The 99,446-nt window shown below is 41.4% G+C and carries 69 protein-coding genes and 1 pseudogene (1 of these 70 running past the window's edge); 41 read left to right on the top strand and 29 right to left on the bottom strand.

Annotated elements, in window-relative coordinates:
- Positions 1 to 21: 21 nt before the first annotated feature.
- The 12 genes from AC04NP_RS05990 to AC04NP_RS05935 form a co-directional block, all read right to left on the bottom strand.
- Positions 22 to 1,017 (bottom strand): 6-bladed beta-propeller, encoded by a 996-nt coding sequence (locus AC04NP_RS05990; RefSeq protein WP_482858603.1) that lies wholly within the window; start codon positions 1,015 to 1,017, stop codon positions 22 to 24.
- 108 nt (positions 1,018 to 1,125) lie between these two features.
- Positions 1,126 to 2,289 carry a 6-bladed beta-propeller gene (locus AC04NP_RS05985; protein ID WP_482858602.1) on the bottom strand — a complete coding sequence of 388 codons (1,164 nt, stop codon included), beginning with the start codon at positions 2,287 to 2,289 and terminating at the stop codon, positions 1,126 to 1,128.
- 291 nt (positions 2,290 to 2,580) lie between these two features.
- On the bottom strand, positions 2,581 to 2,718 hold the full coding sequence (locus AC04NP_RS05980; RefSeq protein ID WP_482858601.1) for a hypothetical protein: 138 nt from the start codon (positions 2,716 to 2,718) through the stop codon (positions 2,581 to 2,583).
- Positions 2,719 to 3,024: 306 nt separating this feature from the next.
- The gene (locus tag AC04NP_RS05975) at positions 3,025 to 4,161 is read right to left on the bottom strand and encodes a glycosyltransferase family 2 protein (protein ID WP_482858600.1); all 1,137 of its coding nucleotides are present in this window, start codon (positions 4,159 to 4,161) and stop codon (positions 3,025 to 3,027) included.
- Entirely contained in the window at positions 4,158 to 5,690 is a 1,533-nt protein-coding gene (locus tag AC04NP_RS05970; RefSeq protein WP_482858599.1) for a hypothetical protein, read from the bottom strand. The genes AC04NP_RS05975 and AC04NP_RS05970 overlap by 4 nt, the downstream gene beginning before the upstream one ends.
- A 393-nt stretch (positions 5,691 to 6,083) precedes the next feature.
- On the bottom strand, positions 6,084 to 7,223 hold the full coding sequence (locus AC04NP_RS05965) for a 6-bladed beta-propeller (RefSeq protein WP_482858598.1): 1,140 nt from the start codon (positions 7,221 to 7,223) through the stop codon (positions 6,084 to 6,086).
- A 1,312-nt stretch (positions 7,224 to 8,535) separates the two neighbouring features.
- Positions 8,536 to 9,657 (bottom strand): 6-bladed beta-propeller, encoded by a 1,122-nt coding sequence (locus tag AC04NP_RS05960; protein ID WP_482858597.1) that lies wholly within the window; start codon positions 9,655 to 9,657, stop codon positions 8,536 to 8,538.
- On the bottom strand, positions 9,635 to 9,916 hold the full coding sequence (locus AC04NP_RS05955; protein WP_482858596.1) for a hypothetical protein: 282 nt from the start codon (positions 9,914 to 9,916) through the stop codon (positions 9,635 to 9,637). The genes AC04NP_RS05960 and AC04NP_RS05955 overlap by 23 nt, the downstream gene beginning before the upstream one ends.
- Before the next feature lie 207 nt (positions 9,917 to 10,123).
- Complete coding sequence (locus AC04NP_RS05950; protein WP_482858595.1) at positions 10,124 to 11,281, bottom strand: 6-bladed beta-propeller; 1,158 nt, start codon at positions 11,279 to 11,281, stop codon at positions 10,124 to 10,126.
- A gap of 185 nt (positions 11,282 to 11,466) precedes the next feature.
- Positions 11,467 to 11,718, bottom strand: coding sequence for a hypothetical protein (locus tag AC04NP_RS05945; RefSeq protein ID WP_482858594.1), 252 nt, complete (start codon positions 11,716 to 11,718; stop codon positions 11,467 to 11,469).
- Between the two features lie 123 nt (positions 11,719 to 11,841).
- The gene (locus tag AC04NP_RS05940) at positions 11,842 to 12,279 is read right to left on the bottom strand and encodes a class I SAM-dependent methyltransferase (protein ID WP_482858593.1); all 438 of its coding nucleotides are present in this window, start codon (positions 12,277 to 12,279) and stop codon (positions 11,842 to 11,844) included.
- A gap of 776 nt (positions 12,280 to 13,055) precedes the next feature.
- Positions 13,056 to 13,721: an IS982 family transposase gene (locus AC04NP_RS05935; RefSeq protein ID WP_482858592.1), complete on the bottom strand. Its 666-nt coding sequence runs from the start codon at positions 13,719 to 13,721 to the stop codon at positions 13,056 to 13,058.
- 162 nt (positions 13,722 to 13,883) lie between these two features.
- Here AC04NP_RS05935 and AC04NP_RS05930 point away from each other — a divergent pair, with 162 nt between their 5' ends.
- On the top strand, positions 13,884 to 14,432 hold the full coding sequence (locus AC04NP_RS05930) for a class I SAM-dependent methyltransferase (protein WP_482858591.1): 549 nt from the start codon (positions 13,884 to 13,886) through the stop codon (positions 14,430 to 14,432).
- 330 nt (positions 14,433 to 14,762) lie between these two features.
- Here AC04NP_RS05930 and AC04NP_RS05925 read toward each other — a convergent pair whose 3' ends face one another.
- The 9 genes from AC04NP_RS05925 to AC04NP_RS05885 form a co-directional block, all read right to left on the bottom strand.
- Positions 14,763 to 14,942 carry a hypothetical protein gene (locus AC04NP_RS05925; RefSeq protein WP_482858590.1) on the bottom strand — a complete coding sequence of 60 codons (180 nt, stop codon included), beginning with the start codon at positions 14,940 to 14,942 and terminating at the stop codon, positions 14,763 to 14,765.
- Between the two features lie 123 nt (positions 14,943 to 15,065).
- Complete coding sequence (locus tag AC04NP_RS05920) at positions 15,066 to 15,347, bottom strand: hypothetical protein (RefSeq protein WP_482858589.1); 282 nt, start codon at positions 15,345 to 15,347, stop codon at positions 15,066 to 15,068.
- Positions 15,348 to 15,390: 43 nt separating this feature from the next.
- Positions 15,391 to 16,614 (bottom strand): 6-bladed beta-propeller, encoded by a 1,224-nt coding sequence (locus AC04NP_RS05915; protein ID WP_482858588.1) that lies wholly within the window; start codon positions 16,612 to 16,614, stop codon positions 15,391 to 15,393.
- 188 nt (positions 16,615 to 16,802) lie between these two features.
- Entirely contained in the window at positions 16,803 to 17,147 is a 345-nt protein-coding gene (locus tag AC04NP_RS05910) for a hypothetical protein (RefSeq protein WP_482858587.1), read from the bottom strand.
- Positions 17,148 to 17,270: 123 nt separating this feature from the next.
- Positions 17,271 to 17,708, bottom strand: a complete 438-nt coding sequence (locus tag AC04NP_RS05905) for a class I SAM-dependent methyltransferase (protein ID WP_482858586.1) — start codon at positions 17,706 to 17,708, stop codon at positions 17,271 to 17,273.
- 1,075 nt (positions 17,709 to 18,783) lie between these two features.
- Positions 18,784 to 19,962, bottom strand: coding sequence for a 6-bladed beta-propeller (locus AC04NP_RS05900; RefSeq protein ID WP_482858585.1), 1,179 nt, complete (start codon positions 19,960 to 19,962; stop codon positions 18,784 to 18,786).
- Positions 19,963 to 20,267: 305 nt separating this feature from the next.
- Positions 20,268 to 21,467, bottom strand: coding sequence for a 6-bladed beta-propeller (locus AC04NP_RS05895; RefSeq protein WP_482858584.1), 1,200 nt, complete (start codon positions 21,465 to 21,467; stop codon positions 20,268 to 20,270).
- A 339-nt stretch (positions 21,468 to 21,806) separates the two neighbouring features.
- Complete coding sequence (locus AC04NP_RS05890; RefSeq protein ID WP_482858583.1) at positions 21,807 to 22,181, bottom strand: hypothetical protein; 375 nt, start codon at positions 22,179 to 22,181, stop codon at positions 21,807 to 21,809.
- A gap of 123 nt (positions 22,182 to 22,304) precedes the next feature.
- The gene (locus AC04NP_RS05885) at positions 22,305 to 22,751 is read right to left on the bottom strand and encodes a class I SAM-dependent methyltransferase (protein WP_482858582.1); all 447 of its coding nucleotides are present in this window, start codon (positions 22,749 to 22,751) and stop codon (positions 22,305 to 22,307) included.
- Between the two features lie 482 nt (positions 22,752 to 23,233).
- Between AC04NP_RS05885 and AC04NP_RS05880 the strand changes: the two genes are divergently transcribed.
- From AC04NP_RS05880 to AC04NP_RS05740, 29 genes and pseudogenes are all read left to right on the top strand, one after another.
- The gene (locus tag AC04NP_RS05880; RefSeq protein WP_482858581.1) at positions 23,234 to 24,328 is read left to right on the top strand and encodes a FecR family protein; all 1,095 of its coding nucleotides are present in this window, start codon (positions 23,234 to 23,236) and stop codon (positions 24,326 to 24,328) included.
- A 290-nt stretch (positions 24,329 to 24,618) separates the two neighbouring features.
- A complete protein-coding gene (locus AC04NP_RS05875) occupies positions 24,619 to 28,059 on the top strand; it encodes a SusC/RagA family TonB-linked outer membrane protein (RefSeq protein WP_482858580.1) in 3,441 nt (1,146 codons plus the stop codon).
- Positions 28,060 to 28,072: 13 nt separating this feature from the next.
- Positions 28,073 to 29,974 (top strand): RagB/SusD family nutrient uptake outer membrane protein, encoded by a 1,902-nt coding sequence (locus tag AC04NP_RS05870; RefSeq protein WP_482858579.1) that lies wholly within the window; start codon positions 28,073 to 28,075, stop codon positions 29,972 to 29,974.
- A 46-nt stretch (positions 29,975 to 30,020) separates the two neighbouring features.
- The gene (locus tag AC04NP_RS05865) at positions 30,021 to 31,241 is read left to right on the top strand and encodes a DUF5000 domain-containing lipoprotein (RefSeq protein ID WP_482858578.1); all 1,221 of its coding nucleotides are present in this window, start codon (positions 30,021 to 30,023) and stop codon (positions 31,239 to 31,241) included.
- A 259-nt stretch (positions 31,242 to 31,500) separates the two neighbouring features.
- On the top strand, positions 31,501 to 32,199 hold the full coding sequence (locus AC04NP_RS05860; RefSeq protein WP_482858577.1) for a DUF4998 domain-containing protein: 699 nt from the start codon (positions 31,501 to 31,503) through the stop codon (positions 32,197 to 32,199).
- Between the two features lie 3 nt (positions 32,200 to 32,202).
- Complete coding sequence (locus AC04NP_RS05855) at positions 32,203 to 32,712, top strand: DUF5000 domain-containing lipoprotein (protein WP_482858576.1); 510 nt, start codon at positions 32,203 to 32,205, stop codon at positions 32,710 to 32,712.
- A gap of 318 nt (positions 32,713 to 33,030) precedes the next feature.
- Positions 33,031 to 33,600 carry an RNA polymerase sigma-70 factor gene (locus AC04NP_RS05850; RefSeq protein WP_482858575.1) on the top strand — a complete coding sequence of 190 codons (570 nt, stop codon included), beginning with the start codon at positions 33,031 to 33,033 and terminating at the stop codon, positions 33,598 to 33,600.
- Between the two features lie 206 nt (positions 33,601 to 33,806).
- Entirely contained in the window at positions 33,807 to 34,838 is a 1,032-nt protein-coding gene (locus AC04NP_RS05845) for a FecR family protein (RefSeq protein ID WP_482858574.1), read from the top strand.
- Between the two features lie 193 nt (positions 34,839 to 35,031).
- A complete protein-coding gene (locus tag AC04NP_RS05840; protein ID WP_482858573.1) occupies positions 35,032 to 38,403 on the top strand; it encodes a SusC/RagA family TonB-linked outer membrane protein in 3,372 nt (1,123 codons plus the stop codon).
- Positions 38,404 to 38,425: 22 nt separating this feature from the next.
- Positions 38,426 to 39,979, top strand: coding sequence for a RagB/SusD family nutrient uptake outer membrane protein (locus tag AC04NP_RS05835; RefSeq protein WP_482858572.1), 1,554 nt, complete (start codon positions 38,426 to 38,428; stop codon positions 39,977 to 39,979).
- A gap of 72 nt (positions 39,980 to 40,051) precedes the next feature.
- Positions 40,052 to 41,467 (top strand): alpha-L-fucosidase, encoded by a 1,416-nt coding sequence (locus AC04NP_RS05830; protein WP_482858571.1) that lies wholly within the window; start codon positions 40,052 to 40,054, stop codon positions 41,465 to 41,467.
- Between the two features lie 13 nt (positions 41,468 to 41,480).
- Positions 41,481 to 44,870 (top strand): VCBS repeat-containing protein, encoded by a 3,390-nt coding sequence (locus AC04NP_RS05825; RefSeq protein ID WP_482858570.1) that lies wholly within the window; start codon positions 41,481 to 41,483, stop codon positions 44,868 to 44,870.
- A 3-nt stretch (positions 44,871 to 44,873) separates the two neighbouring features.
- Positions 44,874 to 46,241: an alpha-L-fucosidase gene (locus AC04NP_RS05820; RefSeq protein WP_482858569.1), complete on the top strand. Its 1,368-nt coding sequence runs from the start codon at positions 44,874 to 44,876 to the stop codon at positions 46,239 to 46,241.
- A gap of 436 nt (positions 46,242 to 46,677) precedes the next feature.
- Positions 46,678 to 47,154 (top strand): annotated as a pseudogene (locus AC04NP_RS05815) (sigma-70 family RNA polymerase sigma factor); the annotation flags it as partial.
- Between the two features lie 43 nt (positions 47,155 to 47,197).
- A complete protein-coding gene (locus tag AC04NP_RS05810; protein ID WP_482858568.1) occupies positions 47,198 to 48,232 on the top strand; it encodes a FecR family protein in 1,035 nt (344 codons plus the stop codon).
- A gap of 155 nt (positions 48,233 to 48,387) precedes the next feature.
- Positions 48,388 to 48,675 (top strand): hypothetical protein, encoded by a 288-nt coding sequence (locus tag AC04NP_RS05805; RefSeq protein ID WP_482858567.1) that lies wholly within the window; start codon positions 48,388 to 48,390, stop codon positions 48,673 to 48,675.
- Entirely contained in the window at positions 48,605 to 51,811 is a 3,207-nt protein-coding gene (locus AC04NP_RS05800) for a SusC/RagA family TonB-linked outer membrane protein (protein WP_482858566.1), read from the top strand. Before AC04NP_RS05805 ends, AC04NP_RS05800 begins: the two co-directional genes overlap by 71 nt.
- Positions 51,812 to 51,827: 16 nt before the next feature.
- Entirely contained in the window at positions 51,828 to 53,330 is a 1,503-nt protein-coding gene (locus AC04NP_RS05795; protein ID WP_482858565.1) for a RagB/SusD family nutrient uptake outer membrane protein, read from the top strand.
- A 161-nt stretch (positions 53,331 to 53,491) separates the two neighbouring features.
- Positions 53,492 to 55,117, top strand: a complete 1,626-nt coding sequence (locus AC04NP_RS05790) for a GH116 family glycosyl hydrolase (RefSeq protein WP_482858564.1) — start codon at positions 53,492 to 53,494, stop codon at positions 55,115 to 55,117.
- Between the two features lie 211 nt (positions 55,118 to 55,328).
- On the top strand, positions 55,329 to 55,922 hold the full coding sequence (locus AC04NP_RS05785; RefSeq protein ID WP_482858563.1) for an RNA polymerase sigma factor: 594 nt from the start codon (positions 55,329 to 55,331) through the stop codon (positions 55,920 to 55,922).
- Positions 55,923 to 56,173: 251 nt separating this feature from the next.
- The gene (locus AC04NP_RS05780) at positions 56,174 to 57,295 is read left to right on the top strand and encodes a FecR family protein (RefSeq protein ID WP_482858562.1); all 1,122 of its coding nucleotides are present in this window, start codon (positions 56,174 to 56,176) and stop codon (positions 57,293 to 57,295) included.
- Positions 57,296 to 57,485: 190 nt separating this feature from the next.
- Positions 57,486 to 60,317 carry a SusC/RagA family TonB-linked outer membrane protein gene (locus AC04NP_RS05775; RefSeq protein ID WP_482858561.1) on the top strand — a complete coding sequence of 944 codons (2,832 nt, stop codon included), beginning with the start codon at positions 57,486 to 57,488 and terminating at the stop codon, positions 60,315 to 60,317.
- A gap of 65 nt (positions 60,318 to 60,382) precedes the next feature.
- Positions 60,383 to 61,207: a RagB/SusD family nutrient uptake outer membrane protein gene (locus tag AC04NP_RS05770; RefSeq protein WP_482858560.1), complete on the top strand. Its 825-nt coding sequence runs from the start codon at positions 60,383 to 60,385 to the stop codon at positions 61,205 to 61,207.
- A gap of 491 nt (positions 61,208 to 61,698) precedes the next feature.
- A complete protein-coding gene (locus tag AC04NP_RS05765; protein ID WP_482858559.1) occupies positions 61,699 to 63,459 on the top strand; it encodes an alpha-L-fucosidase in 1,761 nt (586 codons plus the stop codon).
- 198 nt (positions 63,460 to 63,657) lie between these two features.
- Entirely contained in the window at positions 63,658 to 64,323 is a 666-nt protein-coding gene (locus AC04NP_RS05760; RefSeq protein ID WP_482858558.1) for a YceI family protein, read from the top strand.
- Positions 64,316 to 65,287 (top strand): formylglycine-generating enzyme family protein, encoded by a 972-nt coding sequence (locus AC04NP_RS05755; RefSeq protein ID WP_482858557.1) that lies wholly within the window; start codon positions 64,316 to 64,318, stop codon positions 65,285 to 65,287. The genes AC04NP_RS05760 and AC04NP_RS05755 overlap by 8 nt, the downstream gene beginning before the upstream one ends.
- Before the next feature lie 14 nt (positions 65,288 to 65,301).
- On the top strand, positions 65,302 to 66,240 hold the full coding sequence (locus AC04NP_RS05750; RefSeq protein WP_482858556.1) for an FAD:protein FMN transferase: 939 nt from the start codon (positions 65,302 to 65,304) through the stop codon (positions 66,238 to 66,240).
- A gap of 66 nt (positions 66,241 to 66,306) precedes the next feature.
- On the top strand, positions 66,307 to 67,608 hold the full coding sequence (locus tag AC04NP_RS05745) for a Gfo/Idh/MocA family protein (RefSeq protein WP_482858555.1): 1,302 nt from the start codon (positions 66,307 to 66,309) through the stop codon (positions 67,606 to 67,608).
- 1 nt (position 67,609) lies between these two features.
- On the top strand, positions 67,610 to 68,497 hold the full coding sequence (locus AC04NP_RS05740; RefSeq protein WP_482858554.1) for a sugar phosphate isomerase/epimerase family protein: 888 nt from the start codon (positions 67,610 to 67,612) through the stop codon (positions 68,495 to 68,497).
- Between the two features lie 373 nt (positions 68,498 to 68,870).
- Here AC04NP_RS05740 and AC04NP_RS05735 read toward each other — a convergent pair whose 3' ends face one another.
- On the bottom strand, positions 68,871 to 69,119 hold the full coding sequence (locus tag AC04NP_RS05735) for a hypothetical protein (protein WP_482858553.1): 249 nt from the start codon (positions 69,117 to 69,119) through the stop codon (positions 68,871 to 68,873).
- Between the two features lie 99 nt (positions 69,120 to 69,218).
- Between AC04NP_RS05735 and AC04NP_RS05730 the strand changes: the two genes are divergently transcribed.
- From AC04NP_RS05730 to AC04NP_RS05705, 6 genes are all read left to right on the top strand, one after another.
- On the top strand, positions 69,219 to 69,863 hold the full coding sequence (locus AC04NP_RS05730) for an RNA polymerase sigma factor (RefSeq protein WP_482858552.1): 645 nt from the start codon (positions 69,219 to 69,221) through the stop codon (positions 69,861 to 69,863).
- Positions 69,864 to 69,928: 65 nt separating this feature from the next.
- Positions 69,929 to 70,999 (top strand): FecR family protein, encoded by a 1,071-nt coding sequence (locus AC04NP_RS05725; protein WP_482858551.1) that lies wholly within the window; start codon positions 69,929 to 69,931, stop codon positions 70,997 to 70,999.
- A 164-nt stretch (positions 71,000 to 71,163) separates the two neighbouring features.
- A complete protein-coding gene (locus AC04NP_RS05720; RefSeq protein WP_482858550.1) occupies positions 71,164 to 74,487 on the top strand; it encodes a SusC/RagA family TonB-linked outer membrane protein in 3,324 nt (1,107 codons plus the stop codon).
- Between the two features lie 19 nt (positions 74,488 to 74,506).
- A complete protein-coding gene (locus tag AC04NP_RS05715; protein ID WP_482858549.1) occupies positions 74,507 to 75,964 on the top strand; it encodes a RagB/SusD family nutrient uptake outer membrane protein in 1,458 nt (485 codons plus the stop codon).
- Positions 75,965 to 76,220: 256 nt separating this feature from the next.
- Complete coding sequence (locus AC04NP_RS05710) at positions 76,221 to 78,590, top strand: PDZ domain-containing protein (RefSeq protein WP_482858548.1); 2,370 nt, start codon at positions 76,221 to 76,223, stop codon at positions 78,588 to 78,590.
- Entirely contained in the window at positions 78,590 to 78,796 is a 207-nt protein-coding gene (locus AC04NP_RS05705; protein ID WP_482858547.1) for a hypothetical protein, read from the top strand. Before AC04NP_RS05710 ends, AC04NP_RS05705 begins: the two co-directional genes overlap by 1 nt.
- A gap of 257 nt (positions 78,797 to 79,053) precedes the next feature.
- On the opposite strand, the gene AC04NP_RS05700 is transcribed toward AC04NP_RS05705, so the two are convergent.
- The 7 genes from AC04NP_RS05700 to AC04NP_RS05670 form a co-directional block, all read right to left on the bottom strand.
- On the bottom strand, positions 79,054 to 81,669 hold the full coding sequence (locus tag AC04NP_RS05700) for a glycosyl hydrolase family 95 catalytic domain-containing protein (RefSeq protein ID WP_482858546.1): 2,616 nt from the start codon (positions 81,667 to 81,669) through the stop codon (positions 79,054 to 79,056).
- A gap of 627 nt (positions 81,670 to 82,296) precedes the next feature.
- On the bottom strand, positions 82,297 to 83,898 hold the full coding sequence (locus tag AC04NP_RS05695; RefSeq protein ID WP_482858545.1) for a DUF4998 domain-containing protein: 1,602 nt from the start codon (positions 83,896 to 83,898) through the stop codon (positions 82,297 to 82,299).
- Between the two features lie 73 nt (positions 83,899 to 83,971).
- Complete coding sequence (locus AC04NP_RS05690) at positions 83,972 to 85,210, bottom strand: DUF5000 domain-containing lipoprotein (protein WP_482858544.1); 1,239 nt, start codon at positions 85,208 to 85,210, stop codon at positions 83,972 to 83,974.
- 26 nt (positions 85,211 to 85,236) lie between these two features.
- Positions 85,237 to 87,138 carry a RagB/SusD family nutrient uptake outer membrane protein gene (locus AC04NP_RS05685; protein WP_482858543.1) on the bottom strand — a complete coding sequence of 634 codons (1,902 nt, stop codon included), beginning with the start codon at positions 87,136 to 87,138 and terminating at the stop codon, positions 85,237 to 85,239.
- 15 nt (positions 87,139 to 87,153) lie between these two features.
- Positions 87,154 to 90,681, bottom strand: coding sequence for a TonB-dependent receptor (locus AC04NP_RS05680; RefSeq protein WP_482858542.1), 3,528 nt, complete (start codon positions 90,679 to 90,681; stop codon positions 87,154 to 87,156).
- Between the two features lie 144 nt (positions 90,682 to 90,825).
- Entirely contained in the window at positions 90,826 to 91,872 is a 1,047-nt protein-coding gene (locus tag AC04NP_RS05675; RefSeq protein WP_482858541.1) for a FecR family protein, read from the bottom strand.
- Positions 91,873 to 92,161: 289 nt separating this feature from the next.
- The gene (locus tag AC04NP_RS05670; protein WP_482858540.1) at positions 92,162 to 92,833 is read right to left on the bottom strand and encodes an RNA polymerase sigma factor; all 672 of its coding nucleotides are present in this window, start codon (positions 92,831 to 92,833) and stop codon (positions 92,162 to 92,164) included.
- A 355-nt stretch (positions 92,834 to 93,188) separates the two neighbouring features.
- Between AC04NP_RS05670 and AC04NP_RS05665 the strand changes: the two genes are divergently transcribed.
- From AC04NP_RS05665 to AC04NP_RS05645, 5 genes are all read left to right on the top strand, one after another.
- The gene (locus tag AC04NP_RS05665) at positions 93,189 to 93,500 is read left to right on the top strand and encodes a PDZ domain-containing protein (RefSeq protein ID WP_482858608.1); all 312 of its coding nucleotides are present in this window, start codon (positions 93,189 to 93,191) and stop codon (positions 93,498 to 93,500) included.
- A gap of 145 nt (positions 93,501 to 93,645) precedes the next feature.
- Positions 93,646 to 94,332, top strand: coding sequence for an RNA polymerase sigma factor (locus tag AC04NP_RS05660; RefSeq protein WP_482858539.1), 687 nt, complete (start codon positions 93,646 to 93,648; stop codon positions 94,330 to 94,332).
- A 205-nt stretch (positions 94,333 to 94,537) separates the two neighbouring features.
- Positions 94,538 to 95,560 carry a FecR family protein gene (locus AC04NP_RS05655; RefSeq protein ID WP_482858538.1) on the top strand — a complete coding sequence of 341 codons (1,023 nt, stop codon included), beginning with the start codon at positions 94,538 to 94,540 and terminating at the stop codon, positions 95,558 to 95,560.
- Positions 95,561 to 95,756: 196 nt separating this feature from the next.
- Entirely contained in the window at positions 95,757 to 99,182 is a 3,426-nt protein-coding gene (locus tag AC04NP_RS05650) for a SusC/RagA family TonB-linked outer membrane protein (protein ID WP_482858537.1), read from the top strand.
- Between the two features lie 9 nt (positions 99,183 to 99,191).
- A protein-coding gene (locus tag AC04NP_RS05645; protein ID WP_482858536.1) for a RagB/SusD family nutrient uptake outer membrane protein crosses the window boundary here: on the top strand, positions 99,192 to 99,446 show its 5' portion. It continues 1,422 nt past the right edge of the window; the window shows 255 of its 1,677 coding nt (coding positions 1-255); it begins with the start codon at positions 99,192 to 99,194; its stop codon lies off the right edge, out of view.

The following is a 99,446-nucleotide window of genomic DNA, read 5'->3' as shown; positions in this document are numbered from 1 at the left end:
TTAGAAAAAACTATCAACCTATCAATCAAATAGAGCCTCTATATTGTATTTTTCCAACGTTGTTTTGTTACTATTGTAAGTAATAATATGATTACTGTCTATTGAAGGGCAAAAGCTAACGTGCGGCCTTGTTGGAAGCTCTAACAAATGAGTAATGATCAGATCACTTTTATCTATCACAATTATTTTTGATTTGATGATGTTTTTATTTCTATCCCCAAAAAGAATAAATAGTTTATCTCTTAATATAAATACATCTTTCAATATAATGGATGTGGTATTTTTAGGGTGTTCGCGGTAAATTTTACGTTGTTGCACCATTGAGTTTTTAAACACGGAATGATCATAGTATTGGGTTTTACTAATTAAGGAATCATTATAATCATATTTAAAAATCACAGGTTCTGAAACACCAACAAGCCAGTAAAAACCCTCTCCCCTGATTATGTGCATGAATTTTCTGCTGACATTATCAATATTAAAACGTCCGAATTTTTTAAGTATGTTATCGTCAAAATCTGATTTTTGAATTACATCATCTTCAATAGATGATTGATAAATAACACTGTCTTTGACAAACATTCTGTTTATATCACCAATACCTTTACTTGTGAATGGAATATTATCAAAATGACTCCATTTCTTATTTTTTTTATCAAAATCATATACTGTCAATGCGGAGGTTCCTGAACTTACAATGAATAATTTGGAATTCCATAAACATATATCTGTGGGATAGATATACTCCTTCGGCCCTTTACCATAACTTGAAATAGTTTGCTCGAGTTCTAAATCTTCATTTAGAATATGTATTTTATGAGTCCCGATATCTGAAATAACATAAGTGTCGTTTATTTTTCTAATGACTCCAATATTATCTGACAAAAAGGTGCTATCATTTAATTCCGGTAAAACAAAAGTTGGTTGCATTTCGATAATTTTTATTTCATCTTTTTTGTGACTACATGAAATGAAAAAGACAATTAGTAGCGGTAAATATTCTTTCAATTTCTTCATTGATTTAGTATTTTAATTTTTCTTTTGTTCCACTTATATTTTGTTTAATTGGCTCTCCAATTATCCCAAATTGTTGTATAGCTAGCATTTAGGTTACTTTTGTGTATGTTATTTGATGTCAAAAAAGAGTAAGACAGGGTTGCTATTTGGGGTCACTTGATCTTCGAACCCTTCGGGCAATTCAAATTCAAAACCGCCTTTTGCTATAAGAAATGGGTCCAGGACATGGACCATAAATTCGCCCTGACCGTGGTATTGAATTGGTCTGAATTTTCTCATCAGCGTGTCTCCGAATTTGAAATATCTTGAATGTACTTTTTCCTCTTTTTTATAGTACAAAATTTGACAAAGCTCTTTTTTCCCTGACATAACGACGAAATATATTAACTTGTCGTTTTCAAAATAATTATTGAGTCTGGAAGGAATTTTTTGATCCAACACTTCATTGTTTATTTCCACAGGATTGTTTGATGAAGTTAGAACCTGGTCTAAATCTTTACCAAAATCAAAATAATAGTGTTTTGTTAATATGGAGTCTTGCAATTTATAGATTGATGTCTCATGAGGTAATGACATTTGGCAGTATATATCTTCTCCATACTTACAAAATGGGCTTTTCCATTCTAACAAATATTGTAAACCATTCCAAAAAGAAGGTATTGGTAATTGTTTGTGGACTATACTAAAATTTTTATCACAGGATAGAATATTGAAAAAACTTTTGTCTCCATTCAAGGCATTTTTGTTTAGTCTGTTACCACAAAAAAAGAGATACCCGTTTTCAAGCAGCTCAAAACCAGACGCCGAAAAAGGAAGTGGATAATGTTCTTTAAAATTACCTTCCCAGTCAAATCGGAGTATTTTCTCTCCAACGGAATTTCCCAGGATCAATAGGTCATTGGTACCCGATTCCACGAGAAAATCATCAATATGGAGATATTCTCCCGGGCCCTTGCCCTCTTTTTGAATGATCATCTCAAAATCTCCGGTTTCAGAAAATCTTATGATTGATTTTGATGGCTTATCCAGTATCAGGATTTTGTTTTTATAGAAAATCAGTTTATTGATACTATGGATCAAAACAGAATCGGAAAGCGGAACAGTTTTGTTTAAGCTAAAAAAATCATTTACTTCCCAGCTTTTTGCATGCGTTGTCTTAATCACTTTTGCTGCTTTCTCCTCATTCATGCTATCTTTTGTATTCTTATTACTTTGGCATGTTGTGAAAGTAAACAGCCATAAAGCCGGGATTATCATTTTGTATTTTTTCATTTGGCATATGTTATATCTGGTCTGTTAGAATCAATTTATTGTAAAGCATCCTTTCAGGTATTTATCATGGAACAAATACCTGAAAGGTGATTTCTAAAAATACATTTTGTTGAAATCCGTAATGACTTAATTTTTGCCATAGATAGTTTCAACAGTCGTTTCACAAAAAATGCTTAACAAATTGTTTAGTTACAACAATTTCCTGAAACGTCACAGCATAGCTATCCAGTGCTACTGCAATGTATGCTAGGTGGGCGCATTACTTCCACTACTTCACCCCATCTTCCGGTTTTAGTACAGGAACTTTAGCAGATCAGCGCCTACAAATACAAAAGGATCGGTAAGCGAAAGGCTTACATTGGCTACCAAGCCCAACATAAATATACCTGCTGCTATGTAGCGTAGTTTGTTCTTAAATTTAGTTTTCATTTTAAATATGTAATTTTGTTCGAATTAATTTTGTTTTATCGTGCCCTTTCGAGGTGCACGCCCTTGTCTCGTGTCGGCTTCCTGCTGACCGGGGCAAGGTGTTTTCGGGCGCTTTTTTAAAGATCAAATAGGGAGCTTTTTTTTTCCACTATATCCAACACATTTTGTTTCATGGTTTCACTGTCTTTCCATTGCATTGTTCTGTGAAAAGTATGCACACTGTAGAAGCAACCCGTAAAACAAGTCTATTTATCATAGTTGTAATCGTCAGAAACTTGAATATTAAGATTATTTGAGTACATGTTTCTATTTTTCTTTAATTAAAGTAGCGAAAAAACTCCCTGTCACAATTTGTATTCCTATAAAAATCAGAAATATAGAGGGTACCATATGCCTGATGAAATGGGTTGGTACCAGATTTCCGAAATCTACGGCAGACCATTGGTAGTAATTAACCACCCCATAAACCGTTCCGGTAAGCGTTAACAATATCCCTGTGAAAATCCCTTTTTCGAGGCTAAATTTATCTGCTATTACCCCATACAGGCTATTCAGGGGATAAACCTGATGACGATTTACATAGGTAACAACTACAAAATGTGTAATCAGTAACTGGCTTCCAATGAGCGCCATTGTCATGATGTATAACAATGTATTGATATCGAAAGTAACCGGACCTATTTTTAAGGGAGCTATTAAAAGAATACTTCCTATGATAAGGCCAAAAAGCAGGAATAACATTCCGGGAATAAAAAGAAGCCATTTCGGAGAATATAGCAAAAGAAAACGAAGATGCCTCCACCCATCTCTCCAGGTACTGAGATGGGGAGGACGGTTTCGGCCATCAGGATATAGTGTAGTGGGTACTTCGGTTATCTTTAAATGATACATAGAAGCTTTTACCACCATTTCCGAGGCAAATTCCATACCAGTAGCTTTTAGGTTTATTTTATCAAATGCTTGTTTGGTAAAGGCTCTTAATCCACAATGAAAATCTCCAATGGGAACCCTGAAAAATAAACGTCCGATAAATGATAAAACAGGATTGCCCAGATACCGGTGAAGAAATGGCATAGCCCCTTTTTTGATCCCACCTTTAAAGCGATTTCCCATGACGAGGTCATACCCTTCGTCGAGTTTCAGTATAAACGGATCCAGATTTGAAAAATCATAACTATCATCTGCGTCACCCATGATGATATACTCTCCTTGAGCATGACTAATGCCGCTAATCAAAGCCACCCCATACCCTTTTTTGGGAACATGTGTGACCCGGGCGCCGTTTTCAAGCGCGATCTCGACGGAGTTATCGTTGCTGCCGTTATCCGCGATAATAATTTCTCCCTGTATATCGCTTCGTCGCAAAAATACAAGCGCCTTATCGATACACGGTTTCAGGGTTAATTCTTCATTAAGGCAAGGCATAATAATGGATAGTTTCATGGATCGAATTTTAATTTTTTAACCTGGTACACGAAAAATCTGTTATTTTCAAATGTGAGATCAAGCCACGGAGGAGGGTTGTAAAATAAAGAAGATATCTGAAGATAATTTCCATACTGTTTATGTAAAACCAGGTAGTCGGCGAGGTTCCTGATTTTTTCCGGTTGATCATGCACAATGAGGGATTTTCTGCCCGTATATAAGCTCATAACCCGGGGTTTGAAAAACACAACAATATCATCCTCTTTTGATTGTGTAATGATGTGATGAAACATCTCTTTTGCTTCAGTTGCTTCTGGACCTTCGGCAATTTCCGGTTGATTCGCTTTTGTTATAATTTGATGATAACTGTCGATCGATAACAGAGATATGATAAGCACGAATGAAAAGATTGCGGGTTCGACCCGGATTTTTTTTAATGTGAAATCTGTTTTTAACCAGATAAGCCCAGCCATTAAAAAATAAAAATAAAATGGCAAGAACATATACATATATCTGGTTTCATGATGAGGCCAAATCAGGAGAAGTAATAAATGCAATAGACAATAAATGATGATGATCAGATCCTCCTTTTTGCGAGCATTCAGACCCAGGAAAAAAAATGGCAAGGTGATCCATATAAATACAGGGCCAAGAAAAGAACTAAAGCAGATGGAGAGACTATTCAGGTAGGCAAAGAAGTTAGCTTTTATACGCTCCATGGAGATAAGCTGGAAATGTTCGAAATAGGAAGAAGAGCCCGAAGGTAATATGATCTTGCAAATAATTTCCAGCGTCATGTAACTAACTCCAAAAATGAAAACCCACTTGTTTTGGATTAAACAGGCCTTGCTGAACCGCTGCATGGCCCATTGTATACCGAAAGTAATAAATACCGCTCCTGCCAGCAGGATACCTTCGGTACGGATCATGGCGCTAAAAAATAAAATGAATGTTAAGAGGAAAAGTTTACCATAATGCTTGTTTTTTGATTGTAATACCCATTCATAGGTCAGGAAAGAGAGCATCACAAAAAACAAATAGGGAAACTCCGAAAGAATATGTTTTGTATGATCCATCAATGCAGGGTTAAGGCCTATGCATAATGCAATGACCAGGCCTTGCATCATGCCGGTTTTTTTTCCGAACAAAATATATGCGAGCACAACTACCCCGATAAAAAAGCACATTACATATAGTTTCATCAATACAAAATTGTATCCGGCCAGTTTTATGAGCGGACTAAGTAGTATGGGCCACCCCCAGGGATATATTACCGGGGAATAAAAAGAATAGCTGGAATTTTCCACACCAAATTTATTAACTTCGTATATTTCTTTTACTTTTCCATCGAGTAAAGCCTTTGCCTGATGAATATACAGTGAGAAATCGCCTCCCCAGTCATGGAAATCATTTACTGTGATAAAAAATGTAGCAAGTGAAAAAAGTCCTATAATAACCGGTAAGAGCCAATTTAAGGCCAATTTAGTCCTCGGGTTATGTATGAGTTTCCCTGCGGTTTGTTCCGTATGAATAGGTATTTCCTTCATTTCTATATAAGTGACCTTTAATTGTCTGATTCCTGATCCTTAAACATCACAATGATAAGATTGTCTTCCTTATTAAGATTATTGAATTTTTATGGATAATATATCTCATAGAAAAGGAGCTCACTTTGAAGCCAAGGAGCTCCTGGTTGGATATGCCATAAAAAGTATTCATCGCCAGTTAAATAGATGTTCCGACGCTTATTAGCTTTAAATTGTTCTTGTGATATCATTTGATAATCAAAAATTCATAAGATGATAGTAAGTACTTTTTAGTCAAGTTGGTTTTTAAATATTTATAATTAATAAGATATGATAAGTGGAAGTACTATTATTTAGTAAGTATTATAAAGATTTTCTTTTCGGTACATCCGTTTTGATAAATCTCTATGGACGTTAAAAATCCTTTAACTTATGAAGAACCAAAATAGGGTTACTTGCAAATTCCGTACTATCTGCTATCATTTTCAATTTATCATTTATTACATGTCCCCGTTTGTTGGCTTGCAACAGAAGGCTTGGGTTGAGTACACTAATAAATGTATCTTGATATGCATATCGTGGACGGAAAATAAATGACTCAAAAATTCTACTTGCTGGTTCCATGACTATGACAGTTTTATTTTTTTTACTGTAAATGGCATAGAGATATTCTCCATTCCGCATAAAATCGAAATAAATATAATTCGATGTTTCAACAAAATATTGGAATATGTAACTGTACTTATCTTTATTTTCATCAAATAAAGCTTCGCTTTTGGTCATGTGGATTGGTATATTATTACCGTTAAAGTCTAATTTTATTTTTGGCATTAATTCTCCATTTCCATTGTATTGATATACTTCCCCTTCCCATGTCTTAATAAAATTGAGGGAATCCCCGAGTAGATAAAAAGGATAATGTGGGTTAAACCATCTATTAGTCCCAATATCATATTCAAAATATTTATTAACCACCTTGTTTTTCCTGACGGTTATTAGATCAAAATATATACTTTCATTGAAGAAATGTGGTGTTCCATTGGTGAAAAACATTATATCTTCACCCAAGGCAAAAAAATGATATGGCCATATTTCCAAATATTCACTATCAATAAATTCTCCACTTAGTGTATATCGCATTAAGTTATGTTTGGGTAAGTCGAAAATTAGAAGGTGATTGTTGATGGGATCAATGGAAAAACGGGAAGCACTATGATATTCCCCGGGACCATTGCCCTTTTTTCCTATCTTTCGTATGAAATTCCCTTGTAAATCAAAAGTTAACAATAAATCATTGTTATTGTCAAATAGTATTAAGGTATCATTAAGTATTTGTATTAGATCTATTTCACCAATTAATGAATTTCCACCTGACTCCAAGGGAATAAAAACCGGTTTTTCCAAAAACCGGCCGATATCATTTTTAATAGCCTCCTCTTTAACGATTATCTGTTTATTAATGAATAGATTTTCATTTTTTGACCTCGGCTTTTTCTCATTACAACTAATCAAAACCGATGAAATTAAAATAGGAATGAATGAACTATTCTTCATAGTAAAACGGTAATTTAAGAATTAAAAATAATAACCAAGGGACCTGTTAAAGGTCTCTTGGCATAATTATCAGCAAGGCGATTGATCGCATCTACAAGCGTAACCACTACAATTGGTAACTCCTGTTGAATCAACATTACAAGATTGCTGGTGCCCAGGGCAAGATTTGTAGCCTACGAAAATGCCGCAATATTCGCTAGTATTACAACCAGTTCTGGTTGCCTTTTCCTTCTGAACGCACACGCCATCAACGCATGCAAAACCGGGGGGACAGCCGTTGCATGAGTCACTAATACTGCTACTCGATGTTTGTGCCAGTAAATCAGCGCCTATCATGTATAAAAGGATCGGTAAATCGGTAAGCTAAAGGCTTACATTGGCTACCAAGCCCATCATAAATATACCAGCTGCAACATACCTCAGCTTGTTTTTAAATTTAGTTTTCATTTTAAATATATAATTTTGTTCGAATTAATTTTGTTTTATCATGCCCTTTCGAGGTGCACGCCTTTGTCTCGCGTCAGCTTCCTGCTGGCCGGGGCAAGGTGTTTTCAGGTGCTTTTTTAAAGTGTACAATTTTTCATGTTGCAGAACAGGCTAAAAATTGATATGTCTCTGAAATCATAAAGGGTCTTCCTGTAACAGTAACAGAGACCAGCGGATAATTTCCTGTCCTATTATAATAGAGGGGTTTACAAAAAGAAGTTATCCTGGTTTTAGATTTTTTTTTTAAAAGTTCAAAAACTTTACTAATGCCAGAATATTTACAAAGCAGGGGCTTGTATGTTACAGGCTCTGGATTTAAGCATTTTTTCTGCCTGCAGGTCGATTAAATTGAAGATATAACCGTTGTATTTATCCCTTAATAAGAGCAGTGAGTCTATAACGATCATTTGCAGTACACGACCAAGCTATCGCTGGGAAGAGTCATTACCTTAGAAATTGTTTCTACTTGTGTGCTAAACAGGCTTAAAGGACTTAAATCAAAAATGACTTTGGTCTCTTTATTGGTTGTTTTACAAGATGATCCAATGGCAAATACAATTATTAAATTATATAAATATTTCATATTGATTTTTAGAAAACAGATAATATGTATGTAAACAGGCAGGGGTTTTCTGAAATTCTTGCCTCATAAACATGATATTTCAAACACTATCAGTCACACGGATGACTTGGGCCATAAAACTTGTGAGGCACATTCCCCACCCAGACTGTTTGACAATCCACATCATCAATGTTATCGCACCTAATGCATTGTCCGGTAGTACTACTATTACTACCTGTTTGTGCCAGCAGATCAGCACCTATATCAAAACTCTTTAAATCTTATTAAAGCTAATATTGGATTTGAAACATATGTAATAGCGCTCAATTGTTGATTACTCAGGACATTTTTATTTTCAGAATCGAGCAAAAGGTGAGGTTTAATCAAAGCAACAAAAAAATTGTCATTTGCTTCACTAATTATCAAAGGAGGATATACACTTGCGTATATATCATTTTTGATTTGATTGGTATATATAAGCGTTTTTTTAGTTTTTTTAGAATATAGTGTGTAGAACGGCCCATCATCTCCTTGATACACATAATCGAAGGTGAAATTAATGAAATTAGTTGTTTCACAATACCTAAAAGGATTACACATATATTCTGAAAAATCAATAGCCTTACCTCCTTTTATCTCTTCGTAAGGAAGGTTCTTATCGAATGAAATAATAGTGTGATATGACAATTCTTTATCTTGATTCACTGAAAAAATTGTATCATTCCATGATGGATGAAATAACATTTCTTTGCCAGATAATATAAATGGTTTTCTGTTTTTAACCCTCCTTATTCCATTTTCTTCTACATGACTAAATATAGTACTATAACCCTGATTTGTAACAATCAATTCATGCCCCTTTCCCATATTGGTAAATGCCCATATGTCATCAAGAATTCCTACGCTTGCTGGACCAAATGGTAAAGTTGTTTGACTAATTGGCTCAAGGTCAAGGTTGAACTTAATTAATTTAAAACCTCCAAGAATATATAGGTTTTCATTATTATCAATGAACATATCCAATAAGTCTGTATATTCATACGGACCTTTTCCTTTGTTATGGAGTTTCTTTACGAACCTTCCATCCATATCAAAAATAAAAACCGATTCTGATAAACCGTCTTGTATGTAAAATCTATTGTTACAGTAGATCACTTTGGTTATTTCACCTATCACAGAATACTCTGATGTCTCTAGAGGAATATAACTTACAGAATCAATTAAGTGAGATAATGAAACATTGTTGTCTATAAATTCTTCTTTGATTGGGATATTATTTTTAACCGATTCAATATCCACTTGCAATTCCTTTTGGCCACAAGAAAACCAAAATGAACAAATACTTATAACAATAACTAAAAATTCAACTCTTGGAATAAATTCCATTTTCTTTTTTTATTGAAACATTTCTCTTACCATTGTCACAATCACATTCCACAGCATTAACCCATTTTGTAACATTCGAAGTACCACCGCTGCTACTGCCCCCATTACTACCACTACTGCTGCCGCTTGTCTGTGCTAATAAATCCGTACCTACATGTACAAAAGGATTGGTAAGCGAAAGGCTTACATTGGCTACCAAGCCCAACATAAATATACCAGCTGCAACATACCTCAGCTTGTTTTTAAATTTAGTTTTCATTTTAAATATATAATTTTGTTCGAATTAATTTTATTTTATCGTGCCCTTTCGAGGTGCACGCCCTTGTCTCGCGTCAGCTTCCTGCTGGCCGGGGCAAGGTGTTTTTGGGTGATTTTTTAAAGATTACATACATAGGCATTTGCCGGTTTGTAAATGATACATTATTTCAGTGAGGTAAAACCCAGGAGACAATAGCCCTTGCATGGTTCAGTTGATGTCAAAAAAAAGCAAGACAGGATTGCTGTTTGGCTTAACCTGTTCAATGAGTTGTTGGGGCAGCTCAAATTCAAGTTTTCCTTCAGGAATTAAAAATGGCGTTAGCACATGCACCATAAATTCACCATTACCATGATACTCAATGGGGAAAAAATGATTGGAGAGATCTTCAAATTTGATATACCTGGAATATACTTTTTCTTCACTTTTTTTGTAGATGACCTGGTGTACCCCTTTACCTTGCATAACCACGAAATGGACAATTTGGTCATTTTCAAAATAACTGTTGAGCATGCAGGGAAATTCTTCTTCCAGGACTTTATTCCTTATATCTCCGGCGGCGTTATAGGAGGTCAATATGGATTTTAAATCTTTGCCAAAGTCAAAGTAATAATGTGGGGTTATAGCTGAGTTCTGTAATTTATAAATGGTCGTATTATTTGGCAAAGACATCTGGCAGTATACATCTTCCCCATATTTACAGAAAACACTGTTATTCTGAAATATGTATCTTAGCCCATCCCAGAATAAAGGTATTGGTAATTGTTTGTGAACTATATTGAAATTTTTATCACAGAATAGAATATTGAAAAAACTTTTGTCTCCATTCAAGGCATTTTTGTTTAGCTTGTTACCGCAAAAAAAGAGATACCCGTTTTCAAGCAGCTCAAAACCAGACGCCGAAAAAGGAAGTGGGTAATGTTCCTTAAAATTACCTTCCCAGTCAAATCTGAGTATTTTCTCTCCACCGGAATTTCCCAGGATTAATAAGTCATTGGTACCCGATTCCACGAGAAAATCATCAATATGGAGATATTCTCCCGGGCCCTTACCCTCTTTTTGAATGATCATCTCAAAATCTCCGGTTTCAGAAAATCTTATGATTGATTTTGATGGCTTATCCAGTATCAGGATTTTGTTTTTATAGAAAATCAGTTTATTGATACTATGGATCAAAACAGAATCGGAAAGCGGAACAGTTTTGTTTAAGCTAAAAAAATCATTTACTTCCCAGCTTTTTGCATGTGTTGTCTTAATCACTTTTGCTGCTTTCTCCTCATTCATGCTATCTTTTGTATCCTTATTACTTTGGCATGTTGTGAAAGTAAACAGCCATAAAGCCGGGATTATCATTTTGTATTTTTTCATTTGGCATATGTTATATCTGGTCTGTTAGAATAAATTTATTGTAAAGCATCCTTTCAGGTATTTATCATGGAACAAATACCTGAAAGGTGATTTCTAAAAATACATTTTGTTGAAATCCGTAATGACTTAATTTTTGCCATAGATGATTTCAACAGTCGTTTCACAAAAAATGCTTAACAAATTGTTTAGTTACAACAATTTCCTGAAACGTCACAGCATAGCTGTCCAGTGCTACTGCAATGTATGCTAGGTGGGCGCATTACTTCCACTACTTCACCCCATCTTCCGGTTTTAGTACAGGAACTTTCCTGTGCTAGCAAATCAGCGCCTACAAATACAAAAGGATCGGTAAGCGAAAGGCTTACATTGGCTACCAAGCCCAACATAAATATACCTGCTGCTATGTAGCGTAGTTTGTTCTTAAATTTAGTTTTCATTTTAAATATGTAATTTTGTTCGAATTAATTTTGTTTTATCGTGCCCTTTCGAGGTGCACGCCCTTGTCTCGTGTCGGCTTCCTGCTGACCGGGGCAAGGTGTTTTTGGGTGCTTTTTTAAAGATTACATAGGCATCCTTTCTTTTTTTAGTGATACATTTGTTTTAGTTTTTCTTTCTAATCCCGGGGAAGCAGTAGCTATAATATAGTTTGCCTTCTGTTTGTGTTCCATGTACATTTTTCCCAGGTATTCGCCCATAATTCCCAATACAGTCAGTTGTGTTCCCGACAAGCGTGACAGGTGGGAGATGACCACATAATCGAATACACCTTCCAATAGGCTGTTTTCGGCATTGCCACAATGAAAAGACAAATTCGGGTACTGACAACGGGCCTTTTCAATTTTTTCATTTGACAGATCAATGCCCAAGCCTGTTTTTGGTTTAAGCGCATGAAGCAGGCTGCCTTCGCTACAGCCAATCTCGATTACAGAAGCGCCTGAAGGGATCACATTGGTATGGTAGCGTCGCAAAAAACGATGAACAAAACGATTTTTTTTCATAGCATTTCATGGTGTTTATGTGTTGATAAAAAATGTGGGTGATTCCAGCCAAGTAGTGCGGGGAAGAAATTTTTGAAGTGTTTTTTCTCCACAGAGCGGAGAATATTCCGGTCAAATACCAGGAATAAGACCGAGATGGTTACCAGGAAAAAGTAATACTTTTTTACGTATTGCCAACTTTTTGCAATCATCTCATACTGATTTTAGTTTTTTTCAATTCATAGCCTTTCATTAAATCAAGGAAACTCAGCTGGCAGATGAGCTTTCCACTGGTCATTCAGCGCAGCAACTATTACGATACTACATGCACATGACCTATATTGGCTATCGAACCAGGTAAAATGGCAGTAGCCAAATAATAAATAGTTACATTACTGTTATTCAGGATTATTGCATCATATTACAAGTCCTCAAAAGTGTACAATTTTTCATGTTGCGGAACAGGCTAAAAATTGATATGTCTCTGAAATCATAAAGGGCCTTCCTCTAACAATAACAGAGACCGCCGGAAATTTCCTGTTCTATAATATTATAGAGGGAGTTAATAAAAGAAGTTATCCTGGTTTTAGATTTTTTTTTTAAAAGTTCAAAAACTTTACTGATGCCAGAATATTTACAAAGCAGGGGCTTGTATGTTACAGGCTCCGAATATAAGCATATTTGCCCTCATGAAATATTAATTTATTGATACCACGGGTTAAAATATAATCAGAAAGTGGAATAGTTTTGCTTAAACTAAAAAAATCATTTACTCTCTAACCATTTTCTTTTCTATTTTAATCTAAATTGGCAATAAGTTGTATTCTATTGCCAAAGAGTGGATCAGAGAGTTTTTTGGACACATATCCTTTATCTGCAAATAGTTTCCCAAACATCTTTTCAGTCATTGATTTCATCACTTTAAGATCTATATCATCTACATTGCACTTGGTTAAAAAGAAGGAGATGATCTCTCCTTTATCGTTGATGATCAAATGCAGTTTAAAGCCATAAAACCACCCTATGGAGCAAAACCCTCTTTCTGCGGCTTCTTTAAAGGTTCTATACTGATGTATTCTTCTGTTATGACACACTTTCAAATGTGTTGAATCCACAAAACTTGTGCCTCTACATTTACCTAATCCCTTGGTTTTTAAGAATATCATTAAGGGGGCCGCCACTTTTTTCTTTAGTGCTACACATCTCTGATAGGAGACAAGGTCGGGGAAAAGGTCGTTAAGGTGAACACAAACATACTGGTTGTAAAATGATTTGAAATTAGTGAATTGGCCGTAATGGAAAAGGATAAGGATGCTAATAATTTCTGAGTCAGAAAGTTGAGATTTTCTTAGACGACCACCTCCTTTTTTAGATTCGATGAGATGTTTTCTGATTTGAAGTTCAAAATCTTGGGAAAAACCGTCGGCTTCCACGAAAAATTCAGTAATTTTATCCTTAAGCATAAGGGTTGTTTCTTGAGTTAAGATATTGAAATTGGACACTTTAATATACTCAAAAACAACCTTTTTTCGTCTCCAAAATGGAATTTCCTTAAACAATATTCACGTTAAACTATGGTACGAATTAAATATTTTGAAAAAAAAATACAAGACCATAAACAGAGTATGAAAGCACTTGACCGATACCTGCAAAATGTTAGAATCCAAAAAGCCAAAAAATACATAAAAAAAAATGATGTGGTTTTGGATATAGGAAGTTCAGATGGTGTCCTGTTTGAAAAATGTAAAGAAAAAGTACGCCACGGCTATGGTATTGACCCTATTTTAAGAGAAGAAAAAAGCGCTGCTTTTTATACATTAATACCAGGAAAGTTTCCTGAAGCAGTCCCTAAGGGTTTAACCTTTGATACCGTGCTTATGCTTGCAGTTCTGGAGCATATTCCAAAAAATATGCACGTTGCATTATCGAAGAATATATATGAATTATTGAAACCAGGGGGAAGAGTGATCATCACTGTGCCATCCCCTAAAGTGGATTATATTCTCAAAGTTCTTTTAAAATTGAATTTGGTTGATGGAATGAGCCTTGAAGAACATTATGGCTTTAATCATGGAGATACCAAAAAAATATTTTCAATAGGATATAGGCTATTGGTATGGAGAAAATTCCAATTTGGATTGAATAACCTTTTTGTTTTTGAAAAAATTGGATAATCGATGCAGTCCATATGAGTATGTTCCCATTTGGATGTTGCACCCACGCTTTTGAAACATATGTAATAGCGCTCAATTGTTGATTACCCAGGACATTTTTATTTTCAGAATTGAGCAAAAGGTGAGGTTTAATCAAATCAATAACCTTACCTCCTTTTATCTCTTCGTTAGGAAGGTTCTTATCGAATGAAATAATAGTGTGATATGACAACTCTTTATCTTGATTCACTGAAAAAATTGGATCACTCCATGATGGATGAAATAACATTTCTTTGCCAGATAATATAAATGGTTTTCTGTTTTTAACCCTCCTTATTCCATTTTCTTTTTTTATTGAAACATTTCAGAAAAGAGTTTGGTGAAAACAAAACCTTCGCTTGTCTGTGTTAATAAATCCGTACCTACATGTACAAAAGGATCGGTAAGCGAAAGGCTTACATTGGCTACCAAGCCCAACATAAATATACCAGCTGCAACATACCTCGGCTTGTTTTTAAATTTAGTTTTCATTTTAAATATGTAATTTTGTTCGAATTAATTTTGTTTTATCATGCCCTTTCGAGGTGCACGCCCTTGTCTCGTGTCGGCTTCCTGCTGGCCGGGGCAAGGTGTTTTCGGGTGCTTTTTTAAAGACTACATAGGCATCCTTTCTTTTTTTAGTGGTACATTTGTTTTGGTTTTTCTTTCTATTCCCTGGGAAGCAGTAGCTATAATATAGTTTGGCCGCTGTTTTTGAGCCATGTACATTTTGCCCAGGTATTCGCCCATGATCCCCAGTATGGTCAGTTGTACTCCCGATAAAAATAATCCGCTGGCGATAATGGAGGTCCATCCTGATACGGCATGGCCCAAAGCCATTATCACGATGGCATAAACGCCATAAATAACGGGGCTTGTTTTGAGTTCGGTTTTCATTGTGTACTTCACTTGTCTGGCATAGCCGATGAAAAAATAATTATTACTTTAAAGTAATTATTTGGATGATCAGGTTTCCAGTTGGCATGTGCTGCTCGATCATCTGTATAAATCCTTGTTTAAGCTCCGTATTCTTTACTTTAATTGATTCATAGTAATCATTTTTATACACTTTTAAAAAAGCACTAGGATAGAAATAATTAATAAGTTTACCATCGTTTGTGCCAGCCTTTGGCCAAAATGGCATACCTCCGTCGATATCATTATGAAATCCTACATCGTAGATATCATAATTAAATACGACATTACAATTAGAACCATCTGACTTATTGTAAAATACAGACTTCGCATATTGGTGATAGGAAAGGTTTATAAAAAGATAATCTTTGGTCTCTATCACTTTGCCCACTGAAACTTGCTCTTCTATCTTTTGAAGATATGCTTTTTTATTTGCCATGCTTTCCATATCAATTTGATCCGCATGCTTCGTTTCAATAAAATAGGTTGCTGAAATATTTTGTCCATCTCCTGATATTCTGTAAATGGTATCGTTAGCCACTTCTTTAAAAGTCAGCGTATCATAATAGTTATAAAATTGAGCGGGATATATAGGCATATCATTCGCTACCCTAAATGGTTTATGAGGCAAAAGTTGTTGTTTAATAGTACCGGTATGATCAATGACTTGTATAGAAAAATCTTTGGTGACCTTTTTTTCATAATTGTAATAGGCGGGAGGAATATAGCAAGCTATGAGATCATTGGAAATTTCCTTTATTCCATAGCTCCAAAAAGACAGATTTATTTTTTTCAAAAACTCCCCGGTAAGGCTAAAAATAAAAATGCAATTAAGATTACCATCATATATGTAAACTGATTCTTCGTGTTCATTTAAGCTAATTTTAGACAGACTGATATATTCCTCCGGGCCTTTACCTCGCTTTCCGATTGTTCTCAGAAATTTTCCTTTTAAATTGAATAGAAGAAGTTTTTCTTGCGACCGATCACTGATTAATACATACTTGTTGCCAACCTCTATTGCTGAAACTTTTCCGAATATGCTCCTGTCATTGACTTCCAAAACAACATATGCTATAGAATCAGCGATAGTACTTAGGTTTATTTTTTTATCTACTGACATTGCGTTTTTTATATTCACTATTTGGCATGATCCTTCATGTTCGTTTTGAGAACGGTCCGGTGTACAACTAAGAAGCAATAAGCTAATTATGCCTATTAGAATTGGTATGTTATCGTTTATCTTCATTTTTGGTATGTTATCGTTTATCTTCATTTGTAGATCAGGAAAAAGAGACTGCCTTATAAATGATATGTAAAAGTGCATAGTTTTAACTTAATCAGTGACCAATAGTATAAGACAGAGCGTCTGAATCAATCATTTCAATTTTCATACAGCGTTTTAAGACAGTCTCTTTTAATCAAAAAAACAGCTCTTTAAAAACTGGGTTCAGTGTAACAACCTTGTATAGCTTTTACGTCCTGTGGCTGACATCCCGTTCCGGAGCCTTCACAAGTCTGTACGTACCCTTCATGTATATCACTACCTGGTTGATCACGCATTATCTTATCTCCTCGTATTTCTCTTTTCCCAGTCTCAAATATAAATGTCTCAATACACAAAGCAGGTTGTCCAGTGGTGCCACTAGTAGCCTGTGCCAGCAGTTCAGCACCTACATGTACAAAAGGATCGGTAAGCGAAAGACTTACATTGGCAATCAGGCCGAGCAGGAATATACCAGCTGCAACATACCTCAACTTGTTCTTAAATTTAGTTTTCATTTTAAATATATAATTTTGTTCGAATTAATTTTGTTTTATCGTGCCCTTTCGAGGTGCACGCCCTTGTCTCGCGTCAGCTTCCTGCTGACCGGGGCAAGGTGTTTTCGGGTGCTTTTTTAAAGATTACATAGGCATCCTTTCTTTTTTTAGTGATACATTTGTTTTGGTTTTTCTTTCTAATCCCGGGGAAGCAGTAGCTATAATATAGTTTGGCCGCTGTTTGTGTGCCATGTACATTTTCCCCAGATATTCGCCCATAATTCCCAATACAGTCAGTTGTACTCCCGACAAGCGTGACAGTTGGGAGATGACCACATAATCGAATACACCTTCCAATAGGCTGTTTTCGGCATTGCCACAATGAAAAGACAAATGCGGGTACTGACAACGGGCCTTTTCAATTTTTTCATTTGACAGATCAATGCCCAGGCCTGTTTTTGGTTTAAGCGCATGAAGCAGGCTGCCTTCGCTACAGCCAATCTCGATTACAGAAGCGCCTGAAGGGATCACATTGGTATGGTAGCGTCGCAAAAAACGATGAACAAAACGATTTTTTTTCATAGCATTTCAAGGTGTTTGTGTGTTGATAAAAAATGTGGGTGATTCCAGCCAAGTAGTGCGGGGAAGAAATTTTTGAAGTGTTTTTTTTCCACAGAGCGGAGAATATTCCGGTCAAATACCAGGAATAAGACCGAGATGGTTACCATGAAAAAGTAATACTTTTTTACGTATTGCCAACTTTTTGCAATCATCTCATACTGATTTTAGTTTTTTTCAATTCATAGCCTTTCATTAAATCAAGGAAACTCAGCTGGCAGATGAGCTTTCCACTGGTCATTTAGCGCAGCAACTCTTACGATACTACATACACATGACCTATATTGGCTATCGAACCAGATAAAATGGCAGTAGCCAAATAATAAATAGTTACATTACTGTTATTCAGGATTATTGCATCATATTACAAGTCCTCAAAAGTGTACAATTTTTCATGTTGTGGAACAGGCTAAAAATTGATATGTCTTTGAAATCATAAAGGGTCTTCCTCTAACAGTAACAGAGACCGCCGGAAATTTCCTGTTCTATAATATTATAGAGGGAGTTAATAAAAGAAGTTATCCTGGTTTTAGATTTTTTTTTTAAGTTCAAAAACTTTACTGATGCCAGAATATTTACAAAGCAGGGGCTTGTATGTTACTATTCTCTGGTTCTGGTTTGAAAGGGTATAAGTGGTATGAAAATGTGCTTAATATTTCTTTTATCATAAATCACAGCCAAAACAGGCTTTTTGCACTTTCCTAAAAGCTCAAAACTTGAACTTTTATATCCGTAATATTGGAATTTTGGGTTAAGTGTTCGTGTTTTGAGTAATAATTCCTTTTTGGATGAAGATTCAATAAAGACTTTGCATGTAGACTTTTGGTTTCATTAAAGAACGTAACTGTGTCAAGTATTATGAGGTTTTGCTCTATTTGATACTGTTTAAAAGAAGCATAATGTAGTAGTTCGAGATCTTCACTTAAAGCTCTGACCTCTTCCTTGTAGTAACTCTCCATTTTTCTAAGCTTTGATTTAAGGGCCATTAAATACAGTGGGAAAGAGATCAATAGGGCTATTCCAAAGAACCAGTTGAGCTTCACCATTTTAATTTGCATACCAGGATTATTGTATCGGTAAAATTATCGTCAAAAGTTTCGAACATTCTTTTCAGAGGGCTGCTATCAGCAATCTGGTCAATGATGGACTTCTCCGAAGGGTTATATCCAAACATCATGGTTTCCTTCTTTTCATTATAGTACTTGCAACCACTAACAGCGAAACTTTCAGAAGGATGCCAGATATTGGTATATGATATTTTTTCTCCTTTTCTAATGATTACACTATATATATATTGAGTAGTAGAGCTCTTAAAAAGAAAATGTGATAAGGAATCACAAAATATAAGTCCTCCATATGTCAAATCAAATTCTTTAAAAGCATGGTGTACATCATAGTTTTTATCGATTGTTTCCTCTAAAAAATCAGGAGGTGGTGCGGCTTGAAATCTCAGTGAATACTTCTCCTCAATTTCCTCGTCTATCAGTTTATACACCCGATTTCCTAATATTTCGGCAAAAAAGACCTCACCTCGCTCATTGACATGAAAATTATTACTGCTCATAGAATGTAAAGCTGTAAAATCCTGATTTTCGTTAAAGGGGAAATAGCCTTTCGAAAACTGAAAATTGTCATCAGTGATGGTCAATCTAAATCTTTTTTTATTATCTATAGGAATATAATTGTTATAGAAGTAGTACTTATTATATAAATGACTATAAGCATGATTTGAAAAAGGGAAAGGTATTTTTTGTTCTTCAATAAAATTGCCAAGCAAATCAAAGAATATAAACTTTGCCAGGTAGCTGTCATATATTTCAACTCTTGATTTGTCTGAATTTAACACCACGCTGGAAATGGTTTTAAATTCCCCCGGGCCTTTTCTGTTGGTAGTGGTGATTCTCCCCAACAAATTCCCTGACATATCACAAATAAGTATGGACTTGGCAAATGTTTTGTCAATAACATAAAGGGTGTCATTGTTTACCAATATTCTATCTATCTGGCCTATGAAGTTGTTTTTATCAGTGTTTAATCTGATGATATCATAACCGCTAAACAGGCTTTCGAAGTTTGCCAGTTTTGTATCACCATTGGCTGTTTCTTTTATCAGATCAATGGTACTGCTGTTTACTTTGGTCGGATGTGTATATTCTATTTCCTTTTTACAAGAAATGATAGAAAGACAAAAAACTGCAATGTAAATGGTTTGTTTCATAATTATACTTTTTTAATACTATTATGAGAAGTGGTGCTATTTTAAAAAAAATTACTATTGCTTCAGGAGTAAGTGTAGACATTTGAGAAAGTGTATTACTCTTCATTCCCATTTCATTTTTATACCTAAACATTTTAATCTAAAAATATAGGGCCAAATCAATAGTATAACCAGGTGCATGAAGAAATAAATTACTAACAACAAATCCTTTTTTCTTCGCTTGTAGGCTCCCAGAAAAGCAAAAGGAAGTGAGTTTGGTTTTCAATTTCGTGAGAGTTATTCATATCTTTGCAATCTGATATTGATCATTTCACCCTATAAAAAATCAATACAGGGTTGCTTTCTATATTGATATTTAAGAGTCTTTGCTTTATTTCTTGCGTTTGTGATACTGTTTCGTTGGAATTGACTATATTTTTAAAATCATCGACCTTGTCCGGATGATTCCCGGGAGTAAACTTCTTGATAAAATATATTGAATCTGAAGCAAGAAAATTTTCATAAGTTATCTTTGGAAGCATATCATCAACGAGATGTATTTTTTCCCCTAGTTTCGATGATTTATCTATAAATACGCTGACGATAGCCAACCCTTTGTAAAATTGAAAAAAAATAAAATCATGGGTTTCAAAATAGTTCCGTATTGCCCACATGCTTTTGTATAATTCAAGCGTACTTATCAAATTTCCTTCGGCATCGTGTTGGCCGGCCCCCTGTCGTTTTTCTAAATCTGCCAGTTGTTTTATATCCAGTTGTTTCGTTGAATTTACTTCTATGAATGGCCTGATTTTCCCATCTTTAAACTGATAAATTCTGTTCATATAAGTAGTCATAAATTTTATGTCGCTTTTTGTACGATAAAAACTACTTTGCCCGAATTCGGTGGATGTATAAATACCGTTTCCCAACATTTCTTTGATGACTTTTCCCTTAGAGTCTACCAGGTATAGTATGGGAGATGACCCATTGGTGAGAGGGTTTATATGCACTAAGAATTGTCCGTTTTTCACATATTGAAATGACTTTGGTGTTCCTCTTATGTGTAATCTAAACTCTTCAATAAAGTCGCCATTTAAATCGTAAGTTATGATTTTTTTAGTTGTAGGATCTAATACGAAAAGATAGTTGGTATCCGTGTCAATTTCCCCTATTTGCAAATATTCTCCAGGTCCCTGCCCGGAATGCTTAATAGTTCTTATGTGCCGCCCGTTTTCATTAAAAAGCAATACCTTATTGACTGAACCCTTATCCAAAATTAAAATTTTCTTATCGACCAATTTGATTTGTGAAATATTTGACAGCAGGCTTTCTTTTTTGGTTTCTAAAGGGACAAAGTGATAAGAAACAAAAAGATCTGAGTACGGGATTGACTTTAAACTCCCAGCTTTGTTTTCATCAAAAATAATTAAATGAGGGTTTGTCAGATCTTCATTTTGAATATTCTTATTTGGTGAATGACATCCAAAAAGTAATATCAAGGCTATGGTAATTACAATATTTTTCATATAATGTTACATGTTATTATTTTTAAACAGAGTCAGTCTATAAACCCGGTTTTCAGAAAAACTGAATTCCCGGGATTCTCTCCCGGGAGGGGTAATCCACAAAGCCATTCAATTTTTCAGTAGTCTAATGACTTTACAGACAGACTTTAGTTCTACTTTGACACCTTATGCTACTATACCTAGTGGGTGTCAGGTTGAGCTCGTTGAAACCTTAATGCTCTCCATTTCGACTAGCTCAATGTGACCCATGAGGTAAATGTGTCAAAGTAGAATTAGGTACTCTTGTTAAAATTCCAATCTCTTAAGTTTTGGAAGACAGGAATTTGGCTGAATATCTATTTAATTACAAAAAAGCGTTAAAGTTGCTATGTTACCCTTGGTTAATACATTACATTCACTACTATAGGTAATCCGGATAGTACCCTCCCCAATATCACAACTACCAGAAAAGCCTGATTTACATTCTTTTTTTATTTTTTGTTTGCTAGGAAATACTTCGCCTCCACAGGTGATAGTCTCTAAATCGGTAGCTGTTACAATGGTTTCACAGCCATCATTTGTACCACTGTTGGTGCCACTAGTAGCCTGTGCCAGCAGTTCAGCACCTACATGTACAAAAGGATCGGTAAGCGAAAGACTTACATTGGCAATCAGGCCGAGCAGGAATATACCAGCTGCAACATACCTCAGCTTGTTTTTAAATTTAGTTTTCATTTTAAATATATAATTTTGTTAGAATTAATTTTGTTTTATCGTGCCCTTTCGAGGTGCACGCCCTTGTCTCGCGTCAGCTTCCTGCTGACCGGGGCAAGGTGTTTTCGGGCGCTTTTTTAAAGATTACATAGGCATCCTTTCTTTTTTTAGTGATACATTTGTTTTGGTTTTTCTTTCTAATCCCGTGGAAGCAGTAGCTATAATATAGTTTGGCCGCTGTTTGTGTGCCATGTACATTTTGCCCAGGTATTCGCCCATAATTCCCAATACAGTCAGTTGTACTCCCGACAAGCGTGACAGTTGGGAGATGACCACATAATCGAATACACCTTCCAATAGGCTGTTTTCGACATTGCCACAATGAAAAGACAAATTCGGGTACTGACAACGGGCCTTTTCAATTTTTTCATTTGACAGATCAATGCCCACTTCTGTTTTTGTTTTAAGCGCATGAAGCAGGCTGCCTTCGCTACAGCCAATCTCGAGTACAGAAGCGCCTGAAGGGATCACATTGGTATGGTAGCGACGTAAAAAACGATGAACAAAACGATTTTTTTCATAGCATTTCATTAAATAAAGGAAACTCAGCTGGCAGATGAGCTTTCCACTGGTCATTTAGCGCAGCAACTATTACGATACTACATACACATGACCTATATTGGCTATCGAACCAGATAAAATGGCAGTAGCCAAATAATCAATAGTTACATTACTGTTATTCAGGATTATTGCATCATATTACAAGTCCTCAAAAGTGTACAATTTTTCATGTTGCAGAACAGGCTAAAAATTGATATGTCTCTGAAATCATAAAGGGCCTTCCTCTAACAGTAACAGAGACCACCGGATAATTTCCTGTTCTATAATATTATAGAGGGATTTAAAAAACGAAGTTATCCTATCTTTTGAAATTTTTTTAAAACTCCCGGACCGGTATAATGGATGGGTACCTAAAGACATTTAAAAATCAGGTTTAAAAAAAAATTAGCTTTCCAAGGATAACTTCTACCCCCATCTCCCTCTTTATACTATAGAAGGTTAATAATAATTGCATGAAGTATCTAAATTATACTGTTGAAGATTTTGTGCTGGATAAGGAGTTTCGGGAATGGGTTATCAAGCCAAATAAGGAGCTAAATCTATTCTGGCAAAATTGGCTGGAAAAACATCCGGAGAAACGGGAAGTGGTGCGGCAAGCGGTGGAAATTATTATAAATTTACCGATCCGGCTATATGAAATCACGGAAGAAGAGATTGAAGACCTGTCTTCGAATTTGGAAAGATCTATTGAACGTAGCGAAGAGCCCTTGCCTGGATTGCAGCCAACCGAGATTCCATTAAATGCCCATGTGATTTCCAGCCAGCTAGCCAGAACGAACTCTAGTAGTAATATTAAGAAATGGATTTTTGTGGCGGCAACTGCTCTCTTAGCAATCGGGTTTAGCTATTACCTTTCGAGAGTATCAAATTCCAATTTTCCGGAAAAGGAAGTCAATAAAACCAAACTTACAGTCAGAGAAAACCCTAAAGGCAATAAGTCTACACTATTTTTAAGCGATGGCTCTAAAGTGATACTTAATGCTGCCAGTAAAATTTCATTTCCCCATCCCTTTAAAGAATACCATAGAGAGGTATACCTGGAAGGGGAGGCTTTTTTTGAAGTTGAAAAAGATGAAAACAGACCTTTCAGGGTGGTAACCCAAAATATGACTACAACGGTACTTGGTACCTCATTTAATGTATGTGCTTATCCTGAAGATCTGGACATCCGCGTTTCCTTAACCACTGGTAAGGTTACCATCGATAAGTTAAACAAGGAAGCTAACCCACAGGTCTTATCACCGGGAGAACAATTAATCTATCTAAAACCCGAAGATACTTTTCGCAAGACAAAATTCGATTTAAAAGAAGTTGTAGCCTGGAAAGATAATATACTTTTTTTTCGTGATGCCAGCGAAGCGACAGTGATAAAGAGGCTGGAATATTGGTATAACGTCGACATCAAAGTACTTAATCGAAGCCCTAAGGCCTGGGCAATCAATGCAGCGTTTGATAACAAGCCTTTGGCAAGTGTCCTACGCACCTTAAGTTATACCATGAATTTTGATTTTAGCATTGAGGGTACAGAAGTTACCATAGCATACTAACCATTCATACACAAATCTAAACCCCTTTCACAATGACAATGTATTTTGACAGTAGCTAAAAATTCCGGCAATGTTCTAGGAATATTGCCGGAACCATTGTTCCCTATCAGCATCGAAATATGGCAAGTTGGAAAAAGAGCTATTTCGGGATGATAGCGGGCTTTAATGAATTCATGTAAGACATTAAAACAACTAAATATATGAAAAATAAATGTTTACTAACATTACACAAGCTCATTATGTATTCATATTATGGTTTTCTATTACAACTTTTTTTTGTTGCTGCTGTTATGGCAACAGGAAAAGGTTATGGACAGAAGAGCGTAAAAGAGATCTATGTGAGTGTTAATTTTAACGATGACCACCTAAAAACAGTTTTTAAAAAGATAGAGTCGAGGACAGGCTTCAAATTTTCCTATAACCAAAGAGATATTGATAAACGTTTCCGGTTTAATAATCATTACCTGGACACCCCGCTACACGATGTGTTATTAGATGTTTCACGGGAAGCAAGGCTGAGCTTTGAGCGTATTAATGGTCAAATAGGTGTAAAACTCGTTAAAAATCACAGGAGATCAGGCGTGATTGAGATTTTGCCTGACAAGGAAATTTCAGGTAAAGTAACCGATGAAAACGATGAAGTTTTGCCGGGAGTTAATATTGTTGTCAAAGGTACGACCATTGGCACCGTCACTGATGCAGATGGTAACTATGTACTCTCTGTACCGGATGACGCTACTACACTGGTATTTACCTATGTAGGCTATTTGGCTAAGGAGGTGGCAATTGGCGCCCGAACCGTGATCGATGTAGCTTTGGCAGCCGACATTTCCTCCTTAACAGAGGTAGTTGTAGTAGGTTATGGCACCCAGAGGAAAGAGTCTGTAGTCGGTGCGATGACTTCGGTAAAGCCTTCCGAACTCAACGTTCCCGCCAGTAACCTCACGACTGCTCTCGCCGGACGGCTGCCGGGACTGGTGGCTTACCAGACCAGCGGAGAGCCGGGAGCGGACAATGCCCAGTTTTTTGTCCGGGGTGTAGCGTCTTTTAACAACCAGAATGGACCTTTAATTTTAATTGACGGGGTTGAGCTTACCGTAGATGATCTTGCCCGGTTGCAGCCTGATGATATTGAAAGCTTTTCCGTATTGATGGACCCGACCACTACCGCCATATATGGCGCCAGGGGGGCCAACGGAATAATCCTGGTAACTACCAAAACGGGTGAAGACGGGCCGGCAGTGGTCAATCTGAGGGTCGAGCATTCACTTAGCGAACCCGTGTCATTAGTGGACCTGGCCGATCCGGTCACCCACATGCGGTTGCAGAATGAGGCTAATCGAACCAGAGGAGATTTTCCTACATTTACCGAAGACCAGATAGCCGGCACTATAAGAGGCGGTAACCCCAATATTTTTCCGGCTACCGATTGGCATGAAGTACTGTTTAAGGATTACGCTTCCACCACACGTGTCAATCTGAACGTAAGGGGCGGGGGACAAAAAGTAAGGTACTATGTGGCCGGCTCTTTCAATAAAGACAATGGATTATTGAAAGTGGACCGGCAGAACAACTTTACAAACGGTATCAACCTGAGAAGGTACCTGATGCGCTCCAATGTCAATATCGATCTCCATGAAAATACCGAAATGATCGTAAGGTTGCATTCGACCATCGATGACTACCGGGGCCCGCTTCAGGGAGGCAATGCGATCTACAATGCAGCGGTAAGGACCAGTCCGGCGCGGTTCCCCGCTGTCTTCGATCCCGATCCCAGCCTTGAGGGCGTGCCGCATATCCCGTTCGGCAACGGTCTGCCTCCCCGTGGCAGTAGCTTTGGAGGTGATGGCGGTGTACCGGTATGGTTCAATCCTTATGCCGAGCTTCAGAGAGGCTACAGAGATACCCGGCGACAGCTTTCGCTGGTCCAGTTGGAGTTTAAGCAGGACCTGGGCTCGATATTGCCCGGCCTCAGCGCCAGATTTTTGGGAAACGCCAATACTACTTCCTTTTTTGAGAACAGGAGAGGTTATGAGCCCTTCTTCTATCGCCTTTCTACCTTTGATCCTTTTACCGAGGATTACCGGTTGATAAGAACTGCGCAGGCATCGGGTGACGAAGCCCTCGAGCTTTTGGGAGGTTCGCGTATCAATAACTCGGTACTCTATATGGAGGCTGCGATGAACTATTACCAGACTTTTGCTGAAAAACACCATGTAACAGGGCTCCTAGTATTTACTGCACGTGAATTTCTCGATGGTAATGCCTCCACCGTGCAATTATCCCTGCCCAGCCGCAACCTCACCCTGGCAGGAAGGTACAACTACGATTACGACAATCGCTATTTTGCGGAGTTCAATTTTGGGTATAATGGCTCGGAAAGGTTTGCCGAAAACAATCGCTTTGGCTTTTTCCCTTCTTTTGGTGTAGGTTGGCTGATTTCCAACGAATCGTTCTTCAGCGGACTTACCGGCGCCATCAGCCGCTTAAAACTCAGGGCGTCTTTCGGATGGGTCGGGAATGATCAGATCGGCAATGCCCGCACGGACCGTTTCTTCTATTTATCGGAAGTGGACCTGGGTAGCGGAGGAAACAGCGCCACTTTTGGCAGGGACCTCAATGAGTCTATACCAGGCGTGAGCATCAACAGGTATGCCAACCCCCTGGTCACCTGGGAGGAAGCGAGAAAGGCCAACCTGGGCCTGGAGGTAAATTTATTTAACGATGCCGTGCAGTTCAGGGCAGATGCCTTCCATGAGAGAAGGAGCAGCATCCTGCAAAACAGGGTAGATATACCTTCTACCCTGGGCCTTCAGGCGCCGCTGCAAACCAACGTGGGCGAAGTGATCGCCATGGGCATGGATGCCTCCCTGGATGTCAATCACTCTTTCAACAACGACCTCTGGATCACCGGACGGGCCACTTACACCTTTGCAGACAATGAATTTTCAGTATTTGAGGAACCTGACTTTGCTGCCATCGGCGCCCCATGGAGATCGAATATCGGTAATAACGTAAATGTGCAACATGGCTACATCGCCGAACGACTGTTCGTAGACGACGAAGAGGCGATGAACGCTCCCGCACAATTCGGTATAGCCGGGGTAGACTATGGCGGAGGAGATATCAAATACAAGGACCTGAATGGCGATGGTGTGATCACGACCCTGGACCAGGCCCCGATAGGCAAACCTACCATTCCCAAAGTAACCTATGGATTTGGTCTTTCGGCCGGCTACAAACGTTTTGACGTGAATGTATTCTTCCAGGGACTGGCCGAGGTTTCCTTCTTCATTGATCCGATCGGTACGGGTCCGTTCGTCAATACTGTGCAGGAGGCAGGTCTCAATGCCGTGGGCTCAGGTAACGGGCTGCTCAGCGAAAATGGCCTGCTACAGGCTTATGCCGATAGCCACTGGTCGGAAGAGAACCGCGATATATATGCCATATGGCCAAGGCTGTCCGAAACCGTGGTGCAAAATAATGTACAGAGGAGTACGTGGTGGTTGAGAAATGGTTCGTTCCTGCGGTTGAAGCAGGTAGAAGTCGGGTATGATCTGTTAGGGAACCCGGATAACAAACTGGGGCTGTCCACTTTGAGAGTATATGCTTCGGGCACCAATCTTGCCGTATGGAGCTTGTTTGATATGTGGGACCCGGAGCTGCAGGGCAATGGTTTGAACTATCCGCTGCAACGAGTGGTCAACTTAGGTATACATGTGGGATTTTAACAGACAAATGATCATGAAAACCAGATTTATAAAATATATTACATTAACTATTTTCATCTTATCCGGCACATCCTGTAAAGATTTCATAGATGTAGTCCCGGATAACATCGCCGTCATAGAAGATGCTTTTGAGACCAGGGGCAGTGCAGAACGCTTTCTGGCTACCCTGTACAGTTACCTGCCCCCGTTTGCGTCGATCGCTAACCCTGCGCTGGCGGCGGGAGACGAGATCGCGGTAAACGATAACGTAGCCAGAGACTGGCCGCCAAGGAGAATTGCAAGAGGGGGCCAGACCACCGTAGCGCCAATGCTGGGGTTTTGGGGCAACTCGGGTACCGTATCAAATATGTTTATTGCTTTGCGCGACTGCAATATTTTCCTGGAGAATATCGATAAGCCTTTTGATCTGCGGCAATCAGAGAAGACCAGGTGGATCGCGGAAGCCAAATTCTTAAAAGCATATTATCATTTTTATCTCATGCGTATGTACGGGCCTGTTCCGATCATCAGAGAGAACCTTGAAGTAAGCAGTGATATTGAAGCGGTCAGGGTAAGCAGGGACCCGGTGGACGAGGTAGCGGCTTATATCGTCGAATTGCTTGATGAAGCTATTCCCGACTTACCACTTGTCATTGAAAGCAGAGGGCTGGAGCTGGGAAGAATCACGGCCCCTGTAGCTGCCGCCATCAAAGCCCGGACATTGATAACAGTGGCCAGCCCTTTGTTTAATGGCAACGCAGACTACAGCGGATTTGTCGATAAAGATGGCAGGCAGTTGATCAGCTCCACGGTCGATAATGACAAGTGGGTGAGGGCCGCCGAAGCCTGCAGGGAGGCTATTGATCTGGCCCACCAGACAGGGCATGCGCTGTACGAATTTCCCGATGCACCGGCGGACTGGTCTGACACCACGGTGACCAAGCTGAGCATCAGGGGCAGTATTGCCGAAAGATGGAATGACGAAGTGATCTGGGGTGACTCGAATAGCCCTGTCGCGGCGCTGCAATCCCAGTCACAAGCAAGGATCGTCCCGGGACTTGCTTCGGAATTCATTAATAGTGTGCAATCCTGGTGGTCCCCCCCCCTGAGGATAGCCGAAATGTTCTATACGGAAAACGGCGTGCCGATCGATGAAGATCGAAACTACGATTTTGAGGGCCGGTACGATATAGCTACGGCAGATGATGCCCATCGGCACTATGTGAGGCCCGGGTTTCAGACCGCTGCTTTACACTTGCACAGGGAGCCTCGGTTTTATGCCTCCCTGGGGTTTGACGGAGGTGTCTGGTTTGGCCATGGCCAAACCAGCGATGAAGATGCATATATAGTAGAAGGAAAAAGGGCTGAAAAATCAGGAATACTGGATCCGAACACGTGGGCGCTGAGTGGGTACTGGGCTAAAAAGCTGGTTTATTATGAAAATGTGCAGTTTGCACAGACGGCTGGATATAATGTGAGGTCGTACCCCTTTCCGGTAGTGCGCCTGGCAGATCTCTACCTGCTGTATGCCGAGGCTTTGAATGAGTCTGACCGGATAAGTGAAGCCTACGAATGGATCGATAGGGTACGGGCCCGTGCAGGACTGGACGGTGTGGTACCATCGTGGGCCGCTGCTTCCCAAGATCCCGGCAAACCATCAGAGAAAGAAGGCCTGAGAGATATCATTCAGGATGAGCGCATGATCGAACTGGTGTTTGAAGGCCATCGCTTTTGGGACCTGAGAAGGTGGAAGAGGGCTGCGGAATTTTTAAACAGCGATATACGTGCCTGGAATGTCCATGGTGAGACTACGGATGATTACTACAAGGTGATATCAGTAGGGACCTATCAATTTCTGAACAGGGATTATCTGTGGCCCATTGCAGAGACAGATATCATTGCCAATACCAATCTGGTCCAAAATCCGGGATGGTAATCTTAATTCTATAAATATAAACATCATGAAAATAAATATGAACATCATGAAAAATAATATATTTCCATTGATGGCCATTATTTTTTTGGCCGTGGGAGTACTCGCCTGCCAGGAAGAGCAAGACGAAAGAGGACTGGCTGCTCCTGATCCCAGCCCGCCGGGGATTGTTTCCGAGATAGCCGTCACCAACCTGCCGGGAGGCGCTAAGATCGAATACAAGCTTCCCGATGATCAGGATGCCTTGCTGGTAGAAGCCAGCTACAGGTTGGGTAATGGAGAAACAGTGACGGCAAAATCTTCCATATTCAAAAATTTTGTTACTATCGAAGGGTTACGCCAGGCGGAGTCTCAGGAGGTGAGCCTGGTGGTTGTAGACAGGAGTAATCACCGCTCTCCACCTGTAGTGGTATCGATAAGCCCCGAAACAGCTCCGATCGATAAACTTTTTGCAACTTTTGAATTGGAGGCTGATTTTGGGGGCGTGAGACTTAATTATAATAATGAAGATGAAATAAGAGCAGAATTACTTTTTTACGTTCAGGATGAAAGCGGAAGATTGGTTTACAGCCAATCGGCATTTATCAGCAGTGACAACAGGTCAAAGCACGCGTTCAGAGGTTTTCCTGCGGAGGCTGCTACGTTTGGTATCGCAGCCATTGACCGATGGGATAATGCTACTGAGATTATGGAAGCCGAAGTATTACCTTTGGAGGAGGTCTTATTTGACATTTACGATTTTAATGATATTTATCTGGATGGTGATGAGACCGATGCATTTGGCTGGGTTAAGACCAATATGTGGGATGGGTCTATTGAAGGATCAGGATTTCACACGCCTACGACTACACCGGGAGCTCTTATTCCCCCTTATACCGAAAGTTATCACATGTTTACCGTCGATCTTGGTGTTACAGGCAAGCTTAGCCGGTTTAAGTTTTGGCAAAGGGCGGGACCTTTTCTTTTCAGGCATGGAAACCCAAAACGCTTTGAGCTCTGGGGTATCGATGAAATACCCGCAGATAATGGGGCTTCTTTTGATGGCTGGACAAGATTGGTTGAAAACGGGGAGGTAATCAAGCCATCCGGAGGCCCGGATGGCTCTAATAGCCCGGAAGATGTGGCACAGGGAGCGGCTGGAGAAGAATATGAATTTCCTCTTGAGGCCCCTCCCGTCAGGTATATTCGTTTTGTCAACATTGAAACTTGGGGTGGCGCTAAATTTTTGAATTTAATGGAGTTGAATTTTTGGGGGCAGCCCGCCGAATAGTTACCGGAAAAAATGTTCAGGCAATGACAATAGCGATGATCTTAGGATCTGTGCAACTATAAAATGACCGGAAGATACGTATTTATTTGGTTGGCCAAGGTTCCCCGTCGGGACGAAAAACAAAGGCATAGCAGCGCTCTGGCGCGTATTTTCAACGCAGTTGGCAAGCCAAATACCTAGTAGAAATGGGCAGGTTATAGCTGAACAGATCCTTAAAAGCGGATCATGATTGTTGCTGCCAGACTTAAAAAATATAATTATGACAACGATAAAAAAAATAATACATAATAGCTGGGTGCACTTAGCGGTACTTTCTATAGTGATCGTCGCCTGCGAAACGACAGAAGAGACTTTTGAGGAATTCAGGAGAGACGGTGAAACAATCTACATAGGAGCCCCGGATAGCGTCATTGTTGCACCGGGTTTTGAAAAGCTGCGATTTTGGGTAGCTATCAATGCAGACCCCAAGATCAGTAAAGGGCTGCTGGAGACCAATGCGGATGACTTCAGGCACGAGTTTGAGGTGGTAAGGACCAGAAATGGTCGTGATACCATTACTTTTGACCTTGACCTGGATGAGGGAGAGTATACCTTTAGTCTTTTTTTAATGGACGACCTGAGTAACCGGTCGGTCAGACGCGAGGTGCCGGCCACTGTTTTTGGCCAAAACTACCGGGCCAGCCTTCTCAACAGGGGGATCTCAGGGATAGATACGCTTGCCGGTGAAGCCATTATCCACTGGGCTGATGCCGTCCCCGGTATCCTTCTTACGGAGCTTACTTACGAAGATGGCGCCGGTGCGATGCAGACCGCTATGGTGGCTAATGAAGATCCGGAAACCGCAATAAGCAGTTACAAGCCAGGTGGAAAGATCCGGGTTTCCAGTACTTATAAACCCGCTGACAATGCCATAGAGGTGTTTAGCGCCATTCCTTCGGAGTTTTCATTTCCCGATTAACTTTTGTCGGATAAAACTTCGATCACTGCCTTAGCACTGGAATGGGATGCATCCGGGGGATGTTTTGGTTCTTCCTATGCCCACTTAACCGACGGTGCTACCGGTGAATACTGGCATAGCTGTGATACGCCTGGCGATCAATATCCGTGGGTCATGAGCTTTGATATGGGTGTGGCAGCCAGCCTTAGCCATTTCAGACCGGACGAAAGGTCTGGTTGCTGTGGCGGCAGAAGCCCGGCCGCCTGTCAGGTTTGGGGTATTAACGACTTGACAAATGCGGTCACTGCAGATATTGATGCAGGTACCATTGCCGATTGGGAAGCAGATGCGGTTGCTAAAGGCTGGGTCAAATTATTGGATGTTACGGATAACAACCTGGCTACATTTGAAGTGGATATACCCGAAAACCCCAATAAATTCAGAGATATCAGGATAGTTGGTATATCATCTATCGATGGTGATTTAGCGGCAAATTTTGATGAATTCACTTTTTGGGCTACCGGGATAGAATAAGTTGTTTCAGCCGGTTTTTCAGAAGCAGTTAAGGAGTGACTCTTTAACTGCTTCTTGCCCCTGTTGAGCGAACCATTTTAAAACCAGAACAATAAATACGGGGATTTCGACAACAATAACGCCCTATGCGGCATCTTCTGCCTGTCATAGGCAAATTCAGTATAGGCTCATGCACATCATGAGGAAGAAACGATGAAAATATTTAGTTAATTTTAATTGCTGTTATTCAGAATTTATGAGGATAAAAAAGTTTTAGATTAGGCATTTAAGCCGTTAATCGGTCAAGATCTGATTATGACTTGATACATTATGAACAACATGGCTGACAAAAGGCTTGTTTCGAAGTTAAGAAAAGGGAAGGTTCGCGCTTTTGATCAATTATTTCAAAAGTATAGCGGAAAACTTTACGCCTTTGTATTGAGTTACACCGGATCGCATCAGGAAGCGGAAGACATTACGCAAGAGGTATTCTTTAGGGTCTGGCAAAACAGGCATAACCTTAATCCCGACCTTTCCTTTAACGCCTACCTCATTGTCATCGCCAGAAACATGATACTCAATCTATTCAAGAAACGGGCACAAAGTAATAAGTATGTGTGGCATTCGAAGCACAGCGCGTCACTCACCAATCAAACCGAAGATTACGTCATTTTTTCAGACCTTCGTCATCATGCCCACATCAGTGTGGAAAAACTCCCTTCCAGATGTAAACAGATTTTTATGCTAAGCAGAAAGAACGGATTGTCGGTAAAGGAAATCGCAGAGCGGCTTCATATATCCCCCAGTACGGTTGAAAACCAGATTAACAAAGCATTGAAATTGATAAGAAAAGATCTCGGATCAAAGGAAATGCTGGTGGTTTTCCTCATTTCTACCTGCCTGTACTAGTATTTCATGGCTTTTTAAACAATTATTTGATTCGGCATAGGTGCTTTGTGCCAGTAAATTGTATTTAATTCATCGATACAAAGGTATGGCGAGTCGAAGGTTTAATCTTATGTACTTTCTCCCTGTTTTCGGGCTGAAAAAGATCCGGGTATGCGGGGGCCAAAGACGTGTTTTCTTATGTTTGAATGGTATGTTAAATAACGATTGTGGACAAAAAACTCTTAAAGAAATTCATACAAGGTAAATGTACCTGCGAAGAATCTCAGGTTGTGATAGCATGGTTTAATGAGCACGGAGAAGCAAAGTTTTTGAAATTAATTGAGGAAGATTGGTATAGCTGGGAAAGTGACATCGGTGAACATTCCGACCAGCTTCGGAATGCTTTACAAAAAATTCATGCTAAAATATCGGAAAAGGAATTAAATCTGGTACACAAAGAGAAGCAAATTTCATCTGCTCCTGCTCCCTATAAAAGCCCCGATTACACCAAATATGCTGTGGCTGCGGTAATCAGCTTACTGCTGGTAGTGGCTATTACCTATTATACAGCGCGTTTACCGGATCCATCTAAGGATGAAACCGGGGTGGCGTTAAAAGCGAAGCAGGTTCCCTTTGGTCAAAAGGCGACTATTTATTTGGGAGACGGAACAAAAGTGATGCTAAATGCCGGTAGCTGTATAACATTTCCCGAAAAATTTCCCAGCCATTCAAGAGAGGTTTTGTTGGAAGGGGAGGCCTTTTTTGAGGTGGTAAAGGATGAGCAAAGACCCTTTTCGGTCGTCAGTGGCGATGTAACAACAGTAGCCCTGGGTACTTCATTTAATGTAAAGGCCTATTGTAACGTGGACGAGGTAGAAGTGGCGCTGGCGACCGGTAAAGTAGCGGTAAGCGATCGGCACTATAAAACAGCACCGGTAGCATTGGCTCCCGGTGAGCTACTTATTCTGAATACTTCCAACGGAGCTTCCAGAAAAGAGCACTTTACAGCAAAAGAAAAGTTGGGTTGGACCAATCACCTCCTGTATTTTAATGAGGCCGAGGCGTCGGAAGTGTTCACGACATTGGAGCGATGGTATGGTGTGGAATTCATATTTAACAAAGCGGTCGAAAAGAGATGGAGATACAGCGGGGAGTTTAAAAACAAAAGCCTGGAAATTGTTTTAGAGGGGATTTCTTATGTGAAAGCATTTGAGTTTTCTTTCAAAGAAGGAAAGCAAGTTGAAATACATTTTAAATAGTGACCAATAACCAAAAAGGAAAAATATGCAGTTTGACACTTCATAAAATAAAACCCGGTGAATAAAGTATTCACCGGGTTAACAAGCCAAAACCTTTTTTGAGCGGATATCATTGGCGTGATCACATTTACTCAGGGGTTTTGGTGAACCGGATCATTAGTAAAAAGATTACTAACTACCTAAATGCAAAGATATGAAAATAAAAGTTATACGATTAATCATGATACTTTCAAAATACACCGTTTATAGTATCATTATTCAATGTATTTGCTATAATATTCTGTTGGCCGATGAAACATTGGGACAGAAACAACAGCGTTTGAAGGAGGTTTATATTACCATGAATGCCTTCCATGATGCACCCCTGGAAAACATATTTTCCAACCTGGAGTTAAAAACCAACTTCACCTTTAACTATGATATCGAAGACCTGCAAGGCGAAAGGCTGACGATAGGGAAAAAAGCTTCAAAAGTCAACCTTTATGATTACCTGCTCGAGGTGGCCGAACGGGCTAATCTTAGGTTTAAGAGAATCAATGAAAACATTCATGTAAGTATGGGAGACAAGCCTAAAAGGCGATTGAAAGAAAAATATTTAACGGAAATAGTATGGGAAAAGGAAATCTCCGGGAAAGTAACAGATGAAAATGGTGCCGAACTACCGGGCGTAAATGTATTAGTGAAAGGTACGGACATCGGTACCATAACAGATGTTAATGGCAACTTCAGCCTTAAAGCACCGGATGATGCCTCGGTATTGGTTTTTTCCTATGTAGGTTATATTACGGAAGAAGTAGAAATAGAAGGCAGATCTGTTGTTAACCTGTCGCTGACACCTGATCTCTCCACACTTTCGGAAGTGGTGATCGTTGGGTATGGCACACAAAGAAAACAAGAGTTGACAGGCGCAGTGAGCTCTATTAAAGGTGAGCAAGTGAGCAGTGCGGTAACCGGCAATCCGACACAGGCTTTGATCGGGAGGGCTACGGGCGTAAGGGTTGAAATAAACGGAGGCGCCCCTGGAGCCGGTGCTAACGTGATCATACGGGGTACAGGCTCCCTGAGTAATCAGGATCCTTTATACGTGATTGATGGCGTTTTTTCCGACAACATGAATTTTATCAACCCATCGGACATAGAATCCATAGAAGTGTTAAAGGATGCTTCCACCGCCTCGATTTACGGGGCCAGATCCGGACAGGGCGTAATTATTATTACCACTAAAAAAGGTAGTGAGGGGCAGCCTATGAGCGTAGATTTTGATGCGAGCTGGGGGATGGCCCAGGCAGTCAGGCAGCTTGATTTCTTGAATGCCCGCGAATACATTGCCAACAGAGAGCAGGCTTTCAACAATGACGGCACCCCACTTCCGGGTAATTTCTACGACTTTGACCCAAATGTTGATTCCGATATACAGGATGCTTCATTGCGAACCGCCCTGACGCAAAACTATGGCGTAAGGATTTCGGGAGGGGGTAGGCAAAGCACTTACAGCATTTCAGCCAACAGGTTAGATCAGGAAGGCATTGTCAGGGCTTCCGATTTTGAGAGAACGGCTTTCAGGCTCAATTCCTCCCTAAGAAAAGGCAGATTTAACCTAAACCAATCGCTGTTTTTGGCCAGATCCATCAATAGGCCGAACACAGACTTCGGAAGTGAGTTTGGTCATATCCCGGTAGTGCCCATACGCGATGAAACACTTGACGGGGGATTTGCAGCCGCCAATACAGGGGTAGCCGGTATTTCGAGATCTGCGAATTGGTTGGGTGTAGCGCTGCTTACCGAGCGGAAAAATACCAATGACAATATTCTGGGAAACCTGGGAAGTGAATTCGAAATAACCGATGGGTTGAGTTATAAATTGAATCTTTCCATCAACTATGGAAACAACCGGAACTTTACTTTTGCTCCCACTTATTTTACCAGCAATTCGGATGTGGGCTTGAATCCCGTAGCAGATTTAAGTGACAACCGCAGCACGTTTGTATCCACCATTGTGGAAAACCTCCTTACCTATAACAAGCGTTTTAACAATCACAACATTGATCTGCTGGCCGGGTATTCGGAGCAGAAAGATAATACGGAGACCATAGGGGTGGAAGTGGAAAACTTTCTTAGCAATGATACCAGGACGATTAATGCCGGAAGTGATTTTGTCAGCAGGACGGGTGCCAGCTTGCCCAGAAAGATCAGGAGTATATTTGGAAGGGTAAACTATAATTATTCCGGAAAGTATCTGTTTTCCGCATCGGTAAGGAGGGATGGCTCCTCCAACTTTGGCGAGAAAAACAGATTTGGCGTATTTCCTTCCGTAGCTGCCGGCTGGAATATTTCCGAGGAGTCATTTTTTAAGCTCCCCTTTATCGACGATTTAAAGATCAGGGCGAGCTGGGGTAAACTCGGCTCTGATAACCTCGCTCCCTTTCAGTATGTTACCGCCCTTAATATTACAAGTCAATACACATTGGGTACTTCCCAGGGACGCGAAAATGGCGTTGCCCAGATCCAATTTTCCAACCCGGATTTAAAGTGGGAAGAAACAGCCACCACCGACATTGGGCTTGAAGGCAGCCTGCTCGAGGGAAAAATTGACTTTACCATTGATTATTTCAAAAAGACCTCAGAGGATATTCTCGTGTCGCTTCCGGTAAATCCTACTTCGGGAACCAACGTTTCAATACCGTTTAATGCCGCCACTGTTGAAAATGCAGGTTGGGAACTTTCAGTGACTTACAAGAAAGCCACCGGCGATTTTCAATACGCCTTAACCGGAAATTTCAGTACCCTGAACAATGAGGTAATAGATCTTGGAGAAGGCGTAAACCCGATAAGAAGTGGTCAGTACACCGACGAGACCTTTTCCGCTACCAGAACAGAAGCAGGTTTTCCGGTAGCCTATTTTTATGGGTATAAAACAAACGGGGTCTATCAAAACCAGGATGAAATCGATGCCGATGGACTCTCGGGAAGGAGTGTGGTACCCGGCGATTTGCGTTTTGTCGACCTCAATGGGGATAAAATTTTAGATGCCAATGATCAAACCTTGCTTGGAAGCCCGATCCCGGATTTTGAATACAGCCTTAATTTCGATGCCACCTATAAAGGTTTCGATTTGGCCGTATTTCTGCAAGGCGTCGAAGGAAATGAAATATGGAATGGGAGGCTATTTGAGGGCGTATTCGTACCTAACGGCGTCAAAAGAGGGATAGTCAGGGATGCCTGGCGTCCTGATAACCCTTCTGACATACCACGTGCTACCATCGGCGATCCTGGTGTAAATAGAAGAGAATCAGATTTTTATGTGGAAGATGGTGCTTATTTAAGGCTTAGGAATGTTACTTTAGGTTATACATTTCCGCCTTCTCTCATCGAAAAGCTTACTATTTCAAAATTAAGGGCCTATGTGAATGTCGAAAATGCATTTATCATTGACAGCTATTCAGGTTATTACCCGGAAATCGGGAGAAATGTAAGAAGGGGTGACGATCTTTTTAACCGGGGAGTGGACGAAAACGTCTATCCGGTGCCCAGAACAATAACATTTGGCGTTCAGGTTTCACTTTAGTAAAATTTTAAAAGTTAAAGCAATGAACATTCTGAAAAAGATATTTTTAACTTTTGCCGTCATGTTGTTTACGGTAACGGCGTGCGACAAAGATTTCCTGGAGGTTACAGATGAAAACAGGTTGAACCCCGATGTGTTTTGGGAAACCGGTGATCATGCGAGACGAGCCATCATAGGTGCCTATAGCCCTTTGGCCAATCAATTTGCCTGGGGAAGGATGATGATTATTCATACGATGTATAGATCGGATGCCACCAACCCGATACCCGCCCAGGGCGTTGCAACCGATGCGGCTAATTTTTCTATCGAGCCGACTTTTGCAAGATTAAGCGAAATATGGGGCGAATTCTGGAAAACTATTCTTAGAACGAATACTATTTTAGTGGAGGTGCCGACGATAGAAGACCTTTCATTTTCAGATCAGGAAAGGGATAATATTTTGGGTGAAGCTTATTTTCTCAGAGCGTTTCAGTACTTTTATTTAGTCACTATGTTTAGAAACGTTCCCCTGATCACCGAACCTGCACTTTTGCTCGATGAAGTGAAAAATGCCCCGGCCGAACCGGAGAAAGTTTGGCAACAGATTATCAGCGATTTAAAAATGGCCCAATCGCTGCTTCCGGATGATTGGGACGGCGCGAATACCGGGAGGGCCACCTGGGGCGCTGCTACAGGATTATTAGGCAAAACCTATTTATATCGTTCGGGCATCGATAACACCGACGAATACAGCCTGGCTGCAGCCGAGTTTAAAAAAATTATCGATACCGAAGGTGTCTTATATGATTTGATGCCGGATCATGCCGATAATTTTGGAGATGATCAGGAAAACAATAGGGAATCACTTTTTGAAATTCAATATGATGATCATACCATCGGCTGGGGCGCAGATACTGACAGTGATTTACGTACTGCAGCCTGGGAGCCTGATTTGGCCCCCCCTGGTTTTACCAGTCAATCGGGAATGCTCATCAACACCTGGGTAAGAGATGCCTTCCTTGCCGAACAAACTATCGATGGGGAAATCGATCCGAGGACATTTAATACGATCCTGTGGAACGAACCTGGGGTAATGGTTTATGAAGTACCTTTTCAGGAGGCTTTTAGTGACCTCAATACAGTGGCGGTGCGTAAGTATCTGGATTTCAGGCCGGGCAAAGAACAGTCTGACTTTGGCTTTGCGGGCTTTCCCTCTGTGATCAATTGGCGTATCATGCGGTATGCCGATATTCTGTTAATGTATGCCGAAGCTGAAAATGAAGCAAATCCGGGGAGCCCTCTGGCCTTGGAAGCATTGAACAAAGTAAGAGACAGATCCGGGATGCCCCCAAAGCCGGCATCCGGTCAGGCAACATTGCGGCAGCAGATCCGGGATGAGCGTGTACTGGAACTGATATTTGAAGGAGACCGCTTTCATGACCTGTTAAGATGGGGCCTGATACCTGATGCTATCACCGATGACATGAAATCAAATATGGGAGGATCCCAATATAAGCCAGGGAGGGAATATCTGCCCATACCGCAGATAGAAATAGATACTAATCCTTTATACAAACAAAATCCTGGCTACAACTAATTAACTATTTTCCAAATAAAAAACACGATCTGGCATCAAAAGCCAGGTTGTGTTTTTCATACTTTATTTTTTATGAAATACACCTGTACATTATTACTCACAGTTTTGGTTTTTGGCTGCCAGCCTAAACAATCATCATCGGAAAGTAACGCGCAGCCAACGAATTATCCGGAGGAAACCAGAGAAGCTTTTGACAGTCGCATGGCCTGGTGGCGGAATGCTAAATTCGGCATGTTTATACACTGGGGTGTTTATGCAGTACCCGCAGGCATACATGATGGAAAGGAAACGGATTTTATAGCAGAATGGATTATGAATACCGAACGTATTCCCATAGCCCGTTATGAAGCCTATGCCCGCCAGTTTGACCCGCAAAAATTTGACGCAGACGCCTGGATGAAGTTAGCCAGTGATGCCGGCGTTAAATACATCGTCATCACCTCCAAACACCATGATGGTTTTGCCCTGTGGGATTCCAAAGTGTCGGACTATGATATCATGGATTTTGCCCCTTATAAAAAGGACATTTTGAAAGCATTGTCAGAAGCTTGTCAAAAGTACAACATTAAGTTTGGGTTATATCATTCCATTATGGATTGGCATCATCCGCAGGCTCAATCCATCAATGAACCGCATTACTGGAATTTTGGGGGTAAAAACAAGTCGAACCCTGAATTCTCAAGTTACCTGGAAGATTACATGAAGCCGCAGTTAAAAGAATTGATAGAAAACTATGATCCGGCCATCATGTGGTTTGATGGCGAATGGGTGGATGATTTCACCCATGAGCAGGGGCAGGCGTTGTACCGGTATATAAGGGCGTTGAAACCCGATATCCTTATTAATAACCGGGTAGATAAAGGCCGGCAGGGCATGCAGGGTATGAATGCGGAAGGCAATTTTGCCGGTGACTTCGGTACCCCTGAGCAGGAAATTTTGGCAACCTCATCTGATCTGGACTGGGAGTCCTGTATGACCATGAACGATACATGGGGGTATGACCAAGCGGATGAAAACTGGAAATCCACGGCCCAACTGGTACATAACCTGGTCGATGTTGTTGCCAAAGGTGGCAACTACCTGTTGAATGTAGGCCCAACCGGGGAAGGGTCGATACCTGCGGCCAGTGTAGAGCGCTTACAAGCAATGGGAGAGTGGCTGAAAATCAATGGTGAAGCCATTTATGATACTGAGAAACTAGAGAAAAATTACCGTCAGCCCGACTCTGTACGGTTTACACGTAAAAAGGGAACAGATACCTTTTATATAATAAAGATGGCAGACCTGCCCGAATCTATCACTTTTAGCCATCTGAAACCAGCAGCAACAGCCCAGATCCGACTTTTGGGCTATGATACACCCTTGCCATGGAAATTTGACAAAGATCTGGGTGTAACCGTAGACATTCCAAAGAATGCTAACCTCCCAAGCTGGGAAAACGCCCGCGCCTGGACTTTTAAAATTGATAAAGCCGAAGAAATAAAATAAAGGTTTCGCCATCATGCAATCTACGGTTATCAGACGTTGGCTGTTATTAACTTTAAGTGTCCCGGTACTTTTGAGTTGTAAAAGGGAAGGCGAACTGTTTCGGACTGAAGAACCACTTTTTAACAAGATAGATACCGCTCACAGTAACCTGACCTTTGCCAATATAATTCAGGAAACCGATACCCTCAATTACTACAACTTCCCCTATATCTATATGGGGGGAGGGGTAGCTATCGGTGACTTCAATAATGACGGACTTTCCGATGTATACCTGACTGGTAACATGGTGGAAAATAAGTTGTATCTTAATAAAGGGGAGCTGGTTTTTCAAGATATAACAGCATCTGCCGGGGTACAGGGAGACAACAGATGGTATGCCGGTGTCACAATGGTCGATATCAATAACGATGATTGGCTGGATATTTACCTGTCCGTATCAGGCAAAACCCATGATTCGAGAAATCAGCTTTTTGTCAATAACAAAGATCTTACATTTACGAAAAGAGCCGCAGAATACGGGATAGACGATTCCTCGGCTTCCATCCAATCCGTCTTTTTCGACTATGACAAGGATGGTGACCTGGACCTGTTCGTAGCCAATTATCCATTGGTACCGCTTACCCGGGGCAACCGGTTTTATGCTGCCATGATGGAACAAAACAAACCTGAATGGTCCGGTCACCTGTACCGCAATGAGGGTAACGGTGCTTTTAAGGACGTAACATCTGACTCAGGGTTGCAAAACTTCGGGCTTACGCTGGGGCTTGTAGCCATGGATTTTAATGATGACGGTTGGCAGGATTTATACCTCTCTAATGACTTCAATGTGCCGGACTACTTTTATCTGAACAATGGGAACGGCACTTTTACCGAAGTGTTAAAACAAGCCACTCGCCATACATCTATGTTTGGAATGGGGATAGATGCTGCTGATTTCAACAATGATGGCTGGCTCGATTTGGTACAAGTGGATATGACCCCGGAAGATTACAAAAGGGCCAAAATCAATATGGCCAGTATGAGCCCAAAGTCTTTTTGGGAAGCGGCAGACCTCGGGTTTCACTATCAATATATGCAAAACAGCCTGCAACTCAACAATGGAACGGGAAGAGACGGAATTCCTGTAATGAGTGAAGTCTCCGGGATGGCTGGGATCGCCACAACCGATTGGAGTTGGTCAGCCCTGTTGGCTGATTTCGATAATGATGGCTGGCAGGATCTGTATGTAACTAACGGCATGAAGAGGGATGTAAACGATAATGACCTGAATCAAAAAACCGGTGCCACTACGTTCAGGGCCGCCTTTCAACGGATCGACATTGATCAATACCCGAGTGAACCGTTGGAAAATTATGTTTTCCAAAATAAAAAAGACCTTACTTTCCAAAAAGTCACTGTTGATTGGGGCCTTGACTATCGAGGCTTTTCAAACGGTATGGCCTATGGGGACTTAGACCGTGATGGTGACCTGGATTTTATAGTCAATAACCTGGATGCAGAAGTATCATTGTATGAAAATCGATCAAACCGGCGTGGGGCACATTTTTTAAGGATAAAGCTATCCGGACCTTCACAAAACCCGATAGGCATTGGTGCCAAAATATGGCTGGGTAACGAAGAAGAAAGACTTTGTCAGGTTCGGGAACTGGCCGTAACAAGAGGCTTTCAGTCTGGTATGGAGCCTGTTTTGCATTTTGGTTTGGGAAACGACACATCACCTAAAAAGCTACAGGTAACCTGGCCTGATTTAAAACAGCAGGAAATACAGGTGATGCATTTCGATCGTGTGATCGAATTAAGGTATGCTGATGCCAAATACCCTGAAAAAGCAGCGGCTGTCAGAGACCGGCGACAACCAAAGACAAAATTGTTTTTTGATGTTACCCATGAGAAGAAAATGCCGTTTAAGCATACTGAGGATTTTTATGATGATTACGCAAAAGAACCGCTGCTTCCTCATAAATATTCGACATTAGGGCCCGGTTTGGCAGTGGGCGATGTCAACCGTGATGGCCTGCAGGATGTGTTTATCGGAAATGCCGCCGGCGCCGCCGGTGCATTGCTAATACAGCAAGACCAGGGGCATTTTACCAGGTGGCCGGGACCATGGGAAGGCGATGCTGATCAGGAAGATACCGGGGCTTTGTTGATGGATGTCGATGGAGATGGTGACCGGGATTTATATGTTACAAGCGGAGGGCATAACCCGTTAGAACCGGAAAGGTACTACCAGGACAGGTTATACATCAACACGCCTGCGGGCTTTGAAAAACTGACAAAGGCTTTACCGGAGATGCCTGTCGCGGGTCAGGCTGTTATCGCCGCCGACTTTGACCGGGATGGTGACCTGGATTTGTTTGTGGGTGGGAGAAATGTTCCGGGCAAGTATCCTGTGGCACCCCGGAGTTACTTGCTGGAAAATATGGGAGGAAAGGACCATGCATTGGCTTTTCGGGATGTAACACATGAAAGGGCAAAGGGCCTGCAAAACATCGGCATGGTAACCAGTGCCCTGTGGGCAGACATGGATGCAGACGGTTGGGAAGATCTGGTGATAGCGGGCGAATGGATGCCGGTTGTAATATTTAAAAATCATCAGGGTACACTCGTAGATGTTACGGAAGCCTGGGGTTTTGGACAAAAGACAGGGTGGTGGTACAGTATCTGTATTTTAGATGTGGATAATGACGGGGACCATGATCTGGTGGCGGGCAATCTGGGGCTCAATTACAAGTACAAAGCATCCGGTGAAAAGCCTTTCGAAGTATTTGTTAACGATTTTGACCAAAATGGTCGCACCGATATTGTGCTTAGTATCCATAAGGAAGGAAAACGCCTCCCCTTAAGAGGAAGGGAATGTTCATCGCAGCAAATACCGGCCATCGCACACAAGTTCAAAACCTATCGTGATTTTGCTTCCGCCGACCTGGCAGCTATTTATGGAGAAAGCATGCTAAGCAAATCATTGCATTACACAGCAACCACCTTTGCACATTATTGGATAGAAAACCAGGGAAATGGGCAATTCAAATGGCATCTGCTGCCGCAAAGGAGCCAGATATCCCCGATCCATAGTATTATACCCCTGGACTATAACAGCGATGGATACATGGATCTTATTGTAGCCGGGGCATTATATAATGCCGAGGTAGAGACCCCCAGGGCCGATGCCGGTGTTGGGCTTTTACTCAAAAACGATCGGGGAAAGGGCTTTGAGGAAGTGCCTCCGGAGAAAAGCGGCATTTTGATACAGGGCAACGTTAAAAATGCTGCCAAATTTGAAGGGGCTGACGGAAAAGTAAAGTGCATTTTTGTGCAAAACAACGGGGTACCCCAGTTAATACAGTCATTCGACCACCGAGATACCAACGATAAATTTGAATTTACTAAAACTAAAAATTAAAAAATGAAAAAGCATATTGTCTTATTATGTCTGTTTTCAAGCACAATTGTAGCGACACAGGCCCAAAAAAAGATATGGAACGAAACGGAAGCCCAAAAAAAAGAACGGCTTGCCTGGTGGACACACGACCGTTTCGGTCTGTTCATACACTGGGGTACTTATGCATTGGCAGGAAGGCATGAATGGGTCAAGAAAAGAGAACGTATAGCTGACCGGGACTATCAAAAGTATTTCGATCACTTCAACCCCGACCTGTATAATCCGGCCGAATGGGCGAAAATGGCGAAAGCGGCAGGGATGAAATATGCAGTGATCACTACGAAACACCACGAAGGTTTTACACTATTTGATTCGAAGTTTACCGACTACAAAGTGACCAATACGCCCTATGGAAAGGATGCCCTAAAAGAATGGGTGGATGCCTTTAGAAAAGAGGGCCTGAAAATCGGATTTTATTATTCGCTTATCGACTGGCACCATCCGGCGTATACGATTGACAGGGTACACCCTCAAAGTGCCGGTTCGGATGAGGAGTATCAAAAGCTTAACACAGGCCGTGATATGAGCGTCTATCGAAAGTATCTGAAGGATCAGGTCACTGAAATCCTCACCAATTATGGAAAAGTCGATGTCCTGTGGCTCGATTATTCGTTTCCGGGCAAGCATGGAAAGGGCAGGGACGATTGGGGATCGGTGGAACTTTTAAAATTGGTACGCAAGCTCCAGCCCGGTATTATCGTTAACGACAGGGCCGACCTTAAGGAATATGCCGGAGGGTGGGATTTCACCACCCCCGAGCAGTTTAAAGTGTCGGAATGGCCGACTTATGAAGGTAAGAAGATACCCTGGGAAACATGTCAGACATTCAGTGGTTCATGGGGCTATTACCGCGATGAATTAACCTGGAAGGACCATAAACAATTGTTAGTACTACTGATAGAATCAGTGAGCAAAGGTGGTAACCTTCTGCTCAATGTAGGCCCTACCGCCAGGGGTACCCTGGACCATAGAGCACAGGAAGCACTGCGTAAAATGGGAGATTGGACAAAAGTCAATGGCAGATCGGTTTATGGATGCACACAGGCCCCTGATGAGTTCGAGGTGCCGGACCATTCACTGCTGACATATAATCCCCAAACAAAAAGACTTTACATTCATTTGCTCGATTATCCCCTTCAAAACTTTACCTTAAAGGGAATGAAAGGAAAGATAAAGTATGCCCAGTTTCTTCATGATGCCTCCGAGATCCAAATCCGGGAACCTCACGGGTATTGGAGTAAAAAAGTCCTTGAGGAAGGGGATATTAACCTGGCATTGCCTGTCAATAAACCCGAAGTGGAAATACCGGTTATTGAGGTTTTTCTCAAATAACCTGTGGGCTTCGGGGCTGTGCAATTGGCATGATGTTTTGGCTTCCTTTGGTGATAACAGACCTGATTGGACAGCCCCGGCTTTCAACCTCCACAACCCACAAAAATTGCATAATTTTCATTACTTTCATGCCTTAGGGCAAATGGAGTACAGACTTCGGCACATCATGAGGAAGAAACCATGAAAAAATTTAATTACTTTTAATCATATTAAAATGAGTGCATATAAAGTACACCGATTGTTTTGTCGTTATTTTGAAGGCCAAGATCTTAAATATAGAAATCCTTTTAGATAAAATCCGTCTTTCCGATGATCAAAGATCTTTTGAGGTCATCTTTCACCATTATTTTGACAAGCTATACCATACTGCCTTTTCCATTGTTAAAAAACATGAAAAAGCAGAGGAGATTGTAGAAGATGTTTTTTTTTAAAATTCTGGCAAAAAAAAGATCGTTATCCATTCATAAAAAACCTGGACACCTATTTGTATGTAGCTACAAAAAACGGGGCTTATGATTATCTGAAGAAGTACAAAAGATATACCCTTGCCCCGCAGGATCAGCACTTGGATGACTTGTTTCATTTCATTTCCCCGGAACAGTTATATCTGCTCGAGGAGTTAAAGGAGCAAATCGACCTTGCCATCAATAATCTCCCCTCCAGGTGCCGAAGTGTATTTGAACTCATCAGGCGGGATGGGCTTACAAATAAGCAGGCTGCTCAAACCCTGGGAGTTAGTGTGAAAACGGTTGAAAATCAAATGACTATTGCTATCAAAAAAATAGCAAAACACCTTGAATCTTATCTTTATCAGGAAGAGGTGCCACCATTTTTACACACCCGTATGGCAACAGTTTTGTTAATCTTCCTGACAGTTATTATCCGGAATTTTTCTTCAGTCTTTGGGGGTTAGTAAATTTTTTGTCGTCCTACAATAAAATTACTACCTAGCGCTAATGAAAGAAGATAGCGTCTATGAGCTCATAGGCAAAAAATTATCCGGACAATGCAGTGAAACAGAGGTTGAGGAATTGAAGGCCTGGTTGGCGGAGGGTGAAAACAATCAAATCATATTTCTGGCACTTCAGGAACATTGGCGATCGGAAAACGTCCCCGTACCGGACAAAGCAAAGATGCTTCTGCGGCTTTACACCAGAATGAATAAGCCTTTGCAAAAGGCTGATAAAGGAAACAATAAACCAGCCACCAAGAGAAGCCTGATACCCCGATACTTTTATCCCGTAGCCGCAGTTTTGCTTTTTTGTGTATGCTTCATTCCATGGTTTGTTTATAACAACCTAATCAATAAGCAGCCGGAATCAGCAGTTATCGAGTTAGTTGAAAAAGCTGTTCCATTCGGTCAAAAATCTACCATAAAACTTAGCGATGGAAGTATTGTAAAGCTTAATTCCGGTAGTAAACTGCGCTATCCCAGCCGGTTCAATGGGCCATCCAGAGAAGTATATCTGGAAGGGGAGGCATTTTTTGAAGTACAAAAAGATACGACACGTCCATTTCTGGTAACCAGCGGTGACATTGTCACTTCAGTGTTGGGAACATCCTTTAATATCATGGCACATTCGGAAGAAAACCTTATAAAAGTAGCATTGGTAACAGGCACAGTAAAAGTAAGCCATAAATCTGCCGGTGAAAATCCGTTCGTCTATACACTGGCTCCCAATGAGATGTTGACTTATGATAAAAAGCGGGACAAGCCGCAAAAGAGCCATTTTAATGTCGACCAAACGCTTGCCTGGAAGGATCGAACACTGTTTTTTAAGAATGCCGGCCTTGTTGAAATGACCACCGTATTGCAAAGGTGGTATGGTAAACGATTTATCATTCATAACGGAGAGGTGATCACCAGGAAATTTTCAGGTAAATTCGAGAGCAACCGGAGCCTGGAATATGTTCTTGATGTCTTGTGTCTGAATTCAAATTTTACTTATCAAATGGTCGATGATACAGTGATCATCGAGGGAAAACCTTAAAAGAAAAACATATGTGGAAAAATAACTCGAGCTAAGCAGGAAAAAGCCGGTAATGCATATTACCGGCTCGGCATTCGATTCATGGAAATATTGGCGTAGTCTCGATGGATCGAACGGTTAAAGATTAAAAAATATAAACTATAACAATTAAAAGTATGAAATTATCATTACCAAGACAAGTCTGGTTTGTAACAAGACTCACTATGTATAGTGTATTTTTGCAAACTTTACTGAACGGTATCCTTTTTGCTGAAACAGGAAATGCCCAAAAGCCAAAGCTGAAAGAGGTATATCTGTCTATTCACCTGGAAAATGTCAGCATAATGGACGCTTTTGCTGAGATCGGGGAAAAGACGGACTTTAATTTTCTCTATGATGAAGGGATCATCGATGACCGGGGGAATATTTCCATCAAGGCAAGCAATGAATGCGTCGTTGTTTGAACTGCTTAAAACCATTTCAAAAGACAAGGGCCTTAAATTTGAGCGAATCAACGAAAATATTTATGTAAGTATAAGTGATCAACCGAAAATCCGTTCGAAAGAAGAGTTTTTAACAGAGGTAATCTATGACAGAGAAATGACAGGAACCGTGACCGATGAAAACGGGGAGGAATTGCCGGGCGTAAATGTATTGGTAAAAGGCACGACCATCGGAACAATCACAGATGCTAATGGTCAATATATATTGAACGCGCCTGATGATGCTACAACATTGGTCTTCTCTTATGTAGGCTATAATTCCGAAGAAGTAGAAATATCCGGAAGATCTGTTGTGGATTTGGTACTGACACCCGATATTACCTCGCTCACTGAGATCGTGGTGATTGGTTACGGTACCCAGCAGAAGAAGGACGTAACCGGGTCTATTGCTTCTGTCGAGGCAAGTCAAATTGCTTCAAGGCCAGTCACTTCGGTGGAAGAAGCTATGCAAGGACTGATACCCGGTTTGAACATTGCGCAGAGGGCTTCTTCTCCGGGCGAGTTGGGTACCGTGTCGATCAGGGGTTTAGGGTCTATTACAGCGGGAACACAACCACTCTGGGTAGTCGATGGATTCCCTACCGATCAGAGAAATGCACAGGCCATCAACCCGGCCGACATTCTATCTGTAGATGTATTAAAGGATGCTTCTTCCACGGCCATTTATGGTTCAAGGGGTGCCAATGGTGTTATCATTATTACCACAAAATCCGGAAAGGAAGGCCGGTCTAACTTAAATTTAACGGTAACCGGTGGGGTTGCCACAGTACCGGAAAGCGTCCGTTTTGAAGTGCTGAACGCCGAAGAGTACGTTCAATTTCATACTGAAAAGAATGGGGGCACTGTTCCGGATTTCATTGCTGACAATTGGGATGGTCAAACCGATACCGATTGGCAGGATTTGGTTTTTCAAAATGGGGCATTTCAAAACTATGCCTTATCTGCATCGGGGGGAGGTAGAAATGTAAACTATTTGTTGTCGGCTAATTACATCGATCAACAAGGGGTAATCAAAGGCGAAGGCCAGAAAAAGTACTCGGCCAGGGCTAAAATTGATTTCAGACCCTCCGATAGGGTAACAATCGGCTTAAATGTTGCTCCCAACTTAACGACTATTGAAAGGAACAGTCCCGGCGCCGATGATGTAGACTGGTCGTCATTATATGCGCAGGCGCTTTTGCTGGCCCCGATATTGCCTGTAAACAGGCCGGATGGCATCTATTCCATGAATTCGGATTTGCCCGGATCCATTCCGGTAGGCAATCCGCTGGAGACCATGCAAAACTACGACTTTAACCAAACGTTATTCCGAATGCTTGCCGGTGTCAGTGTGAGTGTCGAAGTAACCGAGGGGTTGAGCTTAAAATCATTCATCTCCACCAACATTGCCAGTGACAAAAGTGAAACGTATTATCTGCCGACAATAGGACAAATAGTACCTTTTCAGTTATCTCCGGTATCTACATTAAGTACCGGTCAGCGTCAGGAAATCGGCTGGCTGAACGAAAATATTATCAATTATAAAAGGGAGTGGGGTGATCATTCCTTTGATGTGGTGGGTGGGTTTACCCTTCAAAAAAATGACATCGAAAATGTAGAGGCAAGTGTTGAGGAATTACAGGTGCCGGGCGTTAGAAATGTAAACATCGGTAACACGGATAACCTTACTGGCTCGAACTCAATTACCGGTGATGCCCTGGTTTCCTACCTTGGCAGGATCAATTATGGGTTCAAAGGTAAATATTTGTTGACAGCTACCTTGAGGACCGATGGAAGTTCAAGGTTTGGCACCAATGATAGATATGAGACATTCGGGTCTTTCGCCCTGGGATGGAGGTTTTCGGAAGAGGCTTTTTTTGAAGGACTGAATTTTTTGAACAACGGCAAGTTAAGGGTATCTTATGGCACTACGGGAAGTAATTCCATTCCCGATTTTGATGCCCGCGCAAACCTGGCGTCAGTACGCCATTCTTTTGGAGATAATGCAATTTTCGGCACAAGGCTGGGAAATCCCGGTAACCCGAGTTTAACCTGGGAGACATCTGAACAACTGAATATCGGATTAGATGCTGATTTTGCCGGTAATCGTTTAAATCTGGTACTCGACTATTTTAACAATGAAACGACAAGCCTCCTTTTGACCAAGGGCATAGTTCCGTCTTCGGGGTATTCTTCGTTTTTGACCAATATTGGCAGCATGAGAAACAAAGGTGTGGAACTGAGCCTGAATGCTACGGTCATTCAAACATCAGATTGGATATTATCCATCGGTGGTAATGTCACTTACAATGATCAGGAGATTCTTGATTTGGGAGGCGATGATGAAATCCAGAATTTCTTTGGCGCACTCAGGCGGATTGTAGGAGGGGAACTGCAACAAATTCGTGGCCCCAAAGTGCTGAAAGTGGCCAGACAAGGCGACGACCAGACAGGTCAGCCACTCAGTACCCCCGGGGCATTGATCTATGAAGATATAGATGGCGATGGTGTTATAGGCAACTTTTTAAGTGAAGATGGCCAACTGATAGGTGACACTAATGTAGACTGGATATATGGCATTACAGCTAATCTGAAATACAAGAATTTTGAACTTAGTGCATTACTGAATGGCCAGGCCGGAGCGTATGTGTACGATTTTTTCCTGCTCCAGGTGGGGTCATCCTTTCGTCAAACCAACCTGTCAAAAGAGTTTTGGTATGACGGAAGGTATGTGTCGGAGTCTGATCCCGGTGATGGTAAAACACCCGCAGCCAATGGCTTTGATACTGCGGTGGGGTCCGTTTCGAGCTTTGGTGTTCAAAAAACCGATTACCTGAGAATAAGAAATGTTACACTAACTTACAATTTGCCAACTCCGGTGTTGAATAAATTGGGCCTGTCCAATGGCAGGATTTTTACCTCCATAGAGAATCTTCATACTTTTACCGATTTTATCGGAGGTAATCCCGAAGCGCGCCGGACATCGGCAGGCGGGCCGGCGCTGATCGGAGGGTCTCAGATTGCCGCGGTAACCGACGGCAGGGAACTGGGTTTGAATAGCCCTCCCGGTCTTCCCTTACCGAGGATATGGACATTAGGACTAAGTGTTAACTTTTAGCTAACTGAGCAATAAAATGAAAAAATATAGATTTAGAAATCGTACTAAACCAGGCTTCATAAAATCCGGAAGCACTTTATTCCTGTTCTTCATGGCTGTAGTTTCGACTTCCTGTGATGATTTTATCGATGTTACTCCCGAAAGTGATATTGACGCCAATACATTCTTTTCAAATCCCGATGAACTGGTTTTTGCTTTAAACGGGGTGTATGCTTCCCAGAGAGGCATATACGGCAGCCTCGATTATTTCAACCTGATTGAAGCAAGATCAGACAACGCCGGCCAGGATCAAACAGATCAGAAAGAAAGGGTTGAAACAGACACTTTTGAAGAAACTCCGGGTAACTTGTTGATGGTAAATATCTGGACCCAGAATTATATTCTTATCAACAACGCCAATACCATCATCGCCAGGGCTCCTGACGTTCCTTTCGATTCCGATATGGAACAAACATTGATAAACAGGGTAGTAGGTGAGGCTAAATTCTTAAGGGCAATGTCTTACTTTACCCTGGTAAATATGTTCGGGGCCCTTCCGCTGAGAACAGAACCGACAGTCGATTTTGATGATGCTATTCTCCCCAGAAGTCCGGTAGCAGATGTCTATGGACTTATTGTATCCGATTTGAGTGATGCTGCCGAAGTACTGCCCGACAGCTACAGTGGCGGCCCGTTCAATGAAGAGGGCCGGGCTACACGTTTTGCGGCATTGGCCCTTCTGGGCAAGGCACAATTTCAAAACGGTAACCCCTCTGCTGCGTCTTCGGCATTGCAAGATCTGATCGGACAATTTTCTTTATTAGGTGATTATGCGGCTATCCATGCGGCCGGTAATGACAACACGCCGGAATCGATTTTCGAAGTGAGCTATAACCCGACAAACCAGACAGGTTTAGGCTTTAACAATGTACTCATCCCTGCAAGCGAAGCAAGTCGCCTGGGTATTGTCGCAGGTGGCAATGGAGGTAATTTACCTACTTTTCCAACAAGTGATGTACAAACTATTTATGAGCCCGGTGATGTAAGGACCGAGGCATCATTTACCTCCTATACAGGGGGTAACTCAACGCATTATATCGGTAAGTACATTGATTTGGACGCGGTCGGCGATGGAAGCGATATCAATTTGGTTGTTTTACGATATGCAGATGTTTTATTAATGAAAGCCGAGGCCGATGGAGAAAGCGCTGCTTCTTATGAGTTGATCAATCAGGTCAGGAGAAGGGCATTCGGCCAGGATCCCGGTACACCCGATCCCGCGATAGATATCGATGCTTCAACGCCCGGTTCCTTTTTGGAGAAAGTGATGCTGGAAAGAAGGCGAGAGTTTGTGTTTGAAAATCAAAGGTGGCTGGACCTGAAAAGGCTACCCCCATCTGAAGCATTGGTAATCATTAACAATCACCTTACCGCCGAATACACCGGTGTACCGGCCGTTAATGCAAACCGCCTGATTTATCCCATTCCTCAACAGGAGATAGATATTTCAGGAGGGGTCGTTGAACAGAATCCTGACTAAATAGTTTAGTGAATCATGATTAACATTGCGCCAAATTAAAACTTGCGCTTTCCTGGCCGGTATCAAACATATTGGATCGCCCCTTGCATTTTGAAGTGTTCCGTTTATAAGGAAGAAGTATACCTGGAAAAATTAACTTTTGGAAACTAAACGAATGATACATGAAATTTTTTAAATATAACATACTATCTATTTTACTTTTTGCCATCTCAACAAGGATAATCTTTGCCCAGGAATGGAACCAACACTGGCCTGTTCTGAAAACGTATAAGGACAAATACCTCGATGAAGTGGCCATGCCATTGGGGGGTATTGGAACAGGAACCGTATCTATTGGAGGCAGAGGGGATTTAAGGGACTGGGAATTAATGAACCGCGGTGCCCTCGGTTATCTGCCGGCTTTCAAACTGGTAGAACCCACCATTTCCAACGGTCCCTTCTTTGCTTTGTATTACAAGCAGCAAAGCGGCGAAGCCAATGTAAGGGTGCTCGAAGGGCCGGTGTCTGTCAGGGAATATTACGGTGATTGGGGTGCCGATGCTGTAAACTCCGGTTTTCCAAGATTTGAATCGACCGGTTTTGCCGCTGCGTATCCCTTGGCTCAAATCAATTTTGAGCACAAAGCGGTGCCGGTTGACGTGAGGCTGGAAGCATTTAATCCGCTTGTCGTAGGAGATGCCGACAAAAGTGGTATTCCTGTCGCTGTACTCCGGTATGTATTGACAAACAACACAGATCGTCCTATTGAAACTTCTGTAGTGGGTATGGTACCCAATTATATTGGTGTTGACGGGTGGTCGGGTGAACCTAAAGGCAATTATAATAGTTACAGGGATTGGCACCTATCCGGTGACGATGCCAAGCTGAAAGAGATGTGGCCCTATATCAAAAAGGCAATGTCATTTGCTTGGACCGGCATATGGGATACCGACAAAGATGGTGTCATGGAGGGAAGCCAGCACAATACCATGGACATTAATTATGTAGGGCCGAACCCTCAGATGGCAGCCTGGTATTTGGGCGCGTTGAAAGCCGCTGAGCACATGGCTGCTCATCTCGGTGACAAGGCATTTGCAAAAGAATGTGGTGATCTTTATATAAAAGGTCGTAAATGGATAGACGCAAACATCTTTAACGGGGAATATTACGAACATCGTATCCCCGAGGCTGCCAGCAAGGTAGCCCAGCTTGGCAAAGGGTGCCTGGTAGATCAACTGGTAGGCCAATATCTGGCTCATACCACAGGATTGGGATATGTTTTGGATAAAGACCATGTTCAAACTACACTTAAAAGTATCATGAAATATAACTATGTAGATAACTTCAATGAGCATTTCAACACTTTCAGGAGCTTTGGCCTTGGAGATGAAGCCGGACTGGTGATGGCCTCCTATCCGCGAGGTGATTTATTGGACTTTCCATTCCCCTACTACACAGAGATCATGACCGGATTTGAGTACAGTACGGCAGCCCATATGATTTACGAAGGTCAGATAGAAAGCGGTCTCAAAGTATTCAAAGCTATTCGCGACAGGTATGACGGATACAAAAGAAACATCGACTTTCATATGGCAACCTGCCTCGTACAGCAGGTTCAAAGAAAGATACTCACGGTCATGTGGTGGCCTGCATCCACGCTACTGACCGCTTATAAGATGCGGTATGGGGAAACAGGCCGGCCGGGTGTTTTTGCCTATGGACCAATAAAAATGTTTCCTATTCCTGCATCTGCCGGTGTGAAACACTGGTTTCATCGACGTTTATCCTCCTTATTCAGTGCCTTTTAACACCTGTTTATTTAATCGAACTCAGGTGAATACTTTGCGCCGCATATTCACAAGCTGGGAATACCGCGCTATCAGCGCGATTTTTGACAGTTGAAAAACCGCTTCAATGCTTGACTCAAAAGAAATTTATGTTTAGTATAGCTTTGGATTAGATATGGGAAAAAAAGGTTATTGATTAATTGGTTAAATGGCTGCCCGGGAAAAAAAAGATATGTTAGAAGTTCTTTCTCCTTCCGAAGCTTGGAGCAAAATTCGGGAAGGAAATAATGTAGCCTTCACACATATCTACAATCTTTATTTTTATGATTTATGCCGGTATGGTAGTCGAATCTGCGGTGATCGTGAGTTAATCGAGGATAGCATTCAGGACCTGTTTGTTGAAATTTGGAGATCGAGAAACCGGCATCCTCAGGTACGATCGGTGAAATACTATCTGTTTAAACGCCTCAAGAGAAAGATTACAAAAAAACTCATTGATAAAAGAAAGACCCCGATTGATCGAAACATTCTGGAGGATTACAACTTTAGGATTGTATTTTCCCATGAGTCCGAATTAATTGCGCAGCAGGTTTCCAAAGAGCAACAGTCAAGGTTGCTAAGGGCCTTGAATCAATTGACCAGAAGGCAAAAAGAAGCCATCACCTTAAGATTTTTTGATGGTTTTAGTAATGAAGAAGTGGCCGGTATGCTGGCTATGGATAAAAAGTCAGTTCGCAATCTCATTTACCGGGCTATGCTGGTTTTAAAAAAACATTTACCCAAATCACTGTTCCTTCCCTTTTTTGTAATTTGGGGGCAAAAGTAAGTATCTACCTCCACGGGCTTTATTGCTTCCTCAAACAACATTCATCAAAACAAAAGCACAAACCACCGACATCTTCATAAAGGTTGTCCGGCAATCTTTAAAAAAGTCTTTAATCGAGTGACTTTTGTGACAATCGTTGAACCGGGAGGGGTAGTGAAAATTACGAATGCGCGGGAAGCCCGAAAACATTGAATTTTTTTTGAGGACGTTTTGGAATTTTCCTCCCCCTTATATATAAAAAGCAAGGGTAGATGGATTACAGAAATTTTGGTCTGACCGATTTCATACTGGATGAATATTTTCAGGATTGGGTGATCAATCCAACCGAAGCGTCCGATATGTTTTGGAATAATTGGATGGAAAACAACCGGGAAAAGAAAAAAGTCATTGAGCAAGCCAGGGCGATAATTCAGAATTTGAATTTCATATCCATAGATATTTCTGAATTTGATAAAAATAGCGTATTGGATCATATCAATGCTGCCATTCGTGCGAAAGAACTGACTGAAGAGTTGAAAGTGCCCGGTGAGATGCTCGATTTGGAAGATGATGAAGTGAATGAAACCATCATTTATGCACTGGAAACCACAAGGGATAAAATCAAGATTTGGTATCGCGTGGCAGCCGTCATTTTTGTGGTTGCCTCATTGGGCATCTCCTTGGCTTTCTTGCATAATTATTTTGATGTGCCGTCTCAACCATTGACCGAGGTGAATGAATGCATAGAAAAATCATGTGGCCCCGGGGAAAAACTGAATGTGAAACTGAAAGATGGCACAAAAATAAAGTTGAACAGCAATAGCAAATTAATATTTCCAAGAACCTTTGCTTCGAAGCAAAGAAAAGTAACCCTGATTGGGGAAGCATTTTTTGAAGTGTCTGAAGATCGATCCAGGCCGTTCATAATTACTTCCGGTCAGATTGCCACCGTAGTACACGGTACTTCTTTTAATGTGAGAGCTTTTCCCTACGAGCCTGAAATCAAGGTTGCGGTAGCCACCGGCAGGGTTTCAGTAGAGAGAATACGCGTGTCCGAAGACGAAAAAACACAACAGGCAATATTGCTGAGCCCCCGTGAAATGGCTGTTTTTGAAAAAGAGACAAAGAAAACGGAGAAACTTAAATTTGAGTTTATCAAAGAGATGGGGTGGAAAGATGGGATCATTCATTTTGAACAGGCGAATATTCATGAAGTATTGCAAACATTGGAAAATTGGTATGGTGTAACTTTTATTAAAAATGGCAAAATCAACGAAGACAGAGACTATACCGGAAGTTTTAATAACAAGTCCTTGGAAGTTGTATTAACCGGGCTCGGGTTAGTATTTGATTTTAAATTTGATATAAAAGGGAAAATTATTGAACTGAATTAAATTTTAAGCTATGATAAATATCGACTCAAGTTAAAACAAATCGAGATAACGTGTACCTAAAAACTCACGCTGCTGATTAGACATTGTGCGATGGCTTGTTCAGCAGTCGTGAGATTGATTGTGTTCTTGATAAATTAATTTACCAAAAACGAAAATTATGCATATAAAATTACGGAAAAAATTTTTAATTATGTCCAAATACGCTGTTTTTGGCATAGTTCTGCAATCTCTGTTTTATTCTTTATTATTTGCCGGAACCGGCAAAGCGCAGCGAGTCAGTCTTGAAAATATCCAGGTTAGCATTGCGTTCAATGAGGTCTCGGTAGAAGAGGCATTTGATATCATTGAAGAACTGACCGCCTTCAAATTTTCTTACAAGAGAAAAGCCATTCATCAAAAGCAAAAGCTGAATTTTGGCAAGACAAATTTATCATTGGCAGACTTGCTTAGAAAAATCGCCAAAACTACTCGTTTGTGCTTCACAAGGATTGATGAAACCATTCATGTCACAAAAAAAGAAGAGGAAAATGGGAGCGCTATGGAAGCGTTATTGATAGATCAAGCTTTTATTGATCGTATAATTTCAGGAAAAGTGACCGATGAAAATGGGGCAGGTCTTCCAGGGGTGAATGTGTTTGCCAAAGGAACAGAGATAGGAGTTATTTCGGATATTGAAGGAAATTATTCAGTTAATGTACCCGATGAGACAACTACCTTGATTTTTTCTTATGTAGGGTATTTAACCGAAGAAATTGAAATTACGGGAAGAAACATTATTAATATAAGTCTTGCGCCTGATATTGAAACACTTTCGGAAATAGTGGTTGTGGGTTATGGAACACAGGAAAAGACAAAGCTGGTAGGATCGGTAGCCCAGATTGAAGCGAACAAAATCAACGACAGACCGGTTGCCCAGTTAAGACAGGCGCTCACTGGTCAGGTGCCGGGGGTGACCGTTATTCAAAGATCCGGACAACCTGGCGATTTGGGAGGAGAAATCCAGGTGAGAGGGGTTAACGCGGTAAACTCTTCCAATGCGGCACTGATCTTGGTCGATGGCATTCCCACTTCATCTTTTAATGATATTAACCCGAATATTATTGAAAGTATTTCTGTACTGAAAGATGCTTCAGCTTCAGCTATTTATGGTGCAAGGGCCGCAAATGGCGTGATATTGGTCACGACTAAAACAGGCACGGAAGACAGGCTGAGTGTCTCGTATAATGGATTCGTAGGCATTCAAGTCCCCACTGAATTTCCGGAATATGTTAACTCCTGGGAATATGCAGAACTTTTGAACGAGGCCAACGAGAATGATGGATTGGGCCCTGCTTACTCTGAGGCCGAGATAGCATTATTTCGCAATGGTACCGATCCGGATAATTATCCTGATAGTGATTTTCGATCAGCCGTACTCAAAGACAGGGCCGTTTTGACAAGCCATAACTTATCCGTAGCCAACAAAGTGGGTAATACCAATTACTTGTTGGGGTTGGGTTATTTGGACCAAGGAGGCCTGGTGCCGGAAAACAACTACAAAAGATATAACCTGAATTTAAACTTAATTTCGAACCTGGGTGATAAAATGAAATTGAGTACCAGGCTGCAAGGCAGATTCTCGAAGGATGAACAACCCTCTGGTCCCACGGTAGGTAATGGTTCTAACATGCTCAATATTATTGGTCAGTCTGTTCGATTTCCTGCTATTTTTCCTATCAAACTTCAAAACGGAGATTGGGGGGTAGGGTTTGAACAGTCAGGAACACCCGCGTCCTGGGTAAATAGTGACTCTTTTTATGAACGAAAAGAAAACGAAGTAGGCATAAACATGAAATATGACCTGAATATTTTAAAAGACCTGACATTTTCTATGATCGGGGGCTATAATGCTGTGGAAGCGAAAGAGCAACGATTTGAGGCAACCCAATTAATAGCCCAGGATATTCTTTTGGGGCCGGCACAGCAAAACATAAGAAGGGACGGTTACACTTATCTGACATTTCAGCAAATATTGGAATACGACAAATTACTGGATGACCACCAGATCAGCCTGTTGGCAGCACACACGTATGAGTTTCAGGAATCCGACCTATTGACGGCAATCAGGATTGGATTTCCAAGCAACGATCTTACCGAACTCGATGCAGGAGAAGTAGAAGGATCTCAAAATGGTGGTACTGCTTCCGAGTGGGCCATGGATTCTTATTTTGCAAGATTGCGTTATAGCTATCAAAATAAGTATTTGATAGAGGCTGTAGTAAGACACGATGGATTTTCAGGGTTTAGATCCGACAATAGATACGCTACATTTCCCTCTCTTGCTGCCGGCTGGAGAATTTCCCAGGAAAACTTTATGAAGAATACTGTAAACTGGGTGGATGAGTTGAAATTAAAAGCTTCATGGGGTCAGGTGGGAAACAACCAGGTGAATGAAGAAGCCGGCGGGCTCTATCCTTATCAAAGCCTTCTTACAAACAGTAGCCCTCTGGATGTTACACAAAACTACAACTATGGCTTCGGGGGCACAATAAGCACAGGACTGGCTGTCGTCCGGATCCCTGATCCGAATATCACCTGGGAGACCCAGGAGATGCTCGATATTGGTATAGAAACAACACTTTGGGGGGGCATGATAAATTTTAGTGCAACTTACTTCAATAAAAAGACCAAGGATGCCCTGCTTGAGCAAACCGGAAGTGTCCCGCAGACTTTAGGTTTTACAGTGGGAGTCACAAACGCGGGCACTGTGTTGAATGAAGGCTGGGAATTCGGCTTAGGACATACACACAAACTGGGCGGTTTTGAATATTCCATTTCTGCCAACGCAACCTTTTTAAATAATGAAGTGTTAGATTTGGGGAGCGCAGGCGTTGAACTACTGAATGGTTTGATTGCCAATGGCAATACATACGTAGGACACCCGCTTCAAAATTACTATGGTTTTGTCGCTGATGGGCTTTTCGCAGATTCGGCGAGGCGGCAGCTACCTATAAAACCGTCATCGACTTTGGGGATAACCTGATTGATCCTGAATATGTTACACTATTCAATGGTAAAAACGAGCAGAGCAAGGAGATAATTTTTACCATGCCCTACATTGAAGATTTGTTCGGTAACGGCCTGCAGCAAAATGCAGGGCCTGCGATGATAGGCGGGTGGCACATTGTTAACCCATTAGGAAGTTTGGTTGAATCTTACGAGTTTAATGACGGTACCCCGTTTGATTTTGCCGATCCCCGGTACGACCCCGCTGATTTGACAAAGGACAGAGATCCCCGGTTAAGTTATAATGTCCTTGTCAATGGGGTGGAATTTGGCCCGGGATTCAAGTACATTTCTCATCCTGACTCTGTCAATTCCATCGATAGGCTTACCACCAACAAACAAGCCACTCGTACAGGATTTGGGTTGGCCAAATTTATGGATTGGGATTACAAGGGCGACCTTCGCAGAGCACCTGCTGACATTCCCATCGTTCGATATGCCGAGGTATTGTTAACTTACCTCGAGGCAAAGCTGGAAGCCGGAGACCCTATTGATCAGGGACTTCTTGATGCGACCATCAATCAGGTAAGAGGCCGGGCGTCGGTTAATATGCCGCCGGTTACGGAAACAGACCCTACGCTGCTTAGGGTGATCTTAAGAAGAGAAAGGCGTAATGAACTGGCGCTGGAAGGCCATAGATACTGGGATTTATTACGGTGGGACAGGGCCAAGGATATACTTCAAGGTGATTTTTATGGAGGACCATTTCCCGGAGCTGAGAATTTAAGAAAAAATGGCTCGATCGATGATCCCCATGACCGATGGTATGTCACCTCTAAAAGTTTCCGGCCGGGCATAGATGACAGGTGGCCCATACCGGATAGTGAAATAGAAATAAATCCTGATTTAGGCTTAGATGTAGATTGATTGCCGCTAATAAAAGCTTGTTTTTTTAACTTATTCTGCCCTTAGTGTATGCTAAAATGCCAACTTCTATGATAGAAATGGCTTGGGAGGTCTTCCGGATTTTATGATCATTTAAAACCTTAAACCAAAGCGGCATCGGGCCCGGCAATTCCATAAGCAGCTTACTTGCCGGACCCGATGCCGCCTCAGTTGGAGCAGATGCAGGTCCATGTTCGATGTATATTTCTTTTATACAAAATCCTGTTGGTGATTTTTATTTAACAACCAGCGAATTAAACGAACTACTACGGGGTTAATGCAAAGAAATCATCATATTGTGCATAGAGATTGGTGGATAGAACGGTAATTATTGGCCAAATTGCAAGTTCGGGTTTTAACGAGTCACGACTATCGAGTCATCTAAAATGAGAAATTCTTGTTTTCGGGTTCTGCGCAATTCCATCACGAAGCGGGTGATAATCGTTGCTTTTTCCTTTTGCCTGTCCATGTCCATGGAAGCTTACGGACAAAAGCTTGCCAACGACCGGGCAGCATGGTTTGTAGACGCCCGATTTGGCATGTTTATCCATTGGGGCGTTTACAGCGGTGCCGAGGGTTTTTGGAAAGGTGAAAAGCTTCGTAATAACAATAACTACGCCGAATGGATTCGCTACCGCAACCGCATTAGTAAGGAAGAATACCTTACCCTGCTGGATAGGTTCAAATGGGATGAAATCGACCCTGAGCAGTGGGTTATCCTGGCCAAACAATCAGGCATGAAATATGTTACTATCACAGCCAAACACCATGACGGGTTTGCACTTTGGGATAGCAAGGCAAGTGACTATACTGTGGCAAAACATACCGATCCAGGCAGGGACATTATCAGGGAACTGGCTGAAGCCTGTAGAAAACACGGCTTACGACTGGGTTTATACTATTCCCATTGGGTCGATTGGGAGCATCCTGACAGTTGGGACCATACCAGGGAAATTACCGGCCTTTCCAATAAAACCTATGACCGCTACTGGCAGGAAAAGGTCATGCCCCAAATGCGGGAATTGTTAACCGGATATGGAGAAATTGGCCTCATTTGGTTCGATATGTGGGTACACCATTCGAAAACGGTCGTTAGCAAAGCACAATTATTACAGTTGAAAAAACTTATCAGGGAAATACAGCCCAATTGTTTGGTCAATTCCAGATTGGGACTGTCAGTAGCAGAGGACAAGGATATTGATTTTCAAACTTTGGGAGATAATCAGTTAGGCAGCAATAAAAAAGATCACCCCTGGCAAACATCGGCCACTGTGGCTCATTCCTGGGGATTCCACGCACGGGATACGGAATGGAAATCCACTACCACACTTTTACAATCACTGATCAATAATGTATCCCTGAATGGTAATTTTATGCTCAATATCGGCCCCCGGGCCAATGGTGAGGTACCCTTTGAAATATCCGGGAGGCTTAAAGAAATGGGGCGTTGGCTGGCTGTAAATGGAGCGTCGATTTATAATAGCGAGGCTTTTAATCTCAGAAAGGATCTGCATGACTGGGGCAGGATTACTTATAAAAAGACAGCGGCAGGGAAACACTTATTATATCTGCATATTTTTAATTGGCCTATTGATAAAGAACTAACCCTTACAGGGGTCAGAACACGCCCGTCACAAGTTTATGTTTTGGCAGATAAGCTACAGACCGGCCTCCCCTTTGCGCATCATGAGATGGTAACTCAGTTGAAGCTACCCAATCGGCCACCTGATCCGTTGATTTCTGTGGTCGTTGTCGAATATGACCGGGAACCTGAAATTGTTCCGGGTTTGGTGGCCCGGTCTGTGTCCGGTGGTTTTTCTTTAACCCCTGATAACCGGACTGCTTCAAAGGGTAACACCACCCTCGAAAAAGCAGCACGCCGTGGCTCTATTCCGGCACATGTGGTGGTAAAAGATCAAAGCACCTATCAATGGCAGCTATTTATCGATGAACCGGGCTCTTACAAAATGGATGCATCCTATAGCTTTCAAGGCAAGGAGGCTATCGGAAAAATCGTGGTTAACACAGCCGGAACAACTTTGGAACACCGGGTTCAACCTACCGGAAAAACCGTAGGGGAACCAAATTCGGATTGGGTAATTGACAGCTTTAATGCCACCACCCTGGGAAAGATCGATTTTGCCGGATCCGGCCTTTATGATGTACAGGTAGAAGTTCGCCCCCGGAAAGGCGCTGATATTAAGTTTCAATGGATATGGTTAAAAAAGGAATGATTTTTGAATAAAAGACATTAAATTACACAATGATTAATAAAATAAGAGGCGTTTTAACGATCTGGTCACAATTAAAATGTTTTTTAAACATGTTGTATGGCAATCTGTTAAATGCGAACAATTTTCTTGAAAACCATTGAATTTGCCTTATTTTTTCATTAGAATTCAACAGGAAAAGCATTAATTAATTTTTCATTTATGATTAAAATGATTTCTATCAGGTATTTCAGACAGGAAAATAACAAAAGGAAGGTAATTCAAGCGGTTGTTGCAAGGTTGCTGCTTCCCGTCATTGTTTTGTTGTGCTACGCTTCACCGGGGTTTGCTCAAACTAAAAGCTGGCAGTTGGATCCCGGTGCACCGCCGGAGGTGCACATAACAGGCACATCGACGCTGCATGATTGGAAAGCAGACTGTCCGGGCCTGACAGGAATACCCGAAACTTTGCAGATAACTGACAAAAACACCATTGATGCGTTTGCCTTTAAAATTCCGGTAGACAGTATGGACGGTGGGCGTGGGGCTACTATGAATAAAAAAATCCATGCAGCTTTTAAATCTACTGAAAACCCTTTTATAGATTATAAACAAACAGAGCCTGCCGTTTTAAGTGAGATGCCGGAAAGCGGGGATTTTAACTTCAGTTCCAAGGGGATTCTTTCAATGGCTGGAAAAGATAAGCCCATCACCGTGTCGGGCAAGGGTACCATCGACAAGGGCGTGATGATGCTGACTGTCAGCAAGGAGCTTAAAATGACTGACTTTGAAATGGAACCTCCCAGTGCCATGTTCGGACAGATTAAAACACATGATGATATTGTAGTTAACTTTGTATTCCACTACAAAAAGACAGGCGATGAATAAAACATTGATAGTAGTATGGCTTACCGGTTTGCTGGTGACAACAGGAGCCAATGGGCAATCCGGTATTCAACAACGGGTAGATACCATTCCCGGAACAGTTATAAGTTTTGAAATGAAGCTTATCCCGGGGGGCACCTTCCTGATGGGCAGTCCTGATAACGAACCGGATCGTACCCCGGATGAAGGCCCCCGGTTTGAAGTGGCGGTTGATTCCTTTTGGCTAGGCACGTATGAAGTAACATTCGAAGAGTATAATGTTTTCAGGGATAAATCTTTGGATATACCTACTGCCAATAATCCATCCTGGAATGCGGACGCTGTAGTAAGGCCCAGCCCGCCTTATGAGGATCCTACTTTCGGTATGGGCAAAGACGGTTTCCCGGCCGCCAGTATGACGCAATTTGCCGCTTTACAATATTGCCGGTGGCTCAGCCAAAAAACAGGGGTATTTTACAGGTTGCCCACAGAAGCCGAATGGGAATATGCCTGCAGGGCCGGAACCACCGGCAGATATTACTTCGGAGATGAGGCAGAGCAACTGGATGCTCACGCGTGGTACTATGATAACAGCAATGAAGCTTATAAAAAGGTGGGCAAGAAATTATCTAATCCCTGGGGACTTTACGATATGTTGGGCAACGTATCGGAATGGACACTGGACCAGTATCAGGAAGATGCCTACATGCAACTCGCAAAAATGAATGAGGTAAACCCCTGGATTAAACCCACCAAACTACACCCCAGAACGGTTCGTGGCGGTTCGTGGGATAATGATATGGAAGATGTGCGTTGTGCATGCCGTATCGAATCCAGCGACAGGTGGAAAGAAAGGGATCCCCAAATACCTAAAAGCTATTGGTGGAATACTGACTCCCCTTTCGTAGGTTTCCGCCTGGTACGGCCTGCAAAACAGCCTGCAAAGGAAGAGCAGGAGGCTTTCTGGGCAAGGGTTTTAGGTGATTAATGAACTCCAATGCAATGATGAAATTGAAAATGTCCGGCGCCGGTTTTTTGATCTTCTTGTTCCTGACGTGCCATGTTTCAGGGGCCCAGGAGACATGGTGCAAGTTCAGGCATACAGCCCCACTAATGGGTACCGATTTTTCATTGACTTTCTATGCTCCTTCAAGCGAACTGGCAGCGCGTGCTGCTGCCGCTGCTTTTGAAAGGGTTGAGCAACTAAATTGGATTTTCAGTGATTATCTGGAAGATAGCGAAGTTACGAAGCTGTCAGCAACTGCCGGCTCAGGCAGGCGTATTGCAGTGAGCAACGATCTTTGGTATCTGCTAAAATACGCCAAACGCCTTTCGAGGCAAAGTGGTGGAGCATTTGATATTACGATAGGCCCCCTTACCAAACTATGGCGAAGAGGTGTCAGGCAACAGGAATATCCGGATGCTGGCAAAATTGCCAGGGCAAGGGCGCTGGTGAATCATCGCTGGGTAAAACTATACCCTCGTCAAAAGAAGGTGAAGTTAAAGAAACCCGGCATGCGCCTCGATTTTGGTGGCATCGCCAAAGGTTATGCCGTAGATCAGGCTTATGAAGTTTTAGAACAACGATTTGGAATTACGAGCGCCATCATAGATGGGGGAGGAGACCTGTTTATTGCCGCACCACCACCGGATGGCAGTAGCTGGGAAATCAAAAATATAAACAGCACAAGCATTTCCGCACAACATTACCGTGCCATGGCAAGCTCGGGTGATACCTACCGGTATTTACAATGGCAGGGAAAAAGGTATTCACACATCCTGGAACCCTCCTCGGGACTGGGAAAAGTGGATAGCTCCGTTATCACTGTTATCGCGTCCAATACTACGCTGGCCGATGCTTTGGCCACCACATTTACCGTAGCATCGGAAGCAGTTAAAAAGAAACTAAAAAAAAAATATGATATAGAAATTATAAATTAAAAATGGTTGCCCCACAATCTGTTTAATGAAGTAAATTATTTTTAGTTGAAAGAAAATCATAAAATCATGAAAAAAGACTATAAATCCAGGCGTGAGTTTATTAAAAAGTCGAGCTCAGCAGTTTTGACCTCTGCAGTGGGGTTTAATATCTTATCTGCGCAGCCGTTATCCCAACGGAATATAAACAGCGAAACGCTTAAAGTGGGCCTAATAGGTTGTGGGGGTAGAGGTACGGGCGCAGCGCTTCAGGCTTCGAAGGCCGATCCCAATGTAATAATCACAGCCATGGCGGATATCTTCCGGGACAGGCTGGATAAGTCTTATGAAAATCTGAAGTTGGAAAACCCCGATAAGTTAAAGGTAGATGAAGGGCACAAGTTTATAGGTTTCGATAGCTACCGCAAATTGTTGGAAACCGATGTAGATGTGGTGATCCTTGCCACACCTCCCAACTTTCGCCCCGGACATCTGGCTGCTGCTGTAGAAGCAGGCAAGCATATTTTTTGCGAAAAACCTGTGGCGGTAGATGCCCCCGGTATCCGTAGCGTGATAGAAACCGCCAAGAAAGCCAAAGAAAAAGGACTGGCCATGATGTCTGGTTTTTGCTGGCGGCACGACACGCCCAAAATAGACACTTATCAAAGAATACTGGATGGGGCCATAGGAGATGTTCACACCGTTTACAACACCTACAATACCGGCGCCCTGTGGTTTCACGAGCGCCAACCGCAATGGTCTGATTTTGAATTCCAAATGCGTAACTGGCTATACTATACCTGGATTTCGGGCGATCATATTACTGAACAGGCGGTGCACAGCCTGGACCTGATGGCCTGGGCCATGGGTGATGAGGTGCCCTTGAAAGCCACGGGCACAGGTGGAAGGCAGAGCCGTACCGAAGAACAATATGGCAATGTCTACGATCATTTTGCCATCGTTTACGAATATCCCAATGGTAAAAAAGGATTTCATTTCAGCAGGCAACAAAAAGACTGTTCACGGGCTTATCATGTGGAATTAACCGGTAGCCAGGGCACTTCTTATATTGATGTGTTCCGCAAACATGAGATCAAAGGAAAGGAGAAATGGAAATGGAGAGGCGAAAAAAACAATATGTACCAAAACGAGCACGATACGTTATTTGCTTCTATACGCAAGGGAGACCCCTATTTTGACGGAATTCGTATGGCTAACAGCACTATGTTGGCAATATTGGGAAGAATGGTAGCTTATACAGGCCAAACCCTGACCTGGGATGAGGCCCTGAATTCCCAGGAAGTGCTGGGCCCTGAGCTTGAAGCGTTTAGCTGGGACCTGAAATGGCCCATGAAAGAAGTTGCGAAACCGGGTATTACAAAATTCAGCTAATATGAAGCGAAGGGATTTTACAAAAAACGCAACGGCCTGCGCGATGGCAGTTGGCCTGTTCCCCGCGTTGGACGGTGCCAGAAAAGCGCCCATTCACAAAAAGAGCCTTAAATTTGGCATGATTAAAGGGGAAATGTCAGTTTTGGAAAAGTTTAAGCTTGTAAAAGAATTAGGTTTTGACGGTGTAGAGCTGGATAGCCCCCATGACCTGAATGAAGAAGAAATCATGGAGGCCAAGCGCATTACGCGATTGGAAATACCTGGTCTGGTCAATTCTTTACATTGGACAAAACCTTTGTCCGATCCGGACCCCGCTACAAGAGCCGCATGCACTGAGTCCATGATAGAAGCGTTTCACCAATGCAAAAAGTATGGGGGTACCACGGTTTTATTGGTACCCGGTGTAGTAAACCAGGACGTGGCATATGATGAAGCCTGGGAGCGTTCAACAGAGGAAATCAAGAAAATGTTACCGACCGCTAAAGAAACGGGCATAAAAATAGCCATAGAAAATGTTTGGAACAACTTCCTGATCAGCCCCATGGAGGCAGCGCGATATATCGACCAGTTTAACAGTGACATGATCGGATGGTACTTTGATGTAGGAAATATTGTGCGGTACGGCTGGCCCGATCAATGGGTCAGAATCCTTGGAAAAAGGATTATCAAGGTCGATGTGAAGGAATACAGCAGGGATAAACAAAAGAATGAAGGGATATGGGAAGGTTTTAAGGTAAAACTGGGTGATGGGGATAGTGATTGGGCCAGGGTGAATGCAGCATTGCGCGAAGTGGGTTATTCCGGATGGGGGTCTGCTGAGGTACCTGGAGGTGACAAAGCGCGGCTAAAGGAGATCTCCCAAAGAATGGACAAAATATTTAAGCTGTAAAATATTTTTATTTTGATTGGGCCCAGCCTACTTTGCCAAGATGCTGCAAAAGGCTGGGTATTCAACCGCCCTTCTTGTAGGGAAGATCCATTTGAATGGCTTACCGCAGGGCTGCGATTATTCATGCACGAACGGCTTGTAGCAATGAAAAAAAAGTACGGAGCCAGATCTTCGTCCCATCGCGTATACCGCCATCTTTCCGATCTTAGCGTGGCACCTTTGCCCCTGTAACTAATGGCGTAAGCAAGCTGCTCACCTTCAATGCTATGGTTTTTTATGTAACCTGCCAGACTTTTTCCCGGTAGTATAGCAGGTTGTTCATCCTCAGAACCACATCGTTCAGTGAATGTCGGATAAAGATCGATCAGCGCTGTTATGGACTCAAAGTTTGTTCCATGTCTGCATGGACAAGCATATTGGCCGTATAACTAAAAAAGTCGATGACTCCGGCATAAGAAAAAATACGCTGTCCCTGTTTATAGATGACAATGGAACTGACAGGAAAGTGATTTCCGGGAATAACGGAGTAAAGATCGCGGATCGCAAAGGGCATCCGGTAGTGATTGGTTTTTGCTATTGGAAGGAAATTTATAAAACTGGTAATCTGATAAACAGTTTCCATGTAATATTTTAAACTTCTGTGATTAATTTCCTGAATTTTTTTATTTTTAATAAATTATCTGCTTTCGAAAGCTATTTGTAGGGAACACTTTGATATATTTTGCATAAAAAAGAGAAATATATTGGTTTGCTGATTAATCGTATTTGTCATTACGATGATCAGCATGCTTTGCGTGAGTTGATTGATTATTTTTATCCCCGGTTGTACCGTATCACCTTCGCCATTCTAAAAAATAAAATGCTTTCGGAAGAAGTAATCGGTGATGTTTTCTTTAGATTCTGGCAAATGAGAAAACGCACTTCGGAAATAAGGGATCTCAATAAATATTTATGCACATCTGCTAAAAACAATGCGCTTGTTTTGCTTAAAAAGGAAAATAGGAGGAATTATGTCAGTCGTGCATCCACGGATCAAATTTTTGAATTTCAAAAGGAAATCCCTCTTTTATCTATTTCACCTGAAAAGCAATATTTGACAGAGGAATTGAATCGACACATCAAAGCCGCTATTTCGAATTTACCGGAAAGATGCAAGATGGTTTTTGAACTTGTGAAGCTGGAAGGTCTTTCGTACAGGGAAGCAGCCATAAAACTTTCTATAAAACCTAAAACCGTAGAAAATCAACTGGCGATAGCCCTGAAAAAGATGCATGAAGAACTGAAACCATATCTGCAGGATCAAAATGAGTACAGTTTCGAAAAAACCATAACCCTTTTCCTTTTCTACGCTGTTACCTCCATTTAATTTTGCTTGTCATTTGGGGGTTTTACGAATTTTTTTATTCCTAAATAATAAAACCCTTAATTGAGATGTCCAATGATGCGCCCTACCACCTGTTTGCACGATATCTGACCGGTGAAGCAGATCAGCGCGATATTGCAGCGCTTCAAAGCTGGCTTGAAGCCAGTGAGCAAAATAAGATCCTTTTTCACAGCATTACTGAGTTTTGGGACACAGAGGCAGGCTATTTTTCAAAAGAATCTGAGAAAATCGCACAAAATTTAGCACAAAGAATTAAGGATTTTGATGAAGAACCACACGGGCGATTAAAGCCGGATAATCCTGATAGGAAAGTACCTGAGAGAAAAAGAAGCATCTTTCCATTCTCTGGGATCGCCGCTGCAATTGCCGTATTCATTTTAGCGGGCGCTTCATGGTTCTTTTCAGGTTATTTCGATACGCTCCTGAATAAGGAGACACCGGCCGTAGCCCATATTGAGAAATTTACCAATCCCGGTGAAAAATTAAATATCAAACTACCGGATGGAAGTTTAGTGAAACTGAATGCCAATTCTCAACTGGTATTCCCGGAGGAGTTCCCGGCTAAAGATAGAAAAGTAACGCTGGTTGGTGAAGCCTTTTTTGAGGTAACCGAAGACGTAGCAAGACCTTTTACAATCATGTCGGACAATATTTCTACCACCGTACTAGGTACAACTTTTAACATCAGAGCATTTCCGGAAGAAAATGATATTACAGTGGCGGTGGTAAGTGGCAAAGTTGCAGTGGAGAATATCAAACAGGGAGGGGGTGATCCGAAACCTTTGCTTTTGGCTCCCAACGAAATGGCTGTTTACACTAAAATGAATAATCAAACAGTTAAGCGTGGATTTGATTACAATGAAATGGTAGCCTGGAAGGATGGCATTATTTACTTCAAGGATGCCGGGATTTCTGAAATCCTTGAAACCCTGGAATTGTGGTATGGTGTCACGTTTGTGGTGAATGCGGAAATGGATCAGAATAAGGGCTTTACGGTCAGCTATAAAGATAAGTCACTTGACGCCATACTTCAGGGATTGGGTTTTGCCTTCGCTTTTGAATATGAGATTAACGGTAAGATAATTACTATAAACGGATTGCATGATGAGCTACCATGATACAGGTTAGGAAACTTTCCATTGGTTAGGTAAAAACCTCATGATGTTGAGCAAAACATTGGGGAATGGCTTCTCAACGATCATAAGGCACGTGTCTTTGATAAATTTTTTCACCAAAAACAATTAAAGTTATGCCATTAAAATTAATTAAAAAAGTTTTAATTATGTCCAAATATGCAATTTTTGGCATATTTATACAGTGCATCCTCTATTCCCTGGCGCTGGCCAATCCCAGCAAGGCGCAAAGAGTGAGCATTGAAGATATTAGGATTTCCGTCGAGTTTGAGAATACAAGTCTTCAAAAGGCATTTCAAATATTAGGAAGGTTGACAGACTTTGAGTTTGCCTATAACAAGTCGATTATCAATCCTGAAACAAGGCTGAATATGCAGGTAAGTGATATTTCACTAGCCGATTTACTCCGGAAAATTTCCAGGGAAACCAATCTTGGATTTAAAAGGGTCGATGAGATCATTTATATCAATAGAAGAGAGAATCCTCAGGCTGTGGAGGTGGAAGAACTGATACAACAAAGGGATATTATCGGAAAGGTAACCGACGAAAGCGGTGAGGGACTTCCCGGAGTCAATATACTGGTTAAAGGTACAACGATCGGTACCATTACAGATTCTGATGGTAATTATAAACTAAGTATTCCCGATGAAGCTAAAACACTGGTGTTTACGTATGTCGGGTATGTTACGGAAGAAATTGAGATTGCAGGGCGGTCTGTTGTTGATTTATCCCTTTCACCGGATATTGAAACCCTTAAAGAAATAGTTGTGGTAGGTTACGGAACGGTAAAGAAAAGTGATTTGACCGGCGCTGTCTCATCCGTTTCTTCGGAAGAAATAACCCAGGTTCCCGTTACAAGCGTCGCCAGTACACTGCAAGGCCGTGCTGCCGGCGTGAGTGTCAACCAGGCTTCGGGCCAGCCGGGCCAAGGAGTCATTATCAGGATCAGAGGAAATAATTCAATCAGTGGAGGAAACAATCCTCTCTATGTGATAGACGGTTTTCCGGTGGATGATTTTGGATCGGACATAAACCCCGAGGACATCGAGTCAATCGAAATCCTGAAAGATGCTTCGGCAACGGCAATTTATGGGTCGAGAGGAGCGAATGGCGTTATTATGATCACCACAAAAAGGGGATCGGAAGGACAAATCAAAGTGGATTATCACGGATTTTACGGTATTCAGAGTTTGAGAAGAAAAATCGAACTACTGGACCGGGACCTGTATGTGGAAATGGTCAATGAAATTGCTGTCAATGAGGGAGGAGCACCGGTCTATGGACCCGATGAGATTGCGAATTTGCCAGATAATGACTGGCATGACCTCGTCTACAGAGATGCGGGCATGCAAAGCCATCAGGTGGCCGTATCAGGTGGCAATGAATCCACCAAATTTTATTCCTCACTTAACTTTATGGATCAGGAAGGCATCATCAGGAACTCAGGCTTTGAAAGGTTCAGTTTCAGAATGAATGGAGATAAAAAAATCAATGAAAAACTAGATTTGAAAACCAGTCTTACCATTTCCCGGTCAGTATTCAATCAAACATTCGACGACTTTGCCGATGGATTCGGCGCGATCCCATTTACCACAATCGTGATGCCACCCATTAGCCCCATTCGGGATGCCAATGGAGATTATACGGTTTTTTCCGGCGTACCATGGGGAGGTACTAACCCGGTCGGATTTGCCGAAAATGATAAATTCAGAAGACTTACGACCAGGGTGCTCGGTAACTTTGAACTGAAATACAAGATCACCGAAGGTTTGAATTTTAGAACGAACGTCGGTTTAAGCTCTATAAACAACACAACCGATACTTACAGACCTATCGGTATTATCAGTTTGGGACCTTCCGATGGCCAGGCATCGAAATCCTTCAATAAAAGTGTCAGTTTTATCAATGAAAATATTCTTAGTTACGACCTTAATATCGATAACCATTCATTGGGAGCGTTGATAGGATTCACTTATCAGGAAGATAATTCCGACGGTCTGTCTGCCAGCGGGACGGGTTTTGTAACAGATGCTTTCGAAAACAATTTATTGCAATCGGCTAACATTGTGGAAAGGCCTTCTACAAGCTGGAGCGAGTTTAAGTTGATTTCCTATTTAGGAAGGGTTAATTACACATTTAACCAAAAGTATTTGTTTACATTCACCGGCAGGTATGATGGTTCCTCAAAGTTTGGCCGGGATAACAAATATGCCTTTTTCCCTTCAGCCGCTTTTGCGTGGCGCATTTCAGATGAACCGTTTTTGAGTGGCGTTGAGAAAATAAGTAATTTAAAACTCAGGACCAGCATAGGTGAATCCGGGAATCAGGCGATTGCACCTTTTCAGACACTCGCCCGGCTAAGTACCAATGGGCCGATATTTGGTGACGGGGAAAATGTTGGTTTTGTCTTGTCCGCTTTTGAGAATTCCGATTTGAAATGGGAAACAACCACTACGACAGATGTGGGTATAGATCTGGGGTTGTTCAATGACAGGATCCTGTTTACAGCCGATTATTATATTAAAAGAACCAAAGATTTACTATTTAATGCCATTCTTCCCACCTCTTCGGGTTTTACCTCCACGATAAGAAATGTTGGCGAAATGGAAAACAAGGGTTTTGAATTTGAACTAACCACTAAAAATTTTACGGGGAACTTTAAATGGACATCGAGCCTGAATATGACCTTTAATCGTAATAAAGTGGTTAGTTTAGGGACCGACGGATCAGGAAACAGGATAGAAAGAATTGATGCTCCCGGAGCGGGTGGAAACTGGTTTCCCCTGTTTTTAGGAGAACCCGGTCAACAACTCTACGGGTTTGAAATTGAGGGAATTTACCAAACCGACGCAGAAGCGATTGAGAATGGTGAGCCCAATAAAACAGCAGGAGATTACCGGTTTAAAGACACCGATGGCAATGGGATTGTGAATTCGGACGATCGAAAGATATTAACCGATTTACAACCCGACTTCGTTTTTGGAATGAATCATGATTTCTCCTATAAAAACTTCGAGCTTTCTATCCTGATGGTCGGTTCGGTGGGCAATGATCTTGTGAATGAATTTGCTAAATATTATACGGCGCTTGGTGGCAATTGGAATGTGACCCGTGAAGCCTGGGAGAACCGATGGACAGGACCTGGTTCCGGCGGTACTTTTGCCAAGGCATCTTCTAATGCTATCAATACAATAACGTTTGCCTCAGCACCAAACTCATTGTGGGTTGAAGACGGATCGTATCTGAGATTCAGAGACATCAAAATAGCCTATAATTTTTCTGATGAGGTCCTCGATAAGCTAGGGATCGATAACCTGAAGCTATATGTAAGCGGTCAAAATTTAATCACCATAACGGATTATTCGCATTATGATCCCGAGGTAGCCTGGGAGAATGCGCCTGTCAATGGATGGGACAGAGGAGTCTACCCTTCGACGAGGGCTGTGACTTTCGGACTTAAGGCTAACTTTTAATTGTTAAATAATCACACCCATGAAAACAATCGTAACAAAACTTATACTTTCAGGATTTATACTCTTAAGCATCCTGTCTTGTGAGGATGTTCTTGAAGAAGAGCCAATGACGTTTATATCGCCCAATAATTTTTTTACGTCATTTAGTGATTTCGAAGCTGCCGTAAAAGGAATTTATGGTATAACCCGTGGTATGACCGGAGGATGGCAGACGCAATTGAAAGACTTATTTGCCGATTACAGTGATGTACCTGAATTTGCCGAACAAACGGAAGATATCTGGAGAAACAATCCGGGATCCGATTTCTGGGCAATAAGGGAGGGTTGGTCTGTGCCTTATCAGGTAGTAAGTAATGCCAATCAAGTGCTCACGGCATTAGAAGGAGCGCCATTGAATGAAAACCAAAAAAATAGTATTGCCGCTGAAACAAAATTTCTGAGGGCGTACGCTTATTTTAATTTGGTGCAGTTATATGGAGATGTTCCGTTAAGGACGAAACCTGTTGAGAGCGTTGCTGAAACCCAAATAGAACGGTCTCCGCAAGCTGAGGTATATGAGCTTATCATCCGGGATCTGAAGGATGCGGAATCCGGCCTTTCTGCGACCGTTGTCCAGGAAGGTAGGGTAAATAGTTTTGTGGCAAAAGCGTTATTGGCGAGAGTCTATCTGGCAACGGCGGGGAGTCCTATGAATATTACCGCCAACTACGCCTTGGCCCGGGACAAAGCATTAGAAGTGATCGCAGGGCCATTTGAATTATTAGATGATTTTGCCAATGTGTTTAAAAATACATCATACACCACTGAGTCAATATGGGAAATACTTTATTTGGAAGGGATATCGAGTAATGGAAAACATAACCAAACCGCCCCTACTGGTAACCAAACCGCTATGTTACTACCATCTGATGATTTCATTAATAGTTTTCCTGCAGGGGATAGAAGAAGAGAATGGGGAATCAAAGATAAATTTACCACTTCGGGTGGAGTAGACTTTATAGCAAGAACTTATTACAATAAATTTATTGATGAGCGTAAGTTAGAACAGGAGCTACCCCCGTCTGCCACCGAAACTGATTTTAGCTTTCCTTTGATCCGGTTGGCGGAAATGTATCTGATTGCTGCGGAGGCTGAAAATGAGGCGAATGGTCCCGACAACGCTTACCCCTACATTAATCAGGTGAGATGGCGGGCAAGAATAGATAAAAACGATCCGTCTCATGTGCCTGATTTGTCGGGCTTGAGCAAAGAACAATTTAGAGAGGCTGTATGGAACGAAAGAAAATGGGAGCTTTTTACCGAAGAACACGCATGGTTTGATCTGAAAAGAACAGATTCATTCGATAAAGTTCAAACAGCCAGGGGAAACCAGTTAATAGTGCCTATTGGAGATTATAATTCTACCTGGATATTGCCTGATTTCGAGCTTTTAAATAACAATATTCCGGATAATCCTCCTTATGGCGGCGGCGGTTGATTTGATGTTTTAAGGACAAGAGGTTTATGTAATACTTTTTTTGCAAATTACATAAATCTTTTGTTTTAAGCCTTTAAGCTATTTGCCGAAAAACAAAATTTCGATAAATTGTCCATTTCAAAAGCCGGCCCTTTGTTTTGGTCCTTTGAGAAAAATGTAGATAACCCTAATTGGATTTTATAATTTTAGGTTTTTGATGGTAGTTGTCATAGTGCCGCATAGAAAATAAATCAATAAATAAGGAAAACAACTCATTATGAGGAAAATAGTCTTAATTCTGTTAGTACTGATATCGTTCGTTTCCTGCCGGTCGCAGGAAATGGAAATTTATATATCACCCAATGGGAATGATCAAAATCCAGGCAGCTTGAATGCGCCTTTACAATCTCTGGATAAGGCCCTTCAATTAGCTGAGTCTGAAAAACTGGAAAACCCTGAGAAAGCCATAACCATTTTTGTCAGAGGCGGTACCTATTACCTGCCGGAAACCGCCAGGATCAACAGCCACCATTCAGGTACGAACGAAGCTCCCTTAAAAATCAATGCCTATCCCGGAGAAAAAGTGATCATTTCAGGAGCTAGAAAGTTAGATTTAATGTGGGAAGATGCCGAAGGTGGAATACTTAAGGCTAAATTGGAGGAAGCCGTATCATTTGACCAACTTTTTATCAATGGCCGAAAGCAAATAAGAGCACGGTATCCTAATTTTAACCCTGATGTATTGGTTTATAGCGGATATGCAGCTGATGCTATATCGCCTGACCGCATCAAAACATGGAGTAAGCCGGAGACAGGTGTGCTGCATGCTATGCACCGCGCTGAATGGGGAGGCTACCATTACCGGATTACTGGCGTAGATGAATTCGGGGAAGCCATACTGGAAGGCGGTTTTCAAAATAACCGCCAGATGGGCATGCATAAAGATTACCGCTTTGTAGAAAACATTAAAGAGGAGTTGGATGCCCCGGGGGAATGGTTTTTTGATAAGGACGAAAAAGTACTTTATTATTATCCTGAAGCAGGTTTTGATTCCTCCGGTGCATTAGTGGAAGCGCCTGTCCTGGATCACCTTATAGAGATAAGCGGCACGGAACAAAACCCGGCTCGTTACATAGAAATAAGTGGTTTCACCTTTCAGCATGCGCGTAGCACCTATATGCAAACAAAGGAGCCGTTGCTCAGGAGTGACTGGACCATTTATCGCGGAGGGGCGGCGCTTTTGACGGGTACCAAAGACATTAGTATTTCCAACAGCCATTTCCTGAATTTAGGAGGTAATGGAGTGTTTGTCAACAAATATAACAGGGGTACGACCCTTGCCACTAACCATTTTGAAGCAATAGGCGCCAGCGCCATTGCCTTTGTTGGCAGCCCTGATGCTGTGCATTCCCCAAGTTTTGAATACCACCAATTTGTGGCCTACGAGGAATTGGACCGTACCCCGGGGCCAAAAACAAACGATTACCCGGCAAATGCTATGGTATATGACAACCTCATTCACAATATAGGTACAATTGAAAAACAGGTGGCAGGCGTGCAAATCTCAATGGCTTCTGAAATTACCGTTAGCCACAATACAATTTACAACCTTCCCAGAGCAGGTATTAATATTAGTGAGGGTACCTGGGGAGGTCATGTGATAGAATACAATGATGTGTTCAATACCGTGCTGGAAACCGGTGACCATGGGGCCTTTAATTCTTGGGGCAGAGACCGTTTTTGGCATCCTGACAGGGCACGAATGAATGAAATTACCGAAAAAGAACCTTCGCTTATCACCCTGGATGCCCAAAAGACCACCGTTATAAGAAACAACCGTTTCAGGTGCGATCATGGCTGGGATATAGATCTCGATGATGGATCCACCAACTACCATATCTATAATAACCTGTGCCTTAACGGGGGCATTAAACTACGGGAGGGTTTTTACCGCACGGTAGAAAACAACATTATGATTAATAACTCTTTCCATCCCCATGTTTGGTTTAAAAACAGCCATGATGTTTTCAGGAGAAATATTGTGACTTCCTGGTACAAACCTATTCAAATAGATTTCTGGGGCAAAGAAATAGATTATAATCTTCTTCCTGATTCTGCGGCCATGGCACAATCCCGGTCACTGGATTTGGATATGCACGGCGCATATGGCAATCCCAATTTTATAGCTCCCGAAACAGGGGATTTCAGGGTGGCAGAAAATTCCCCGGCCCTGGGCTTGGGTTTTAAGAATTTTCCCATGGATCAGTTTGGTGTGAAAGACGAGGAACTGAGAAAATTAGCAGCCTCGCCTGAAATCCCGACATTGTTTATGGTGTCATTTCAAAAAGAGAAAAGGCCGGTTTTTGACTTTTTAGGTGCGAAGGTTAGAAAGATCAAAGGGCTGGGAGAGCGTTCGGCGGCTGGTTTACAAGACGAGCATGGCATATTGGTAGTACAACTACCTGCCGGTTCAAAGGCAGAGAAGCAGGGAGTCAGGATAAACGATGTCATTGTAAAACTCAATGACCATAAGACGTCCAATATACCTCAGTTGATGGATTCCTATCAAGGGGAGGTGTGGAAAGGCCGGATAGATCTGACAATCATACGAAATCAAGAGGAGATAGAAATAAGTATTACCCTTTGATGCAGTTACAGTTAATGGCAACCTGCATGGTTCGGGGGTATGGCACAAATTATCATATCCTGCCTAAGGCTGTAGATACCCAGGAGGTGAACTTCCGTCATTCGAGGAACATAGGCATGATCAAAAACCGGCGTAAAAAATATCGAATCGAAGCAATTAGTGAGACGATATTTGACGAGATAGCACTTTTTCACATAGCCTTATGAACGGATGCTTACGCTCTATTTCCAACAGTCGCGTAAAGATAGGATTAAAGGGTTGCTGTTTCCATTTAAAATAATGGACCTGTTGACAAACTGGACCATTGTAAGTGAGGTGATTTTGGACAGTATTCTCGCCATGAAGCCTTCAAAATCACAATTTTCCGATATCCATCAGTTTGCACAACTTTTTATTACCCAATCAAAATGCACAACGGGTTAATATTAGATATACCATTTCCATAGTCCCGAATTTTATTCTGTTAATCTCTATAACCAGCGTCCCACCCGCTTTTCTTTCCTAAAATTCTTTTACCCAACTTTTTAGGCTTTTGATTGGGCTTGGCCGAATAAGTATTGCTCTTTTCCAATGGCATATTGTCAGCTCGGTTGATCAAGTAATATGAATCCGTTTTGGTGTTGAATATAATGACCCTATTTTTTAGTTTATAAGAGGTAGGTATTTTTTTGTTTCCGATTATTTCGCTGATGGTTATTTTTTCTCCGGGCCAAGGGTTTTGTATGTAGCAAACATTACCTTTTAAGCTCTGAATCATTATTGGTTTTATTGAATTACTTTCATCTTTTTCTGCAGATACCACAAAAGCCCCACGTGCCAGTAGTTTAAAAGCCAGGGGTTCGGAAAACCAAGCCGTGGGAATAGCAGGAAATACACGGATTTTTCCTTCGTTACTTTGGAGCAGCATTTCATTCATGGCGGTTGCATAGTTACTTATTGGCTCCATACCGCAATGAAAAAAGTCCTGTGAGCGAATCAGGTGCCTGCCTCCCAACAAATCATGTATGGAATTTAAATCGTATATATTGTCGGGATAGCCTGTTAAATTGTGCATTAGACCTTGCGGATACATCTGATGTATTTCAACACCCTTTAATAAATAGTTTAGTGCTTCTTCTCCCATTCCCATACGCGCTGCTACTATTGGTATAGGGTAATGTGCGTTAAGAATGGTCTGGTGCTTTACGAAGTTGGATACAGCTTCACCATATTCACTATGTTTTTCATCAATGCCGATCACTCCTGCGGGAAAAGCAATAGAACCCGCTGCCGCCCATCCCATAGGTGAATACCTTTTTTCCGTGAAATACTCATCGGCCGGTGCAATAACTTTCCCCATTTTATCGTCAGCAATGATTTTTCTATCCCATAGGTGATCCAATACGTATTTCCATTTTTTAGATTCATTTTTGTCAGTATGTAGTAATTTGGCAGCCTTGATACAGTTTTTCAATAGTGCTTCAAGGCTATTTCTATCAGTAATAGGATTCTTTACGTAGGGCACTTCTGCTGATTCATGAACTGATGCTAAAAGAAAATATTCCTTTTTTTCTTTATCCCATTCCAGTTTGTCCAAATAAAAATTAAGCGCTTTTTTCATGAAAACATATGACTTTTCCCTAAGGAATTGGAGATCTCCGGTATAGGCATAATAATCCCAGAACAAGGCTGCTATTTGTATGGCGGGAATGAAATTATTTTTCATGTCACTTCGGTTTTTACTAACCTGATAGCCATCAAAGTCGTGAGCTTCTGTGATTAAAATAGCATCACTTTTGGCTCCTTTTTCCTTAGCTAATGCCTCTCCGTAGGGGATCATGTTGAAATATGTATTCAAGTAAGGTAGCATTAAATCGGTATCATTCTGGGCACATAGCCCCCAGTATTGTTGCTGGGTGTTCCAGTGATGCGGTGTTACCCAATTAAGAACATCCCTATTCCATCTCCACAGCCCTCCATTGAAACTACATGGGTATTCTCCTCTTGAGCTTGCTGCCATTAAGTAACGACGCAGATAATAAATATTCTCCAAATAATTGTCACCAAGTTTGACGAATGACTTTTCCCAAAATGCCTCGTACCATGCATTTTTTCCTTTCCTTAACGCGTCAACAGTTGTTGCTTCTGCTTTGTCTAAAAGTGCTATTGCTGCCGCTTGGGGATCGTCATTTTCTTTTTCGGTAACTACGGTCACCAATACTTTGAAACTGTTGCTTTTACTTTTTAATTCAACGCTACGTGAACTGACCTTTTCTGCCCGGCTATCAGCATCAATGATTCGGCAGGCTACAACAAAATTGACACCTATTCCGTTTTCTTCAAGTATAATATCTTTGCCCTCTATCTTAGTGTTGGCGTCACCTATGCCGACATCTACGCTTTTAGGAAATCCACCACCATACCAGCCTGAAAATGCCCTACTACCAATGCGTTCCAATGAAATCGTGGAGGTAATGCCATCTTTCATATATTTAGTATTTGGGACGTTTTCGCAATCGATAACCCATACGTTGTCACTACTGGAAAGCCATGTATTTATAGTGGTTTTAGAATAAGCAGTGTTGGCTTTATAGTTGACCTCACCATTTTTCAATGACAACCTGCCTTCAAATCGTTCCAAGTGTATCCAACTAAAAACAGGGGAGCCGAAATCGATCTTTAATCTTGCGGCGTGCTTTAAAATACTGGTATTAAACTCTGCGGGGTCCGGCTTGGACCAGAGGTCATTTTTGTTGATCTGGATTTCCATTCCATTGTTATGGTTCCATACCATGCCTCCCATATTCCCGTTCCCCATGGGAAATCCCTCTGCTTCAAGTTGAGTAGGGGACAAAAACACAATATCATGTTTTGTCAAGTATGACCTGTCTACCTTAAATAGGTGACTCGGTAAATCTTTTTCAGCCGGTTGGGCAATAATGAACTGAGCGATAAAGCACCCAATAGCCAGAAGAAGTAGCTTTTTAAATTTCATATCAATTGTTTCCGCTTTATAGACCTTTTCATGAGGGGCACCACGGCCCTTTATGAAAATCAACGACAATAAGAACGTGATACCATCTATCCTTTTCAATTTCATTACTGTTTTATTTGTTTTCCCCTAAATTTTGGCCATATCCGGAATTTGACCTGTTCAAGAAGCTTCCACAAAAAAATGAAGGCCGAAATAAGAATCCGGTCTTTACAACTTAAACCAACTCAAAAAACTTTTACACCAATTTTTTAACCTTGTTAAAGGCCACATATGAAACTATTTAGTTGGTTATACGCCAAAAATATACAGTAAACTTAGATTAAAAAGGCGTTATTCTCTTTCAAAAAAAACACCAATACCCATACTTTTTTTGCATTTGCATGTATTTCTAATATAATATTGTTCATTTTTTTAGCCTCTTAGTTTTTATACAATCCATAGTTTATGAAGCTTCATTATCTGGGCCGGAGCAGTCACCATAATAATTCTTTCACTGTCAAAAAAAATCATCACCCCTATTTTTTGAAAATATGGCATTACCTTCCAGAACTTGAATTGGTCTTAATCATAAAGAGCACCGGAAACTCAACATAAGCACCCTGAACGAATACTGCTATAGGGCCGAAATGGTTGAAGGGGCTTTTTTTTAGAAACAAACCCCGACCATTTACCGGGGTTTGTTTCTACTAATGTTAAATCAGTTAACCGGGAAATTTAGAGCGTAAAAGCAGATTAGTTCCCATAATCCACCTTAAAATCCAGTGTTCCTAAACTTAAATAGGTTCCTCCAAACGAATCAACGATAACCATCCTTACATACCTCACATCAAAACTGGTTTTAATCTCATCTACTTTTAAAACAGTTGTATTTTCAGCCACTTCAAAATTTCCCAGAGGGATCCATCCTTTTGCAAGAGATTCCCGTCCCCAATCCATTAAGTTTTCGGGATGGCCAATTAAAGGAGTGGTAGTAATGGCAGTTGAAGGGTCGACATCACCTGGTAACCCCCAGTACTGATATTCCTTTGGGCTTCTATCGTGACAACAATCAGCTCTGCCATTCCAACTGATTTCGACCAATCTAAAATCAGCTCCCAAATCAATGGTAAAAAAGCCCTGGGGTAAAGAAGTCAGCTCAGAGTGAATGAAACTGGCATCATCTTCATCCCAAAGATTTTCAACAACAGCGCCAAATGCCGTAATGCCAATATCATCGGTAAAAATAGCGCCTGCCCAACTCCTCATTTCAACCGGATGACGCTGTATCCCTGAAATAGCATTTCCAATTTCTTCTCCGGAGAGTGAAATTGAATAATCTGCGGCAATATTGTCGGCAGAAACATTTATGATTGCATTAAATACTTGATTTCTTCCGGAGTTAGCGTTGAATTGAACATAGATTGTTTGTTCTGCGCTAATATCAGATAAAGATAAAGATGATTCAAAAGGACCTGCCATACCGGTAGATATTTGGAAAAATTCTGAAACATCCAGGGTCAAAGAGATATCGCTCAAAAAACAATCATTTGATTGTATGGTAAAACTTCCGTTGGCCATTCCACCATTATTCACCTGGCCAAAATCCATCGATTCATCGGAAAGAGTCAAAAGCGCTGTTGAATTACATTTAGGAAAATTATTTATCGCTGCCTCTTCCACAACAAAGTCTTCTATTGTATTCGGGGGCCTGTAAGTGGATTTTACATTGAAAGTTCCATCCGCTTTAAAATCATCGATTGTAATCTGTGTATCAGCGTTGGCAATTGTAATCACTTGTTCGGTACCGTCAGAGGTATCGTAGGTTAGGACGGTTGATTTCAGATCTTTGGGCGAATCAGTCCAGGAAATAACAGCGCTTTCACTTGCATTGTCAAATACAATACTTGTCGCACTTCTGTTTATTAATGACCCTATATACTTTGGCCCTAAAACATTAGCAGTAAATTCCAGTGGTAGTGATTGGTTCTCACCATTGGCATCCGATAAAATCACCTGCATCGTATACTCGCCTTCCGGAACATCTAAATCAAAAGTGACCGTATCCCTGCCATTTTCAGAACGAACAACCTCGAATTCATGTGTTATCTCTCCGTTCACCGATTTTAGGGTTCCTTTCTCAATCTTAGGGTCGGCATTAATGGCTACCCATACCCTGATCTTTTCATTTCCCGAGTTTGTAACTACCGTATCGGGTTTACCTATAAAAGTAGTTTCTCCTAAAGATGAAAATTCACCGAATGTTTCTTCCTGGGATTGACAAGCCGCAAGGAGGAATATGGTAAATATGACCGGACCTGCCCATTGATTTATTGTTTTTATTATACTATTCATCATCGTTTTCTTTACTAATGTTATATTCTTTGCCTGAACGGATCAGGTGAAATAGTTTTGTTTTCATACCTGCGATTTACTCTTGTAATTCTCCGAAAAACTCCATTTCTGTCATGTGAATAAAGTTTCCTCCATTCCAGTTTTTACCGCAAACAAACCTGATGTACCGTACCGGGGAGAGATCCAGATCAAAGTCAACATCTTCTCCGGATGCAGCTTTGGCCAGGTCTTCATTGCTGTGTTGCCCCAATGGCAGACCTGAAGGTTTAATGACTTCACCATTCTCAATTAACCTGGTCCATCCTTCCAGGGATTCTCCATCAGGATCTCCTTCCGGAAGTTTATCTGTTCCCCAAACTTCGTAGTACCTTGGATCGCCATGCCCGTAAGGAGCATTGCAGCAGAATCTATCTGGTCCTGCTCTTAGAAAAAACTTCATTCTGCTTAGCTTAGCCAATACACCCATATCAATGGAAATAAACAAATATTCATCAGTATAGGGTGGTATCGTAAAAAGGATATTATCTGCATCACTATGATATCCCCCGCTGGTAACGTTTGAATAGTTACCATCCCAAAGGCCTTCTACCGATCCACCATAAGCCGTAGGTGCGTCGGTTGCAAAACCAAGGTTTTTAAATTTTGACTTATCCAGCAGCACTTCTTCAAAGACGGTTATTTCGGCCTTCAGGGTATCGGTAGCATTATTCCACCGGTCCTGCACCACTAAACCATAAGTAATTATCCCCGGATCAGAACCTTTGAAAATATGAAATGATTTACTGTTATCATCAATAAACAAAGACTGCTTAAAAGTACCTTTCCCATCCTGATCAAATTCATATAGCAGTACTTCGGCTGTCAGATTATCCGAATTGTCAAAATCTAACCTGGGTCCACCAAAGTTAGCGCTTAATACAAAAGACTTGATTAGCTTATCAATAGGCGCTTCTCCCGGAGTGATAGTGACCGATACAGCGGCTGACCGGTTATTGCTTTTATCCACGGTAACAAGCGCTACCTCTTGAGGTTCCACACTACGCAGACCCTCGATGATCACAAAATTGTTATATACGGAGGACTTTGCGGTGATACGCTGTCCATTCCTTTTAAAGGAGGCCTCGATCAACATCACATCATTATCATCCGGAACTTTATAGGTTATTTTTGCCCCCCCGGGAAGGCTGGTTGCAACTACTTCCGTTACTACACCGGGAGTTGTTCCATCTATTGTCAGAGGTCCTCTGTCGTCTTCTTCACAAGAAAAAAGCATAGACAAACATGCCGTTAAGAGGTAAACTATTTTACTTTTCATAATTATATTTCTTTAGGTTAATGAAATTACCAACCGGGGTTTTGGACCAAATTGGAATTCCTGACTATATCGAACTGAGCAATAGGCCACAGATAGTCTCTGGACAGGAAACTATATCTCCCCACAGTGATGACATTGTAATAATCCTGAGTGGTCTCCCCTGATACATTCCATGAGCGTATATCACTATTGAGGAATTCAACTGCCCGTTTCCATCTTCTAAGGTCCCAAAAACGCTGTCCTTCAAATACCAGCTCAATCATCCTTTCCTGTTGCACGATTTCCCGAAAACCCTCAGTGGTAGCCGGTTTATTTGGTCTGTTTGAGGAAGCGTTCCATGACTCAACCACGCCCTTAAGACCGGCACGTCTACGCACCTTATCGATCCATTCGTATGCCTGAGCAGGGCCATTGGCTTCATTTAGCGCTTCTGCATACAATAAATACAGGTCTGCCAATCTCACAACAGGGAATGGGTAGTTTGTCAGACTATAACGAACGGCTCCTGTTGATTGGGAATTCGTATAATAAACCAGTTTTTTCGGGAGATAGCCCGTTAATGGATACCGCACGCCAATAGATAGTCCGCCACGCTCTCCACCTTTTGCGCTCAATGAGTAGGCATCTTCGTCTTCTGTCACACCATTACCCATCATGATACCTCCATCGAATATTAGTGATGCATGGAACCTGGGCTCCCTGTTCATATTCAACTTGGCGGTTTCAAAACCAGCCCGGATATAATACCTGTGATCATCGCCTGCTATGTCCGTTTTATACCTGTTGGCGTAATCATAGTTTAGATCTTCCTCAATGGGAACCCCACTTTCCGAATAGAACATTTCAGCTACTCTAAAAGAAGAAGAATAATATTGTAAGACACTCTCCCCGGTCTCAAAGTTTAACCCGGGATTGATGCGCGGCTGTGACCATACTTGAAGCGTGGCAACAGGTGAACTGGCAAGTCCCCATATCACTTCATTATTCCACGGCTCGGTGACACTCCCCCGTATTGATAATTTGAGGATCGTAGAGTCGGACCAACTATCCGGAGCTCCGGCAAACTCATAAAGTGTGTGACCTGTCTGTTCAGCCCAATCAATGGCCTCTTTGCAAGCCGCTGCAGCTCGCGTCCATTTATCCGGGTCCATCGATTGACTGATTAACGGCTCTCCATCATTATTATTGAATGAAGCATAATCGGTGTTACCGTTAAACAGCGGGCTGGCTACTGTCATTAAAGTACGGGCTTTGATGGCCGCCGCCACCGGTTTGGATACTCTTCCAAACTCATTGGTCTGTTCAATTGTTTCCGGTAGATCTACAATGGCTTCATCTAACAACGCTACAATGTAATCGGCCACTTCATCGACCGGATCTCTGCTTACCCTTACCGCATCTTGTTCTTCACTTACTTCCATATTCTCACGGATGATGGGGATGGGCCCATACATACGCATGAGATAAAAATGGTAGTATGCTTTTAAGAATTTAGCTTCTGCTATCCATCTTTTCTTTTCAAAATCCTGCAAATCAAATGGCCTGTCAATATTCTCCAGGAAGATATTGCAATCACGCAAAGCGATAAACATGTTGGAGATGGTACCTTGATTTCCCCAATGCCCCATTAACGGGCTGCCTACATTTTGTCCTCCGATACCAATGATACGGCCAGGCCAATCCCTGCTCACACCAAGATTTACAGCGATCTCATCTCCTGCCGTAAGGGCCGGGTTTTGAAATACACTGCTATAGTCAGGCAGGTAACCATATAAAGTCGCCAGGAAGCGCTCCGCAGCGTTCCTTGTATCAAAAGCTTCCTCAATTACTGCTATATTATCAGGAACTACATCTATAAATTCATTGCAGGAAGGTGCAACAAAAAGAAGGATATAAAGTGTCCCTAATTTTACTATAAACTTTTTCATGATAAATCTTATTATTTAAAACCCAATCTGAACACCTAAATTAAACACACGCTGTAAAGGGTAATTCAACCCGTTACCGCCTAATTCGGCATCCCACAAATCAAATTTGCTCCAGGTGGTAAGGTTTATGCCCGATGCATATACCCTGAGATTGGCAATTCCAAGCTTGTTTCCCTCTCCACTTTTAAAAAAATTATACCCGATCTCTACTTGCTTTAGCCGTAGGAATGAGCCATCACGTAACCACCAGGTACTGGGTTGGATATTATTTTCAATGATTTGCGTAGAGAGTCTTGGCCACAAAGCGAATACATCTCTGTTTTCCTCTGACCAATGACTGTCTGCATAAGCTTGTAACATTCCATTTTCACTGAGCAGGCCATTACCTGATCCAAAAGCATTAATGCCTGCCTCTTGCACAGTATTGATGAATGGGCCTGTCCTAACCGGATCGACGAAGAAAGATGTTTCGGCAAGCCCCTGGAAGAACACATTGAAATCCAATCGTTTATAACCTGCCGAGAAACCAAAACCGTACGTAATCTGAGGTATGGTGGGCTTACCGATAGGCGCCCTGTCCAGATCATTAATGACACCATCACCATTCAGGTCTTTGTACTTGATGTCCCCACCTCCATATGTTTCACCCGGAACACCGAACTGTGTCGGCGAGTTGCGCGCTTCATCATCATCGACAAAAAGCCTTTCTGCAATATACCCCTGAGTCACGTTTACATTATTTCCTATGTTAGACCGCCAGGGTGCGCCTATAGCTTCATAATTCGGTTCTTCAAATACAGCAAATTCATTGTCCGTTATTACAAAAGTTGATCTGCTGGTTATCCAAAAATCATTGTTGAAATAATGGTTAATGTCCAGGGAAGCATCGATCCCTTTAGCTATTACTTCCCCAACGTTAGTTTGCAGCGGCGCCTGCAAGCCCAGTGTAGAAGGAATGTCTTCCCTTAGCTGCAAAATACTGGACCGGGTTTCTTGGAATGCATCCACCCTGAACTGAATAGCATCCTCAATAAAATTCAATTCAAGTCCTAAGTTCATTTTCATGGCCACTTCCCAGGTCACCAATGGGTTGGCATACCTTGTAATGCTAACACCAGGTATGAATTCATTGAATTGCTCCCCAAAGACGGTTCCGTTACCGGCGTTGGAAAGATCTACTTCGGATAAATAAAAAAACCTGTCTGCCCTTGTATTGCCTATGTTGTCGTTTCCAACCCAGCCCATAGACGCCCGCAGCTTCATCCTGCTTATAGCATTGGAATTAAAAAATGATTCATTTGAAACCAGCCAGCCGACCCCAAATGAAGGAAAGAACCCAAAGCGATTGTTCTTAGCAAACCTTTCCGAGCCATTATACCCAAAATTGAATTCAGCAAAATAGCGATTATCGTAATCGTAGTTATACCTTCCTGCCAGGGTCAGGTTACGGCTGGGTAAGGACAATTGAACATTGGAGGCATCGCCGTCTAAGAATTCACGTGCAGTGAATACTAATAAACCGGTAACGTTGTGTTTTTCCGAAAAAGTTTGTCCGTAGTTCACCGCAGCTTCCATATACAATACGGAATTGGTAATTTCATTACCTGGGAAAAGTTGGAGCGACTCGTCCCCTGAATTTAGCGCCGTACGTATTAACGTGTACTGCTCTGTAGAGGGATCAAAACTTCTTATCCGATAAAAAAAAGGTTCGTAGGCCCTCCTGTTTTCGAAAAAGGATGTACTGTTAGCGTTCCCCAAAAAACGGGCTGACAAGCCCGGCAATATACTTCCCAAATTTTGCTTAAATTCCAATTGTACCAACGACAATTGTCTTCTTGTATCCCGGTACCCCCGCTGAAGTTCTGCATAAGGATTAAACCAAACAGGCGATTCATCATCAATTCCACCAAAAATACCCCTTGGCGGAATGCCGTTACCAAAAGTTATGTGTGGAACTCCTATCAAAGAAGGATCAGGATCGTACACTGCCCGAAACCTTGTAGGACTTGTGCGTACTGCGGTATTGAATATAGCATTACCGCCTTGCAACGGTCCTCTATAGTCATCGATGGTGGAATGCAATCTGACAATCATCTCAGTAGACTCATTTAAGTCTATGTTGATGTTGGATCGCAATAAGTACCTTCTCAAATTGATGCCATTGGTGAAATTATTTGTCTTATCTACTTTTAGCAATCCATTGTCTTTATTAAAAGAGCCTGCCACATAGTATCGGACTTTTTTCCCTCCCCCTTTTACATTCAGGTTCACTCTTGTAGTACTTGCCCTGTCTTTAAACAACTCCTCAAACCAATCTGTGACGGGATAAATATTAGGATCTCCGCCTCTGATTGTACCGGCTATTTGTTCTTCTGCAAATGTTGGAACTTCGCCCCTGGTACGGTCCGCCTCATTTTGTAGTCGCATATGCGTAACCGGATCAGCCAGTTCAATTAAAGAAACCGGTTCACTCAAAGATGTTTCTACTCTTAAATTCACAACCGCCGGACCATCTTCACCGGTCCTTGTTGTTACCAGAATAATACCATTGGCGCCCCTGGCGCCATAAATGGCGGTTGTGGTAGGGTCTTTTAGAACTGAAAAACTCTCAATGTCATCCGGCTGTAACCTGGCTAGATCATCTACTGTCAACTCTACCCCATCAATTAGAATAAGCGGGCCATTCTGTCCGTTAAAAGAAGCGACACCCCGAACAAAAAACTGAGCATTGTCCGCTCCCGGTTCTCCGCTGGTCTGGTAGGAAACTACTCCTGAAACCCTGCCGGCTAATGCGGTGGTCAGATTACTGGCAGGAACTTGTAGATCTGCAGGCTTAACTGTGCTCATCGCACCGACCACTGCTTCTTTCTTTTGAGTACCAAAACCGACTACAACAATTTCATCCAATTGTTCAGTATCAGCCACCATGATTACATCCAGAACAGTTTGGGTACCTACTGCAATGTTCTGAGTAACATAGCCTACATATGAGAAAGTCAGTATCGCACCTTCCGGAACATTAAGTTTGTAGTTTCCTTCTATATTAGTAGTAGTGCCAACAGTAGATCCTTTTATCAAAACTGACACTCCGGGTAACTCCAGTCCGTTTTCATCAGTTACTTTTCCGGAGATCACAACATCTTTCAAACCAAACACCCTGCTTTGTCCGGAATATTTTTGATTATTGTACTTCTTTACGGAAATTGTATTATTTACTCTTCTGAATTGAAGTTTCTTGTCTATCGATAATTTTTTTAAGATCTCTTCCAGGGAAGAATCTTCGGTCTTTAAAGTGATCCCTTTAATTTTACTGACTTTCCGGTCATTAAATAAAAAAGTGAATCCTGTCTTTTCATTTAATCCGTCTATCACCTCACCAATATCCGCATCTTGCCAGTTCACAGACAACCGGATGTCCTTCAGGTATTGTGCGGTACTATCATTATTGGCTAACAGTATTGCACAAAGCAGGCATTGAATATGAATTACTAATAGTGTAACCCGGCTTACAATTTTGATTTTTTTACGTAAATTTGAATTCATTCTTACATAAGTTTTTGATTAAATTTTATTAAAAGCTTTGTTAGTTAGGTGCTTCGATTTTGGGAAATGCGTGGAAACTGATCCTGTTAATCGAAGCACCTTTTCAGCTCGTATCATCGAACATGGTTGGTGTAATTTTCATCGTCATTTTAAATTTGATTTTGATATAGTTACTTGTTTACCCGATAGCTTATAGTTAAAATCTGCATTATGACTTAACACTTCTAACACCACTCGTAAATTTTCATTTTCAAAACTTCCTGAATACGACTGTTCTAAATCCAAGTTGTCTTTAACAATTATATCTACTGCATACCATTTTTCTATCTCCTTAAAAATTTCGCTTAGAGATTGGTTTTTGAATTTCAATATCCAATCTTTCCAGGCAGTTGCGTCCTTTGGGTAAAAGGTCCGTTTATGGGCAATTTTTTGTTGAAGATTGACAATAGACATTTGGTTGGATAATAATTGATGTTCAAGTGAAAAATTCGATTTTGAGTTATTAGTCACTTTTACCTTACCTGAGATCACTCCTACTTTGATTTCCGGTTCGCCGGGGTATGACCTTATATTAAAGGAAGTTCCCAGCACTTCTGTCTTTATATTTTGAGAAACCACAATAAACCGCCTGGAATTGTCTCTTTCGACTTCAAAAAAGGCCTCTCCTATCAAATACACTTGTCTTACCGAGTCTGAGAAATACTCCGGGTATTTTAAAGACGTTTCAGAATTAAGAATAACTTTTGTCCCGTCATTCAACCAAATGGTAGATTTCATACCCCTTGGAGTTTCTTTTACAAGAATTCGGGCTTCTTTCTTAACTTCGGGATCATATTTTGTAACCAAATACCAAACAGAAGTACTAATAATTGCTATCAATAAAATGGCAGCATAACGCAACAGATGAATGGGAATAGATTTGTTTGCAAAGTTTGGCTTTTCTACTTGCTTTCTACCCAGCAATATATTTTCAAAAATGTCTATCAGTTCATGATCTGTAGGTTGAGGAGTTTCTGCGTATTGAATGTTAGTCAATACATATCTGGCTACCTTTATAACTTCTGCTTTATGGGGATTATGTATCAACCACCCTTTCCAAAACTGGTCAGATTGCTTATTAGGATTTTTTACCCAATCAACGAAGTAATCGTCTTCGATAAAATCCCAAATTGAATAATCCTCGTATTTCATAATCCCATCCTCTGCGGTTTTTAATGCGCTATACACTTAAAGAGGAATAATTTTTCCATTGTTGCCACTTTTCCTAAAAAAATGACAAGCTTATTAAAACTTTGATGTAGAGGTTGAGCAAACAAGTGAGTTAACGGGAATAATTACCTCAAACAGCGTAGTATTAAACCTATTCTGATTCACATGTCATTGAAGAAATCAAACCGACTTACACCAAAAAAGAGGATGGTTATGAAACGTATAGTCAAATTTCTTTACCATCAGTTCCTGACCGGTAAGGTCATTAAGGTTAAAAAAAACCTGATAAGAATGGAAAGCAACAAGCCCCAACATTTTTCCGAAGTGTATTTAATGCTCTTTTAACTAGCTTAGAAACAGTGCCTCTGTGCTTGAATCCCATTATTTCGGCTATTTCATCACATGTGAGTCCATCATAATAATAATGAAGGATTAGTTGCCTTTGTTTTTCAGGTAATTTGTTGAGCTCTTTTTTTATTTGTGCTATTTTTTCTTTTAAGCTTTCATGATTGATCATTCGTGATTCAACAGAAATATCAATTGTAAAGGCTAAGTGATTTTCGATTGGATCGATGAGCTCGGTTTTCCGGTTTTGACTACGGCGGTATACAATTTCACGATAAAGGGCCTTAAAAAGATATGACTTGATTGAACTTACCTTTTTCCCAATATCGCTTGTCTTAGCGATTGAAATAAATATTTCTTGAATACAATCCTTTATCAGGTCTTTATCTTTTGAAAGCTGATATCCAAAACGGAACAGGTGATGAATATATTTATTATAGATAAAACTCAGGGCTTCATGGTTTCCGGATTTTAAAGCCGACCAGATTTCTGTATCAGATGCAGTGAGAAAAGAATCACTCGTTTTTTGTGCTAGTGGATTCTTATTGACTTTGATTGGTTCGTGAGAGTCTTCCGCTATGTTAAGAACACCTTTCAATATCTATCTTGATTTTTTTCAGAAAACAGTGGCCTCCAAAACAATATGATCATCACTAAATGTTTAAAAATTGCCTGTTAATACAATAGAAATTATAGATTTCCATATTTAGGGCTAATGCCCTAAACTCAATTTAGCAAATTTATTTTTAAATCTAAAATTTTTGACAGGCTATTACTGTCTAACTGCAGAGAGGACTGTTTTTTTATAGAAAAATAGTTTTCACAAGAATGATTACTTGTCCACTTATATTTCATGCCTTATTTGATGAATAGAGATTTCATCAAGCCAAACATTGTCCGATGATTGATAAACCTACTTTGTTGATTACTATTCTGAGCTTTCACAGGAGTAAATTTCTTATATCTCGTACGCTTATTCTTTTTTTCCTATTTACCATGAAGAAATAGACTATAATCTCCTGCCTGATTCTGCGGCCGGTTTACAAGACGGACATGGCATATTGGTAGTAAAACTACCTGCCGGTTCACAGGCAGAGAAGCAAGGAGTTAGGATAAATGATGTCATTGTAAAACTTAATGACCATAAGACGTCCAATATACCTCAGTTGATGGATTTCTATCAGGGGGAGATGTGGAAAGGCCGGATAGATCTGACAATCATACGAAATCAAGAGGAGATAGAAATAAATATTTTGCTTCAATAGCAGAGTCCCTTCAATAAACAGTTTCCAGTCACAAATCAAAAAAAATCATGCAAAAAAAATAGAAAATAAAGCCAGTAAAATAGTAGTTCTGCTCTCTGAAAATTTATAAATTGCTTCTGATAAAATTAGAATGATGCTCAAATCGTTGAAAACTAACTCAACATATAATTCCCTGTATTACACGTCATCATTGGATGAAGACGTTTCTATTTGTTACCAGGGATCAAAGATTAAACATGACAAACAAGCTTGGAAGGCGTTTAAATCCGGTGACCCGGAGGCCTTTTCCTACATTTACAACAAATACATCGATTATTTATACAATTACGGCTGCCACCTTATCGAAGATAGTGAGCTGGTAAAAGACGCCATTCAGGATGTCTTTATAGAATTAAATCATTATGGGAAAAAGCTTGGTAATGTCAATTCTATCAAGGCATACTTATATGTGTCCTTGAGAAGGGAAATCATATGTAAGCTTAAACTCAAAAAGCAACATGTCCATTTTTCTCTTTGTAACGATGACAGGAGTTTTGAAGTAGAAGTGTCACCGGAATTAAATTTGATCAATAATCAACTAACAGAAACGAGGGCAAAAAGGATTGAAACAGTCATTAACAAACTTTCCAAAAGACAGCGACAAGCCGTTATCTATTATTTTTATGAAGGGTTTACCTATAAGGAAATAGCCCAATTGTTAGCGTTAAAAAATGCTAAATCTGCCAGAAAGCTTCTTTACCGCGCCTTAGCGTCAATGAGGAAGCAACTAAAGATACGGAAACACTGGGCGGAAAAATTCATATTTTTATTGATGTCACTTTTTTTGATTTAAACTGTTCACGAGCACAGAGGGCTAAATTTTGAAAGTCAACCCTTATCCTTACATTTAAATAGTATATCTGCAGTTTTTACCTGCCTCCTTACTTGTCCCGATAATTTTTTGAGAAATTTTCAAAAAAAAATAAAATTTTTGGGGTCATAATCACTTTTTTTTTCTCTTCCAATATGTGGTAGTCAAAAACTGATTAAAAATCCATATGGAATACGAAGACTATACGGAATATGACTTTTTGAAAGACAATTTTTTTGTAAGATGGGTCAAAAATTATGATAAAGAAACCGATGAATTTTGGCAGCAATGGATCCGCGATCACCCGGACAAGTTGGAAACCGTTTTAACAGCCAGGCAAATCATTCAATCCACCGGATACAAGCAAAAGTATAAGCTTTCTTCCGGAGAAAAGAAAGATATTTTGGAACACATTCGGCAAAAAAAGAGTACTCCTGTCATCTTGGGTTCAAAACCTAAAAACCGTTTTACCCTTATTCGGGCAGCGGCTGCCGCTATTATTATCTTAGCAGCAACTTTTTCTTACTATCATTTATCGAGAACTGAACAACCGACTCAGAACGAAATTGCATATACCTTGAAAAGTAATCCTGCTGGCAGAAAAGCTACCTTTAAGCTTGATGATGGCACTCTTGTAAAGCTGAATGCTGAAAGCGCTTTACGCTACCCAGAGCATTTTACAGATAGTAATCGGTTGGTATACCTGGAAGGTGAGGCCTTTTTTGAAGTAGAAAGAGATGAAAACCGGCCCTTTTCGGTGGTAACCGGAAATATTACTACGCGGGTTTTGGGAACCTCCTTTTATGTGAAAAATGATTTGCAGGATAAAGATATTCAAGTGGCCTTGGTAAGTGGTAAAGTTTCGGTGCTCGATCAAAATGGTAACGCCATCATGCTTGAACCGGATGAAATGGTCACCTACGCTGATAATAATATCGCTAAGGGGACCTTTGATCGCGACAGGGTTTTTGGCTGGGTTGACAATAGATTAACCTTTTACAAAGCAGGTTCTGATGAGGTAGTCAAAAGATTAGAAAAATGGTATGGTGTCAAATTTATGATGGAGCGGCAGCAAATGTTTGAAGGCTCCTTTAGTGGTGTTTTTGAAAATGAGTCACTGGAAAACGTCTTAAAAGGGATCCGTTACGGTTCCGGATTTGATTTCACCTATGAAATAAATGAAAAACAAGTAACGATAAAAGACAATTAATAACCCTAACATCAAAATTATGTAACTCAATATAAGCTAACCAAACAAAAACCGGATCCTTGGAGGATCCGGCTGACCCGCCTTAATTATTTCTTATTGTCAGATCCGGAATAATTAAAGCGGCATTTTAGTAAGTAAACTATTCACTAAAACACTCAAAATTATGATTTTAAATCTATTTAGGCAAATATTGCTTATGTCGAAACTTTTACTTTACGGCACGATCCTTCAAACACTCTTTTTTACTGTATTGATGGCGAAAGAGGGAAAAGCCCAGAGGGAAAGTGTCCACAAAATTCAGCTTTCCATTGCCTGGCACAATGTGAGCCTGTCCCAGGCATTTTCAGATTTGGAACGAAAGACACAGTTTAAATTTACCTATCATCATAATAAGGTAGATGATAAGGTTACAGTAAATTTCAATGCGGCGAATACATCACTAGGCAAAGTATTGATGTTTATATCTGAAAATGCCCGGCTCGGGTTTCAGAGGATTAACGATAATATTCATGTGAGCAGGAAAAGTAAGAAGGGCCAAGCGCTTACGGAGAAGTTCCCGGGGCAATTATTGTTAGAAAAAGAAATTTCAGGTACTGTTACCGACGAAAATGGTGTGGGCCTTCCTGGTGTAAGTGTGCTGATCAAGGGAACCACCCAGGGTACGGTGACCGATGTCGATGGGAATTATTTGTTAAGCGTTCCTGATGATGCCACTACGTTGGTATTTTCCTATGTAGGTTACTTGCAAGAAGAAGCCGATATTGGTGGAAGGACCATTATTGATCTTCAAATGGTACCGGACATTTCTACCTTAGCGGAGATAGTAGTGGTGGGGTATGGTACACAGGAAAGGAAAACAGTAGCCGGAGCGGTAGGACAGATCTCTGGTGAGATATTGGAAGAAAGGCCGATCACCAATGCCATAAACGGTTTGCAAGGTACGGTGCCCGGCCTAACGATCACAAGGAGTAGCGGGCAACCGGGAAATGAGGGCTACTCCCTGAACATCAGGGGACTATCTTCGGTAAATAGCGGTAACTCACCGCTTGTTTTAATTGATGGAGTAGAAGGTGACCTGAACTTATTGAATCCTAATGATATTGAATCCGTATCCGTGCTCAAAGATGCATCAGCAGCTATTTATGGGGCAAGGGCAGCCGGAGGTGTAATATTGGTAAAAACCAAAAGCGGCGGGAACGGACAACCTTTAAAAGTAAGCTATACCGCCAACTTTAGTATCAATGAGGTTTCCAACCTGCTTGACCGGGTCGATTTAAGGCAGTGGGTTGAAATGGATTGGGAGGCCAAAACCAATGCCGGTGCAAATCCCCAGTTCTTCGATCCGAATGTCGGAAATAGTACCCTTGAAGATGTAATCGCAAAAATAGATGCAGGCGCTGATCCGGATCAGATCCTCGGTACAGCTTTCCTGTTTTATAACGAACCAAACTGGAATGACCAGGTTTTTAATAATGGCTCGCAGCAATTCCATAACATCAATGTATCGGGAGGTTCGAAAAGTTCCAGGTACAATGTATCCGTAGGGTACCAGGATACTAAAGGTATCTTCCGTGACGCATACGATAATTCCAGGCGCGTTAATGTGCGACTGAATTATGGTTTCGATATTTCCGATAAGCTAAAATTTGATACCCGGATCAGTTATATTAATCAAAAAACGGAAAGCCCTGGCGTTGGGGCGGATGTTGTACTGGACCAATTGAACAAGATATTTACATGGTTTCCCGTCAGGACGCAATCCGGGCAATTTTTAACACAATGGGGGTTTGGAAACCCACGACAGTTACTGGAAAAAGAAGTAGGAAAGATCACAGGTATGAGTGAAGTGCTTAGAGCGAACATTACCGGATCCTACGAAATTATTGACGGACTAAGCGTAAACGGCCAGTTGGCGTTTGACCGTAACATAAAAACGGATGACAGTTTGGTTAATATCGTTCCCCGGTATTCCTATAATGACATACAAGAAGGGTTTAGTGTGAATCGTAGCAGGGCTTCCAGGGGGTTAAGTGAGCGTGACTATGCTAACTTAACCGGTTACATAGATTATAAAAAAATAATTGCCGATGTCCATGAGGTAAGTATTACTGCCGGAGCCAGTCACGAGCAGAATAACATCGAGTTTTTCTCGGCCGAAAGGTTGGACTTCACACAAAATGAACTTTTTACACTCAACCTGGGGGATGCCGGTCAGCAATTTAATAATGCCGGTGCATCAGATTGGGCCATCCGGTCATTTTTTGGCCGGGCGACTTATATTTACAATTCACGCTACGTTGTAGAATTAAATTTCAGAAGGGACGGCACTTCTGTATTTTCACCATTACAGCGATGGGGTAATTTCGGGGGCTATTCTTTAGCCTGGAGGGCTTCGGAAGAAAGGTTTGTGGATGATCTGGGTATATTCGATGACCTGAAGGTACGTTTTTCTCAAGGTACCACGGGCAACCAAAGTTTAGATCCGGAAAATCAAAACTTGTATGATTACATTGCCCTGATAAATTTCGGGGAACCATACCCTTTCGGAGATGGTGTACAGTCACAGAGTGCCAGTGAAAGGGCTATCGTATCACAAAACAGAACCTGGGAGGATATCAAAACCACCAATATCGGGCTGGATTTCGCCGTGCTGGATTCCAGGCTTTCAGGATCGTTTGACTGGTTCAAAAAAGAAAACAATAATATGCTGCTCGAGGTAAACCTTCCGTCGGTACTGGGAGGGGATGCCCCTGCTCAAAACATAGGTTCCCTCGAAACCAGGGGGTTTGAGTTAAGCCTTACCTGGGCAGATAGAACTAACTCGGGTATATCTTATTCCATCACCGGTATCCTGAGTGATAACCGGAATACACTGACAGACCTGGATGGAAGGAACCTTGTGGAGTTAGGCCTAAATGAAATCCGGGAAGGTTATGCGTTGAATACCTATTTTGGTTATGAATTTGATGGCATTATTCAAACCGAGGAAGCGCTCAATGCTTATAAACAATTAGATGGAGTGCCCGCAAACCTTGAAATAGGGGATGCCAGGTATCGCGATCTTAATGGGGACGGTAGAATATCTTTAGTGGATAATGAAGGAAATGATGCCGACATTGTTAATCTCGGAGATAATACTCCGAGGTATTCCTACGCATTAAATGCCAGCATAGGTTATAAAGGATTTGATTTAAGTGTATTTCTTCAAGGTGTAGCAGAACGGACTATATTTTATACTGACCAATGGAGGTTCCCGTTTACGTCACCTTGGTGGCAGCCACTTGAAAGATTCTATGGGAATACATGGTCACCGGAAAATACGGTCGCTAAGTATCCAAGGTTAACCACAGGCAGCCAGCGGCATTGGAACTATGAACCCTCTGCAAACACACGCATAAACGGCGCCTATATGAGGGTAAAGAACATCACATTCGGCTATACTTTGCCTGAAAGCTTACTGGCTGGCGTAGGCATAGAAAACGCAAGGATATTTTTCAGCGGAGAGGACCTCTTTACCATAGATGACGTAGATGGTGGGTATGATGCAGAAAATACTGATGGGGAAGCTGATTTCTATCCTTTCACCAAGCGGTATTCTTTTGGTTTGACTGTTAACTTTTAAGGAGAAAAAATGAAAATCAATATCATAAAGTTTTATGTCCTGCTGTTGTCCTTAGGGTTAATGGCAAGTTGTGATAAGGACCTGGACCTGATCCCGCCTTCTACCATATCTGACGTCTCATTCTGGAAGGTGCCTTCTGACTTTGAAAAAGCAGCAAATGATTTCTACTTTAGTTTAATTACCCACGACAACGGTGGATACGACCAGGACTCGGACATAACCGTGGGCGCCGGTCCGAATGATATCAGTGGGGGCAATATCCTC

The sequence above is a fragment of the Agaribacillus sp. DX54 genome (genome assembly GCF_056858335.1).
Note: the sequence above shows the minus strand (reverse complement) of the source record. Positions and strands in the feature narration are given on the sequence as shown.

Bases quoted from the DNA above. Each gene is read 5' to 3' on its own strand.
- AC04NP_RS05715 (WP_482858549.1), top strand. From the start codon at position 74,507: ATGAAAACAATCGTAACAAAACTTATACTTTCAGGATTTATACTCTTA.
- AC04NP_RS05975 (WP_482858600.1), bottom strand. From the start codon at position 4,161: ATGAAACTATCCATTATTATGCCTTGCCTTAATGAAGAATTAACCCTG.
- AC04NP_RS05920 (WP_482858589.1), bottom strand. From the start codon at position 15,347: ATGAAAACCGAACTCAAAACAAGCCCCGTTATTTATGGCGTTTATGCC.
- AC04NP_RS05970 (WP_482858599.1), bottom strand. From the start codon at position 5,690: ATGAAGGAAATACCTATTCATACGGAACAAACCGCAGGGAAACTCATA.
- AC04NP_RS05865 (WP_482858578.1), top strand. From the start codon at position 30,021: ATGAAAAATAATATATTTCCATTGATGGCCATTATTTTTTTGGCCGTG.
- AC04NP_RS05810 (WP_482858568.1), top strand. From the start codon at position 47,198: ATGAAAGAAGATAGCGTCTATGAGCTCATAGGCAAAAAATTATCCGGA.
- AC04NP_RS05790 (WP_482858564.1), top strand. From the start codon at position 53,492: ATGAAATTTTTTAAATATAACATACTATCTATTTTACTTTTTGCCATC.
- AC04NP_RS05765 (WP_482858559.1), top strand. From the start codon at position 61,699: ATGGAAGCTTACGGACAAAAGCTTGCCAACGACCGGGCAGCATGGTTT.
- AC04NP_RS05940 (WP_482858593.1), bottom strand. From the start codon at position 12,279: ATGAAAAAAAATCGTTTTGTTCATCGTTTTTTGCGACGCTACCATACC.
- AC04NP_RS05960 (WP_482858597.1), bottom strand. From the start codon at position 9,657: ATGGAATTTATTCCAAGAGTTGAATTTTTAGTTATTGTTATAAGTATT.
- AC04NP_RS05925 (WP_482858590.1), bottom strand. From the start codon at position 14,942: ATGAAAACTAAATTTAAAAACAAGCCGAGGTATGTTGCAGCTGGTATA.
- AC04NP_RS05795 (WP_482858565.1), top strand. From the start codon at position 51,828: ATGAAAAAATATAGATTTAGAAATCGTACTAAACCAGGCTTCATAAAA.
- AC04NP_RS05685 (WP_482858543.1), bottom strand. From the start codon at position 87,138: ATGAAAAAGTTTATAGTAAAATTAGGGACACTTTATATCCTTCTTTTT.
- AC04NP_RS05930 (WP_482858591.1), top strand. From the start codon at position 13,884: ATGAAAGCACTTGACCGATACCTGCAAAATGTTAGAATCCAAAAAGCC.
- AC04NP_RS05745 (WP_482858555.1), top strand. From the start codon at position 66,307: ATGAAAAAAGACTATAAATCCAGGCGTGAGTTTATTAAAAAGTCGAGC.
- AC04NP_RS05770 (WP_482858560.1), top strand. From the start codon at position 60,383: ATGCCCTACATTGAAGATTTGTTCGGTAACGGCCTGCAGCAAAATGCA.
- AC04NP_RS05720 (WP_482858550.1), top strand. From the start codon at position 71,164: ATGTCCAAATATGCAATTTTTGGCATATTTATACAGTGCATCCTCTAT.
- AC04NP_RS05850 (WP_482858575.1), top strand. From the start codon at position 33,031: ATGGCTGACAAAAGGCTTGTTTCGAAGTTAAGAAAAGGGAAGGTTCGC.
- AC04NP_RS05905 (WP_482858586.1), bottom strand. From the start codon at position 17,708: ATGAAAAAAAATCGTTTTGTTCATCGTTTTTTGCGACGCTACCATACC.
- AC04NP_RS05690 (WP_482858544.1), bottom strand. From the start codon at position 85,210: ATGAAAAGTAAAATAGTTTACCTCTTAACGGCATGTTTGTCTATGCTT.
- AC04NP_RS05800 (WP_482858566.1), top strand. From the start codon at position 48,605: ATGATGAAGGGATCATCGATGACCGGGGGAATATTTCCATCAAGGCAA.
- AC04NP_RS05775 (WP_482858561.1), top strand. From the start codon at position 57,486: ATGTCCAAATACGCTGTTTTTGGCATAGTTCTGCAATCTCTGTTTTAT.
- AC04NP_RS05705 (WP_482858547.1), top strand. From the start codon at position 78,590: ATGCAGTTACAGTTAATGGCAACCTGCATGGTTCGGGGGTATGGCACA.
- AC04NP_RS05750 (WP_482858556.1), top strand. From the start codon at position 65,302: ATGATGAAATTGAAAATGTCCGGCGCCGGTTTTTTGATCTTCTTGTTC.
- AC04NP_RS05900 (WP_482858585.1), bottom strand. From the start codon at position 19,962: ATGAAACAAACCATTTACATTGCAGTTTTTTGTCTTTCTATCATTTCT.
- AC04NP_RS05725 (WP_482858551.1), top strand. From the start codon at position 69,929: ATGTCCAATGATGCGCCCTACCACCTGTTTGCACGATATCTGACCGGT.
- AC04NP_RS05695 (WP_482858545.1), bottom strand. From the start codon at position 83,898: ATGATGAATAGTATAATAAAAACAATAAATCAATGGGCAGGTCCGGTC.
- AC04NP_RS05780 (WP_482858562.1), top strand. From the start codon at position 56,174: ATGGATTACAGAAATTTTGGTCTGACCGATTTCATACTGGATGAATAT.
- AC04NP_RS05805 (WP_482858567.1), top strand. From the start codon at position 48,388: ATGAAATTATCATTACCAAGACAAGTCTGGTTTGTAACAAGACTCACT.
- AC04NP_RS05735 (WP_482858553.1), bottom strand. From the start codon at position 69,119: ATGGAAACTGTTTATCAGATTACCAGTTTTATAAATTTCCTTCCAATA.
- AC04NP_RS05760 (WP_482858558.1), top strand. From the start codon at position 63,658: ATGATTAAAATGATTTCTATCAGGTATTTCAGACAGGAAAATAACAAA.
- AC04NP_RS05895 (WP_482858584.1), bottom strand. From the start codon at position 21,467: ATGAAAAATATTGTAATTACCATAGCCTTGATATTACTTTTTGGATGT.
- AC04NP_RS05825 (WP_482858570.1), top strand. From the start codon at position 41,481: ATGCAATCTACGGTTATCAGACGTTGGCTGTTATTAACTTTAAGTGTC.
- AC04NP_RS05675 (WP_482858541.1), bottom strand. From the start codon at position 91,872: ATGAAATACGAGGATTATTCAATTTGGGATTTTATCGAAGACGATTAC.
- AC04NP_RS05655 (WP_482858538.1), top strand. From the start codon at position 94,538: ATGGAATACGAAGACTATACGGAATATGACTTTTTGAAAGACAATTTT.
- AC04NP_RS05915 (WP_482858588.1), bottom strand. From the start codon at position 16,614: ATGAAGATAAACGATAACATACCAATTCTAATAGGCATAATTAGCTTA.
- AC04NP_RS05830 (WP_482858571.1), top strand. From the start codon at position 40,052: ATGAAATACACCTGTACATTATTACTCACAGTTTTGGTTTTTGGCTGC.
- AC04NP_RS05955 (WP_482858596.1), bottom strand. From the start codon at position 9,916: ATGAAAACTAAATTTAAAAACAAGCTGAGGTATGTTGCAGCTGGTATA.
- AC04NP_RS05860 (WP_482858577.1), top strand. From the start codon at position 31,501: ATGACAACGATAAAAAAAATAATACATAATAGCTGGGTGCACTTAGCG.
- AC04NP_RS05950 (WP_482858595.1), bottom strand. From the start codon at position 11,281: ATGAAAAAATACAAAATGATAATCCCGGCTTTATGGCTGTTTACTTTC.
- AC04NP_RS05840 (WP_482858573.1), top strand. From the start codon at position 35,032: ATGAAAATAAAAGTTATACGATTAATCATGATACTTTCAAAATACACC.
- AC04NP_RS05680 (WP_482858542.1), bottom strand. From the start codon at position 90,681: ATGAATTCAAATTTACGTAAAAAAATCAAAATTGTAAGCCGGGTTACA.
- AC04NP_RS05650 (WP_482858537.1), top strand. From the start codon at position 95,757: ATGTCGAAACTTTTACTTTACGGCACGATCCTTCAAACACTCTTTTTT.
- AC04NP_RS05985 (WP_482858602.1), bottom strand. From the start codon at position 2,289: ATGAAAAAATACAAAATGATAATCCCGGCTTTATGGCTGTTTACTTTC.
- AC04NP_RS05785 (WP_482858563.1), top strand. From the start codon at position 55,329: ATGTTAGAAGTTCTTTCTCCTTCCGAAGCTTGGAGCAAAATTCGGGAA.
- AC04NP_RS05885 (WP_482858582.1), bottom strand. From the start codon at position 22,751: ATGAAATGCTATGAAAAAAATCGTTTTGTTCATCGTTTTTTACGTCGC.
- AC04NP_RS05910 (WP_482858587.1), bottom strand. From the start codon at position 17,147: ATGAAAACTAAATTTAAGAACAAGTTGAGGTATGTTGCAGCTGGTATA.
- AC04NP_RS05870 (WP_482858579.1), top strand. From the start codon at position 28,073: ATGAAAACCAGATTTATAAAATATATTACATTAACTATTTTCATCTTA.
- AC04NP_RS05700 (WP_482858546.1), bottom strand. From the start codon at position 81,669: ATGAAATTGAAAAGGATAGATGGTATCACGTTCTTATTGTCGTTGATT.
- AC04NP_RS05880 (WP_482858581.1), top strand. From the start codon at position 23,234: ATGAAGTATCTAAATTATACTGTTGAAGATTTTGTGCTGGATAAGGAG.
- AC04NP_RS05755 (WP_482858557.1), top strand. From the start codon at position 64,316: ATGAATAAAACATTGATAGTAGTATGGCTTACCGGTTTGCTGGTGACA.
- AC04NP_RS05980 (WP_482858601.1), bottom strand. From the start codon at position 2,718: ATGAAAACTAAATTTAAGAACAAACTACGCTACATAGCAGCAGGTATA.
- AC04NP_RS05965 (WP_482858598.1), bottom strand. From the start codon at position 7,223: ATGAAGAATAGTTCATTCATTCCTATTTTAATTTCATCGGTTTTGATT.
- AC04NP_RS05935 (WP_482858592.1), bottom strand. From the start codon at position 13,721: ATGCTTAAGGATAAAATTACTGAATTTTTCGTGGAAGCCGACGGTTTT.
- AC04NP_RS05710 (WP_482858548.1), top strand. From the start codon at position 76,221: ATGAGGAAAATAGTCTTAATTCTGTTAGTACTGATATCGTTCGTTTCC.
- AC04NP_RS05945 (WP_482858594.1), bottom strand. From the start codon at position 11,718: ATGAAAACTAAATTTAAGAACAAACTACGCTACATAGCAGCAGGTATA.
- AC04NP_RS05990 (WP_482858603.1), bottom strand. From the start codon at position 1,017: ATGAAGAAATTGAAAGAATATTTACCGCTACTAATTGTCTTTTTCATT.
- AC04NP_RS05890 (WP_482858583.1), bottom strand. From the start codon at position 22,181: ATGAAAACTAAATTTAAAAACAAGCTGAGGTATGTTGCAGCTGGTATA.
- AC04NP_RS05875 (WP_482858580.1), top strand. From the start codon at position 24,619: ATGGCAACAGGAAAAGGTTATGGACAGAAGAGCGTAAAAGAGATCTAT.
- AC04NP_RS05820 (WP_482858569.1), top strand. From the start codon at position 44,874: ATGAAAAAGCATATTGTCTTATTATGTCTGTTTTCAAGCACAATTGTA.
- AC04NP_RS05740 (WP_482858554.1), top strand. From the start codon at position 67,610: ATGAAGCGAAGGGATTTTACAAAAAACGCAACGGCCTGCGCGATGGCA.
- AC04NP_RS05835 (WP_482858572.1), top strand. From the start codon at position 38,426: ATGAACATTCTGAAAAAGATATTTTTAACTTTTGCCGTCATGTTGTTT.